The organism is Stenotrophomonas rhizophila, from assembly GCF_001704155.1.
Classification (GTDB): Bacteria; Pseudomonadota; Gammaproteobacteria; order Xanthomonadales; family Xanthomonadaceae; genus Stenotrophomonas; species Stenotrophomonas rhizophila_A.
This window is the reverse complement of the sequence record NZ_CP016294.1, coordinates 2,827,511-2,940,251: the sequence shown is the minus strand read 5'-3', so window position 1 is coordinate 2,940,251 and position 112,741 is coordinate 2,827,511. Positions and strand designations below refer to the sequence as shown.

At 66.5% G+C, this 112,741-nt stretch carries 105 protein-coding genes and 5 tRNA genes (2 of these 110 cut by a window edge); 73 read left to right on the top strand and 37 right to left on the bottom strand.

Annotated features, from left to right (window positions below; all coding sequences use genetic code 11):
• The 24 genes from nuoF to BAY15_RS13060 form a co-directional block, all read left to right on the top strand.
• Positions 1-1,330, top strand: the 3' portion of a protein-coding gene (gene nuoF / locus BAY15_RS13170) for an NADH-quinone oxidoreductase subunit NuoF (RefSeq protein WP_068853410.1). It extends 11 nt beyond the left edge of the window; only the last 1,330 of its 1,341 coding nucleotides appear in the window; its start codon lies off the left edge, out of view; the stop codon is at positions 1,328-1,330.
• Entirely contained in the window at positions 1,327-3,570 is a 2,244-nt protein-coding gene (gene nuoG, locus BAY15_RS13165) for an NADH-quinone oxidoreductase subunit NuoG (protein ID WP_068853408.1), read from the top strand. The genes nuoF and nuoG overlap by 4 nt, the downstream gene beginning before the upstream one ends.
• Positions 3,567-4,658, top strand: coding sequence for an NADH-quinone oxidoreductase subunit NuoH (gene nuoH, locus BAY15_RS13160; protein WP_068853406.1), 1,092 nt, complete (start codon positions 3,567-3,569; stop codon positions 4,656-4,658). Before nuoG ends, nuoH begins: the two co-directional genes overlap by 4 nt.
• A 3-nt stretch (positions 4,659-4,661) precedes the next feature.
• On the top strand, positions 4,662-5,150 hold the full coding sequence (gene nuoI, locus BAY15_RS13155) for an NADH-quinone oxidoreductase subunit NuoI (RefSeq protein ID WP_068853404.1): 489 nt from the start codon (positions 4,662-4,664) through the stop codon (positions 5,148-5,150).
• Positions 5,151-5,156: 6 nt separating this feature from the next.
• Positions 5,157-5,816, top strand: a complete 660-nt coding sequence (locus tag BAY15_RS13150) for an NADH-quinone oxidoreductase subunit J (protein WP_176472628.1) — start codon at positions 5,157-5,159, stop codon at positions 5,814-5,816.
• Positions 5,813-6,118 carry an NADH-quinone oxidoreductase subunit NuoK gene (nuoK, locus tag BAY15_RS13145; RefSeq protein WP_068853402.1) on the top strand — a complete coding sequence of 102 codons (306 nt, stop codon included), beginning with the start codon at positions 5,813-5,815 and terminating at the stop codon, positions 6,116-6,118. The genes BAY15_RS13150 and nuoK overlap by 4 nt, the downstream gene beginning before the upstream one ends.
• Before the next feature lie 7 nt (positions 6,119-6,125).
• Positions 6,126-8,342 (top strand): NADH-quinone oxidoreductase subunit L, encoded by a 2,217-nt coding sequence (gene nuoL, locus BAY15_RS13140; RefSeq protein WP_068853399.1) that lies wholly within the window; start codon positions 6,126-6,128, stop codon positions 8,340-8,342.
• Between the two features lie 23 nt (positions 8,343-8,365).
• Positions 8,366-9,874, top strand: a complete 1,509-nt coding sequence (locus BAY15_RS13135; protein ID WP_068853397.1) for an NADH-quinone oxidoreductase subunit M — start codon at positions 8,366-8,368, stop codon at positions 9,872-9,874.
• A 15-nt stretch (positions 9,875-9,889) separates the two neighbouring features.
• A complete protein-coding gene (nuoN, locus tag BAY15_RS13130) occupies positions 9,890-11,350 on the top strand; it encodes an NADH-quinone oxidoreductase subunit NuoN (protein ID WP_068854715.1) in 1,461 nt (486 codons plus the stop codon).
• A 108-nt stretch (positions 11,351-11,458) separates the two neighbouring features.
• A tRNA-Met gene (locus BAY15_RS13125) sits at positions 11,459-11,535 on the top strand.
• A 195-nt stretch (positions 11,536-11,730) separates the two neighbouring features.
• Positions 11,731-12,546: an RHS repeat-associated core domain-containing protein gene (locus BAY15_RS19450; protein ID WP_208856104.1), complete on the top strand. Its 816-nt coding sequence runs from the start codon at positions 11,731-11,733 to the stop codon at positions 12,544-12,546.
• Complete coding sequence (locus BAY15_RS13120) at positions 12,543-13,409, top strand: RHS repeat-associated core domain-containing protein (RefSeq protein WP_068853395.1); 867 nt, start codon at positions 12,543-12,545, stop codon at positions 13,407-13,409. Before BAY15_RS19450 ends, BAY15_RS13120 begins: the two co-directional genes overlap by 4 nt.
• 11 nt (positions 13,410-13,420) lie before the next feature.
• A complete protein-coding gene (locus BAY15_RS13115) occupies positions 13,421-14,296 on the top strand; it encodes an RHS repeat-associated core domain-containing protein (RefSeq protein WP_068853393.1) in 876 nt (291 codons plus the stop codon).
• 111 nt (positions 14,297-14,407) lie between these two features.
• Positions 14,408-15,292, top strand: coding sequence for an RHS repeat-associated core domain-containing protein (locus tag BAY15_RS13110; RefSeq protein ID WP_068853391.1), 885 nt, complete (start codon positions 14,408-14,410; stop codon positions 15,290-15,292).
• Positions 15,293-15,375: 83 nt separating this feature from the next.
• Positions 15,376-15,452, top strand: a tRNA-Met gene (locus BAY15_RS13105).
• A 431-nt stretch (positions 15,453-15,883) separates the two neighbouring features.
• Entirely contained in the window at positions 15,884-16,474 is a 591-nt protein-coding gene (gene rimP / locus BAY15_RS13100; RefSeq protein WP_068853389.1) for a ribosome maturation factor RimP, read from the top strand.
• A 7-nt stretch (positions 16,475-16,481) separates the two neighbouring features.
• Positions 16,482-17,993: a transcription termination factor NusA gene (nusA, locus tag BAY15_RS13095; RefSeq protein ID WP_068853387.1), complete on the top strand. Its 1,512-nt coding sequence runs from the start codon at positions 16,482-16,484 to the stop codon at positions 17,991-17,993.
• A gap of 95 nt (positions 17,994-18,088) precedes the next feature.
• Complete coding sequence (gene infB, locus BAY15_RS13090) at positions 18,089-20,725, top strand: translation initiation factor IF-2 (protein WP_068853385.1); 2,637 nt, start codon at positions 18,089-18,091, stop codon at positions 20,723-20,725.
• A 61-nt stretch (positions 20,726-20,786) separates the two neighbouring features.
• Positions 20,787-21,194, top strand: coding sequence for a 30S ribosome-binding factor RbfA (gene rbfA, locus BAY15_RS13085; RefSeq protein WP_068853383.1), 408 nt, complete (start codon positions 20,787-20,789; stop codon positions 21,192-21,194).
• Between the two features lie 75 nt (positions 21,195-21,269).
• Entirely contained in the window at positions 21,270-22,178 is a 909-nt protein-coding gene (truB, locus tag BAY15_RS13080; RefSeq protein WP_068853381.1) for a tRNA pseudouridine(55) synthase TruB, read from the top strand.
• 162 nt (positions 22,179-22,340) lie between these two features.
• Entirely contained in the window at positions 22,341-22,601 is a 261-nt protein-coding gene (gene rpsO / locus BAY15_RS13075; RefSeq protein WP_068853379.1) for a 30S ribosomal protein S15, read from the top strand.
• Positions 22,602-22,751: 150 nt separating this feature from the next.
• Positions 22,752-24,860 (top strand): polyribonucleotide nucleotidyltransferase, encoded by a 2,109-nt coding sequence (gene pnp / locus BAY15_RS13070; RefSeq protein WP_068853377.1) that lies wholly within the window; start codon positions 22,752-22,754, stop codon positions 24,858-24,860.
• Between the two features lie 209 nt (positions 24,861-25,069).
• On the top strand, positions 25,070-26,242 hold the full coding sequence (locus BAY15_RS13065) for a glycoside hydrolase family 18 protein (protein ID WP_068853368.1): 1,173 nt from the start codon (positions 25,070-25,072) through the stop codon (positions 26,240-26,242).
• Positions 26,243-26,503: 261 nt separating this feature from the next.
• Positions 26,504-28,141 carry a winged helix-turn-helix domain-containing protein gene (locus BAY15_RS13060; RefSeq protein ID WP_237334260.1) on the top strand — a complete coding sequence of 546 codons (1,638 nt, stop codon included), beginning with the start codon at positions 26,504-26,506 and terminating at the stop codon, positions 28,139-28,141.
• Here the strand turns inward: BAY15_RS13060 and BAY15_RS13055 are convergent.
• The 4 genes from BAY15_RS13055 to BAY15_RS13040 form a co-directional block, all read right to left on the bottom strand.
• Positions 28,110-29,186, bottom strand: a complete 1,077-nt coding sequence (locus BAY15_RS13055; RefSeq protein ID WP_083214184.1) for a serine hydrolase domain-containing protein — start codon at positions 29,184-29,186, stop codon at positions 28,110-28,112. The genes BAY15_RS13060 and BAY15_RS13055 overlap by 32 nt on opposite strands.
• A 133-nt stretch (positions 29,187-29,319) precedes the next feature.
• Positions 29,320-30,888, bottom strand: a complete 1,569-nt coding sequence (locus BAY15_RS13050; RefSeq protein ID WP_068853364.1) for a PepSY-associated TM helix domain-containing protein — start codon at positions 30,886-30,888, stop codon at positions 29,320-29,322.
• A 10-nt stretch (positions 30,889-30,898) separates the two neighbouring features.
• Positions 30,899-31,162: a hypothetical protein gene (locus tag BAY15_RS13045; protein WP_068853362.1), complete on the bottom strand. Its 264-nt coding sequence runs from the start codon at positions 31,160-31,162 to the stop codon at positions 30,899-30,901.
• Complete coding sequence (locus BAY15_RS13040; protein ID WP_068853359.1) at positions 31,162-31,461, bottom strand: hypothetical protein; 300 nt, start codon at positions 31,459-31,461, stop codon at positions 31,162-31,164. The genes BAY15_RS13045 and BAY15_RS13040 overlap by 1 nt, the downstream gene beginning before the upstream one ends.
• Before the next feature lie 421 nt (positions 31,462-31,882).
• Between BAY15_RS13040 and thrS the strand changes: the two genes are divergently transcribed.
• From thrS to BAY15_RS12990, 11 genes are all read left to right on the top strand, one after another.
• The gene (gene thrS / locus BAY15_RS13035) at positions 31,883-33,787 is read left to right on the top strand and encodes a threonine--tRNA ligase (RefSeq protein WP_068853357.1); all 1,905 of its coding nucleotides are present in this window, start codon (positions 31,883-31,885) and stop codon (positions 33,785-33,787) included.
• Between the two features lie 47 nt (positions 33,788-33,834).
• On the top strand, positions 33,835-34,374 hold the full coding sequence (infC, locus tag BAY15_RS13030; RefSeq protein ID WP_026070650.1) for a translation initiation factor IF-3: 540 nt from the start codon (positions 33,835-33,837) through the stop codon (positions 34,372-34,374).
• 552 nt (positions 34,375-34,926) lie between these two features.
• Positions 34,927-35,124: a 50S ribosomal protein L35 gene (rpmI, locus tag BAY15_RS18925; RefSeq protein ID WP_017355265.1), complete on the top strand. Its 198-nt coding sequence runs from the start codon at positions 34,927-34,929 to the stop codon at positions 35,122-35,124.
• Positions 35,125-35,134: 10 nt separating this feature from the next.
• Complete coding sequence (gene rplT / locus BAY15_RS13025; RefSeq protein WP_003484828.1) at positions 35,135-35,494, top strand: 50S ribosomal protein L20; 360 nt, start codon at positions 35,135-35,137, stop codon at positions 35,492-35,494.
• A gap of 192 nt (positions 35,495-35,686) precedes the next feature.
• On the top strand, positions 35,687-36,682 hold the full coding sequence (locus BAY15_RS13020; RefSeq protein ID WP_068853355.1) for a phenylalanine--tRNA ligase subunit alpha: 996 nt from the start codon (positions 35,687-35,689) through the stop codon (positions 36,680-36,682).
• Positions 36,683-36,740: 58 nt separating this feature from the next.
• Positions 36,741-39,119 (top strand): phenylalanine--tRNA ligase subunit beta, encoded by a 2,379-nt coding sequence (gene pheT, locus BAY15_RS13015; RefSeq protein WP_068854713.1) that lies wholly within the window; start codon positions 36,741-36,743, stop codon positions 39,117-39,119.
• A gap of 26 nt (positions 39,120-39,145) precedes the next feature.
• Positions 39,146-39,445, top strand: a complete 300-nt coding sequence (locus tag BAY15_RS13010) for an integration host factor subunit alpha (RefSeq protein WP_005410432.1) — start codon at positions 39,146-39,148, stop codon at positions 39,443-39,445.
• Positions 39,426-39,782: a MerR family transcriptional regulator gene (locus BAY15_RS13005; protein WP_068853353.1), complete on the top strand. Its 357-nt coding sequence runs from the start codon at positions 39,426-39,428 to the stop codon at positions 39,780-39,782. The genes BAY15_RS13010 and BAY15_RS13005 overlap by 20 nt, the downstream gene beginning before the upstream one ends.
• 67 nt (positions 39,783-39,849) lie before the next feature.
• Positions 39,850-39,926, top strand: a tRNA-Pro gene (locus BAY15_RS13000).
• Positions 39,927-40,288: 362 nt separating this feature from the next.
• On the top strand, positions 40,289-41,179 hold the full coding sequence (locus BAY15_RS12995) for a hypothetical protein (protein WP_068853351.1): 891 nt from the start codon (positions 40,289-40,291) through the stop codon (positions 41,177-41,179).
• Between the two features lie 178 nt (positions 41,180-41,357).
• Entirely contained in the window at positions 41,358-41,654 is a 297-nt protein-coding gene (locus BAY15_RS12990) for a hypothetical protein (protein WP_068853349.1), read from the top strand.
• A 303-nt stretch (positions 41,655-41,957) separates the two neighbouring features.
• On the opposite strand, the gene BAY15_RS12985 is transcribed toward BAY15_RS12990, so the two are convergent.
• On the bottom strand, positions 41,958-42,431 hold the full coding sequence (locus BAY15_RS12985) for a hypothetical protein (protein ID WP_068853348.1): 474 nt from the start codon (positions 42,429-42,431) through the stop codon (positions 41,958-41,960).
• A 236-nt stretch (positions 42,432-42,667) separates the two neighbouring features.
• Between BAY15_RS12985 and BAY15_RS12980 the strand changes: the two genes are divergently transcribed.
• From BAY15_RS12980 to BAY15_RS12970, 3 genes are all read left to right on the top strand, one after another.
• Complete coding sequence (locus BAY15_RS12980; RefSeq protein ID WP_237334259.1) at positions 42,668-43,213, top strand: GNAT family N-acetyltransferase; 546 nt, start codon at positions 42,668-42,670, stop codon at positions 43,211-43,213.
• 155 nt (positions 43,214-43,368) lie between these two features.
• A complete protein-coding gene (locus BAY15_RS12975) occupies positions 43,369-44,373 on the top strand; it encodes an HWE histidine kinase domain-containing protein (RefSeq protein ID WP_068854711.1) in 1,005 nt (334 codons plus the stop codon).
• Entirely contained in the window at positions 44,370-44,765 is a 396-nt protein-coding gene (locus BAY15_RS12970; RefSeq protein ID WP_068853346.1) for a response regulator, read from the top strand. The genes BAY15_RS12975 and BAY15_RS12970 overlap by 4 nt, the downstream gene beginning before the upstream one ends.
• Positions 44,766-44,781: 16 nt before the next feature.
• Here BAY15_RS12970 and BAY15_RS19635 read toward each other — a convergent pair whose 3' ends face one another.
• A complete protein-coding gene (locus tag BAY15_RS19635) occupies positions 44,782-44,913 on the bottom strand; it encodes a hypothetical protein (RefSeq protein ID WP_255220457.1) in 132 nt (43 codons plus the stop codon).
• Between the two features lie 283 nt (positions 44,914-45,196).
• Between BAY15_RS19635 and BAY15_RS12965 the strand changes: the two genes are divergently transcribed.
• A complete protein-coding gene (locus tag BAY15_RS12965) occupies positions 45,197-45,370 on the top strand; it encodes a DUF1328 domain-containing protein (RefSeq protein ID WP_068853344.1) in 174 nt (57 codons plus the stop codon).
• 65 nt (positions 45,371-45,435) lie between these two features.
• Here BAY15_RS12965 and BAY15_RS12960 read toward each other — a convergent pair whose 3' ends face one another.
• From BAY15_RS12960 to BAY15_RS12940, 5 genes are all read right to left on the bottom strand, one after another.
• Positions 45,436-46,206, bottom strand: coding sequence for a transporter (locus BAY15_RS12960; RefSeq protein WP_068853342.1), 771 nt, complete (start codon positions 46,204-46,206; stop codon positions 45,436-45,438).
• Between the two features lie 74 nt (positions 46,207-46,280).
• Positions 46,281-46,763 (bottom strand): hypothetical protein, encoded by a 483-nt coding sequence (locus BAY15_RS12955; protein ID WP_068853340.1) that lies wholly within the window; start codon positions 46,761-46,763, stop codon positions 46,281-46,283.
• A 97-nt stretch (positions 46,764-46,860) separates the two neighbouring features.
• On the bottom strand, positions 46,861-47,283 hold the full coding sequence (locus tag BAY15_RS12950; RefSeq protein ID WP_141236189.1) for a hypothetical protein: 423 nt from the start codon (positions 47,281-47,283) through the stop codon (positions 46,861-46,863).
• Entirely contained in the window at positions 47,280-47,507 is a 228-nt protein-coding gene (locus BAY15_RS12945; protein WP_068853336.1) for a hypothetical protein, read from the bottom strand. Before BAY15_RS12945 ends, BAY15_RS12950 begins: the two co-directional genes overlap by 4 nt.
• 2 nt (positions 47,508-47,509) lie before the next feature.
• On the bottom strand, positions 47,510-48,286 hold the full coding sequence (locus BAY15_RS12940; protein ID WP_068853334.1) for a MipA/OmpV family protein: 777 nt from the start codon (positions 48,284-48,286) through the stop codon (positions 47,510-47,512).
• 116 nt (positions 48,287-48,402) lie between these two features.
• Between BAY15_RS12940 and BAY15_RS12935 the strand changes: the two genes are divergently transcribed.
• The 4 genes from BAY15_RS12935 to BAY15_RS12920 all read left to right on the top strand — a co-directional run bounded on the left by BAY15_RS12935 (position 48,403) and on the right by BAY15_RS12920 (position 51,412).
• Entirely contained in the window at positions 48,403-49,077 is a 675-nt protein-coding gene (locus tag BAY15_RS12935) for a response regulator transcription factor (protein WP_068853332.1), read from the top strand.
• Positions 49,074-50,408, top strand: coding sequence for a sensor histidine kinase (locus BAY15_RS12930; RefSeq protein WP_068853330.1), 1,335 nt, complete (start codon positions 49,074-49,076; stop codon positions 50,406-50,408). The genes BAY15_RS12935 and BAY15_RS12930 overlap by 4 nt, the downstream gene beginning before the upstream one ends.
• Positions 50,409-50,518: 110 nt before the next feature.
• On the top strand, positions 50,519-50,722 hold the full coding sequence (locus tag BAY15_RS12925) for a hypothetical protein (protein WP_068853328.1): 204 nt from the start codon (positions 50,519-50,521) through the stop codon (positions 50,720-50,722).
• A gap of 168 nt (positions 50,723-50,890) precedes the next feature.
• Entirely contained in the window at positions 50,891-51,412 is a 522-nt protein-coding gene (locus BAY15_RS12920) for a DUF3011 domain-containing protein (RefSeq protein WP_335743676.1), read from the top strand.
• A 30-nt stretch (positions 51,413-51,442) separates the two neighbouring features.
• Here BAY15_RS12920 and dxs read toward each other — a convergent pair whose 3' ends face one another.
• The 8 genes from dxs to BAY15_RS12880 all read right to left on the bottom strand — a co-directional run bounded on the left by dxs (position 51,443) and on the right by BAY15_RS12880 (position 59,340).
• Positions 51,443-53,341, bottom strand: a complete 1,899-nt coding sequence (gene dxs / locus BAY15_RS12915; protein ID WP_068853324.1) for a 1-deoxy-D-xylulose-5-phosphate synthase — start codon at positions 53,339-53,341, stop codon at positions 51,443-51,445.
• Positions 53,342-53,456: 115 nt separating this feature from the next.
• Complete coding sequence (locus tag BAY15_RS12910; RefSeq protein WP_068853322.1) at positions 53,457-54,116, bottom strand: HNH endonuclease; 660 nt, start codon at positions 54,114-54,116, stop codon at positions 53,457-53,459.
• A 96-nt stretch (positions 54,117-54,212) separates the two neighbouring features.
• Positions 54,213-56,003 (bottom strand): acyl-CoA dehydrogenase C-terminal domain-containing protein, encoded by a 1,791-nt coding sequence (locus BAY15_RS12905; protein WP_068853320.1) that lies wholly within the window; start codon positions 56,001-56,003, stop codon positions 54,213-54,215.
• Between the two features lie 48 nt (positions 56,004-56,051).
• Positions 56,052-56,537 (bottom strand): LEA type 2 family protein, encoded by a 486-nt coding sequence (locus tag BAY15_RS12900; protein WP_068853318.1) that lies wholly within the window; start codon positions 56,535-56,537, stop codon positions 56,052-56,054.
• A 182-nt stretch (positions 56,538-56,719) separates the two neighbouring features.
• Positions 56,720-57,259, bottom strand: a complete 540-nt coding sequence (locus BAY15_RS12895) for a lipocalin family protein (protein ID WP_068853316.1) — start codon at positions 57,257-57,259, stop codon at positions 56,720-56,722.
• 77 nt (positions 57,260-57,336) lie between these two features.
• The gene (locus BAY15_RS12890) at positions 57,337-57,804 is read right to left on the bottom strand and encodes a hypothetical protein (RefSeq protein WP_068853314.1); all 468 of its coding nucleotides are present in this window, start codon (positions 57,802-57,804) and stop codon (positions 57,337-57,339) included.
• Positions 57,805-57,914: 110 nt separating this feature from the next.
• Positions 57,915-57,990: transfer RNA gene (locus BAY15_RS12885), tRNA-Phe, on the bottom strand.
• Between the two features lie 162 nt (positions 57,991-58,152).
• A complete protein-coding gene (locus BAY15_RS12880; protein ID WP_068853312.1) occupies positions 58,153-59,340 on the bottom strand; it encodes a YbfB/YjiJ family MFS transporter in 1,188 nt (395 codons plus the stop codon).
• A 74-nt stretch (positions 59,341-59,414) separates the two neighbouring features.
• Here BAY15_RS12880 and BAY15_RS12875 point away from each other — a divergent pair, with 74 nt between their 5' ends.
• Positions 59,415-60,233: an AraC family transcriptional regulator gene (locus tag BAY15_RS12875; protein WP_068853310.1), complete on the top strand. Its 819-nt coding sequence runs from the start codon at positions 59,415-59,417 to the stop codon at positions 60,231-60,233.
• A 78-nt stretch (positions 60,234-60,311) separates the two neighbouring features.
• On the opposite strand, the gene BAY15_RS12870 is transcribed toward BAY15_RS12875, so the two are convergent.
• From BAY15_RS12870 to BAY15_RS12860, 3 genes are read right to left on the bottom strand one after another with little or no spacing between them, the layout of a single operon-like run.
• Positions 60,312-60,830, bottom strand: coding sequence for a DsbA family protein (locus BAY15_RS12870; RefSeq protein ID WP_068853308.1), 519 nt, complete (start codon positions 60,828-60,830; stop codon positions 60,312-60,314).
• A complete protein-coding gene (locus tag BAY15_RS12865) occupies positions 60,827-61,324 on the bottom strand; it encodes a peroxiredoxin (protein ID WP_068853306.1) in 498 nt (165 codons plus the stop codon). Before BAY15_RS12865 ends, BAY15_RS12870 begins: the two co-directional genes overlap by 4 nt.
• A gap of 34 nt (positions 61,325-61,358) precedes the next feature.
• Positions 61,359-61,877 (bottom strand): Dps family protein, encoded by a 519-nt coding sequence (locus tag BAY15_RS12860; RefSeq protein WP_068853304.1) that lies wholly within the window; start codon positions 61,875-61,877, stop codon positions 61,359-61,361.
• Positions 61,878-62,119: 242 nt separating this feature from the next.
• Here BAY15_RS12860 and BAY15_RS12855 point away from each other — a divergent pair, with 242 nt between their 5' ends.
• The 5 genes from BAY15_RS12855 to BAY15_RS12840 all read left to right on the top strand — a co-directional run bounded on the left by BAY15_RS12855 (position 62,120) and on the right by BAY15_RS12840 (position 66,040).
• Positions 62,120-63,577, top strand: coding sequence for a sensor histidine kinase (locus tag BAY15_RS12855; protein ID WP_208856103.1), 1,458 nt, complete (start codon positions 62,120-62,122; stop codon positions 63,575-63,577).
• Positions 63,577-64,206 carry a response regulator transcription factor gene (locus tag BAY15_RS12850; RefSeq protein WP_068853300.1) on the top strand — a complete coding sequence of 210 codons (630 nt, stop codon included), beginning with the start codon at positions 63,577-63,579 and terminating at the stop codon, positions 64,204-64,206. Before BAY15_RS12855 ends, BAY15_RS12850 begins: the two co-directional genes overlap by 1 nt.
• Before the next feature lie 61 nt (positions 64,207-64,267).
• Positions 64,268-64,633 (top strand): response regulator transcription factor, encoded by a 366-nt coding sequence (locus BAY15_RS12845; protein ID WP_068853298.1) that lies wholly within the window; start codon positions 64,268-64,270, stop codon positions 64,631-64,633.
• A 69-nt stretch (positions 64,634-64,702) separates the two neighbouring features.
• Positions 64,703-64,864 carry a hypothetical protein gene (locus BAY15_RS19385; RefSeq protein ID WP_167693303.1) on the top strand — a complete coding sequence of 54 codons (162 nt, stop codon included), beginning with the start codon at positions 64,703-64,705 and terminating at the stop codon, positions 64,862-64,864.
• A gap of 39 nt (positions 64,865-64,903) precedes the next feature.
• Positions 64,904-66,040, top strand: a complete 1,137-nt coding sequence (locus BAY15_RS12840; protein WP_068853296.1) for an alpha/beta fold hydrolase — start codon at positions 64,904-64,906, stop codon at positions 66,038-66,040.
• A gap of 82 nt (positions 66,041-66,122) precedes the next feature.
• On the opposite strand, the gene BAY15_RS12835 is transcribed toward BAY15_RS12840, so the two are convergent.
• A tRNA-Ala gene (locus BAY15_RS12835) sits at positions 66,123-66,198 on the bottom strand.
• Between the two features lie 412 nt (positions 66,199-66,610).
• On the opposite strand from BAY15_RS12835, the gene BAY15_RS19380 reads away from it, so the two are divergent.
• Together BAY15_RS19380 and BAY15_RS12825 are read left to right on the top strand one after the other, a co-directional pair.
• The gene (locus BAY15_RS19380; protein WP_068853294.1) at positions 66,611-69,163 is read left to right on the top strand and encodes a Cache 3/Cache 2 fusion domain-containing protein; all 2,553 of its coding nucleotides are present in this window, start codon (positions 66,611-66,613) and stop codon (positions 69,161-69,163) included.
• Positions 69,164-69,544: 381 nt separating this feature from the next.
• Positions 69,545-71,779, top strand: a complete 2,235-nt coding sequence (locus tag BAY15_RS12825) for a TonB-dependent receptor (protein WP_428999306.1) — start codon at positions 69,545-69,547, stop codon at positions 71,777-71,779.
• A gap of 48 nt (positions 71,780-71,827) precedes the next feature.
• Here the strand turns inward: BAY15_RS12825 and rnd are convergent, their stop codons facing one another.
• A complete protein-coding gene (gene rnd, locus BAY15_RS12820) occupies positions 71,828-72,910 on the bottom strand; it encodes a ribonuclease D (protein WP_068853290.1) in 1,083 nt (360 codons plus the stop codon).
• A gap of 112 nt (positions 72,911-73,022) precedes the next feature.
• Here rnd and BAY15_RS12815 point away from each other — a divergent pair, with 112 nt between their 5' ends.
• A complete protein-coding gene (locus tag BAY15_RS12815; protein WP_428999305.1) occupies positions 73,023-74,861 on the top strand; it encodes an SUMF1/EgtB/PvdO family nonheme iron enzyme in 1,839 nt (612 codons plus the stop codon).
• A 70-nt stretch (positions 74,862-74,931) separates the two neighbouring features.
• Positions 74,932-75,843 carry a M48 family metallopeptidase gene (locus BAY15_RS12810; protein ID WP_068853288.1) on the top strand — a complete coding sequence of 304 codons (912 nt, stop codon included), beginning with the start codon at positions 74,932-74,934 and terminating at the stop codon, positions 75,841-75,843.
• A gap of 57 nt (positions 75,844-75,900) precedes the next feature.
• On the opposite strand, the gene xseA is transcribed toward BAY15_RS12810, so the two are convergent.
• Both xseA and queG read right to left on the bottom strand, forming a co-directional pair.
• A complete protein-coding gene (gene xseA, locus BAY15_RS12805) occupies positions 75,901-77,241 on the bottom strand; it encodes an exodeoxyribonuclease VII large subunit (RefSeq protein WP_068853286.1) in 1,341 nt (446 codons plus the stop codon).
• Between the two features lie 67 nt (positions 77,242-77,308).
• On the bottom strand, positions 77,309-78,397 hold the full coding sequence (queG, locus tag BAY15_RS12800; protein ID WP_068853282.1) for a tRNA epoxyqueuosine(34) reductase QueG: 1,089 nt from the start codon (positions 78,395-78,397) through the stop codon (positions 77,309-77,311).
• Positions 78,398-78,419: 22 nt separating this feature from the next.
• Here queG and BAY15_RS12795 point away from each other — a divergent pair, with 22 nt between their 5' ends.
• The 6 genes from BAY15_RS12795 (at position 78,420) to BAY15_RS12770 (ending at position 86,298) form a co-directional block, all read left to right on the top strand.
• On the top strand, positions 78,420-79,898 hold the full coding sequence (locus tag BAY15_RS12795) for a bifunctional ADP-dependent NAD(P)H-hydrate dehydratase/NAD(P)H-hydrate epimerase (RefSeq protein WP_068853280.1): 1,479 nt from the start codon (positions 78,420-78,422) through the stop codon (positions 79,896-79,898).
• Positions 79,899-79,903: 5 nt separating this feature from the next.
• Positions 79,904-80,386, top strand: coding sequence for a tRNA (adenosine(37)-N6)-threonylcarbamoyltransferase complex ATPase subunit type 1 TsaE (tsaE, locus tag BAY15_RS12790; RefSeq protein WP_068853278.1), 483 nt, complete (start codon positions 79,904-79,906; stop codon positions 80,384-80,386).
• A gap of 82 nt (positions 80,387-80,468) precedes the next feature.
• A complete protein-coding gene (locus tag BAY15_RS12785; RefSeq protein ID WP_068853277.1) occupies positions 80,469-82,091 on the top strand; it encodes an N-acetylmuramoyl-L-alanine amidase in 1,623 nt (540 codons plus the stop codon).
• 450 nt (positions 82,092-82,541) lie between these two features.
• The gene (mutL, locus tag BAY15_RS12780; protein ID WP_068853276.1) at positions 82,542-84,404 is read left to right on the top strand and encodes a DNA mismatch repair endonuclease MutL; all 1,863 of its coding nucleotides are present in this window, start codon (positions 82,542-82,544) and stop codon (positions 84,402-84,404) included.
• Between the two features lie 11 nt (positions 84,405-84,415).
• The gene (locus tag BAY15_RS12775; RefSeq protein WP_068853274.1) at positions 84,416-85,351 is read left to right on the top strand and encodes a DUF1684 domain-containing protein; all 936 of its coding nucleotides are present in this window, start codon (positions 84,416-84,418) and stop codon (positions 85,349-85,351) included.
• An 8-nt stretch (positions 85,352-85,359) separates the two neighbouring features.
• A complete protein-coding gene (locus tag BAY15_RS12770) occupies positions 85,360-86,298 on the top strand; it encodes a TraB/GumN family protein (protein ID WP_068854709.1) in 939 nt (312 codons plus the stop codon).
• Positions 86,299-86,380: 82 nt separating this feature from the next.
• Here BAY15_RS12770 and phaR read toward each other — a convergent pair whose 3' ends face one another.
• The 3 genes from phaR to gluQRS all read right to left on the bottom strand — a co-directional run bounded on the left by phaR (position 86,381) and on the right by gluQRS (position 88,947).
• The gene (gene phaR / locus BAY15_RS12765) at positions 86,381-86,905 is read right to left on the bottom strand and encodes a polyhydroxyalkanoate synthesis repressor PhaR (RefSeq protein WP_068853272.1); all 525 of its coding nucleotides are present in this window, start codon (positions 86,903-86,905) and stop codon (positions 86,381-86,383) included.
• A 348-nt stretch (positions 86,906-87,253) separates the two neighbouring features.
• Positions 87,254-87,994: a beta-ketoacyl-ACP reductase gene (locus BAY15_RS12760; protein WP_068853270.1), complete on the bottom strand. Its 741-nt coding sequence runs from the start codon at positions 87,992-87,994 to the stop codon at positions 87,254-87,256.
• Positions 87,995-88,062: 68 nt separating this feature from the next.
• Positions 88,063-88,947, bottom strand: a complete 885-nt coding sequence (gene gluQRS, locus BAY15_RS12755; protein ID WP_068853268.1) for a tRNA glutamyl-Q(34) synthetase GluQRS — start codon at positions 88,945-88,947, stop codon at positions 88,063-88,065.
• Between the two features lie 93 nt (positions 88,948-89,040).
• Here gluQRS and htpX point away from each other — a divergent pair, with 93 nt between their 5' ends.
• The gene (gene htpX, locus BAY15_RS12750; RefSeq protein WP_068853266.1) at positions 89,041-89,913 is read left to right on the top strand and encodes a protease HtpX; all 873 of its coding nucleotides are present in this window, start codon (positions 89,041-89,043) and stop codon (positions 89,911-89,913) included.
• A gap of 633 nt (positions 89,914-90,546) precedes the next feature.
• Here the strand turns inward: htpX and BAY15_RS12745 are convergent.
• A complete protein-coding gene (locus BAY15_RS12745; RefSeq protein ID WP_068853263.1) occupies positions 90,547-91,374 on the bottom strand; it encodes an inositol monophosphatase family protein in 828 nt (275 codons plus the stop codon).
• 121 nt (positions 91,375-91,495) lie between these two features.
• On the opposite strand from BAY15_RS12745, the gene BAY15_RS12740 reads away from it, so the two are divergent.
• The 3 genes from BAY15_RS12740 to BAY15_RS12730 are packed head-to-tail and all read left to right on the top strand — an operon-like array spanning position 91,496 to position 95,405.
• Positions 91,496-92,266, top strand: coding sequence for an RNA methyltransferase (locus tag BAY15_RS12740; protein ID WP_068854708.1), 771 nt, complete (start codon positions 91,496-91,498; stop codon positions 92,264-92,266).
• Positions 92,267-92,322: 56 nt separating this feature from the next.
• The gene (locus BAY15_RS12735) at positions 92,323-93,282 is read left to right on the top strand and encodes a phosphate/phosphite/phosphonate ABC transporter substrate-binding protein (protein ID WP_068853261.1); all 960 of its coding nucleotides are present in this window, start codon (positions 92,323-92,325) and stop codon (positions 93,280-93,282) included.
• The gene (locus BAY15_RS12730; protein WP_068853258.1) at positions 93,279-95,405 is read left to right on the top strand and encodes a putative bifunctional diguanylate cyclase/phosphodiesterase; all 2,127 of its coding nucleotides are present in this window, start codon (positions 93,279-93,281) and stop codon (positions 95,403-95,405) included. The genes BAY15_RS12735 and BAY15_RS12730 overlap by 4 nt, the downstream gene beginning before the upstream one ends.
• A gap of 273 nt (positions 95,406-95,678) precedes the next feature.
• Here BAY15_RS12730 and epmB read toward each other — a convergent pair whose 3' ends face one another.
• Positions 95,679-96,683: an EF-P beta-lysylation protein EpmB gene (epmB, locus tag BAY15_RS12725; protein ID WP_068853255.1), complete on the bottom strand. Its 1,005-nt coding sequence runs from the start codon at positions 96,681-96,683 to the stop codon at positions 95,679-95,681.
• A gap of 93 nt (positions 96,684-96,776) precedes the next feature.
• Here epmB and efp point away from each other — a divergent pair, with 93 nt between their 5' ends.
• From efp to BAY15_RS12700, 5 genes are all read left to right on the top strand, one after another.
• Entirely contained in the window at positions 96,777-97,346 is a 570-nt protein-coding gene (efp, locus tag BAY15_RS12720; protein ID WP_068853252.1) for an elongation factor P, read from the top strand.
• 174 nt (positions 97,347-97,520) lie between these two features.
• The gene (locus BAY15_RS12715) at positions 97,521-98,864 is read left to right on the top strand and encodes a TRZ/ATZ family hydrolase (protein ID WP_068853249.1); all 1,344 of its coding nucleotides are present in this window, start codon (positions 97,521-97,523) and stop codon (positions 98,862-98,864) included.
• Positions 98,865-98,897: 33 nt separating this feature from the next.
• Entirely contained in the window at positions 98,898-99,629 is a 732-nt protein-coding gene (gene ubiG, locus BAY15_RS12710; protein WP_068853241.1) for a bifunctional 2-polyprenyl-6-hydroxyphenol methylase/3-demethylubiquinol 3-O-methyltransferase UbiG, read from the top strand.
• Positions 99,613-100,302 carry a phosphoglycolate phosphatase gene (locus BAY15_RS12705; RefSeq protein ID WP_068853239.1) on the top strand — a complete coding sequence of 230 codons (690 nt, stop codon included), beginning with the start codon at positions 99,613-99,615 and terminating at the stop codon, positions 100,300-100,302. The genes ubiG and BAY15_RS12705 overlap by 17 nt, the downstream gene beginning before the upstream one ends.
• A gap of 122 nt (positions 100,303-100,424) precedes the next feature.
• The gene (locus tag BAY15_RS12700) at positions 100,425-101,132 is read left to right on the top strand and encodes a squalene/phytoene synthase family protein (protein ID WP_068853236.1); all 708 of its coding nucleotides are present in this window, start codon (positions 100,425-100,427) and stop codon (positions 101,130-101,132) included.
• Between the two features lie 202 nt (positions 101,133-101,334).
• On the opposite strand, the gene BAY15_RS12695 is transcribed toward BAY15_RS12700, so the two are convergent.
• The 3 genes from BAY15_RS12695 to yidD are packed head-to-tail and all read right to left on the bottom strand — an operon-like array spanning position 101,335 to position 103,782.
• Complete coding sequence (locus BAY15_RS12695; RefSeq protein WP_068853233.1) at positions 101,335-102,180, bottom strand: M23 family metallopeptidase; 846 nt, start codon at positions 102,178-102,180, stop codon at positions 101,335-101,337.
• Positions 102,180-103,526 (bottom strand): dihydroorotase, encoded by a 1,347-nt coding sequence (locus BAY15_RS12690; RefSeq protein ID WP_068853230.1) that lies wholly within the window; start codon positions 103,524-103,526, stop codon positions 102,180-102,182. Before BAY15_RS12690 ends, BAY15_RS12695 begins: the two co-directional genes overlap by 1 nt.
• A gap of 1 nt (position 103,527) precedes the next feature.
• Positions 103,528-103,782, bottom strand: a complete 255-nt coding sequence (gene yidD / locus BAY15_RS12685) for a membrane protein insertion efficiency factor YidD (protein ID WP_068853228.1) — start codon at positions 103,780-103,782, stop codon at positions 103,528-103,530.
• A gap of 271 nt (positions 103,783-104,053) precedes the next feature.
• Between yidD and dksA the strand changes: the two genes are divergently transcribed.
• Positions 104,054-105,289: an RNA polymerase-binding protein DksA gene (gene dksA, locus BAY15_RS18920; protein ID WP_083214181.1), complete on the top strand. Its 1,236-nt coding sequence runs from the start codon at positions 104,054-104,056 to the stop codon at positions 105,287-105,289.
• Between the two features lie 505 nt (positions 105,290-105,794).
• Here dksA and BAY15_RS12670 read toward each other — a convergent pair.
• From BAY15_RS12670 to cysS, 3 genes are all read right to left on the bottom strand, one after another.
• Positions 105,795-107,048 carry an MFS transporter gene (locus tag BAY15_RS12670; protein WP_068853223.1) on the bottom strand — a complete coding sequence of 418 codons (1,254 nt, stop codon included), beginning with the start codon at positions 107,046-107,048 and terminating at the stop codon, positions 105,795-105,797.
• The gene (locus BAY15_RS12665; RefSeq protein WP_068854707.1) at positions 107,045-107,488 is read right to left on the bottom strand and encodes a SufE family protein; all 444 of its coding nucleotides are present in this window, start codon (positions 107,486-107,488) and stop codon (positions 107,045-107,047) included. The genes BAY15_RS12670 and BAY15_RS12665 overlap by 4 nt, the downstream gene beginning before the upstream one ends.
• Before the next feature lie 73 nt (positions 107,489-107,561).
• Positions 107,562-108,932 carry a cysteine--tRNA ligase gene (gene cysS / locus BAY15_RS12660; RefSeq protein WP_068853221.1) on the bottom strand — a complete coding sequence of 457 codons (1,371 nt, stop codon included), beginning with the start codon at positions 108,930-108,932 and terminating at the stop codon, positions 107,562-107,564.
• 208 nt (positions 108,933-109,140) lie between these two features.
• On the opposite strand from cysS, the gene BAY15_RS12655 reads away from it, so the two are divergent.
• The 4 genes from BAY15_RS12655 to BAY15_RS12640 all read left to right on the top strand — a co-directional run.
• On the top strand, positions 109,141-109,701 hold the full coding sequence (locus BAY15_RS12655) for a hypothetical protein (protein WP_068853219.1): 561 nt from the start codon (positions 109,141-109,143) through the stop codon (positions 109,699-109,701).
• A gap of 278 nt (positions 109,702-109,979) precedes the next feature.
• The gene (locus BAY15_RS12650) at positions 109,980-110,990 is read left to right on the top strand and encodes an N-acetylornithine carbamoyltransferase (RefSeq protein ID WP_068853217.1); all 1,011 of its coding nucleotides are present in this window, start codon (positions 109,980-109,982) and stop codon (positions 110,988-110,990) included.
• A 53-nt stretch (positions 110,991-111,043) separates the two neighbouring features.
• On the top strand, positions 111,044-112,237 hold the full coding sequence (locus BAY15_RS12645; RefSeq protein ID WP_068853214.1) for an argininosuccinate synthase: 1,194 nt from the start codon (positions 111,044-111,046) through the stop codon (positions 112,235-112,237).
• Between the two features lie 9 nt (positions 112,238-112,246).
• Positions 112,247-112,741, top strand: partial view of an acetylornithine deacetylase gene (locus tag BAY15_RS12640; RefSeq protein ID WP_068853212.1) — the 5' portion only. Its footprint extends 594 nt past the window's final position; the window shows 495 of its 1,089 coding nt (coding positions 1-495); its start codon is at positions 112,247-112,249; the stop codon falls past the right edge of the window.

Here is a 112,741-nt window from a genome sequence, read left to right as displayed (position 1 = left end):
TCACGCACCCCAGGGTCCGGTCGGTCCCGCACCGCTGCCGCACCAGGTGGTCTACACCACCTTGCACTACGACACCCCGTGGTCGTACGAGAACTACCTGAAGACCGGTGGTTATGCCGCCCTGCGCAAGATCCTCGAAGAGAAGATCTCGCCGGAGCAGGTCATCGAGATGGTCAAGCAGTCGAACCTGCGCGGCCGCGGTGGCGCCGGCTTCCCGACCGGCCTGAAGTGGTCCTTCATGCCCAAGGGCACCATGCAGAAGTACATCCTGTGCAACTCGGACGAATCCGAGCCGGGTACCTGCAAGGACCGCGACATCCTGCGCTACAACCCGCATTCGGTGGTGGAAGGCATGGCGATCGCCTGCTACGCCACCGGCAGCACCGTGGGCTACAACTACCTGCGCGGTGAGTTCCACCACGAGCCGTTCGAGAACTTCGAGCAGGCCCTGGCCGACGCGTATGCGAACGGCTGGCTGGGCAAGGACATCCTCGGCAGCGGCGTGGACATCGACATCTATGGCGCGCTCGGCGCCGGCGCCTACATCTGCGGCGAAGAAACCGCGCTGATGGAGTCGCTGGAAGGCAAGAAGGGCCAGCCGCGCTACAAGCCGCCGTTCCCGGCCAACTTCGGCCTGTACGGCAAGCCGTCGACGATCAACAACACCGAGACCTATGCCTCGGTGCCGGCGATCATCCGCAACGGCCCGGAGTGGTTCCAGGGCCTGAGCCTGACCAAGAACGGTGGCCCGAAGATCTTCTCGGTCTCCGGTTGCGTGCAGCAGGGCGGCAACTTCGAAGTGCCGCTGGGCACCACCTTCGACGAGCTGCTGGAAATGGCCGGCGGCCTCAAGCCGGGCCGCACCCTCAAGGGCGCGGTGCCGGGCGGCGTGTCGATGCCGGTGCTGAAGGCCGAAGAGCTCAAGGGCCTGCAGATGGACTACGACACCCTGCGTGCCCTGGGCACCGGCCTGGGGTCGGGTGCCATCGTGGTGCTCGACGACAGCGTGTGCTGCGTCAAGTTTGCCTGCCGCATCAGCCAGTTCTTCCACAAGGAATCCTGTGGTCAGTGCACCCCGTGCCGTGAAGGCACCGGCTGGATGCACCGCGTGCTCGAGCGCATCGTCGCGGGCAAGGCCACCATGGAAGACCTGCACCAGTTGAAGGCAGTGGCCGGCCAGATCGAAGGCCACACCATCTGCGCGTTCGGTGAAGCGGCGGCATGGCCCATCCAGGGCTTCCTGCGCCAGTTCTGGGACGAATTCGAGTACTACATCGTCAACGGTCATTCGATGGTTGACGGCAAGAAGGTGGAGGCAGCCGCCGCATGAGCGCGCAACCCAACAATCCTGGTGGCACCCCGGCGATCGTGCCGGAAGGGCATGTGACCGTCGAGATCGACGGCCAGTCCCTGGTCGTGCCCAAGGGCTCGATGATCATCCAGGCCGCCGACAAGGCGGGCATTTCGATCCCGCGCTTCTGCTACCACGAGAAGCTGCCGATCGCGGCCAACTGCCGCATGTGCCTGGTCGACGTTGAAAAGTCGCCCAAGCCTGCGCCGGCCTGCGCCACCCCGGTGATGGATGGCATGAAGGTCGCCACCCGCAGCGAAAAGGCCCTGAAGTTCCAGCGTTCGGTGATGGAGTTCCTGCTCATCAACCACCCGCTGGACTGCCCGATCTGCGACCAGGGCGGCGAGTGCGAGCTGCAGGACGTCTCGCTCGGTTACGGCCGTTCGGTGAGCCGCTTCAACGAGCGCAAGCGCGTGGTGCCCGACGAGGACATCGGCCCGCTGGTCGCCACCGAAATGACCCGTTGCATCCAGTGCACCCGCTGCGTCCGCTTCACCGCCGACGTTGCCGGTACCTATGAACTGGGTGGCATGTACCGCGGTGAAAACCTGCAGATCGGCACCTACGACGGCAAGCCGCTGACCACCGAGCTGTCCGGCAACGTCGTCGACGTCTGCCCGGTCGGCGCGCTGACCAACAAGGTGTTCCAGTTCCGCGCCCGTCCGTGGGAGCTGACCGCGCGCGAATCGCTGGGTTACCACGACGCGATGGGCTCGAACCTGTTCCTGCACGTTCGCCGCGGCGAAGTGCTGCGTTCGGTGCCGCGCGACAACGAACTGGTTAACGAATGCTGGCTGTCCGACCGCGACCGTTATTCGCACCAGGGCCTGTACAGCGCCGACCGCGCCGTCAAGCCGCTGCGCAAGGTCAACGGCGAATGGCAGGAAGTGAGCTGGGCTGAAGGCCTGGCCGCTGCCCGCGAGATCCTGTCGGCCAACAAGGGCGACGACCTCGGCGTGCTGGTGCACCCGTCGGCCTCGAACGAGGAGGGCGCCCTGCTGGCCCGTCTCGCCAGCGGCCTGGGCACCGGCAACATCGACCACCGCATCAACAACCGCGACTTCTCCGACGCCGCCACTGCCGAGATCTTCGGCCTGTCGCTGGCCGAGATCGAAGGCGCCGACAGCATTGTCGTGCTCGGCAGCAACATCCGCCACGAGCTGCCGCTGCTGCACGCCCGCCTGCGCAAGGCGCAGACCACGCGCAACGCGAAGATCCACGCGATCAACCCGGTCGATTTCGATTTCGCCTTCAAGCTGGCCGGCAAGCAGATCGTGGCCCCGTCGAAGTTCGTCGAGGCCCTGGGCAACGCCGACCTGCGCCAGGCCGTGACCGGCACTGCCGTGCTGATCGTCGGTGGCATCGCCGAAAACCACCCGCAGGCCGCCGCGATCCGCGCTGCCGCGCGTGATTTCGCCGCCGCCACCGGTGCCAAGCTGTGCCGCATCCCGCAGGGCGCCAATGCCGTGGGTCTGACCCACGCCGGCGTGCTGCCGGCCGGCAAGGACGTCAACGCCATGCTGGCCCAGCCGCGCAAGGCCTATGCCCTGTACGGCATCGAGCCGGGCCTGGATTTCGCCGATACCGCCGCCGCCCGCAAGGCGCTGGCCGGTGCCCAGGTGGTGGCGTTCAGCCAGTTCGCCTGCGCCTCGACCCGCGATGTGGCCGATGTGATCCTGCCGATTGGCGCGCTGCCGGAAATCGACGCCACCCTGACCAACCTCGATGGTCGCGAGCAGTCGGCCCGTGCCGGCGGCAAGCTGCCGGGCGAGGCCCGTGAAGGCTGGCGCGTGCTGCGTGCACTGGGCGGCGAACTGGCCCTGGCCGGTTTCGAGTTCACCGACCTGGCCGGCCTGCGTGCCAGCCTGGCTCCGGTCAGCGTCACCGTGTCCACCTCGGCGGCAACGCCGGTGGCCGGCGATGGCCTGGAAGTGGCGTCCACTGCTGCGATCTACCGCACCGATGCGGTGGTCCGTCGCGCCCAGGCGCTGCAGTCGCACCCGCTCAACGCCGCGCCGCGCATCGTGCTCAATGCCGATGACGCCGCACGCCTGCAGCTGGTCGAAGGGCAGATGGCCAAGGTCGGCACCGATGCCGGTCGCGCCACGCTGCCGGTGGTGGTCGACGCCCGCGTCGCCGCGGGCTCGGTCTGGATTGAATCGGGCCACGGTGCAACCGCACCGCTGGGTGCCGCACGCGTAACGGTGGTGGCTGCATGAACGAATTGCTGTTGAACGCGGTCGACCCGCTCCACCAATGGCTCCTGGGCCTGGGTGAGATTGGCGCGCTGCTGTGGATCGTGCTGAAGATCCTGGTGATCGCCATGCCGGTGATCATCGCGGTGGCATTCTTCGTGGTCTGGGAACGCAAGCTGATCGGCTGGATGCACGTCCGCCACGGCCCGATGTACGTGGGCATGGGCATCTTCCAGGCCTTCGCCGACGTCTTCAAGCTGCTGTTCAAGGAGATCATCCAGCCGGCGAGCTCGCACAAGGCGATGTTCGTGCTGGCGCCGCTGATCACCCTGGCACCGGCCTTCGCGGCCTGGTCGGTGGTGCCCTTCGATGCACAGGTGGTGCTGTCCAACGCCAACGCCGGCCTGCTGTACCTGCTGGCGATGACCTCGCTGGGCGTGTACGGCATCATCCTGGCCGGTTGGGCGTCCAACTCCAAGTACGCCTTCCTGGGTGCCATGCGCGCCTCGGCGCAGATGATCAGTTACGAAATCGCCATGGGCTTTGCCCTGGTTGGCGTGATGATCGCTGCCGGCAGCCTGAACCTGAGCGGCATCGTGATGGCGCAGGCCGGCAACTCCGGCTTCTTCGACTGGTTCCTGATTCCGCTGTTCCCGCTGTTCATCGTGTACTGGGTGTCCGGCGTTGCCGAAACCAACCGCGCGCCGTTCGACGTGGTGGAAGGTGAATCGGAAATCGTCGCCGGCCACATGGTCGAGTACTCCGGTGGTGCGTTCGCGCTGTTCTTCCTGGCCGAATACGCCAACATGATCCTGATCAGCTTCCTGATCTCGATCTTCTTCCTCGGCGGTTGGCTGAGCCCGTTCCAGGGCTGGATCACGGCGGACATCTCGCCGTGGATCGACTGGATCTGGAAGGGCGGTGCCCCGTGGCTGCTGTTGAAGGTGTTCTTCTTCGCCAGCGCCTACATCTGGTTCCGTGCCAGCTTCCCGCGTTTCCGTTATGACCAGATCATGCGTCTGGGCTGGAAGGTCTTCATCCCGCTCACCATCGCGTGGATTGCGGTAACGGCTGTGATGGTGTTCTACGGCGTGATCCAGAAGGGCGTCTAAGTGATGAATCGAATTACCCATTACTTCAAAAGCCTGCTCCTGCTCGAGCTGCTCGGCGGTCTGTGGCTGACCCTGAAGTACACGTTCAAGCCCAAGTACACGCTGATGTACCCGATGGAGAAGTTCCCGCAGTCGCCGCGATTCCGTGGCCTGCATGCGCTGCGCCGCTACCCCAACGGGGAAGAGCGCTGCATCGCCTGCAAGCTGTGCGAAGCGGTGTGCCCGGCGCTGGCCATCACCATCGATTCGGCCAAGCGCGAAGACGGCACCCGCCGTACCACCCGCTACGACATCGATCTGTTCAAGTGCATCTTCTGCGGCTTCTGTGAAGAAAGCTGCCCGGTGGACTCGATCGTCGAGACCCATATTCTCGAGTACCACTTCGAGAACCGTGGCGAAAACATCGTTACCAAGCCGCAGCTGCTGGCCATCGGTGATCGGCTTGAAGCCGAAATCGCCGAGCGTCGTGCCGCCGATGCCGCTTTCCGCTGAGGTTGAATGATGGATTGGGTAAATATCTTCTTCTGGGTCTTCTCCATCGTGGCGGGCATTTCCGCTGCGGCGGTGATCAGCGTGCGCAATCCGGTCTACGCCGTGCTGTGCCTGATCCTGACCTTCTTCTCCGTGGCCTGCATCTGGATCCTGGTCGGGGCTGAATTCCTCGGCGTGGCGCTGGTGCTGGTCTACGTCGGCGCGGTGATGGTGCTGTTCCTGTTCGTGGTGATGATGCTCGACATCGACGCCTCCAACCTGCGCGAAGGCTGGGTCCGTTACCTGCCGCTCGGCCTGGTGGTCGCGGTCACCATGCTGGTGCAGATGCTGATCCTGATCGGCGTGAAGGGCAGGGCGGTCAACCCGCTGCCGGCCGACAACGCCGCCGCGCTGGCCGCCGACAGCTCCAACATCACCTGGCTGGCACGCAGCCTGTTCACCGAATACCTGCTGCCGTTCGAGTTCGCCGCCGTCATCCTGACCGTGGCCGTGGTCGCCGCCGTGATGCTGACCCTGCGTCGCCGCACGGGCCTGAAGACCCAGAACCCGACCGAGCAGACCATGGTCAAGGGCCGCGATCGCCTGCGCGTGGTCAAGATGGCGTCGGAAACCCCGGTGGTCCACACCAACACCAAGCCGTCCAGCAACGAGGAGGCTGCCCCGTGATCACCCTCGGTCATATCCTGGCACTCGGCGCGCTGCTGTTCTGCATCAGCCTTGCCGGCATCTTCCTCAACCGCAAGAACATCATCGTGCTGTTGATGTCCATCGAACTGATGCTGCTGTCGGTGAACATCAACTTCGTCGGGTTCTCGCGCGAAATGGGCGACACGGCCGGGCAGCTGTTCGTGTTCTTCATCCTCACCGTGGCCGCGGCCGAGGCCGCGATCGGCCTCGCGATCCTGGTAACCCTGTTCCGTACCCGCCGCACCATCAATGTCGGCGAAGTCGATTCGCTGAAGGGCTGATCCGTAGATGGAAATTACTCTCTCCAAGAGTCTGTTGATCGCCGTGGTGCTTGCACCGCTGGTCGGCAGCATCATCGCTGGCCTGTTCGGTCGTCAGGTAGGGCGCATCGGCGCGCAGACCGTCACCATCCTGGGTGTCGCGGTCAGCTGCGTGCTGTCCAGCTACGTGTTCTACCAGCTGCTGTGGGGCGGCGCGCAGCCGTTCAACCAGAACGTCTACACCTTCTTCGAGGTCGGCCAGTATTCGGCGCATGTCGGTTTCATGATCGACAAGCTGACCGCGATGATGATGGTCGTGGTCACCTTCGTGTCCTTCCTGGTCCACGTGTACACCATCGGGTACATGCAGGATGACCCGGGCTACCAGCGTTTCTTCAGCTACATCTCGCTGTTCACCTTCTCGATGCTCACCCTGGTGATGAGCAACAACTTCCTGCAGCTGTTCTTCGGCTGGGAAGCAGTGGGCCTGGTGTCGTACCTGCTGATCGGCTTCTGGTTCAAGCGCCCGACTGCGATCTTCGCCAACATGAAGGCGTTCCTGGTCAACCGCGTGGGTGACTTCGGCTTCATCCTGGGTATTGCCGGCGTGCTGTGGGTGTTCGGTTCGCTGGACTACGCCACCGTGTTCGCCAATGCCTCGGACATGCTGGTCAACAGCCAGTACTCGCACATCCAGGTGTGGTCCGGTGCGATCAGCCTGTTTGGCAGCTCCATCCAGATCACCGAGGCACCGGTCATCTGGGCGACCGCCACCATCATCTGCATCTGCCTGTTCATCGGCGCCATGGGCAAGTCGGCCCAGGTTCCGCTGCACGTGTGGCTGCCGGACTCGATGGAAGGCCCGACTCCGATCTCGGCGCTGATCCACGCCGCGACGATGGTCACCGCGGGCATCTTCATGGTCACCCGCATGTCGCCGCTGTTCGAGCTGTCGCAGACCGCGCTGAACTTCGTGCTGTTCATCGGTGCCACCACCGCGTTCTTCACCGGTCTGATCGGTATCGTGCAGAACGACATCAAGCGCGTCGTCGCGTACTCCACGCTGTCCCAGCTGGGTTACATGACCGTGGCGCTGGGCGTGTCGGCCTACTCGGCAGCCGTGTTCCACCTGATGACCCACGCCTTCTTCAAGGCGCTGCTGTTCCTCGGCGCGGGCTCGGTGATCATCGCCATGCACCACGAGCAGGACATGCGCAAGATGGGCGGCCTGCGCAAGTACATGCCGATCACCTTCATCACCATGTGGATCGGCACCCTGGCCCTGGTCGGTACGCCGTTCTTCTCCGGCTTCTACTCCAAGGACACCATCATCGAGGCCGCGCAGCACCACGCGCACGTGTCGTCGAGCTGGGTGGCGACCTATGGCTACTGGGCCGTGCTGGGTGGCGTGATCGTCACCAGCTTCTACAGCTTCCGCCTGCTGTTCCTGACCTTCCATGGCAAGGAGCGCTTCCGCGACGCGCATGATGACCACACGCATGGCCATGCCCATGACGATCACCATGCCGCTGATGCGCATGCAGATGCCCATCATGCCGACGCCCACCACGGCGACGCGCACCATGACGACCACGGCCATGGCCACGGTCCGCATGAGCCGCACGAAACCCCGTGGGTGGTGACGCTGCCGCTGATCCTGCTGGCGATCCCGTCCATCTTCATCGGTTTCTTCAGCATCGGTCCGATGCTGTACGGCACCGACTGGGCCGGCCACCATGCCGAGCACGGCATCCCGGGCCAGGTGCATTCGTTCTTCACCGGCGTGGTCGATTTCTACGACCCGGCACGCAACACCATTGGTGCCCTGGCTGAAGAGTTCCATGGTCCGGTGGCGTTCGCCCTGCACGGCATGATGGCTCCGGCCTTCTTCCTGACCGTGGCAGGCTTCCTGCTGGCGGCCCTGTTCTACCTGTGGAAGCCGGAACTGGCCACGAAGTCGCGCAAGACCTTTGCGCCGCTGGTGTCGGTGCTGGAGAACAAGTACGGGTTCGACAAGCTCTGGATCGGCGGTTTCGCCGGTGGCGGCATCAAGCTGGGCAAGGTTTCGCGCGCGATCGACACGAACATCGTCGATGGTGTGGTGGTCAACGGTTCGGCACGCCTGATCGATCTGGCGGCCAACCTGCTGCGTCGCACCCAATCCGGTTTCCTCTATCACTACGCCTTCGCGATGATCATCGGCCTGATTGCCCTCCTGGGCGTCCTGATGCATTACCTGCGTTGATGACCTGTACGGAATAAGAAGACGTGTCGAACTGGCCTCTACTCAGTGTTCTCATCTGGCTGCCGATCCTCGGCGGTGCCTTGATCCTTGCCATCCGTGATGCGCAGACCGCCCGTTGGGCGTCGCTGGGCGTGGCGGTACTGACCTTCGTGATCAGCCTGTCGCTGCTCAGCGGCTACGACGTGGCCAACGACGCACTGCAGTTCGTCGAGACCCGCGCCTGGATCCCGGCCTACGACATCGGCTACAACCTGGGCGTGGATGGCATCGCCATTGCGCTGATCCTGCTGACCACCCTGGTCTCGGTGCTGGCGCTGATCGGTGCCTGGAGCGCCATCGACAAGCGGGTCAACCAGTACGTGGCCGCCTTCCTGATCCTGGAAGGCGTCACCGTGGGCATCTTCGCTGCGACCGACGCGATGCTGTTCTACGTGTTCTTCGAAGCGATGCTGATCCCGATGTTCCTCATCATCGGTGTCTGGGGCGGCCCGCGCCGCATCTACGCCGCGCTGAAGTTCTTCCTGTACACCTTCCTCGGCTCGGTGCTGATGCTGGTGGCGCTGATCTACCTGTACCTGAAGGGCGGCAGCTTCCAGCTGGCGGACCTGTACCAGCTGCAGCTGTCGGCCCAGGAGCAGACCTGGATCTTCTTCGCCTTCCTGATCGCCTTCGCAGTCAAGGTGCCGATGTTCCCGGTCCACACCTGGCTGCCGGACGCCCACGTGGAAGCGCCGACCGCCGGTTCGGTGATCCTGGCCGCCATCGCCCTGAAGATCGGTGGCTACGGCTTCCTGCGCTTCAACCTGCCGATCGTGCCGGATGCTTCGCAGGAATGGGCATGGCTGGTCATCGCGCTGTCGCTGATCGCGGTGATCTACGTCGGCCTGGTCGCCCTGGTCCAGGACGACATGAAGAAGCTGATCGCCTATTCTTCGATCGCGCACATGGGCTTTGTCACCCTGGGCACCTTCATTGCCCTGTGGCTGGTGCGTGATGCCGGCAATGCCGATGCAGCCCGCCTGGGCCTGCAGGGCGCGATGGTGCAGATGGTCTCGCACGGCTTCGTGTCCGGCGCGATGTTCTCCTGCGTGGGCGTGCTGTACGACCGCATGCACAGCCGCCGCATCGCCGATTACGGCGGCGTGGTCAACGTGATGCCGTGGTTCGCCACCTTCGCCATGCTGTTCTTCATGGCCAATGCCGGCCTGCCGGGCACCAGCGGTTTCGTGGGCGAGTTCATGATCATCATGGCCAGCTTCCAGCGTAATCCGTGGCTGGCCCTGGCCGCCGCAACCACGCTGGTCATCACTGCTGCCTACACGCTGTGGCTGTACAAGCGCGTGTTCTTCGGCGAAGTGGCCAACGCGCATGTGGCCGAACTGAAGGACATCAACGGCCGTGAATGGCTGGTGTTGGGTGTGTTCGCCGTGGGTACGCTGGCGCTGGGTCTGTATCCCAAGCCGCTGACCGACCTGATGGAACCCTCGATCGCGAAGCTGGCGATGCAGATCGCATCCAGCAAGTTGCTGTAATTCCAGGATTTGATGATGACCACCTCGCCGCTGTTGCCACTGACCGCCGCTGACCTGCCGCCGCTCGCTCCGGAGCTGGTGCTGATCGGCAGCGCGTTCACCCTGTTGATCCTCGATCTGTTCATCAGCAAGCAGAACAAGATCTGGACCCACCTGTTCTCGGTCGCTGCACTGGCGGTCGTGCTGTTCATGCTCGCCACCGGCGTGGGCGGGCAGGGCGAGGTCTTCCACGGCATGTTCGTCCGCGATACCGCAGCCGACGTCATGAAGGCCGTGATCGTGCTCTGCAGCGGGCTGACCCTGGTCTATGGCTGGAGCTATCTGCGCGAACGCGATCTGTTCCAGGGCGAAATCCCGGTACTGATCCTGTTCGCCACCTCCGGCATGATGATCCTGGTCTCGGCCGGCAGCCTGCTGATGGTCTACCTGGGCCTGGAACTGCTGGCGCTGTGCTCCTATGCGCTGGTCGCCAGCAACCGTGACAACGGCCTGGCCACCGAAGCGGCGATGAAGTACATCGTGCTGGGTTCGCTGGCCTCGGGCCTGCTGCTGTACGGCATGTCGCTGGTCTACGGCGCCACCGGTTCGCTGCACCTGGATGCCATCAACGCGGCCATCCCGAACTCCGACGAGAAGATGCTGCTGCTGACCGGCGCGGTGTTCATGATCGCCGGCGTGGCCTTCAAGCTGGGTGCGGCGCCGTTCCACATGTGGCTGCCCGACGTGTACCAGGGTGCCCCGGCACCGGTTGCGCTGTTCATCAGCTCGGCCCCGAAGCTGGCCGCGTTCGGCATGGCCTACCGCCTGCTGGAAGTGGGCGTGGGCCCGCTGTCGGACGAATGGAAGTACCTGATTGGTGGCCTGGCCGCGCTGTCGCTGGTGGTCGGCAACCTGATGGCGATCGCGCAGAGCAACCTCAAGCGCATGCTGGCGTACTCGACCGTGTCGCACATCGGCTTCCTGCTGCTCGGCATTGCCGGTGGCGGCGAGCGTGGCTATGCGGCGGCGCTGTTCTACGCCCTGAGCTACGCGATCATGTCCACTGCCGGTTTCGGCGCGATCATCGCGCTGTCGCGCAACGGCTTCGAAGCAGAGAAGATCGACGACCTGAAGGGCCTGAACGCCCGCAACCCGTGGATGGCGGGCCTGGTCCTGTGCATCATGGCGTCGATGGCCGGCATCCCGCCGTTCCTGGGCTTCTGGACCAAGCTGGCGGTGCTGGGCGCGGCCATCAACGGCGGCATGCTGTGGCTGGCCATCCTGGGCGTGATCTGTGCGGTGATCGGTTGCTTCTACTACCTGCGCGTCATCAAGGTCATGTACTTCGATGAGCCGGTGGGCGAGCCGCTGCCGGCCAACAACGACCGCGTGCTGGGCGTGGTGCTGGGCGTGAATGCCCTGGCGCTGCTGGCGCTCGGCCTGGCCTGGAACCCGATCATGGTGTGGTGCCAGCAGGCTTTTGCGCATCTCGCCTGAAAAACGATACAAAGCTGCGCAATTAGTGTAATATTCGTTTCCTGAGTTGTTGATGCAGCGGTTTCGCCAGAACATCGTTGCGGTACGGATCAACTCAACCACTTCTGCTGCGGGGTGGAGCAGTCTGGCAGCTCGTCGGGCTCATAACCCGAAGGTCGCAGGTTCAAATCCTGCCCCCGCTACCAAATAGCCCCGGTGCATGCCGGCGGCAGTGGACGAAAAAGCGATCCCGGCAACGGGGTCGCTTTTTTGTTGGGTGGTGCAGGGCAGGGGCAGCGGGGCATGGCCCCGCTCTACACACCCTTTTAATTAGGGTGGGCGTATTTCGTGGCCTTGTCGGGGGACACACGCATAAGTCGGCCAGTCGGCCAGGGGTAATCGTGTCCTCATCTACGTCCGTGCTGGGCTATAACGGGGTGTTGCATGAGACCGCAGGGTCCTGGCAGATCCTCGGCAACGGGTACCGCGTCTACAACCCGGTGCTGATGCGCTTCCACAGTCCCGACGACATGAGCCCATTCGGAAAGGGTGGCCTCAACGCCTACGGCTATTGCCAGCTCGATCCGATCAACCAGGTGGACCCCAGTGGCCATTGGTCGCTCAACGTGTTCGCCGCCAATCTTTTGGGCTTCAGGTTGAGGACACCGCTGGTTGCCCTGGTAGTCGCCGCAACAGCGGGGGCGCTTTCCGCTGTCGGCCTTGCAGCGGCGTCAAAGAACGATACCCAGCGGGCACTGACGATTGCCGCAGCGGTCATGTTCGCCGGAATGAGCCTCAAGCTGGGTCATCACGCCTGGGTCAAGCGCAAGCCTGCTGCGGCGACCCCGGTCGGCGCGCCGGCGGCCACACCCGTGCCCACACCACTCACGGCGTCGGCGCCCCCCATCACACCGCCGACCCCGACGGCACCGGCCGTGCCCAGCCCGCACTCGACACCTCTGCGGTTGGGTTCGCCTACCCCGTCCCGCCGTTCGTCGTCGTCGCCGTATTCGCCGCCGAAGGGTGCGACCCATCGTGCTCAGCCGCAGGTTCGGGGGGCGAACCGTGCGGACCTGCCGGCACCCCGGCCCTCCTTCTCGCCGGCGGGTTTACGTCAACCGCGCACCCTGCCCGCCGCTTCCCCCAGGGTGCGCTCGGCGAGCATCAGGTCAGGGGCGGCGAGGTGGGAAGAAGCGACCACGCCACATTGGGTATGACCGCATCGCGTGCCCCTTCCTGTGCCGGCGGCGGCCAGCAGGGCCTCGCAGCCAAGCGGGAGGAGCGGACCGGTCCGGGCTACAACGGCCAGTTGCACGAGCCGGGCCGTTGCTGGCAGTTTCTGGGCAATGGTTACCGCGTCTACAACCCGCGGCTGGGGCGCTTCCATAGTCCCGACGACAGCAGCCCCTTTGGCCCCGGTGGCACGAACGCCTATGCCTATTGCGCTGGCGATCCGATCAACCATGCCGATCCCACTGGCCACTTCCTGATGCCGATCGCGACGTTACTCGGAGGGGGCGCGGTGGCGTTGTTCGGCGCGTCCGGTGCAGTCGCCATCACCGGAGACAGCAAAAGTGCAAAGTTCCTGGCCGTGCTGGGAGGCGCCTTTGCTGTCGCGGGGCTGGCGGCGATCGGGGCCCGCGCCCTGGTCCGCAGGCAATCGAGTTCGCGCCTGGGAGAGGTGCGCATCCACCGCGGAAAAAATAAGGACTGGCTCGACGTCCACGGAAGGTCCGACGGATCCCTGGTCGGCAACACGCCCATGGACGGCACCGAGATGACCGCGTTTCTCAGGTCGAAGGGGCTGGGCGACAAGCCGCTGATCTATCTGTCGTGCAACTCGGGTACCGGGCCGGCGCCACAGGCGCAGGTGGTGGCCGATGGCCTGGGGCAGCCGGTCATCGGCTTCGTGGGCCCGGTCGCAGGCAATGCGTTCACCCACAGGCCCATGGGCGTCTACCACGCCAAGGTGTTCCATCCCCAGACCGGACTTGCACGGGTCAACACGGCCATACGCAATACCGCGCTGAACCGGAGAACCCGGGCGAGCGTGATGCAGCGCCTGTCGGGCTTGCGGTGAGGCATGCGGACATGTCGCTGGGCTTTCACGGTGAACTGCATGGCGCCGGTACGCAGTGGCAGATCCTGGGTAACGGGTATCGCGTGTACAGTCCCGTTTTGAGGCGGTTCCATCGCCCGGACAGTCTGAGTCCGTTTGCAGAAGGGGGCCTCAATGCCTATGCCGCGTTCGGCGGCGATCCCATCAACCTGGCCGACCCCAGCGGTCATTTCGCACAGCTTGTTGTGGGCGCAGCCGTGTTGGCGGGCGCTGGGGCTCTGGTGGGCTCGGCCGCGGCCGGGACGAAGGGGGAGGGCACCACGGCGGGTATCCTGGCCGCCGTGGCGCTGGGCGTGGGCGTGGCGGCAGGAGGAATGCACATGCTGCGGGCGTCCTCGCGCGTGACCGCAGTCGGCGTGCCCCCAACCACGCCACCGGTGCCAACCGTGCAGCCCGGCCGGACCGTGCGCATCGGCGAGTTGCGCTTTGCTTCGGGAGCGCGCGGCGATGAGCTGGTCGCCCATGGGCTTCCCTTCGCCACCGGCTCTACGGGTGCGGTGAGCGGGCACGCGCTGGGCCGGCAGGTGAGCACGGCGGTGGGCCCGAGCTATCGCTTCAAACCGATCAACATGCTGTCCTGCTACTCCGCCGTCGGCGGACGCTATGCGTCGCAGGCGCAGCGGTTGGCCAACAAACTCAACGTTCCGGTCAGGGGATACAGGGGGCGCACCCATGGAATGCAGGCACGGAACTCCAATGCGGGTCCCGACGACCACATATCCACCGTGTTTCGTCCGCAGACCGGCGTCGCCAGGACCGTCACCTCGGTGCTCAACACCGCGCTGCACCCGGTCGGTCGGGGCATGCGTGTGGTTGCCCGTGCGGCGCAGGCAGTGCGGTCTCGCTGAGACTGCAATGGGCCGGGGAGAGGTCATCACCACGTTTTAATTCTGCCGGACCAATGATCGGCGCGTCGGGGGACACAATCCTGGTGCGTACCGCGCGCCGAAGGGGGTTCCATGCCGTCACTTCCCACAACCTGGCCGCGCGCCGGCCACCAAGGGGAGACCCGTGGCTGGCTGGGCTACAACGGCCAGCTGCATGAGCCGGGCGCAGCCTGGCAGTTCCTGGGCAATGGGTATCGCATCTACAACCCGGTGCTGATGCGCTTTCACAGCCCTGACGACCTGAGCCCTTTTGGAAAGGGCGGCATCAATCCTTACTCCTACGTGATCGGTGATCCGGTCAACAACGCGGATCCCAGTGGTCACATGTTGCTTCCCATTGCAGGGTTGCTGGCGGCGGGGACGATAGCGATGGTGGGAACGGCGATAGTCGCTGGCATGAAGGGGCAGAAGCCAAGTGCGCTGCTTCTAGGCGTGCTTGCCGGGGCGCTCGCGATCGGCACCGCAGGGACGCTGGCCATGCATGCAATGCGCAGTGCGCGCTTGGCGCGCGCCTCACGCGTGCAGGTCCCTTACAAGACGCTTGGCCCGGGTGAAGTGATGGTCTGGAGAGGCCCCAAGTTCGATACCGTGCGCATCCATGGTGATCCGGCTACGTCGGAGTGGGGAGGCAGAATCCTTAACGGCGTGGAGCTGGCGCACACGGTGAAAGCCGCAGGGACTGGACGTTTGCGACAGAAGGACATTCACTTGCAGTCCTGCTACGGCGCCGTTGGGGGGAAGGCCTCTCAAGGGCAGGTGCTGGCCGATACGCTGGGTGTGGAAGTGACTGCCTATCTGGGCAAGGTCAACAGCAAACCTGGAAGCAGGATGTTGACCACAACGAGCGACACAGTGCTGTTCAAGCCTCAGACGGGCGCCGCCAAGAGAGCATCAGCCATCCGGAACCGGCGAATGAACCAGGAAGTCGCGGATTGGTACCGGCAGTACAATCAGTGACATTGGCTGAACTGCGCCATCCCGTCGTGTTCGCCGCGACCAGTTGCATTGCGGATAACTATTCATTACAATTCCGCTTCTGCTGCGGGGTGGAGCAGTCTGGCAGCTCGTCGGGCTCATAACCCGAAGGTCGCAGGTTCAAATCCTGCCCCCGCTACCACAGAAAATCTGCAGTGCAGATGCAGTAGACGAAAAGGCGATCCTGGCAACGGGGTCGCTTTTTTCGTTGAGACGGGCAGGGGTATCAACGAAGCTGAATGCAGGGGCGGATCCGGCCATCTGGCGCCCGCGCCCGTTGCACCAGCGCGGTGCAACCGCTATCATCCACGGCTTAGCGGACTACCTGACTGGACCCATTCCCTGGAATGCGGACCGTCCCGCGACCGGCTTCCGGGCCGTGCGACTTCCCCTCAGGTAGTCGTGACCCCCCGGAAGGCTGGGCTCGCAGCTTCACGCACCGCGCGTGATCTGCAACCGGAATCCAGCATGACCGGAGTCGTACCGGACAAGGGGCCCAGCGGGCCCTTTGTTGTTTCCGGGCCCCAGGCCGTGCGCCGGGGCAGCACCTCTTTCAACGAACCAAGGCAGACTGTGAGCGACAAGGCAACCGAAATCGCGAATCTGCTCGCCCCCACCGTTCAGTCGCTGGGTCTCGAGCTGCTGGGTGTGGAGTACCTGACCGCCCCGGGCGGCGCAATGCTGCGCCTCTATATCGACGTGCCGCTGGCAGAACAGCCCGAGCGTGTCGTCAACATCGACGACTGCGAACGCGTGAGCCGCGAAGTGTCGGCCCAGCTGGACGTGGAAGACCCGATCACCGCCAACTACACGCTGGAAGTGTCCTCGCCCGGCGTGGATCGTCCGCTGTTCACCTTCGACCATTTCGAACGTGCGGTGGGCGAGTCGGCCAAGGTCACCCTGAAGCTGCCGCAGGACGGCCGTCGTCGCCTGCAGGGCGAAATCCTCGGCGTCGATGCCGAGCAGAATACGGTCACCTTCAAGGTCGACAATTCCCCGTTTACCGCCGACGTCGAGAATATCGAGAAGGCACGCATCATGCCGGACTGGGCCGCCCTCGGCCTGGCTCCGACCAAACCGACTGGCCCGGCACCCAAGCAGGGTGGCAAGGCGAACAAGAAACCATCCAACGAGCCGGCGGCCAAGAAGCCGCGCGCGGAGTGAGCCAACAATGAGCAAGGAACTTTTGCTGGTAGTGGATGCGGTCGCCAATGAAAAGGGCGTTCCGCGTGAAGTGATCTTCGATGCGATCGAAGCAGCACTGGCGTCGGCCGCGAAGAAGCGCTATCCCGATGAGGAAGTGCTGGCGCGCGTGTCGATCGACCACAAGGACGGCACCTACGAAACCTTCCGCCGCTGGGAAGTGGTGGCCGATGACGTGGTGATGGAATCGCCCGACCGCCAGGTTCGTCTGATGGATGCCATCGACGAAGCCGAAGGCGTGGAAGTGGGCGATTACATCGAAGAGCAGATCGAAAACCCGGACTTCGGCCGCATCGCGGCGCAGGCCGCCAAGCAGGTGATCGTCCAGCGCGTGCGCGAAGCCGAACGCCAGCAGGTGGTCGATGCGTGGAAGGACCGCGTGGGCGAGCTGGTCACCGGCGTGGTCAAGCGCGCCGAGCGCGGCAACATCTACGTGGACCTGGGCGGCAACGCCGAGGCCTTCATCCCGAAGGACAAGGGCATTCCGCGCGACGTGCTACGCGCTGGCGACCGCGTGCGCGGTTACCTGGCCGAAGTCCGTTCGGAACCGCGTGGCCCGCAGCTGTTCATCAGCCGCGCCGCCCCGGAATTCATGATCGAGCTGTTCAAGCTCGAAGTGCCGGAAGTGGGCCAGGGCCTGGTCGAGATCAAGGCCTGTGCCCGCGATCCGGGCGACCGCGCCAAGATCGCCGTGCTCGCCCACGATGCGCGTACCGATCCGATCGGCGCCTGCATCGGCATGCGCGGTTCGCGCGTGCAGGCGGTGTCCAACGAGCTCAATGGCGAGCGCGTGGATATCGTGCTGTGGAACGACAACCCGGCCAACTTCGTCATCAATGCGATGGCGCCGGCGGAAGTGCAGTCCATCATCGTCGATGAAGACAAGCACTCCATGGACCTGGCCGTCGCTGAAGAGCGCCTGGCCCAGGCGATCGGCAAGGGCGGCCAGAACGTGCGCCTGGCCAGCCGCCTGACCGGTTGGCAGCTCAATGTGATGACCCAGGACCAGGTGACCGCCAAGTCCGAGGCAGAGCAGGGCGTTGCCCGCCAGCTGTTCATGGACAAGCTGGAAGTGGATGAAGAAATCGCCGCCATCCTGGTGACCGAAGGCTTCAACACCGTGGAAGAAATCGCCTACGTCCCGGTCGGCGAACTGCTGGCCGTGGAAGGCTTCGACGAAGACATCGTCGAAGAGCTGCGTGCCCGTGCCCGCGATGCGCTGCTCAACGAAGCGCTTGCGGTGGAAGAGGGTCTGGAAGATGGTTCGCCGTCCGAAGACCTGCTCGCCCTGGAAGGCATGGACGAGGCAACCGCCTACGCCCTGGCCGGCCACGGTGTGCGTACGAGTGAGGACCTGTCGGACCTGGCCGCCGATGAGATCCTCGAGTTCGGTATCGAGGACATGGACCAGGAGCGCGCCGCCGCCCTGATCCTTGCCGCCCGAGCCGAGGAGATCGCCCGCCTGGAGCGCGGCGAATGAGCCAGCGATGAACAGTGCCCTGACCCGATCAGGGCTTAGACTCCGCGCTGCCTTCGCCCGTTTCGGAGGAGCGCCAACCAGATCATAGGATCCGAATGTCGCAGCAAACCACCATCCGCAAGCTTGCCGAACTGGTCAATACGCCGGTCGAAAAACTGCTTGAACAGCTTGCCGAGGCCGGCATGAAGTTCAGCGGTCCCGACCAGGTCGTGACCAGCACCGAGAAGGTGAAGCTCTTGGGCTTCCTTCGTCGTTCGCATGGCAAGACCGAGCAGCCCGTCGAAAGTGCCGACGAAGCTGCAAAGAAGATCACCCTCAACCGTCGCAAGTTGCAGGAAGTGACCGTCAGCGCCGGCCGCAGCAAGACCACCGTCAATGTTGAAGTGCGCCAGAAGCGCACCTACACCAAGGACGCCAGTGGCAAGGCGATGACGCCGGATGAGGAGCGCGCCGACATCCTGCGCAAGCTGGAGGAATCCCGCCAGCGCAATCTGGACGAGCAGCGTGCACTGGCCGAGAAGGACCGTGCGCGCGATGAAGAAATCGCACGCAAGCGCCAGGAAGAGATCGACGCCAAGGAACGCGCCGAAGCCGAGCGCAAGGCTGCCGAAGCCGCTGCGGAAGCGGCGAAGAACGCCCCGCCGGCACCGGTAGCCGCGCCGCGCCCGGCCGGCAGCGAAGCGCCGGCCCGTGCCGCGCGTCCGTCTGCGCCGGCACCGGCACGTCCGGCTGCACGTGCGGACGACCGCAACTCGAACAACAACAACCGCCCGGGCGCCAAGCGCGACGACGATGGTGGCAACCGCTTTGCCGGTCAGCTGCACCTGTCGGCCGCCGATCGCGCGCGCCGTGGCAACAACAGCAACTCGCGCGGTCGCCCGACCGGTCGCACCCAGCACGGCGGCCGCCGTGACAGCAACCAGTCGCGCAGTGGCGGTGGTGCCCATGGTTTCGAACGTCCGGTCGCACCGATCGTGCGTGACGTCACCATTGGCGACACCATCACCGTGGCCGACCTGGCCCAGAAGCTGGCGGTGAAGGGCGGCGATGTGGTCAAGGCGCTGTTCAAGATGGGCGTGATGGCCACCATCACCCAGACCATCGACCACGACACCGCCGCGCTGGTGACCGAAGAACTCGGCCACAACGTGATCCGTGCCAACACCAACGACGCCGAAGACGCGCTGTTGGCGTTGAACGAAGGCGAGCAGGGTGAAGCCGTTGCGCGTCCGCCGGTGGTCACCATCATGGGCCACGTCGACCACGGCAAGACCTCGCTGCTGGATTACATCCGCCGCACCAAGGTGGCCACCGGCGAAGCCGGCGGCATCACCCAGCACATCGGTGCGTACCACGTTGAAACGCCCAAGGGCGTCATCAGCTTCCTGGATACCCCGGGCCACGCCGCGTTTACCTCGATGCGTGCCCGCGGAGCCAAGCTGACCGACATCGTGGTTCTGGTGGTGGCCGCTGACGACGGCGTCATGCCGCAGACCAAGGAAGCGATCCAGCACGCCCGCTCGGCGGGTGTGCCGCTGATCGTGGCGATCAACAAGATGGACAAGTCCGGCGCGGACCCGATGCGGGTCAAGAACGAACTGCTCACCGAGCAGGTCGTGGCCGAAGACTTCGGTGGCGACACCCAGATGGTGGAGATCTCGGCCAAGGCTGGCATGGGCATCGACGAACTGCTGGACGCCATCTCGATCCAGGCCGAACTGCTGGAACTGAAGGCCGTGGCCGATGGCCGCGCCAGCGGCGTGGTCATTGAGTCCTCGCTGGACAAGGGCCGTGGCCCGATCGCCACCGTGCTGGTGCAGCAGGGTTCGCTGAAGAAGGGCGACTACCTGGTCTGCGGTATCCAGTACGGCCGCGTGCGCGCACTGTTCGACGAGACCGGCAAGCAGCCCGACCAGGCCGGCCCGTCCATCCCGGTGCAGGTGCTGGGTCTGTCCGGCGTGCCGGATGCGGGTGACGACTTCGTCGTGGTCGAAGACGAGCGCCTGGCCAAGGACGTCGCGCAGCAGCGCGAAACCAAGCGCCGTGAATCGCGCCTGGTGCAGTCGGCCGGCAGCCGCATGGAAGACATCATGGCAACCCTGGGCAAGGGCGATGGCCAGCAGGTGTTGAACCTGGTGATCAAGGCCGACGTGCAGGGTTCGGTGCAGGCGCTGAGCCAGGCACTGGTCGCGCTGTCCAACGACGACATCCGCATCAACGTGATCCACTCCGGCGTGGGCGGCATCACCGAATCCGACGCCAACTCGGCCGTGGCCTCCAAGGCCACTGTCATCGGCTTCAACGTGCGTGCGGATGCTTCGGCCCGTCGCATCATTGAATCCAACGGCGTGGACCTGCGTTACTTCTCGATCATCTATGACGTGATCGATCAGGTGAAGCAGGTGGCATCCGGCCTGCTCGGCGTGGAAATCCGCGAAGAGATCATCGGTATCGCCCAGGTCCGCGACGTGTTCCGCAGCTCCAAGTTCGGTGCCGTGGCCGGCTGTATGGTCATCGAAGGTACGGTCAAGCGCAGCAAGCCGATCCGCGTCCTGCGCGACAGCGTGGTGGTGTTCGAAGGCGAGCTGGAATCGCTGCGTCGTTTCAAGGAAAACGTCGACGAAGTCCGCAACGGTACCGAATGCGGTATCGGCGTGAAGGCTTACAACGATGTGAAGCCGGGCGACCAGATCGAGTGCTTCGAGCGTATCGAAGTGCCGCGCACCCTGTAATGTAAAAGAGGGCCCGACCAGACGGTCGGGCCCTACCAATTCGAATACTGAAGAGTTCCCTGTGCCGAAAACCTTCCATCGAACCGACCGTGTTTCCGCCCAGATCCGCCGTGAGCTGGGTACGCTCGTGCATAACCTCGTGCGTGTACACGGCTTGCCCTCGGTGAGCGTTTCCGACGTCGAAGTCACCCGTGACATGGCCCATGCCAAGATCTTCGTCACCGCTTTGATGCCGGAACGTTCGGCCGAAGCGATGAAGGGGCTCAAGGAGCTGGCCTGGGAGCTGCGCATGGACCTGGCCAAGGCCATGAAGCTGCGCCACGTGCCGGAGCTGCATTTCCACTACGACGATTCGGTCGACCGTGGCGAGCACATCGACAACCTCCTGCGCGACCTGCCCGACACGCTCGCGGCCGAAAAGAGCCGCAACGCCAAAGACGGCGACGACGGCGAAGACAAACCCGAATAAACCAACAGCCCGCAAGGGCTGTTGTCCTGTATGGCCCGCCCTGCGTGCCTGCACGACCAATCCCGGCGAAACACCATGACCCGAATCACCTTCCGTCGCCTGGACGGCATCCTCCTGCTCGACAAGCCCACCGGCATGAGCTCCAACGCCGCGCTGCAGGTGGCCCGCCGCCTGTTCCGCGCCGAGAAGGGCGGCCACACCGGCAGCCTGGACCCGCTGGCCACCGGGCTGTTGCCGCTGTGCTTCGGTGAAGCCACCAAGATCGCCGGCCTGCTGCTGGGCGCGGCCAAGGCCTATGACGCCGACATCGTGCTGGGCCAGACCACCGATACCGACGATGCCGACGGCAGCGTGCTGCTGGAGCGCGCGGTACCGTCGATCAACCGCGACCAGCTTGAAGTGGCTCTGGCCCCCCTGAAGGGCCGGATACGTCAGCGCGCCCCGATTTTCTCGGCGCTCAAGCAGGGGGGTGAACCGCTGTACCTGAAGGCCCGCCGGGGCGAGACCATCGACGCGCCCGAGCGCGATGTGGAGGTCCATGCCATCGAGGTCCTGGACCAGCAGCCGACCCGGCTGTCGCTGCGCGTGACCTGCGGTTCAGGCACCTACATCCGCAGCCTGGCCCGCGACCTGGGCGAAGCGCTGGGCTGTGGTGCGCACATTGCCGGCCTGCGCCGGCTCTGGGTGGACCCGTTCCGCGACGCCCCCATGGTCAGCCTGGACACCCTGCGCGCCTTGGCGGAGCAGGGCGACGAGGCTGCCATGGAGGCACTGCTGCTGCCGCTGGCAGCGGGCTTGGCCGACTATCCGCGCATCGTTCTGGATGCTGAACAGGCGCCGCGCTTCTGCGTGGGCCAGCGCCTGCGCGATCCGGCCTGGCCGCCCGGTACCGTGGCCGTGTATGGCCCGGAGGACCGGATCCAGGGGCTTGGCGAGGTCGACCCGACCGGCCGGCTGTCCCCCCAGCGCCGCTTCAACCTCTGACCCGGACCCACCCGGCGCTTGTCCCGGGAGGCCGCGACCGTTACAATTTCGCGGCCTTTTCAGGCTTTCCCGCGTCTGCGGGTTCATCCTTTCGTTAACGGCGAGTCGCGCGGTACGCCAATGGGGCGTTTCTGCGGGCCACGCATCCAAGAGAAAACAGATATGTCGATCGACACCCAGAAGGTCATTGAAGACAACAAGCGCAGCTCGGCCGATACCGGCTCCCCGGAAGTCCAGGTTGCCCTGCTCACCGCCCGCATCGAACTGCTGACCGGCCACTTCAAGACCCACAAGAAGGATCACCACAGCCGTCGCGGTCTGCTGCAGATGGTCAACCGCCGCCGCAGCCTGCTGGACTACCTGAAGAAGAAAGACGCCGTTCGTTACAAGGCCCTGATCGAAAAGCTCGGCCTGCGTCGCTAAGCAAGAATCCCGACCGCGGCGCAGGAATGCGCCGCGGTTTTGTTTTGGTAGTACCGCATCAAACGCCAGGACCGGACTTCCGGTCACCCGTCGGCGGCAAGGGTCGCCCGCGGTCCATTCGAAGACAGCATTTCCCCAAGGACATCCCCCGTGGCAAAAATCACCAAAACCTTCCAGTACGGCAAGCACACCGTCACGCTTGAAACCGGCGAAATCGCCCGTCAGGCCGGTGGCGCCGTCATCGTCAAGTTCGACGACACCGTGCTGCTGGTCTCCGCCGTGGCTGCCAAGAGCGCGCGTGAGGGCCAGGACTTCTTCCCGCTGACCTGTGATTACCAGGAGAAGTTCTACGCCGGTGGCCGTATCCCGGGTGGCTTCTTCAAGCGCGAAGGCCGTGCGACCGAAAAGGAAACGCTGATCTCGCGCCTGATCGATCGTCCGATCCGTCCGCTGTTCCCGGAAGACTACAAGAACGAAGTGCAGATCATCGCCACGGTCATGTCGCTGAACCCGGACATCGACGGCGACATCGCCGCACTGATCGGCGCCTCGGCTGCACTGTCGCTGGCCGGTACCCCGTTCAAGGGTCCGATCGCCGCTGCCAAGGTGGGTTACAAGAACGGTGAGTACATCCTCAACCCGACCGTGACCGAACTGAAGGATTCGGAGCTGGAACTGGTTGTGGCCGGTACCGCCAACGCCGTGCTGATGGTCGAATCCGAAGCCGCGCTGCTTTCCGAAGACGTGATGCTGGGCGCCGTGACCTTCGGTCACCGCGAAATGCAGAAGGTCATCAACGCCATCAACGAGCTGACCGTGGAAGCTGGCACCAAGCCGTCGACCTGGGTCGCCCCGGCCAAGAACGACGTGCTGATCAGCGCCCTGCAGGAAGCCATCGGCCCGCGCCTGGGCGAAGCCTTCCAGGTGCGCGACAAGCTGCAGCGCCGTGACGCCATCTCGGCGATCAAGAAGGACGTGGTCGAGTCGCTGGCAGGCCGCGTGGCCGCTGAAGGCTGGAACCCGGCCGAGCTGTCGAAGGAATTCGGCGAGCTGGAATACAGCACCATGCGCAACTCGGTGCTCGACACCAAGGTCCGCATCGACGGTCGCGCGCTGGACACCGTCCGCCCGATCGCCGTCAAGACCGGCATCCTGCCGCGCGTGCACGGCTCCTCGCTGTTCACCCGTGGTGAGACCCAGGCCATCGTGACCATCACGCTGGGTACCGCCCGCGACGGCCAGGTGATCGACGCCGTGTCCGGTGAGTACAAGGACAACTTCCTGTTCCATTACAACTTCCCTCCGTACTCGGTGGGTGAGACCGGCCGCATGATGGGCCCGAAGCGTCGCGAAATCGGCCACGGCCGCCTCGCCAAGCGCGGCGTGCTGGCAGTGATGCCGTCGCTGGAAGCCTTCCCGTACACCATCCGCGTCGTCTCGGAAATCACCGAGTCGAACGGTTCCTCGTCGATGGCCTCGGTCTGCGGTTCCTCGCTGGCCCTGATGGACGCCGGCGTGCCGGTCAAGTCGCCGGTTGCCGGTATCGCCATGGGCCTGGTCAAGGAAGGCGAGCGCTTCGTCGTCCTGTCCGACATCCTGGGTGACGAAGATCACCTGGGCGACATGGACTTCAAGGTCGCCGGTACCGCTGAGGGCATCTCCGCCCTGCAGATGGACATCAAGATCGAAGGCATCACCGAAGAAATCATGAAGCAGGCACTGCAGCAGGCCAAGGCCGGCCGTCTGCACATCCTGGGTGAAATGGCCCATGGCCTGACCGCTCCGCGCCAGGAGCTGTCGGACTACGCGCCGCGCCTGCTGACCATCAAGATCCACCCGGACAAGATCCGCGAAGTGATCGGCAAGGGTGGTTCCACCATCCAGGCCATCACCAAGGAAACCGGCACCCAGATCGACATCCAGGACGACGGCACCATCGTCATCGCTTCGGTCAATGCCATCGCTGCGCAGGCTGCCAAGGCCCGCATCGAGCAGATCACCTCGGACGTCGAGCCGGGCCGCATCTACGAAGGCAAGGTCGCCAAGATCATGGACTTCGGCGCGTTCGTCACCATCCTGCCGGGCAAGGACGGCCTGGTCCACGTCTCGCAGATCTCCAGCGAGCGCGTCGAGAAGGTCGGCGACAAGCTGAAGGAAGGCGACGTGGTCAAGGTCAAGGTGCTGGAAGTCGACAAGCAGGGCCGCATCCGCCTGTCGATGAAGGCCGTCGAGGAAGGCGAAGGCGCCTCGGCCGAGTAATCGACCGCAACACCAAGGTAGGTGAGGACCGTTGGTCGTCACTGCCTGAAAAAAAACGGGCCTTCGGGCCCGTTTTTTTTGCCTGTCGCAAGTCATTACGTCCCCCATTCGCGGCACAAGAAGGTGTCCGCCGGACAGATTCGCAGGACATCCGGCCGTGACGGCCTGCGCCTTGTTAACGTTGGCCCATTCCTTTCCACGGAGTCGCCATGTACCGCCTGTCTGCTTCCCTGTTGGCTACCGCCCTCGCGGTCGCGCTTCCGCTCGCCAGCCTTGCCGCCCCTGCGCCGAACGCGGTGATCGGGGCCTACTATCCGGGCGGTTCGGCCGAGCGCTATCCAGTGGCGTCCATTCCCGCCGATACGCTGACCCATCTGTTCTACGCGTTCGCGCGCATCGACGACGGCAGGTGCGTGGTGGACGACGGCGCTGCAGCGCACTTCAGGGCACTTGCTGCGCTCAAGCGCAAACACCCGCAGCTGCACACCATGATCTCCATCGGCGGGTGGAACGCCGGCGGCTTCTCCGATGCCGCGCTCACGGCACAGAGCCGCGAACGTTTCGTGCGTTCGTGCGTGGCGATGTTCTTCGAGCAGCATCGCGGCAGTTTCGACGGTGTGGATATCGACTGGGAATTCCCGGTCTCCGGTGGCCCGCTGGAGATCACCGATCGCCCTGAAGACCGCCATAACATGACCCTGCTGGTGCAGGAATTCCGCAGGCAGCTCGATGCGCTGGATGGCGGCAAGGGTCCACATCGGCTGCTGACCGCCGCGCTGCCGGCCGGCCGCGTGCAGACCGACGGTCCGTACGACCCGGCGCGCAGCTACGAGCTGAAGGAACTGGGCCAGGCGCTCGATTTCATCAGCCTGATGAGCTACGACATGGGCACCGGCTTTTCCAAGGTGTCCACCTTCAACGCGCCGCTGCACGAAGTGCCGCAGGACCCGCTCGCACCGGAGCAGCGCCGCTGGAACAGCGTGGAAGGCGCGGTGGAGTACTACCGCCAGCATGGCGTGCCCAACGACAAGCTGGTGCTGGGCGTGCCGTTCTACGGGCGCGGCTTCAAGGTGACCACCGAATCTGCCGATGGCCTGTACCAGCCCTACAGCGCCCCGTTCGATGCAGGTGACTGGCGCCGCATCAAGCAGGAATTCCTCGACAAGCCCGGCTGGCAGCAGCAGTGGCACCCGGTGGCGCAGACACCGTGGTTGTACAACGCCGCCGACAAGGTGTTCATCAGCTACGAAGACCCGACCTCGATTCGCCTGCGCGCGGACTACGCCAGGGACCAGAAGCTGCGCGGCGTTTTCACTTGGGAGCTGACGGGTGATGACGACCAGGCCAGCCTGCTGAAGGCCATGGCTGCACCGTTCAAGTGAAGCCGGCTACACGCTGAAAGCATGCCGATGGGGGATAGCAGGTAGGGTCGGTTCCCAAACGACTGCCGATAGCGGAGATTGCTCGATTGACGCATGACCTTCAAACGGAGTCGCGCGTTTCCGGATTTCTCCGTTCGTTGGTCATTCGTCGCCCTGCCGATCATCCCTATCGGCGGTCGTTCGGGAACCGACCCTACCGCTGGATTGCTCCCCGGTGATCGGGTGTAACGTCCGGGCCGGGCCTGCACTATGCTTGCCGGCATGACGAGCGCTCAGCTGCTGGACCTGCATATCGACCGCGCCGCGCAGCAGGTGCGGCGCGGTGATGTGGTGTTGCCGGTCAGCGGGCTGAGTTGGCGGTTGCTGGATTGCCTGCTGGAGCACGGCACCGATGTGGTCGACTTCGATACGCTGGCGCGGGAGGTCTGGGCGCCGGCCGTGGTGGGTGAAGATGCCATCAGCCAGCGGGTGAAGCTGCTGCGCCAGGCCTTGGGCGATGACAGCCGCCGGCCACGCTACGTGCGCTCGGTACGTGGCCGGGGCTACCAGTTATGCGCGCCGCCCCAGGCGTGCGCACCGATGGCGCCACCAGCGCCGGTAGAGCCATCCGCGGCAACTGCCGCAACTGCCGCAACTGCGGCGGCGCCGGAGGGGCCGCAACGGAGGCTGCACGCGCGATGGGCGTGGCTGGCGGCGGGCGTGGCTGCTGCCGTCGCCGCCGTCGCCATCATCGTCGCGTGGCCGGGAAGGGCGCCGCGCTCACCGGCCGATCCGGTGCTGCAACGCGCTGCGTATTACGCCGGCATCGGCCAGGCCAGCAACAACGAGCGCGCGATCACCCTGTACCGCCAGGCGCTGCAGATCGACCCGGATTCCAGCGCCGCACGGCGTGGCCTGGCGCGAGCATTGGCCGCCGATGCCTGCCTGTTCAACGGCAGGCCGGGGAACGCGCAGGAGGCACTGCAGCTGGCCGGGCAGGTGTTGCAGGCGGCCCCTGACGACGCAGCCGCACATGCGCTGCGCGGGTACGCGCATGATTGCCTTGGCGCGATGCCGCAGGCGATTGCCGATTACGAGCAGGCGCTGCTGCGCGATCCCGACGATGAGCGCACCCGCGCCTCGTTGGCCTACCTGCAGCAGGAGCAGGGCCACCTGGCGCAGGCGCTGAAGGCCAACCTCGCGCTGCGCGCGCCCGAGCGGATCCGCTTCCGCGACGTGCAGGTCGCCCGCGAACTGGAACTGCTTGGCTTCACCGACGCCGCCGCGCGCCGTCATGCGCGGAACTTCCAGCTGTACCCGGACAATGTCTTCAGCAACATTGCGTGGCCGCGTGCGCTGATGAACATGGGCGAGCAGGACAAGGCGCGGCAGGCGCTGGACCAGGCGCTCGCGCGCGGCACGCCGCATCCACAGCTGCTGCGCCTAAACGGCGAACTGCTGTTGATGGGCGGCGACCGGCAAGGCGCGGCAGAGGCCTTCGAGCAGGCACGCCTGCTGCGCCCGCTGCAGTCGCTGGGAAAGACCCTGGCCGGCCTGCAGCAGGGGAGTGGCACGTCGTCCCCGGACTGGATTGCCGCGCGCCTGCGCGAGGTGACCGCGCAGGCCGACGACGGTTGGTCGGACGCGGCCGTGGAACGGGCCCTGCTGCACCAGGCGCAGGGTGATGCAGGCGCGGCCATCGCCGACCTGCACCGCGCGGTGGACGCCGGCTTCCGCGACGCCGCGTGGCTGCGCGTCACCCCGCTGTTCGCCCCGCTTCGGCAGGCGCCCGGATGGGAGCGCCTGCTGGCCCGGATCGAGGCGGACGTGGCCGCGCAGCGGGCGCAGGTACTGGCAGCGTCCTGGCGCCCCGATGATCTGAAGGGCCTCAGCGCAACGCCGGCAGCAGGAACCCGGTAAGCACGCGGCGCGACTGGGGATGGGCGTAGCTGCGGTTGTAGGCCTTGCTGGTCACCACCGCGACCAGCTTCTTCTCCGGCATCACGAACACATAGTTGCCGCCGTTGCCCGACATCGCCCATACCGTGGTTTCCTTCCCGTCCACCGGCAGCTTCAGGCCCCACCACTGGTAGCCGTAGTCGCTGCCGTCGTCGGTCTGGGCCTGCGGACGGATCATTGCCGCGATGTAGTCGGCAGGCACCAGCTGTTTGCCCTGCCAGCGTCCCTCGGCCAGCACCAGCTCACCCAGCCGGGCCAGATCACGGGTGCGGTAGCGGGTGCCGCCGCCGCCCATGCCGATGCCTTCGGGGGAACGGTTCCAGTGACTGCGGGTAATGCCCAGCCGGCGTTCGAGCGCCTGCGCGGCGTAGTCGGCCAGCGGCATCTTCGTGGCCCGTTCCAGCACCGCGCCCAGTACGAACGAATCGGCGGTGCAGTAGGCGTGCGCGCGGCCGTGCGGGCTGTCCTCCGGCCGGCTCATCCAGGGCGCGAAGCCCTTGACCGGCAGCGCCAGCGCGAAGTCCAGCCAGCGCTCGGTCACGTACATGCGCTCTTCGTTGCCGGCGGAAAATTGATTCTGGTCATCGCATTCCCACAAGCTGCTCATGGTGAGCAGGTCTTCCAGTGTGGTGCCGCGCAGACGGGGGTCGACCGGATGCTGCGCGGTGAACTCGGGGAAGTAGTCGTAGACACGCGCCTGCACGCCCGGCAGGTGCCCGTCGCCGATGGCCGCCCCCACCAGCAGCGAGGTCACACTTTTGCTGGCCGAGCGTACGTCGTTGAGCGTTTCTGCATCGGCACCGTTGAAATAGTGTTCGTAGGCCACCGTGCCATCGACCAGCAACAGCACGCTGGTGACCTGTTTGATCTCGTCGCTGGCAACGGCCGCCTCCAGTGCGGCGAGCGGGGCAGGGTCGAGGCGCGGCGAGGCGGCCTGAGCCGCGATGGGCAGGCAAGCGGTGATGGACAGGACCAGTGCGGCGAAACGACGGGCGGGGTGGGGCATGGTGGCGCTCCTCGGAAGTGAGGTGCCACTACGCCAGCACCGCGTCTGAAGTGCTGGAAGAACGCCTGAAGAATTCTGAAAGCGGCACCCAGCCTGCATCTGGCGATGCAAAGCGGGCCACGCGCTTTGTCCGTTACGCCCGCGTGTGCGCCCATACGCTGTTGGGGTCGCCGTTTACGGCCCTGCGCTGCGTTGCGCGCGCCATGGCGGCAAAGCCCAGCGCCATCGCCAGCGCCACGCCGTCCACCCAGAACAGCGGCCAGTAGCCGCGCGCGGCGCTGGTCCACAGCCACAGCCCGCTCATCGCACCGTGCACCACCGGGATCAGCGCGGTCACCGCCGCCGCAGCCCACAGCAGCTCCACCGCCGCCTTGGACGGCGCGCGCAGCGCCGCCCACAGGGCGGAGCCGCCCCAGACCAGGAAGCAGGTCCAGCGCATGCCCGCATCCGCATGGGCCGGGGCCAGGTGCTCCAGCAGTTGCACGCTCACGAACGCCGCCGATATCGCCACGCACAGCCCGATGCACACGCCTGCCGTGGCCCGCGCCATGTTCACCTGCGCGCGTCCCTGGGTGGCCTGGCGGCGCTTGCGGCGCGACTCGATCCACAGCAGGTTGCCCGAATAGAACAGGAACGCCCCGCCCAGGCCGAGCACGAAGTACAGCCACGGCACCAGCCCGTTGCCGAATTCGCCGAAGTGCAGCGCATACGCCGCCGCCAGCGTGGCGTGGTTGGCATCGCGATGCCCCGGCAGCTGGGTGTGCAGCACATCGCCGGTATTGGCATCCATCGCCACCGCGCCCAGCGGGCCCAGCGCCACGCCGCCATCGCCGGTGATTTCGATCACGGCGTTGCGGTCACCGGCGTTGGCCAGCTTCAGGTAGGCCGGCTCAAACACTGCCTGGCCTTTGTCGTTCGCCACCGCGATCGCCCGCGCATGCAGCATGGCCAGGCTGCCGGCACGCACCGGCTCGTTGGCGGGCGCGCGGATCGGCGCGGTATCGGTTGCCCCCGGCAGCGCTGCCAGCAGCTTGCCGTCGTAGATCAGCGGGTTCAGCGCGGCCATCTGCAGGAACATCAGGCACAGCAGCGCACCGGTTACCGCGAACAGCAGGTGGAAGGGCAGGCTGAGCACGCCGATCACGTTGTGCGCGTCCTGCCACATCTGCTTGAAGTTGCGGCCCGGACGCAGCGCGAAGAGGTCGCCCACCAGCTTGGGCAGGTGGATCACCAGCCCGGACAGCAGCGCCAACCCGTACAGCAGGCTGACCACGCCCATCAGGTAGATGCCGGCCACCGGCAGGCCCAGCGTGTAGTGCAGTTCGTTGACAAGCTCGGCCAGGCCGGCCTGTGGCGGGGTGGGGCTGCCATCCACGTGGTCGGCCCAGGCAAACAGCCAGGTTCCCTTGGCATCCTGCCAGTACGCGATGGACTGTGGCGTTTCCGCACCGGGGAAGGTCATGCCCACGTGCTTTCGCGCATCGGGGTGTCTGGCCAGCACCCCATCGAGCAGCCGCTGTGCATCGTCCAGGGTCTGCGCTGGCTGGTCCATGCCCTGCGGCGACTGCCACAGCGGCAGGTCATGGTGGAACACGGTGATGGCGCCGGCATAGAACGCCACGAACAGCGCAAAGCCGGCCACCAGGCCAACCCAGGTGTGCACGGTGGTGAAGGTACGCAGGGTGAGCGAACTGAATTTCATCGAATAGGCCTCACTGCACCCAGTGGAAGTGGCGCAGCAGCCACAGCAGGCCGAAGCCGAACGCGGCGCTGGCACTCAGCCACCCCCACGCGCGCGGCCCGGTGCGGAATGCGAAGGCCCACAGCGCGGCCAGCATCCACAATGGAATGAAGGCGATCATGCCGGGCACGATCACCGACTGCCACGGACCTGGCGGCAGCCAGGTGATCAACCCGGTGACGGCCGCAGCCACGAAGAAGCCCGCCAGCAGGCCGGCCAGTGCACGTGCCCACATCAGCGCCGCGCCTCCGCATCCGGCCGCGTCCAGGCAGCAACATAGGGCAACACCATCGCCGTGAGCATCCAGCCGCCAAGGGTGACGCAGAAGCCGGTGGCAAAGCCCAGCTGGCCCATCCACAGCCACAGCGAGGTGGCCGCCGCCACCAGCCCGAGCTGGCGGCCCAGCCGCCCCGCGCGGCGCAGGCGGGGCCAGCGGCAGTGCGGGGAGGCAGCATAGAAGGCCAGCGCCGAAAAGGCCGAGGCGGCGCCGGCCAGCGCGCAATACAGCAGGGCCAGGGCATCGGCGCTCAGCATGGGCGCGCCGCGCGGGGCAGGGGCGTGCGGGCCGAAGGGGCGGCGCAGGGCATGGAAATCCTTGGAAACGAAGACGGGCCGGGCGGTGCGGCAACCTGCGCATGGTAATCATTGCTGTTTTCAATCGCCACAGCGGCCTGTTCAGTAGTGCCCGCCACCGGGCGAATGCCGTCGGGATTGGGCTTCCCCGGCCGTTTGGTTTAAGATCGAGGCATCCACCTCGAGGCAACAAGGTGACCCGCGCCCAGCGCCGGTCCAGCGTGCGACATGAGCACTACCACCGCCCAGCGCTGAACGTCATGACGGCCCCTTGCCCAGGCGCCTTCATGGCGCTTTTCTTTTATCCGGCCGCGCGCCCCGGACACCCTCGACCCTGTTTCCCTGGCCTGCGCCGCAGGCCCACCAGCACAAAGCCCCAGCCATGATTGCGATCACGCTTCCCGACGGCAGCCGCCGTGAGTTCGAAAACCCCGTCAGTGTCATGGACGTCGCCCAGTCGATCGGCGCCGGCCTGGCCAAGGCCACCATCGCCGGTTCGGTGGACGGCAGGCTGGTCGATGCCAGTGACGTCATCGACCACGACGCCAGCCTGCGCATCATCACCGCCAAGGACGAGGAAGGCGTGGAGATCATCCGCCACTCGGCCGCGCACCTGGTTGGTCATGCGGTCAAGCAGCTGTACCCGGACGCCAAGATGGTGATCGGCCCGGTGATCGCCGAAGGCTTCTATTACGACATCCACTCCGAGCGCCCGTTCACCCCGGACGACATGGCCGCCATCGAAAAGCGCATGGGCGAGCTGATCGCGCAGGACTACGACGTGGTCAAGAAGATGACCCCGCGCGCGGAGGTGATTGAAATCTTCAAAGCCCGTGGCGAGGACTACAAGCTGCGCCTGATCGAAGACATGTCGCCGGACATCCAGGCCATGGGCATGTACTACCACCAGGAATACGTGGACATGTGCCGCGGCCCCCACGTGCCCAATACGCGCTTCCTGAAGGCCTTCAAGCTGACCCGCATTTCCGGCGCCTACTGGCGCGGCGATGCGCAGAACGAGCAGCTGCAGCGCATCTACGGCACCGCCTGGGCCGACAAGAAGCAGCTTGAGGCCTACATCAAGCGCATCGAAGAAGCCGAAATGCGCGACCACCGCCGCATCGGCAAGCAGCAGGACCTGTTCCACCTGCAGGAAGAGGCCCCGGGCCTGGTGTTCTGGCACCCCAAGGGCTGGGCCCTGTGGCAGGTGGTGGAACAGTACATGCGCAAGGTCTACCAGAAGAGCGGCTACGGCGAAGTGCGCTGCCCGCAGATCCTGGACGTGAGCCTGTGGAAGAAGTCCGGCCATTGGGACAACTACCAGGACAACATGTTCTTCACCGAATCGGAGAAGCGCACCTACGCGGTCAAGCCGATGAACTGCCCGGGCCACGTGCAGGTGTTCAACCAGGGCCTGCACAGCTACCGCGACCTGCCGATCCGCTACGGTGAGTTCGGCTCGTGCCACCGCAACGAGCCCTCCGGCGCGCTGCACGGCATCCTGCGCGTGCGTGGTTTCACCCAGGACGACGGCCACGTGTTCTGCACCGAATCGCAGATCGAATCGGAAGTGACCGCGTTCCACCAGCAGGCGCTGGCGGTGTACCAGCACTTCGGCTTCGAGGAGATCCAGATCAAGATCGCCCTGCGCCCGGAATCGCGCCTGGGCGACGATGCCACCTGGGACAAGGCCGAGGCCGCGCTGCGTTCGGCGCTGTCCAGCTGTGGCGTGGAATGGCAGGAGCTGCCGGGCGAGGGCGCCTTCTACGGCCCGAAGATCGAATACCACCTCAAGGACGCCATCGGCCGCACCTGGCAGCTGGGCACCATGCAGGTCGACTTCATGATGCCCGGCCGCCTCGGCGCCGAGTACGTGGACGAAAACAGCCAGAAGAAGCACCCGGTCATGCTACACCGGGCCATCGTGGGCTCCATGGAGCGCTTCATCGGCATCCTGATCGAGCACCACGCCGGCCAGTTCCCGGCCTGGCTGGCCCCGACCCAGGCGGTGGTGGCCAATATCACCGACGCCCAGGCTGAATACGTGCAGGAAGTAACGAAAACCCTTGCAGATCAAGGCTTCCGGGTAACGTCGGATTTGCGCAATGAGAAGATCGGTTATAAGATTCGCGAGCATACGCTGCAGCGGGTCCCGTACCTGCTGGTGGTGGGCGACCGTGAGAAGGAAAATGGCGCCGTAGCCGTGCGTACGCGCTCGGGCGAGGATCTGGGCAGCATGTCCGTCCAGGCGTTCGTCGAGCGGTTGCAGGCAGAACAGTCTGTGTAAGAAAGTCCCGGCCCTGCGGATGATCCGCGAGGGCCGGTTTGATTCCTCTGGGAGATTGCAATATCAGTACCCCTGACAACAAACAGAACCGCAAGAATCAGGAAATCCGGGTGCCGCGCGTACGCGTGATCGGCAGTGACGGTGAAATGATTGGCGTGTTGACGCGTGACGAAGCGCTGTCGATGGCCGAAGACGAAGGTCTGGACCTGGTCGAGATTCAGCCGCAGGCTGATCCGCCGGTGTGCAAGATCATGGACTTCGGCAAGTTCAAGTTCGAAGCGCAGAAGAAGGCCAACGAGGCCAAGAAGAAGACCAAGCAGGTCGAGATCAAGGAAGTGAAGTTCCGCCCGGTCACCGATGAAGGCGACTACCAGATCAAGCTGCGCAAGATGCGCGGTTTCCTGGAAGAGGGTGACAAGATCAAGGTGAACATCCGCTTCCGTGGTCGTGAAATGAGCCATCAGGAACTGGGTCGCGAAATGGCCAACCGGATCGAAGCCGATCTGGGCGAGGACATCGTGATCGAGTCCCGCCCGCGCCTGGAAGGCCGCCAGATGGTCATGATGATCGCGCCGAAGAAGAAGTAACCGCGCTCTGGCGCGACGCGCGCCACGTCGAACGTGGCCGCGCGGAACCCCCGGTTCGTCGGCTCCTGGGCAGGCGACGGGGTGGCGACGGCGGTACGACGGGGTACGACGGGGTAGAGCCGGGGTACGACGGGGTAGAGCCGACTGTTAGTCGGCTGCTTTCCCGCCATGCCGCCAAGGGCAGCCGACTAACAGTCGGCTCTACCCAGCCGACGACACCGAGCCGGGCGACACCCAGTCGGGCGACACCCAGCCGGCGACACCCAGTCGCTGTGACGGCAATGCCGTCCGTTTCGTTCAGGTTCCGGGCCCAAGACCCGGCAAACCCCGCCTGATCAACAGCTTGCACCCGTTCCCCAACCCATGCATAATGGGCGACCCCGTTTTTTTCGCGGGGCTGCTGTTTTGAACGGTTTCAAGCTTTTCAACGGCAACAGGACCGGCCTGGTTCCCAACGGGGATCCCGGGCTTACAAGCAGGCAAGGGCACGGACGGAAAGTGTGGCAATGCCACCGCCCTGGTCAGTGACAAAACATCATCAAGGACATTGCAATGCCCAAGATCAAGACCAACCGGGCGGCGGCCAAGCGTTTCCGCAAGACCGCCTCCGGTAAGTTCAAGGCTGGCCACGCCAACCGTAGCCACATCCTCACGAAGAAGTCGACCAAGCGGAAGCGCAATCTGCGTCAGACGAACCATGTTCGTGCAGAAGACGCAGGCCGTTTGAACCGTATGCTTCCCTACCTCTGAGGACTGACCCATGGCACGAGTAAAGCGTGGCGTACAGGCGCGTCGCCGCCACAAGAAAATTCTGACCCTGGCCAAGGGCTACTACAACGCCCGCCGCAAGGTGTTCCGCGTTGCCAAGCAGGCCGTCATCAAGGCCCAGCAGTACGCCTACATCGGTCGTAAGCAGAAGAAGCGTAATTTCCGTTCGCTGTGGATCACCCGCATCAACGCGGCTGCCCGCATCAATGGTCTGAGCTACAGCCGTTTCATGAACGGCCTGCTCAAGGCGGGTATCACCCTGGATCGTAAGGTCCTGGCCGATATCGCCGTGCACGACGCAGCTGGTTTTGCAGCACTGGCCGAAAAGGCCAAGGGCGCGCTGGCGGCATAAGTCCTCTCCCCGCCGTTGCCGTGCAAACGCAACGGCTGCGGGTAAGGCAATGCATGGGGAAGGGCGCAAGTCCTTCCCCATTCTTTTTTGTGGCGGCGGCAGCCCAACCGGGTGCCGTCCCGACAGCGGTGGCGACGGGGGTCGGCCCGGCGCGCATCGCGAAGGCATACCGACGCGAGGTCCAGGCTATCCATGAGTGACATCCAATCCCTGACCACCCAGGCGCTGGCCGACGTGGCCGCCGCCCAGAGCCCCGATGCGCTGGAAGCCCTGCGCGTGGCGCTGCTCGGCAAGAGCGGCAGCATTACCGCACAGCTCAAGCAGCTGGGTGCACTGCCGGCCGACGAGCGCAAGGCCGCCGGCGAAGCCATCAACCAGGCCCGTGACGCGCTGACCCGCGCGCTGGGCGAACGCAAGGCCGTGCTGGAGAATGCCGCGCTCGACGCGCGCCTGGCCGCCGAAGCGATCGACATCACCCTGCCGGGGCGCCGCGCCGAACGCGGTGGCCTGCATCCGGTGACCCGCACCCTGGAGCGCATCACCGAAATCTTCGGCCGCCTCGGCTACGAGCTCTCCGAAGGCCCGGAAATCGAAGACGACTGGCACAACTTCGAAGCCCTCAACTTCCCGCCGCACCACCCGGCGCGTGCCATGCACGACACCTTCTACTTCGGCGATGGCCGCCTGCTGCGCACGCATACCTCCGGTGTGCAGGTGCGCTACATGGGCGACCACGCGCCGCCGCTGCGCATGATCGCGGCCGGCAAGGTGTACCGCAGCGACAGCGACCAGACCCATTCGCCGATGTTCCACCAGGTGGAAGGCCTGCTGGTGGACGAGCACTCGACCTTCGCCGACCTCAAGGGCACCCTGTCCGAGTTCGTGCGTGCGTTCTTCGAACGCGATTTCGAGATGCGTTTCCGCCCCAGCTACTTCCCGTTCGTCGAGCCCGGCGCGGAAGTGGATATCGCCTGGCAGCAGCCCGATGGCAGCACCCGCTGGCTGGAAGTGCTCGGCTGCGGCATGGTCCACCCCAACGTGCTGCGCAACGTGGGCATCGACCCGGAGCGCTACACCGGCTTCGCCTTCGGCCTGGGCGTGGAGCGCTTTGCCATGCTGCGTTACGGCGTGAACGACCTGCGCGCGTTCTTCGAGAACGACGTGCGGTTCCTCAAGCAATTCGCGTAACGCCGAACGACATTCATCACGGCCCAGGCGCATGCGCCGGGCCCACCAGGGTGACACCATGAAATTCTCTGAAAACTGGCTGCGCAGCCACGTTCCCACCACCGCCTCGCGCGACGAGCTGAGCGCGGTGCTGACCGCCATCGGCCTGGAAGTTGAAGAGGTCACCGACCTCGGCGCCAGCCTGGACCACGTGGTCGTGGCGCGCATCGTCACCGCCGAGCGCCACCCCGAAGCCGACCGCCTGCAGATCTGCCAGGTCGATGCCGGGCAGGGCGAGCAGCTGCAGATCGTGTGCGGCGCGCCCAACGCGCGCCCGGGCCTGGTCGCGCCGCTGGCGATGATCGGCGCGAAGATCGGCGACTTCAACATCAAGGCGGCCAAGCTGCGCGGCGTGGATTCCAACGGCATGCTGTGCTCGGCCAAGGAACTGGGCCTGGATGGCGACGCCTCGGGCCTGTTCGAGCTGCCCGATGACGCCCCGGTGGGCCAGTCGCTGGTGGAGTTCCTGGGCCTGCCCGACGCCAGCATCGAGATCAAGCTCACCCCCAACCGCGCCGACTGCTTCAGCGTGCGCGGCATCGCCTTCGACGTGGCCGCCGCGTGCGCCAGTGAAGTGGTGCCGTTCAATCCCGCGCCGATCGCCGCCGTGGGCACCCGCGAACTGACCATCGCCCTCGACGCCGGCGCCGAAGCGCCGCGTTACCTGGGCCGTGTGATCGAAGGCGTGAACCCGCGCGCCGCCACCCCGCTGTGGATGGCCGAGCGCCTGCGCCGCAGCGGCGTGCGCCCGGTGTCGCTGCTGGTCGACATCACCCAGTACGTGATGCTGGAACTGGGCCAGCCGATGCATGCCTACGACCTGGGCACCCTGCAGGGCAGCATCGCCGTGCGCCGTTCGCGCGCCGGCGAAACCCTCAAGCTGCTGGATGGCCGCGACGCCGCGCTGGATGACGGCTTCCTGGTCATCACCGACGCCGACCGTCCGGTGGGCCTGGCCGGCATCATGGGCGGCCATGACACCCGCGTCACCGACGACACCACCGCCGTGTTCCTGGAGGCCGCGCACTTCGCGCCGGCCGCCATCATGGGCCGTGGCCGCAAGCTGGGCCTGCACACCGACGCCGGCCACCGCTTCGAGCGTGGCGTGGACCCGGCGCTGCCGCGCACCGCCATTGAATACGCCACCCGCCTGGTGCTGGACCTGGCCGGCGGCACCCCGGCCCCGGTGACCGAAGCCGTGCGCGAAGCCGACCTGCCGGCCACCGCCACCATCGGCCTGCGCCGTGCGCGCATCGCCCGCGTGCTGGGCATCCAGATTGCCGATGCCGACGTGGAGCGCATCCTGCGCGCGCTGGGCATGGACGTGGCCGCCGCCGCCGATGGCTGGCAGGTCACCGCGCCCAGCCGCCGCTTCGACATCGCCATCGAAGAGGACCTCATTGAAGAGCTGGCCCGCATCCACGGCTACGAGCGCATTCCCACCACCCTGCCGGGCGGTGCCGCGCGGATCGCCATGCCCAGCGAAACCCGCCTGGACGACCTGAGCACGCGCCGCCAGCTGGTGGCCCGCGACCTGCAGGAAACCATCAACTACGCCTTCGTCGACGCCGGCCTGCTGGCCCAGTGGCAGCTGCAGGACAACGTGGTGGCCCTGGCCAACCCGCTGTCGGCCGAGCTGGCGGTGATGCGCCCAGCGCTGCTGCCGGGCCTGGTGGCCACCTTGGGCCGCAATGCCGCGCGCCAGCAGGGCACCGTGCGCCTGTTCGAGCTGGGCCGCGTGTTCCATCCGCAGGCCGGGCAGGGCGCCGCCCCGCTGGAAACCCAGCGCGTGGCCGTGGCCGTGTGTGGCGATGCCACCCCGCAGCAGTGGGGCCTGGCCACCCGCAAGGTCGATTTCCATGACCTCAAGGGCGACCTGGAATCGCTGGCCGCCGCCTCCGGCGCCGCACTCAGCTTCGTGCCCTCCACCCGCCCGTACGGCCACCCGGCGCGCTCGGCCGAGGTGCTGCGCGATGGCGCCAGCATCGGCTGGATCGGCCAGATCCACCCGCGCCTGGCCAAGGCGATGGACATCGACGTGGACGTGTTCGGCATGGAGCTGGACCTGGCCCCGCTGGCCGCCCGCAGCCTGCCGCGCGCCACCGAGCTGTCCCGTTTCCCCTCGGTACGCCGCGACCTGGCCTTCCTGGTGCCGGAAGCGGCCGCCTGGACGGACCTGGAAGCCACCCTGCGCCGGGCCGTGGGCCCGCTGCTGCGCCAGGTGACCCTGTTCGACCGCTACGTCGGCCAGGGGGTCGAGCCGGGCTTCAAGAGTCTCGCTATGGGCTTGATTTTGCAGGACAAGTCGCGCACTCTGACGGACCGCGACGTGGATGCGGTGGTCACCGAGGCGGTGGCCGCAATGGAGCGTGAACACCACGCCCGGATCCGCGGTTGAGCGGGCAGCATGGGGGGTAGCAGGCAATGGCATTGACCAAGGCTGAGATGGCCGAAAAGCTGTTCGACGAAGTGGGTCTGAACAAGCGCGAAGCCAAGGAATTTGTCGACGCGTTCTTCGATGTACTGCGTGAAGCGTTGGAACAGGGACGTCAGGTGAAGCTTTCCGGCTTCGGCAACTTCGACCTGCGGCGCAAGAACCAGCGCCCGGGCCGCAACCCGAAGACCGGCGAGGAAATTCCGATTTCCGCCCGTACGGTGGTCACCTTCCGTCCGGGCCAGAAGCTCAAGGAAAGGGTAGAGGCATATGCTGGATCCGGGCAGTAACCGCGAACTTCCGCCGATACCGGCCAAGCGCTACTTCACCATTGGTGAAGTCAGCGAGCTGTGCGATGTAAAGCCGCACGTGCTGCGCTACTGGGAAACCGAATTTCCCAGCCTGGAACCGGCCAAGCGCCGTGGCAACCGCCGCTACTACCAGCGCCACGACGTGCTGATGGTGCGCCAGATCCGCGGCCTGCTCTACGAACAGGGCTACACCATCGGCGGTGCCCGCCTGCGCCTGGAAGGTGCCGGCGCGCGCGACGAATCGGCGCTGAGCAACCAGATCATCAAGCAGACGCGGATGGAGCTGGAAGAAGTACTCCAGCTGCTGCGTCGCTGAACCATTTTTCGATCAAACCGGTTATACTCGTCGGCCCGCTGAGAGGCGGGGACAACACCAGCAACATCGGGGCGTAGCGCAGCCTGGTAGCGCATCTGCCTGGGGGGCAGAGGGTCGTCGGTTCAAATCCGGCCGTCCCGACCATTGTTGGTGACACGATCAAGGGTTCGCACTTCTGGTGCGGGCCCTTTTTTGTTTTGGCGGTGTCAACGACCAGAACTAGCAAGCGGTTGGGTCTTAGGAAAGGTTGGATTCCGACAAGTTGGTCGCTGGCGTGAGGTGGGCAGGGTAGGCCCTATCTACTAACTCGTCTGAAATATGCCGGCTGAGCTGCTGGAGATGTCAGTTTGGGCACGTTCTTCGCGCTTGGTTTTGATAACGCGATCAAGGTTTGAAGTTTCCGTGCACGGTGCACTAGTTCCAAGTAAAACACTGGGACAGGGCGCACCTTTCTGACTATTGCGCGGTGGTACGGTTGCGCCCCCCTGATTTCCAGACGCGCTTTCATGTCTAACAGCGCCACTCCCGACACCATATTCAACAACACATTAGGCGAGGCGTTTGAGGCACTCAAGTTGGGTGCCAATGACCTGGTTACGGTACGCAGAGTTCAAAGGCGCGCGGACGAGCTTGCGTCGATAGATGCAGCTGGGGCTTGGGAGCTGCGTGCGTACGCATCGGCCATCAAGAATGCCTTTGATGCTGCGGACGAAATGTTCGCCTGCGCACTTCGCCTTCAGCCGGGAAATCTAAATATCCGGGTTCGTTGGCTGGCGATGCTCTGTGTCACAGGACAGGTTGGGAAGGTAAAGGAGAAATTCATCGCGTTTCGGCCTGGCTTGGATGGCAACTTCGCTGCCATGGGCGCGGTGATCAGCCTGCTTGGATATGTCGGCCTGCTGCATGATGCCTTCCAACTTCGACAGCGCGTAGCCGCTTTAGGTGGAAATCCGGGCGGACATGCTTTCGACGGCGATTTCGGCATTGCCTCCGCTCCTGAGATGGTCCGCGAAAAAATGCTTGCCACGGAGGACTTGCCGGAGCCATTGCCTTCCAGCGTATATACGTTCTCGGCGGAGGATGCGGAGCAGGTGCTTGCAGACCAAGGCTTGAGTGTCGACGCGTGGTCGGAGCCGATTGGCTGTGCCATCCGGTTCCTCCGCCAGAAGAGGCTGAAGGTCGTCGCGGTGAAGTCGTCCTTCATTCCCCACGATGATCGCGCGACCGCAATGCACTTCCAGCTGCTGATCGTCGCCACACCCGATATCTGCTGGGAGGCAGAGTGGGAGTTCTGTGGGGTCCTCGTGGATCGTGATTTCCCAATCATCAACTCCGGCACTGCAACCATTGCCTTCATCCCCACGTTGAGGGAGGCGCCCCGTGCCAATCACTCCTGAGCACCTCCGTGATTTTGGGAAGCGGCATGCATGCGACCATTCCGACGAAGTTACGCTTCGCGCTGCATCGAGCAGATCGTACTACGCGGCCTTCCATGCTCTTCACCCTATTGTCGACAGGCTTCCAGCGTCCAGGCGCTGCGTCGCGGCAAGGGTTGGACGACTTTCCCACACAGAGATGGTCGAGCGTCTTAAGGAGTGGCGTACGGATCGTCTTGGTGTCGATCTTAGTAGCCTCGTTCCGCTGAAGAAGCGGATGGTGCAGTCGTTGGAAGTGGCGAGGGCCGCTCGAGTCCAGGCGGACTACAGACTCAATGAGCATGTGAGTCTTCCAGAACTTGAAGAGCAGATTCGTCGCGTCCGCTGCATCATCGATGCGGCGCTGAAAATCTCCAACGAAATATCCAGGCGGAGCGAGCCCACATTGCGACCCGATGAAATGCGCGATCAGTTGCCTCAGGAGCGCCATCCGTGACGGGGTAGAAGTCGAGGCGTGTTGAGTGGGGTGAAGCGTGTTCGCGCGGGCGTAGTAACTTCACATGGTTGTAGAAGGCAAAGAGCTGGCGGTGAATGCATGGTCGATGTTTCAGGCTACATCCGCTGAGGGCCTGGCTGCTAAACGACAAGTAGCTTTTGCAATGATTTCCCAGCATGGCTGGGGATGCTCCGAACCCCCTTCCGTGGTGACATGGAGGGCCTGCTAAGGAGATTGCTGCGTCATTGCACGGTGGTAACGAAAAGGCCCGTTTCGGGCCTTTTTCGTTGGTGTGCGTTGGCTTCAGTGCGTGGTTGAAGGCGGACGGCTGTCTTCTTCTAGTTGAGCAGGGGGTTCTTCGTCGATGTCCACGATGGCGATCAGCGCGAGGAGGTTCTTTATGGGCATGTCTTCCACCGTGCCAGGGCAGCGTTCCAGCACATCGATCAGCTCAAGCAGTTCGACGATCCTCAGATCATAGATACGAAACAGCTTGCGTATGACGCGAAACAGGTCGTGTCGAGAAGGGTCGTGCTGGCCGATCATGCGTTTGACGAAGTTGCCCGCATCCGGGGAGCTTCCGCAGCGGGTCTCAGAGAGGGCCTGCATGATCTCGCCGATGGTCAGCGAATCGAGCGGTCGCGTGGTGGCAGCCAGGCGCTTCTCGAGTTCGACCCATGCCGAACTGTTCCATTCCAGCGAGTCGGAGATATCGCCGAAGTAGTGAGCGAGGTGGACGGTGACGCGGGTCGGGGCTGCGAGGGAGTCATTGGACATTGCGGAATTCCTCAGGAGAAGTGAGATCCACCGCCCTGCGGAATGCCGATGGGCGCTGGTGCGCCTTTGGCTTCGGAACGCCAATTCCGGCCGCCGGATGTGCGGCGACGGACGGATGCTGCGTGTGATGAGACGGGCCGTCAATGGTTGGGGCGACGAACTGTGCGGTAGGGACCCTTTCCTTGATCAAACCGTGTCGCAGGACGCGCTTGGTTTGTGCGCCGGGTGCATTCTGTGTGGGCGCGCTGCACTGGCTGCGTCGCGCCAGCTACCATCCAGATGTCAGTTTCAAACCGATTTTCATGGAGGGTACCCCAATGGCAGTGCGGCGACTAAGAGCCACAGATCTGGAGCAGGCCAGCGCGGTGTGCATGGCGTCCTTCATGGAGGCGGTGGCGCCGTCGCTGTCGCCGCTGGGGATTGAGACCTTTACCGGCATTGTGTCGATCAACGGGTTTGCCGACCGCATGTCCGATGACAACGACATGTTCGTCTTCGAGACCGCCGGGCGGGTTGTCGGGGTGGCCGAGCTGATGGGCGGCCAGCACGTGGCGACGCTGTTCGTGGCGCCAGGGTGGCAGGGGCAGGGGGTTGGGCGGGCGCTGATGGCGGCGCTGCTGGAGTGCGCGCGGGGCGGGGTTGTTACGGTGCGGGCGTCGTTGAGCTCGGTGCCGGCTTATGAGCGGTTTGGGTTCCGGGTCGCGGGGGAGGTGGGGGAGTATCTGGGGCTTGTGTATCAGCCGATGGAATGTGTGCTTGCTGAGGGGCTAGCGGACTGTTAGTCCGCTCTACCGGGACTAACAGTCCGCTCTACCAGGGACTGACAGTCCGCTCTTCCGGGCGCGTCTGCCGCCTTCGCTCACAAAGCGCTAACGTGATCCCACTTTCACGCCGCCGCCCCTATGCTTCCCCTAAATGAACAGGGCTTTCTCCCGTGCTGCAGGAACAGCAAGACAACAGCGCCAAATGGCGGATCTACGAAGCCCTTCTGCAGGCAACCCCGGATCTGTCCTACGTCTTTGACCTGGAGCACCGCTTCATCTACGCCAACAAGGCGCTGCTGAACATGTGGGGCATGACCTGGGATGAGGCGATGGGCAAGACCTGCCTGGAGATCGGCTACGAGCCCTGGCATGCGGCGATGCACGATGCGGAAATCGATCGGGTGATCGCCACCAAGCAGCCCATCCGCGGTGATGTGCCGTTTCCGCACGCCACCGAGGGCGTGCGCATCTATGACTACATCTTTACCCCGGTGATTGGTCCCGATGGCGAAGTGGAGGCCATTGCCGGCAGTACCCGCGATGTGACCGAGCGCAAGCGCCACGAGCAGCACCTGCAACTGCTTATCAACGAGCTCAACCACCGGGTGAAGAACTCGCTGGCCATGGTGCAGTCAATCACCCGCCAGACCTTCCGCAACGCGCAGAACATCATCGACGCGGGCGAGAAGATCGAAGAGCGCTTGCTGGCCTTGGCCGGAGCGCACGATGTGCTGACCCGGGAAAACTGGCACAGCGCCGATATCCACGATCTGGTCCAGGCCACGGCCGACCTGCACGGCGAAGGTGGGCAGCGCTTCGATATCCAGGGCGCACCCGTTCGGCTCGATCCCCGCCGTGCCCTGGCGCTGGCCATGGCGCTGCATGAGCTGGGCACCAACGCGGTCAAGCACGGTGCGCTGTCCGGGCCCGATGGCCGTGTGCGGGTGGAGTGGGGGCAGCGTCAGGTCGATGGGGAGGACGTTATCGAACTGGAGTGGCAGGAGCGCGATGGCCCCCCGGTGCAGCCGCCGGCGCAGCGCGGGTTCGGCTCGCGGTTGCTCGAGCGCGGCCTCAAGCATGATCTGGGCGGCGATGCGGAGCTCACGTTCGAGCCCGAAGGCCTGCGTTATCGGGTATCGATACCGCACGGCGATGACGCGGTCCAGGTGCACCTGTGAGCCCGCGCGTCCTGGTAGTCGAAGACGAATCGCTCATCGCGATGCTTGTCGAGGACGGGCTGGAGACGCTGGGCTACGAAGTGGTGGGCCCGGTGGGCACCGTCGATGCGGCGCTGCGGATCGTGGAGCAGACGCCCTTTGACCTGGCGCTGCTGGACATCAATCTGGGCGGGAAGCAGTCGTTCCCGATCGCCGAGGCGCTGGAGTCGCGCGGCATTCCGTACGTGTTCCTGACCGGCTATGACAGATCCAGCCTTCCGCTGGCGTTCCAACATCGGTTCGGGTTGCAGAAGCCGTTCCGGATGTCAGCCTTGCAGCAGGCGCTGGAAAAACTGCAGGGAAGCAAGCGTGGCGGCAACGCGCCTGCCCATCGCCCCACACTGGGCCAGTGATGACGGCGCGGCGAAATCAGCCGACGGCGCGAATCACTTCTTCAATCAGCACGACGTAGCAGGCCACGAAGTAGACCTTGAGCAGGGCGGGATGCTGCTTGGTGACGAATGCGCGCATGGCATTGATGACGTAGTGGGACGTCAGCATTGTGACCAGCCGGTGAAATTGAGGCAACGGTCACACATTCAGTGCGGTGATGAGAGGCTGCGTGAGCGAGCTTACAAATCAACAACTTGCGCGCGGGCGATCCGAAAAGCCCTCTACCGTTCGTCGGAAAATCCCTACAAGTGCAGCTGAATACGTAGCGGACGTCTTCACCTGCGAGGTAGCGATTTCACGCCGTTCACGCGCCCCATTCACTGTTGCGGCACGCGCCAATCGCTAGCGTGGAGTCCTGTCAGTCAACCCGCATTCCGGGCAAAGGAACAACATGATCAAGTGGGCCATCATCTTCGCCATCATCGGCCTCATCGCCGGCGCACTCGGCTTCGCCGGCATTGGCGGTGCCGCCATTGGCGTGGCCAAGTTCCTGTTCTGGGCCGGCATCATCATCGCCGTCATCCTGTTCCTGCTGGGCATGACGGTCGCCAAGAAGGTGACCTGACCCCAGGGTCGTAACGTGTAACACCGCCGAAGAAGCCTGCGCAGCAATGCGCAGGCTTTTTTGGTTCACTCGAAATAGAACGAAACGCCCAGCCCCGCCTGTAGATCCGGGCTGTTGCTGTCCAAGCCGAGGTCGAACGACGCGTCCAGCTGCACCCGTCGGGCCGCCATCCACGTCACGCCTGCACCGGCCACCGAGGTCGAGGATTCGCCGTCGGTGCGGGTGAAACCGGCCTCGATGTAGGTGCTCACGGTGTCGCTTACGGCCAGGCTGAGGCTGGGCGACCAGGTGAACTCGTCTTCGCCCGCGCCGCGCGTGGCATTGGCATACAGCGCGCCGCTCCACTGGTCGTTGAAGGTGTATTCGTAGCTCGCGCCGAGGTTGTACTGGGTGCCGCCTTCGCTGAAGTCGCGTGAGCCGGTATCGAAGCTGGTGCTGGCCAGCAGTGCGACAGCATGGGTGTCTGAATCGAGGGGAAGGGCGAACTTCAGCGCCAGGCCGCTGTCGCCTGCGCCACGCGTCGTGGTGGAGGGCGCATTGCGCGGGGCTTCGCGCAGGCGGTTCCAGGGGCTCCCGAACGCCTGCAGTTCCAGGTTGGTGCCCAGGCCCGCGCGCAGCAGCAGGTCGGTGCCGTATTGCGTGGTGCGCGTGCCGTCGTCATCGCGGTCGCGTTCGTAGCTGGGCAGCCCCAGTTCCAGTGCGGCGCCGCCGCGCGGGAGCACCGAGGCGGAGAATCCCAACCCCGGGCGGTCGAACGCTGGTGTTTCCGCCTCGTCCTGCTGCGCCCACGCGGGCGCGGCCAGCGCCAGCAACATCACCGCCATCACACCACGCATCGCCACACCTGCGGTTGGGAAACAGCTGCAGCCTAGCGAGGCGCCGGCAACGCGCCGTGAGGATGTCGCGGCGGTCAGTCGGTAGCGCGGCCGTCATCCTGGCCTGCGTCTTTCTCACGGCGAGCATCGTCATCGCTGTCATCCAGGCCTTGCCGCATGTGGCGCTGGCCGGGCAGGTCCGCCGACAGGACGCGTGAGGGTTCGGCGACCAATGGGCTGCGGCTCTGTGCATGCACGCGCGGCAGGAGCGTGCGCGGATCGGGCAGCACCCAGAAACCATTGCTCAGTTCCGGCCGGCGTGCCACCTCGTGGTCCAACGGCGGGGTGGTCTCTTCCTCTTCCGGATCAAACCACTGCGGGTCCTGTCGCCTGCCGCCTTCTTCATGCTCATGGTCGTGCGCGCTGTCGTGGTCGTCGGCGGCCGAAGGCGTCATCGCATCCAACGCGTCGGCCGCTTCCTGCCAGCCCGGCGCATCGGCGCAGACCGCCTCGGCGAGCGGGGTGGGCGATTCAATGCGCGGTGGGAGGGGCGGTGGGATATCGGAAGGAACTCGCATGGGCAGTGCGTCCGCTGCGCTGGAAGGGAAACCGGACAGTGATCCCGCCCACGCCGGTTTTCAACGCAACAAGTCGCAAACTGCCCCACCGGGCGGACTACGCCGGGCGGGTCAGCGCCAGCAGGCCTTCCAGCAACCTGGCGGCACGCGGCTGCCCGTCATCGTCGATCGGGCAGGCCATGGACTGCAACCAGAAGCCGTGCGCGGCGCGCCGCGCGGCGGTGAGGCGGTGGTCGTCGCCTTCGCCGGGGTGGCGCAGCAACTGCTCCTGGATCCACCGCTTCAGGGCCTGGGCGATTTCCGGATCCGGCCGTCCGCGCGGTACACCGGCACCCGGTTCGGGCGGCAGCAGGCACGCACGGAAAATGGCGGTGACATAGGCGCGGGAAAAGCGTCCATGGCGATCCGGATCCTGTTCGATCAGCGCCTGTACGGCCTGGTCGAAGGAGACCAGCGCGGCAACCAGCGCCGGTGCATCTGCAGGGTCTTCAGTGCTCAGCATCGGGAAAGGTCGGCTCATGTGGGTGCCTGCGGTAGTTGCGGCGGCGTGGTGCCCGCCTGCGCGAGCACCCCATGCAGCAGTTCAATTACCCGTTCGCCCTGGCCGTTGCAGGCCAGTTCGAAGGTGGTGTGGCCGCCCAGGGCGGCCAGTGGGGCATGCAGGATCCATTGCAGTACCTGGGTGCGGTCCGGCTCGATCTGCAGTGCTACGTTGGCGACACGGCGTACGATCCCTTCGCGCATGGTCAGAATCCGTAAGTGAGCGCCAGCAGCGCGGTATCCATGTGGTCGCCCCGGGTCATCGGGCTGTCCTTCACCGCGCTGGAAAGCAGGGTGCGGCGCAAAGATGCGGTGGCGGTCCAGTGCGCGCCCAGCGGCATCAGCGCGGTGACATCCATGTACGGCGCCACGCCGCTGCCGGCCCTGTAACGGGCCAGGCCGCTGCGCTGCGCTTCCTCGGCACTGATGCCGAAGTAGTAATCGTTGAGCGCGCTGCTGGCATAGTTCACGCCCACGCCGGGAATCAGCACGACCTTGCCGGTTGGAATCGGGTAGGCGTACTTGGCATCGGCCGCCACGCCGCCGCCGTGGCCGCTCACTTCGGCCAGCACGTTGCCCTGCAGCACGCCCCACGGTGCGGTATGGCGCACGGCGGCACCTGCCATCGCCGAGAGGTTGCGGTTGTCGAGCTGGCGCAGCTGCAGGTCATCGGTGTCCTTGCGCTTGAAGCGCATCACGTGCGGCTGGGCCAGCAGCGAGACTTCGGTTTTCTCGTTGTCGAACAGGGTGTAGCCGATGCTGCCGCCACGGAAATGGAACTTCCTGCCTTCGTAATTGATGACCGGTACGGGCAGCACGTCGGTGTCATAGCCGGCGTAGGGAGATTTCTGCGCTACCACGGCCAATCCCAGGCTGCTGCGGGGTCTTTCGCCGGGGGCGGCCTGGGCCAGCACGCTGCCGCTGGCCAGCAGGCCCAGCAGGGTGATGCCTGCCGTTGCTGCCTTCCGTGAACCGATCTGCATGGGTACTGCTCCTGGGGGACGATCAAACGCCCATGATGTCCCCCGGACATTGTGGGAACGTTGCGCCGGCCAGCGCGGTACCATCGGCGCCCATCACCCCTGTTGCCCGTATTGCCATGCGCATCCTGCTGCTCGAAGACGACCCCGAACTGGCAGGCGCCATCCAGGCCAGCCTGGGCCGGCATGGCATGGTGGTGGACCTGGTGGTGTCGATGGCGCAGGCCGCCGAAGCGCTGAAATCCGGCGTACACCAGGTGCTGCTGCTGGACCGGCAGCTGCCCGATGGCGATGGCGCCAATTTCGTGCGGGTGGCACGCAGCCACATTCCCAACCTGCCGGTGATCATGCTCACCGCGCGCGATTCGGTGGCCGACCGCGTGGTCGGGCTGGATGTGGGCGCCGACGATTACCTGACCAAACCGTTCGCGGTGGAAGAGCTGCTGGCGCGGATCCGCGCGATTTCGCGGCGGCCGGCGCAGATCACCCTGCCGGTGCTGGCGCTGGGACGGCTGCAGTTTGATTTCGTGGCACGCCAGGCCAGCGTGGCCGGCGCGCTGCTGGCACTGCCGCGTCGCCAGCTGCTGGTGCTGGAAGCACTTGCGCTGCGCCAGGGCCGCACGGTGGCGCGCGCGGCGCTGCAGGAAGCGGTGTATGGCTTCGATGATGAGATCCAGTCCAACGCGCTCGATGCACACGTTTCCAAGCTGCGCCGCGCGCTGGCCGATGCCGATGCGCAGGTGGAAATCCACGTGATGCGCGGCATTGGCTACCTGCTCAAGGAAACGGCATGAAATTCCTCAAACCCGGCTCGCTGTCCTTCAGCCTGGCCTGGAAGATCTGCCTGATCCAGATGACCATGGTGGCGGTGGGCCTGACCGGCATGGTGTTGATGTACGGCGACCGTGGCGCGGCGTATATCGACTGGAAAACCAGCCAATCGGTGGCCGAGGCGATCCATGTGGAGGGCGATGCGCTGCGCGTGGATTGGGATGCGGTCAACGAAGCGGTACCTGACCGCCCGGCCACGTTCTGGTTCGCCGCCGCCGATGAGCAGGGCCGGACGCTGGAGCAGGGCACCGTACCGGCCGCGTTCCGCCCACTCGTGCAGCAGCTGCAGCACGTGGAGCCCACCGATGTGCGCACGCGCACGCACGGGGTGGAGCTGGCGATGCGGGTGTGGGTGACCGAGCCCGATGGCGGCCGCATCCACGTGATGCTGGGCGGCATTCCGCATCGCGGCCTGTGGCGGCAGATGCTGGTGGTGATCGGCTACCTGGGCGGCTGGATCACCCTGCCGCTGATCGTGATCACGCTGGTGGTGGCGCCGTGGGCAATTCATCGCTCGCTGCGCGGGGTGAACCGGGTCGCGGCGCAGGCCGCGGCGATCCAGATCACCGAACGCGGGCGCGGCCTGGATACCCACGCCGTACCGCGCGAGATCGTGCCGCTGGTGGATGCATTCAATGCAGCCGTGCGGCGCATTGGCGAGAGCTACGATGCGCAGGATCGCTTCCTGGTGGGCGCGGCGCATGAGCTGCGCATGCCCATTGCGATCCTGGCCACGCGCATTGCCGACCTGCCGCCGGGGCAGGTGCGTTCGCGCCTGCAGCGCGACCTGGGCCGGCTGAGCAACATCGCCGAACAGCTGCTGGACCTGCAGCGGCTGGATCACCACCGCAGCCAGCACCAGCGCATCGACCTGGCCGCGTTGACCGGCGAGGTCGCCGCCGATGTGGCGCCACTTCTGATCGACGCCGGCTACGAATTCGCGGTGGAGGCACCGGAGGCGCCGGTGTGGGTGCTGGGCGATCCCGATGCGCTGCACCGGGTGATCAGCGGGCTGCTGCAGAACGCCATCGCCCACGGCGGCGGGCGTGGCCTGGTGGTGGTCGAACTGCAGGCCGGCGGGGTGCTGTCGGTGAGTGACGAGGGCGATGGCGTGCCCGAGCAGGCCCGGCAATCGATCTTCGAACCGTTCCACCGGCTGCGCCCCAGTGGCAGCGGCAGCGGGCTGGGGCTGTACCTGGCGCGCGAGATCATGCTGCGCCACGGCGGCAGCATCGTGGCCGAAGAGGCGGCCAGCGGCGGTGCACGGTTTGTGATGACCTTGCCGGTGGTATAGGGAAAGTGCGGTGCCGGGTATAGGGCGGATACCAATATCAGACTAATCCGATAGTTCGGTGTCGGCGTCAGCCGTATGGTGCGGGTCAGGGATATCCCCCGGAGTGCACCATGAACATTACCGTGAAGCACGCTGACCACCGCTGGTGCGTTCTTGACCCCAGCCGCAATGAAGCCGCCGCCTTCGCCGAAGGCGCGGTGGCCTTCGATTTCGCCGACAACCTGGCCCGCGAGCAACACGCGGAAACCGGGCGCAGCGTTGGCGTGCGGGTGGAAGTGGAAGACGCGTTTGTCGATGTGGTCCGCTACGGCTGAGCCCGCCGGAACCGGTCAGCTGCGCGTTGGCTAGTTGAATCGACCCTGAAATGAGCGACCTTCGGCCTATAGGCGAAGGGCCTCGCTTGCCTGATCCTGTGCCTATTCACAAAACGGATCGAGGCAGGCATGAGGAACAACTCTATGGCGAATGGAACGCACAGGTGGGTGTGGGCGCTGCTGCCGGCGCTGCTGGCTGCAGGCGCTGCTGCCCAAGCGCAGCAGTACGACCGTTACCGTGACGATGGCTACAACGATGGCCCGGTACGCTGCGAATCGATCAAGGGCCGCACCCAGCAGTGCCCGATTGATGGCCGCGCGCGGCTGGTGCGCCAGCTGTCGGGAACCCAGTGCATCGAGGGCGACAACTGGGGCCAGGCACGCAACGGCGTGTGGGTCACCCGGGGTTGCCGCGCGGAGTTCGTGGCCGAAGGCCGGCGGCCCTCGCATGGCAATGGCAACGGCTGGGGCAACAACGGCGGTGGCTGGGGCAATGGCGGCCGCGGGCAGGTGATCAGCTGCGATTCCAACGACAACCGCATGCGCCGTTGCAACGTCAGCATCCGCCGCGAGGCCCGGCTGATCCGCCAGACCTCACGCAGTGCCTGCGTGGAAGGCCGCACCTGGGGCTGGAACCGCGATGGCGTCTGGGTCAACGGCGGTTGCCGCGCGGAATTCGAAATCCGGTAAGGGCGTAACGCCCCCGCGCGGCATTCGGGGTCAGGCGCTCAGCGCCTGGCTGCCAAGATTCGGCCAACGCTTCAACACGGCGGCACGGATACCCGCGGCATCAATCCCCGCTTCGGCCAGCAGGTCTTCGCGGCTGGCATGGTGCTGGAAGCTGTCCGGCAGGCCCAGGTGCAGGAACGGGCGCAGCACGTCTTCTGCATTGAGCAGCTCGGCCACGCCGGACCCAGCGCCACCGGCCACCACGTTGTCTTCGATGGTCACGAAGCCCTGATGGGTCTTGGCCAGCTCCAGCAGCAGCGCACGGTCCAGCGGCTTGATGAAGCGCATGTTGACCACGCTCAGGCCCAGCTCGCGGCCCACCGCTTCGGCGGCCGGCACGGTGCTGCCAAATGCCAGCAGCGCGATGCGGCTGCCCTGCACGCGCAGGTCGGCCTTGCCGATCTCCAGCGTGGACAGGTCGTTGCCGGCGTCCACGCCGGTGCCGCTGCCACGCGGGTAGCGCACGGCGGCCGGGCCGTCGTACTGCAGGCCGGTGCTGAGCATCTGCCGGCATTCGGCTTCGTCGGCCGGGGCCATCACCACCATGTGCGGCACGCAGCGCAGGAAGCTCAGGTCCAGGTTGCCCGCATGGGTGGCGCCGTCCGGGCCGACCACGCCGGCGCGGTCGATGGCGAACAGCACATCCAGCTTCTGTACGGCCACGTCATGCACCAGCTGGTCGTAGGCGCGCTGCAGGAAGGTGGAGTAGATCGCCACCACCGGCTTGGCGCCCTGCGTGGCCATGCCCGCGGCCAGCGTGACCGCGTGCTGCTCGGCAATGGCCACGTCGTGGTAGCGCTCCGGGTATTCCTTGCTGAAACGCACCAGGCCAGAGCCTTCGCGCATGGCCGGGGTGATGCCCAGCAGGCGCGGTTCGGCGGCGGCGGCATCGCACAGCCAGTCGCTGAACACATCGGTGTAGGTGGGCTTCTTGGCGCCGCCCTTGGCGATCAGGCCCTTGTCCGGGTCGAACGGGCCCACCGCGTGGTAACCGATCTGGTCACCCTCGGCGCGCTCGTAGCCCTTGCCCTTGGTGGTCATCACGTGCAGCAGCTTCAGGCCCTTCAGGCCCTTGAGCGTCTTCAGCGTGGCCACCAGCGCAGGCACGTCGTGGCCATCGATGGGGCCGGTGTAATGGAAGCCCATTTCCTCGAAGAAGGTGGACGGCACGAACATGCCCTTCCAGTGTTCTTCCCAGCGCTTGACGAAGCGTGCCGACGGGGATTTCTTCTTGTCGCCCAGGATCCGCTTGCCGCCTTCGCGCAGCGCATTGAGCGTGCGGCTGCCGGTGGCCCGGCCGAGCATCTTGGTCAGCCCGCCCACCGCTTCGGAGATCGACATGTTGTTGTCGTTGAGGATCACCAGCAGGTTCGGTTCCTGCTCCATGCCACCGGCATGGTTGAGTGCCTCATAGGCCATGCCGGCGGTCATCGCGCCATCGCCGATCACCGCCACCACCTTGCGGTCGTCGCCCTCGAGCTGGCGCGCGATGGCCATGCCCAGCGCGGCCGAGATGGAGGTGGAGGAATGGCCGACACCGAAGGTGTCGTATTCGCTTTCCTCGCGCTTGGGGAACGGCGCCACGCCATCCTTCTGCTTGACGGTGTGGATCTCGTCGCGGCGGCCGGTCAGGATCTTGTGCGGGTAGGTCTGGTGGCCCACGTCCCACACCAGCTGGTCGACCGGGGTCTGGTACAGGTAGTGCAGGGCCACGGTGAGTTCGATCACGCCCAGGCCGGCGCCGAAATGGCCGCCACTCTTGCCCACCGATTCGATCAGGTAGGCACGCAGTTCATCCGCGATGGCGGGCAGTTCGGATTCTTCGAACCTGCGCAGGTCATCCGGGTTCTGGATGCGCGACAGGCGGGGATAGCGTGCGGAATCGATCATTTTTATCGCGCTTCTTCTCAAGCGCCTATTTTCGCCCCCAAACCGGGGTGGGGCAAGCAAACCGCTCTACCAGTGAGCAAAGGGTGAGGGTGCCCTGCGACAACGTGTCGCAGGTTCAGGCGGCGAGCTTGGAACGTTTGGGCAGCTGCGCCTTCAGGAACGCCATCTGGTCGGCCAGGATGTTGCGGTTGGAGAGGATCATGTGTTCGATCCAGCTGGGCCGGTAAGGCACGGCCAGCAAGGGCATGCCGGCCTGCTGCGGGGTGCGGTCGCTCTTGCGCGAGTTGCAGTGGAAGCAGGCGCTGACCACGTTTTCCCATACGTCCAGTCCGCCCTTGGACAGGGGCATGACGTGGTCGCGGGTCAGCTGCGGGCGGTGGAACTGTTGGCCGCAGTACAGGCACAGGTGCGCATCGCGCGCGAACAGCGCCTGGTTGGACAGGTTCGGGGTGGGATCGATGGCACGGGAACGGGCGTGGCCGCGCGCGGCGATGATCGGGTGCAGGTCAACCCCGCTCTGCAGGCCGGTCAGGCGGTTGATGCCACCGTGGATGTGCAGGCAGGGATCGCCCAGGGTCCAGGCAACGGCATCGCGCGAGTAGAGGCAGGCGGCGTCCTGCCAGTTGATCCAGTCCAGTACGCGGCCATGGGCGTCCAGGGACAATAACCGGACGCTGCCGGGCCGATGCAGGGAAACGATCGGCGATACCTCGGCGACCGGGGCGGACGAGGCTCCGGTATCGATCAGACCTAAGCTCGTAGTGTCTGTCTCCATCGGGAAAACAGCTTATACCGGATTCGTTGCAATTTGGGTATGGGCGCGAGCGTCCCTACCCACGCCCCCTTGATCATCAAGGGGGCGTTCGGGCCTTCACTCCCCGAAACGGGCGTCTTCCATGGCCATGAGCGATTCCGCGCCGGCCTGGATTGCTGCGGCATGGCTGAGCGTGCGCGGCAGCATGCGGGCGAAGTAGAAGCGAGCGGTTTCGCGCTTGGCCTGCTTGAAGGCCTCGCTCTGCGCGGACGCATCAGCGGCGGCCACGCTGCGCGCCCACCAGTACGCCAGCACCACGTAGCCGGAATAGAACAGGTAATCGAAGCTGGCCGCGCCCAGTTCGTCCGGATTAGTGGCCGCGCGCTGCAGCGTCGCCATGGTCAACTGGCCCCATTCCTGGGCCTTGGCGCGCAGCGGGGCGATGAACTCGGCCAGCGCTTCGTTGCCTTCGTTGGCCTTGGCGAAGGCCTCGATCTCGGCCAGCATCAGCTTCAGCCCGGCGCCCTGGCTGGCGGCGGTCTTGCGGCCGATCAGGTCCAGCGCCTGGATGCCGGTGGTGCCTTCGTACAGCGTCGTGATGCGTGCATCGCGGGCCAGCTGCTCCATGCCGTGCTCGTGGATGTAGCCGTGGCCACCGAAGCACTGCAGGGCGTTGTAGGTGTTCTCGATGCCCCATTCGGTCTGGCAGGCCTTGGAGATCGGGGTGAGGAAGCTCACCAGGGTCTCGGCGCGCTCGCGTTCGCCGGCATCGTCGGCGTGGTGCGCCACGTCGATCAGGGTGGCCGCGTGCAGCGCAAGCAGGCGGCTGCCTTCCACCAGCGACTTGATCGAGAGCAGCATGCGGCGCACGTCCGGGTGGACCAGGATCGGGTCGGCCGGCTTGTCCGGGTTCTTCGGGCCGCTCAGCGAACGCGACTGCAGGCGTTCACGCGCGTACTTCAGTGCGTTCTGGTAGGCGCGCTCGGACAGGCCGATGCCCTGCAGGCCCACGCCCAGGCGCGCGGTGTTCATCATGGTAAACATGGCCTGCAGGCCCTTGTGCGGCTGGCCGACCAGGTAGCCTTCGGCGCCGTCGAAGTTCATCACGCAGGTAACCGAACCCTTGATGCCCATCTTGTGTTCGATCGAGCCGCAGCGCAGCGCGTTGCGCTCGCCGACGTTGCCGTCACGGTCGACCTTGAACTTCGGGGTGACGAACAGCGAAATGCCCTTTGCACCGGCCGGCGCGTCGGGCAGCTTGGCCAGCACCAGGTGCACGATGTTGTCGGTGAGGTCGTGTTCGCCGGCGGTGATGAATATCTTGGTGCCGGTGATGGAATAGCTGCCATCGGCATTGGGTTCGGCCTTGGTCTTGAGCAGGCCCAGGTCGGTGCCGCAATGCGGTTCGGTCAGGCACATGGTGCCGGTCCAGCGGCCCTCGATCAGCGGCTTGAGGAACGCATCCTGCTGCCAGGCTTCGCCGTGCTGCTTGAGCGCTTCAATGGCGCCATGCGAGAGCAGCGGGAAGTTGCCCCACGCCAGGTTGGCGGCGTTGATCATTTCATTGAGCGGCACGCCCAGCGTGTGCGGCAGGCCCTGGCCGCCCAGTTCGGGGGCAGCGGTGAGGCCGGTCCAGCCGCCATCGACGAACTGCGCGTAAGCCTGCTTGAAGCCGGGTGGGGTGGTTACTTCGCCGCTGGCCTGGTCGAGCACGCAGCCGATTTCATCGCCCACGCTGTTGAGCGGCGCCAGCACGCTGGTGCTGAAGCGGCCGGCTTCCTCCAGCACCGCATCGACCACGTCGGTGGTGGCATCGGCGAAACCCAGGCGGGCAAACAGCGGCTCCACCTTCAACACGTCATGCAGGGCGAAGCGGATATCGGAAAGCGGGGCGGTGTAGCTGCTCATCGTCAGGTCTCGATCAGATGCGGGGATCAGGTGGAAGCGGTATAGGGGTCAGCGCAGCACGCCGGGCAGGCCGGGGGCCTGGTTGAGGGTGCTGCGGCTGTCGATCTCGAAGCTGCGCTGCTTCTTTTCCTGCGGGGTGGCGGCCACGGTGCCCTTGAGCGAATAGCCCAGGGTGCGGTTGCCGGCCAGGGCGTCGGCCACCACGATGCGCGCGGCCGAGGAGGGCTGCAGTTCCACGTTGATGACATCGGCCGAGACGCCGCCGATGGAGATGGCCGGGCGTGCGCTCACCTTGCCGGCATCCTGGTCGCCCACCTGCATCTGCAGCTCCACGCTGTCGAAGGTCATGGGCATGGAGCTGAAGTTCTGCAGGCGCAGGGCCAGGGTCCAGTTGCCGTTGGCGCCCACGGTCAGCTGCTGCACGCTGGCAGCCGGCGGCGAGACGCGCTTGACGTTGGTGTTGCAGGCGGTCAGCGCAACGGCGGTGCCGGCCAGCAGGGCAACGGTAAGAACGGTACGGAGGCGGTGGAACATGGGCGCAAATCCTCGTGCAGGTGCCGCGTAGGTAAGAGCATACTACGGCGTATGGTAGTTGTGCGGGTGTAGGGGGTGCGGCTGCTACCGGCCGTGGGACACAGGCCGGTAGGTATCGACCGTTGGTCGATACGCATCCTAAGACAAGCGAAGGTGCATTCAGGTTTCAGGCGCGCCGGCGATCAATCCACCGGGGCCATCACCTTCAGGGGCGCAAGGTCATAGCCCATCGCCTCGGCCCGGGCCTTGAGGCTGGCAAACAGGGCCTTGTCCATCGTCGGCGAGCGCGACAGGATCCACAGGTACTTGCGGTCCGGGTCGCCCACCACCGCCCACTGGTAATCCGGGTCCAGCGCGATCACCCAGTAGTCGGCCCATACCAGCGGCACCCAGGCCAGCCAGTCCGGCACGAAGCGCACCTGCAGCTGGCCCGGTTCGCCTTCCACCGGCCGCGCCACGCCCTCGGCTGCGATGCGCTCGCCATCGCCGGTGCGGCAGGCGTTGTGCACGCTGATGCGGCCATCGGCGCGCAGCGCGTAGGTAGCGGTGATGTCGCCCACGCATTTCTTCTGGAACGACACCGGCAGGTGTGCGATTTCATGCCACTGGCCCGCGTAGCGGCCCATGTCCAACGCAGGCACTGAACGCACCGGTTCCACCGCGTGGGTGGTGACGGAGGTCAACAACAGTGCAGCAGCAAACAGGGCAGGGCGAAGGCGCATGGGTGTCTCCCGGCAGGAGGCCCGAGCTTAGGGGGGAGGACGTTGGCGGGTGTAAAGGTTTTGTCAGCCGGTGCTGATCAGGGTGCGAAACGAACGTGGCGCGGGTCGCTTACCTGGAGCTGGGTCTGGAAGTAGTACTTGCCGGAGGGCTTGCCATCGTGGGTGAACGCGATGGTGGTGCGGCGGGCCGTGCCCTGTACCAGCAGGCGACGATTGACCAGGTATTCCAGCGGCATGCCCAGCTGCTTCTGCAGTGCTTCGCGTTGCGCGGCATCCAGCGACACGTTCAGTGAGAGCTGATGGCGGTAGTCGCGTTCGCTGTTGAGGTAGATGCGGTCCTCGGTGATGTCGGTGTTCTTGACCGTGAGCACGAAGGTGCCACTGATGCCGCGCTGCGGATCTTCGTTGGCGGCGAACACGGCTTCGGCGGGGGTGATCCAGCCTGGCGTGACCGTCGGCATCGGCGCGTTGGGTGCGGTCATCGCACTCTGGTGCGCACAACCAACACTGAGCAGCAGCAACGGCAGAAGCAGGGCAACGCGCATGGGACATCCTTGTTCAATGACGGTGTCCGCATTGTGCATGTGCCTGCCTGCAATGCCACTACAGCAATGCAAAAAAAAAGACCTGCATTTCTGCAGGTCTTTTGGATTTGTGGTGGCCGAGGACGGAATCGAACCGCCGACACGGGGATTTTCAATCCCCTGCTCTACCAACTGAGCTACTCGGCCACTTCATCGCTGCGTTGCCGCTGGCGAGGACGCGAATAATACGGAGGTCTACGGGGTTCGGCAAGCGTTTCGACAAAAAAATTTCACATTCGTTGCTGCGGCCTTGGTGTGGCGCGTTAAGTGCTTGATCGCAGGCGTGGGCCGCGCATGAATTGCTGTTCATCAGCGCGCGTGGTCGTGAGCGTCACCGGGCATGGCGGCCAGCAGCACGATGCCCAAGGCCATGAAGATGGCCGCCAGCAGCAACGACGCCTGGTAGCTGCCGCTGCTGCGGGCCAAGGTGCCGGCAAGCGCCGGCGCCAGGATCTGCGCTACCCCATAGCTGAGGGTGAGGTTGGCCATGGCCTTGGCCGGGTTGTGTGGATAGTGGCGGCCGACCACGGTGAGGGTGAGGCTGACGATGCCGGCGAAGGTGAGCCCGAACAGCAGCGCGCTGCCGAATCCGGCGGCCAGGCCGCTGTCCAGCAGCGGCAGTACGAACGAGGCGGCCTGCAGGGCGAGGGCCAGCATCAGGGCGCGGATCAGGCCGATGCGCGCGGCGATGCGGTCCCAGGCGAACGTGGATGGCACCGCCGCCAGTCCCACCAGCACCCACACCGCGCTGCCGTGGCCACGGAAGGCGGGGGTCTGTTCGAGGATGGCCACGATGAAGGTGGCGCTGACCACGAAGCCGACGCCGGCGCAGAAATAGGCCGCCACCAGCAGTTGACGCCAGCGCCGGCTGGGCGGGGGCGGCGCTTGTGCGGCCTGTGCGGCGGAGGTCGGGGTGGGTGCCGGCATCCAGCACCAGGCGGGAAACAGGAAGAGCAGGCCAAGCAGGCCCAGCCAGCGCCATTGCGCACTGGAGTCGGCGTGCCCGGCGAGCAGGCCGGTGGCCAGCCCGGAGACCACGATGCCCAGGCCCAGCCCCGCGAAGTGCAGGCCCAGGCGCGGGCGTTGCCGGTTGGCCAGCAGCCAGTTCAGCACCAGCCCGGAGGCCAGCAGCAGGCCGGCGGTGCTGGACATACCCGCCACGAAGCGCAGCAGGCTCCACAGCCAGGGCTGCGTAGTGGTCCCCATCAGCGTTGTGGCGGCAACCGCCAGCACCAGCCCAATCCGGTAGAAGCGGAATTTCTGCTGCATGTCGCCCACGCGCGCCGCCAGCAGGGCGCCGAGCAGGTAGCCCAGGTAGTTGAAGGTGGCCAGCCAGCCGCCCTGCGCCGCGCTGAGGCCGGCATCCACCCGCATCAAGGGCAGCAGCGGGGTGTAGGCGAAGCGGGCCAGCCCGACGGTGAGCACCAGCGCGCAGATGCCGGCGGCGATGACCTGCCAGGGTTTCCGTGCAGTGGAGGAGGCGAGGGAAGTGGACATGCGTGGAACCGGAAAGGGACGCGTCCATGGTCGATCAGGTGCGCGGCGGCTGTCTTTCGATAGAATGTCGGATCATGTCGATCAGCCGCCACGAAGGCTCGTCCGCCGCCGGCCCCTGGAAGGAAGTCCCGGTCCCGCCGCTGCGCGCGCTGCCTTGGCCCGTGATGGCACGCAGCCAGGAGTTGGCCGCCGGCGAGCGTTTCCCGCCGCATGCGCATGACTGGAACCAGGTGGTATTCGCCACCCACGGCGTGCTGCAGGTGACCGCGCGCAATGCGCGGCACGTGATTACCCCGCAGCAGGCGCTGTGGGTGCCTACCGGCATGGTCCATCACACCGGTGCTTTGAGTGCGGCTGCGTTTCGCAACCTGTATGTGGCCGATGATCCGGCGCTGGGCATGCCCGACCGGTGCGCGGTGCTGGATGTGTCGCCGCTGCTGCGCGAGTTGATCGTGGAGCTGGGGCAGGTGCGGCCGGAAGACGATGCGGGTTACTACGCGCATCTGAGCGCGCTGGTCACCACGCAGCTGCGCCGCCAGCGCCAGCATGTGCGCCACCTGCCGTGGCCGCAGGATGCGCGGCTGCAGCGCTGGTGCCAGGCACTGCACGACCAGCCCGGTGATGCGCGCGGCGTGGACGAGTGGGCACGGCTGTTGGGCGCGTCGCCGCGCACGCTGGCGCGGCATTTCGAGCGCGAGACCGGCATGAGCCTGCGCACGTGGCGCACGCGGCTGCGCCTGCTGCGCGCGATCGAGTGGCTGGCGCAGGGGCGTTCGCCGACGGCGATCGCGCATGAGCTGGGCTATGCCTCGGCATCCGCGTTCAACTACATGTTCCGCGTCGAGACGGGCATGAGCCCGTTGCAATGGCGAAGGGCACGACAACCGGGCTGAGCGCAGCGGTCGGTCCCCGGCAGGTGCCGGCGCGCCCGGGGTGGGGGAGGGGAGACCCCGGCGCGCCGGCGGAACGGATCACGCGCGTTCGGTCAATACGTCAACCAGGCTGTCCACATCGCGGGCGCCGTCGTAGCGCACCCCATTGATGAAAAGGCACGGGGTGCCGTTGACGCCGCTGCGCACGCCGCCCATGAAGTCGCGTTCGATGCGGTCATCGAACGCGCCGTTGTCGGCGGCCTGCAGCAACGCGGGGTCCACTCCAAGCTGCTTGGCGTAGGCCTGCAGGTCGCGCGCGCTCAATGCATCCTGGCGCTGGTAGAGCAGGTCATGCGCTTCCCAGAACAACCCCGCGTCAGCGGCCGCTTCGGCAAAACGCGCAGCCGGCAGCGCGTTCGGGTGGATTTCGGAAATGGGGAAGTTGCGGAACACAAAGCGCATCCGGTCGCCCAATGCCTGCTGCACCGCTTTGAGCATGGGATACGCCTCGCCGCAGTACGGGCATTGGTAGTCGCCGTACTCGACCAGGGTGATGGGCGCATCGGCCGGACCCTGGCTGTGGTCCTGCGCGCTGACGGGAATCGACAGACCTTTCATGACGCTGCTCCTGCAGTGGAGGGAAGTTGCGCCAGCGCTTCCAGGATGCCGTCGGCGCCGGGATTGATGCCCAGGGGAGAGATGTAGCTCCAGCGCACGATGCCCTCGGCATCGATCACGAACAGCGCGCGCTCGCAGACGCCGTCCTGTTCGCGGTACACGCCGTAGCGGCGGGCTACCTCGCCTTTTGGCTCGAAATCGGCCAGCAAGGGAAAGTGCAGGTGGCGTTGTTCGGCGAACGCGGCGTGGCACCACACCCCATCCACGGAGATGCCCACCAGCTGCGCGCCGCTGCGGTGGAACTCGGGCAGCAGCTGGTTGTACAGCGCCAGCTGGTCGCCGCAGACCGGGCTCCAGTCGGCGGGGTAGAACGCCAGGATCACCGGGTGGCCGCGCAGCTCGTCCAGGCTGACGCGCTGGTCCGGGGTGGCGGGCAACTGAAACGCGGGCGCGGGCGCGCCAATGGGCAACGAAACGCGGGGTGCAGCGGACATGACAGCCTCCTGCTGGAACGAAACAGCGCGTGGATCAGCGGATGGGGCGGGTGCTTTCGAAAAGGAACCAGCTGCGGCGCTCGGCCTCGTCGATCCAGTTCTCGATCAGGCTGGTGGTGGCCACGTCGTTGTGGGTGGTGCACACCCCATGGGTGGCCCGCAGGAAGCGGGTGAGCTGGCGGTTGTCGTCGGCCAGCTCGGCCAGCATGTCCTCGGGGGTCACGTAGTCCGCGTCGTTGTCGAGCAGGCGCTGGATGCGGTGGATCTGCCCGATCGAGCGCAGCGTGGTGCCGCCGACCTTGCGCGCCCGTTCGGCAATGGCATCGGTGGTGGCGAAGATCTGCTCGCCCTGCTCATCCAGCATCAGGTGGTAGTCGCGGAAGTGCGGGCCGGACAGGTGCCAGTGGAAGTTCTTGGTCTTCAGGTACAGCGCGAACACATCGGCCAGCAGTACGGTCAGGGCACCGGCGATGTCCTTGCCGGCCTGCAGGCTGAGGTCGGACGGCGTGCGCAGCGGGGCGGTCTGGCGGGATGGGGCGACAACATCGTGCATGGCGGCTCTCCGGTAGCGGGGGAAGGCGGCCCGGGCCGCAGGTGCTGCGGGGGAGCCGATGGATCCAGACTAGGCAGCGGGGGCCGGCGGGAACATTGCGCCATCGTTTCCCCGGCTCATACCTTGGTTTGGGCCCCCTGCCGGCGCATCCCTCTTTGGGGGGATCTGCCGCCCCCGGGTGCGGGGGATACTGGGCTCACCCCGGCGCAGGTGACTGCGCCCCGCCAGGAGGCCAGACCGTGGTGCCCAGCTCGACTCCCACGCGCCCGCGCGCCGCCGCGGCGTCCACGTTGCGCGGCCGCACCGTGTTCCGCGCCGCTGCCGCGCTGCTCACGCTGGGGATCTTCCTGGTCGATGTGCTCACCACGCTGGAAGGTGCAGTAGCGGTGCTGTACGTGGTGGCGGTGCTGCTGGTGGCGCGCACCGGGCGCCGCGCCGACATCGTCATCACTGCCGTGGCCGGCATCGGGTTGACCCTCATCGCCTACCTGGATTCGCACGGGGTGAACCATGTGGGCGCGCAGACCTTCCGCGCACTGGTCAGCCTCGCGGCGATCGTCATCACCGCGCTGCTGGCGCTGCAGTACCAGGGCGCGATGCAGCGCCTGCGCGGGCAGGCAACGCTGCTGGATCTGTCGCACGACATGATCTTCGTGCGTGACCGCAGCGGGGTGATCACGTTCTGGAACCGCACGGCCGCGCAGGTGTACGGTTGGTCGGCCGAGGAATCCATCGGCCGCGTGGCCGATGTCCTGCTGTCCACCCGCTACCCGCAGGCACGCGAGGCAGTGGAAGCCACCCTGCTGCAACTGGGCAGCTGGGAAGGCACGCTGGAGCAGCGCACCCGCGACGGCGCCTGGCGCGTGCTGGAAAGCCGCTGGGTGATCCAGCGCGATGGCCTGGGGCGCGCAAGCGGCGTGATGGAAACCCACACCGACGTCACCGAGCGCCGCCAGGCCGAGGATGCCGCGCTGCGCGCGCAGGCCGAACTGGCGCACGCCACGCGCGTGGCCACGCTCGGTGAGCTGACGGCTTCACTGGCGCACGAGGTCAACCAGCCGCTGATGGCGGTGGTGACCAACGGCGAGGCCGGGCTGCGCTGGCTGCACCGCGACCCGCCGGACCTGCACGAAGTGGAGGCCGCCATCACCCGCACGGTGAGGGAAGCGCGCCGTGCCAGTGAGATCGTCAAACGCGTCCGCGCGTTCCTGGCCAAACGCAGCACGCCGCGCGAGCCGCTCGATGCCTCCCTGCTGATCGAAGACGCGGTGCGGCTGGTGCAGCACGAACTCAACCGTGAGGCAGTGCAGCTGCACGTGGCAGTGACCGCCGACCTTCCCGCCGTGCACGGTGATGCGGTGCAGCTTCAGCAGGTGCTGGTGAACCTGCTGATCAACGCCAGCCAGGCCATGGCCGGGCAGGCCAACGCGCGGCAGCTGGTGGTGGAGGCGCAGCCCGGCGCACCCGGTGAAGTGGCCATCAGCATTGCCGACAGCGGCCCGGGCATCGACAGCGCGCACCTGGACACCCTGTTCCAACCCTTCTTCACCACCAAGCCGGACGGCATGGGCATGGGCCTGGCGATCTGCCGGTCCACCGCCGAAGCCCATGGCGGGCGGCTGTCGGTGGAGAGCGTACCCGGCCATGGCGCCACCTTCCGGCTGGTGCTGGCCACCCATCCCCCAGGAGTACGCGCCTGATGAGCCTACCCTCACCGCCACTGGTCGTGGTGGTCGATGACGATGCCGCCGTGCGCGATGCGCTGGACAGCCTGCTGCGTTCGGTGGGGCTGCAGACCCGCGTGCTGGGCGCGCCTTCGGAGCTGCTGCACGCGGTGCTGCCGGACGTGCCTGGCTGCATCGTGCTGGACGTGCGCCTGCCGGGCATCAGCGGGTTGGATCTGCAGGGCCAGTTGGCCGCGCAGGGCATCCACCTGCCCATCGTGTTCATGACCGGGCACGGCGACATTCCCATGACCGTGCGCGCGATGAAGGCCGGGGCGGTGGATTTTCTGGCCAAGCCGTTCCGCGACCAGGACATGCTGGATGCGGTGAGCGCCGCGATCGAGCGCGACACCCGCCGCCGCCAGGACATGGCCGCGCGCGGTTCGCTGGAAACGCGCTACGCCACCCTGACCCCGCGCGAGCGCGAGGTAATGGCGCACGTAGTGGCCGGGTTGATGAACAAGCAGGTGGCCGGCGTGCTGCACCTGAGCGAGATCACCGTGAAAATCCATCGCGGCAACGTGATGCGCAAGATGGGCGTGCGCTCGCTGGCCGACCTGGTACGGCACGCAGAGGCACTGGGCGTGGGCACCGGCACCGCCTGATCCGGCCGGCACAAACCTGTGTATGGTTCCGGCGCGCGGCCGGATCGGGCATAAAGGCCCCATGAAGCCGAGTTACCGCATTGCGATCGTCGATGACGACGACGGGGTCCGCCAGTCGTTGTCCAGCCTGGTGCGCTCGCTGGGCCACGAAGCGCGCACCTATGCCTCGGCGGCGGCGTTCCTGGCCGACGAGGGCGACGCACCCGACTGCCTGCTCACCGACATGCAGATGCCGCAGATGAGTGGCGACCAGCTGCAGGCCGAACTGCTGGCGCGCGGGTGCGCGTTTCCAATGATCTTCATGACCGCGTTTCCCACCGATGCGCTGCGCGCGCGGGTGATGGAGCGGGGCGGTCGCGCGTTCCTGGTCAAGCCGGTGGACGGCGAGGCGATGCTGCGCTGTATCCAGGAGGCGATCACCTCATGACCACTGCATCACGCGACCGCCGCTAGGGTGCAGGCATGCCCAAGGGGGCAGGCCACCACGAGCACGCACATGAACACCGAAAAGCAGCCCGGCAAGCAGCAGGGCGTTGACGAAGCCAAGCAGGACCGGAAGCAGGAAGATGCGGCCAAGGCCCGCCCGGGCCAGACCGATGAGAGCGTCCGTCAGTCCGAAAGCCGGCGCCCGCCGATCAAGGACAATCCGGACGCATGACACAATCGGCGTTCCGCTCCTGCAAAGGTGTCTACGCCGATGAAATGTTGGGTTGCCGGCTTGTTCTGGCTTGCTGTAACAGGGTTCAGCGTCCCGGCGCAGGCGGCTGAGCCGCCGGGCCCCGCGCCCCACAACCGCGCCGAGGCAGTGAAGGTCATTGCCGACCTGCGCAAGGTCGTGGCCGACGACGGCATCGAGCGGCTGCAGAAGGTCCGCATCGGCGGCATCGACCAGTGGGTCTCCATCCGCGGCAACGACCGCCGCAACCCGGTGCTGCTGATGCTGCACGGCGGGCCCGGCTGGGTGGCCATGCCCACCAGCTGGTATTTCCAGCGCGGTTGGGAGGAGTACTTCACGGTCGTGCAGTGGGACCAGCGCGGTGCAGGCAAGACCTACGCGGCAAATGACCCTGCGGTGGTCGCGCCGACCATGACCCGTGAACGGATGATCGCCGACAGCGAGGAAATGGTGGCCTGGCTGCGCAGCGAGTTCGGCAAGGAGCGGATCTTCGTGCTGGGTCAATCGTGGGGAAGCTACCTGGGTCTGGAGCTGGCCCAGCGCCGGCCCGAGTGGCTGCATGCCTACATCGGCATCGGGCAGATCTCCAATGCGCCGGAAAGCGAGCGCCGTGGTTTTGCGTGGACCCTGCAGCAGGCGCGGACCGATGGCAACGCCGAAGCGGTGGCCGAGCTGGAAGCATTGGCGCCCTACGCACAGGGAAACCAACCCGTGCCGCTTGAGAAGCTGTTCAAGCAGCGGAAGTGGCTCAACCACTACGGCGGCATGGTGCACAACCGCAGGGGCGGCGATGCCGAGGCGGCCGCGATCAAGCTTTCGCCGGAGTACACCGACCATGACGTGGCCGAGGTGTGGAAGGGCAACGACTTCTCGATGCAGCACCTGCTCAGCGAGGTGCTGACCCTGGATATGACCACGGTTCGGGAACTGAAGGTTCCGGTGTTCCTGTTCGAAGGCCGGCACGACCACAACGTGTCGTCCGAGCTCGCGGCGGAGTGGCTCCAGGGCGTAAAGGCGCCGGCCAAGCAGCTGGTCTGGTTCGAGCAGTCCGCGCACGAAGTGATGATCGAAGAACCGGGCAAGACCCTGCTCACCCTGGTGCAACAGGTACGCCCGATCGCCGAGCGGGCAGGAGACGTCCCCGCTGAGACACCTTGACGGCAGAGCCACGCAAACGAAAAAGCCACCCGATGGGTGGCTTTTTCGTTTGGCAGCCATCAAGAGGACGGCGGCGGGAATGTGGTGGAGCCAAGGAGGATCGAACTCCTGACCTCGTCATTGCGAACGACGCGCTCTCCCAGCTGAGCTATGGCCCCGGTGTACTGCAACACGGCTTGGGAACCGCGATGCGATCAAGTGTAGCGCTGCGCACCCCGGGCTGCCAAGGCCCCGCGCTGCATCTACCCACCTGCGTTACTCAACTCAGTACCGCCAGCCGATCTGCTCAACCTTCGCCATGTTCAAGAGGCGAGGGTTTCCGGCCTAAGGCCCGGCAGGAGAGTGCCGTTGGCGGCAGCACCCCTCCGAACTTGAGGAAATTGACCCCTTATCTGAACGGCGATCCGGCTTTGTGAAGATGCGCCCGGGAGACATCGCTTGGAAATCAATCGCTTAGGGAAAACGAAAGGTCCAATGTTTTTGTCTTCTTTTACGTAAAGAGGACCACTTCGGTGCCGATAAGAACTGTGACGTATCTCTCAATCCAACCCCCACCTTCGAGTACCGACGATGACGACCCGTGCCGCCACCGTTTTCTCTACCTCCATCGGCGCGCGCCTGGCGCTGCTGATGGGCCTGATCACCACCGTCGCCTTCGTGGCGCTGGCGGTGCTGATCTACCGCCAGGCCGCAACCAGCTACCAGCAGCGTGTTGAAGCTGGCCTGCAGTCATCCACCGAGTTGATGCGCGACTCGGTGGAACTGTACGACCGCAGCCTGAGCGACAGCACCCAGCGCATGGCCGGGATCTTCCGCGGCATGCTGCCCGCCGGCGATGTCAGCGTTGACGCGGCCAAGACCGTGACCGTGGGCGAACGGCAGACCCCGACCCTGCAGTTCGGCACCGAGGTGCTCAACCTGCAGGAGGCCACGGTGGACCGCTTTGCCGAAGCCACTGGCGGCGGCGTCGCCACGGTGTTCGTGCGCGATGGCGACGATTTCGTGCGCGTGTCCACCTCGGTGCGCAACGCCGAAGGCGCACGCGCCATGGGCACGGTGCTCGACCACGCCAGCCCGGCCTATGCAAAGGTCATCGCAGGTGAGGGATACACCGGTCCGGTGCGGCTGTTCGGGGTGGATTACATGACCCACTACATGCCGATCAAGGATGCCGCCGGTGAGGTTGCCGCGATCGCCTTCGTAGGCCAGAACTACACCGAAGGCCTGGCGGCGCTGAAGGCGCGCCTGCGCGAATCCAGGCTGGGCAAGCAAGGTCACTTCCTGGCAGTCAACACCAAGGCCGGCGACCAGTTCGGTACGGTGATGGCGTCGTTCGCCGGCGAAGGCGAGCTCCTGTCCTCCCTGGTGGACCCGGCCGACCAGGCCACGCTGGAGGCACTGCTGGCCGGCAAGGCCAGCCAGGCAACGCTGCACCTGCGTACCGCCAAGGACGCCGCGCCGCAGACCTATTTCGTCAGCGCCCAGGCCTACGGCCCGTGGCAGTGGACGGTGCTCGGCCTGGAACCGACCTCGGTGCTGCAGGCCGTGCTGCACAAGTTGATGCTGCAGATCGGCGTGGTGTCCGGTCTGGGCCTGCTCGCGGTGATCGTGGCACTCATCATCGTGGTACGTCGTGTCATCAGCGCCCCCCTGGCGCAGGCCGGGCAGGTCGCGCGCGACGTCGCGGCGGGACGCCTGGACCAGCGCATCGTGGTGCACAGCCAAGATGAGGTGGGCCGCCTGATGGGCGCGCTGCAGCAGATGCAGGCCAAGCTGCGCGAGATCATCCAGGCGCAGAACGAAATGAGCCAGCGGCATGCCGAAGGGGCGATCAGCCACCGCATCGACGCCAGCCGCTTCGACGGCGAGTTCGGCACCATGGTGACCGGCACCAATGAACTGGTTGCCGCGCATATCGGGGTCAAGATGCGCATGGTGGACCTGGTGCGCCGCTACGCCGATGGCGACCTGTCCCAGCCGATGGAGCAGCTGCCGGGCGAAAAGGCGCGCATCACCGAGGCAGTGAACGGCGTGCGCGACCGCCTGCAGGCGATCAATGGCGAGATCAAGCACCTGGTCGCGGCGGCCGCCGCCGGCGACTTCAGCGTGCGTGGCAATGCCGAAGCCTATCAGTACGACTTCCGCGTGATGGTCGAAGGGCTCAATACCCTGATGGTCACCGCCGACCGCAACCTCAGCGCGCTGTCCGGGCTGCTGCGTGCGCTGGCCGAAGGCGACCTGCGCGGCCGTATCGAGGGTCAGTTCCAGGGCGTGTTCGCGACCATGCGCGACGATGCCAATGCCACCGTGGCACAGCTGACGCGTATCGTTGGTGGGATCCAGCAGGCGGCCGTGTCGGTCGCCACGGCGTCGGCGGAAATCGCCGCCGGCAACGACGACCTGTCCAAGCGCACCGAGCAGCAGGCCGCGAGCCTGGAAGAATCGGCCGCGTCGCTGGAAGAGCTGACCGCTGCCGTGAAGCAGAACGCCGACCATGCACGTCGCGCCGACCGCCTGGCGGCGGAGGCGGCCGAGGTGGCGGTGCAGGGCGGCAACGCGGTGGCGCAGGTGGTGGAGACCATGGGCGGCATCGAAGCGTCCTCGCGCCGCATCGCCGACATCACCACCGTCATCGATGGCATCGCGTTCCAGACCAACATCCTGGCGCTCAACGCCGCAGTGGAAGCGGCGCGCGCGGGTGAGGAAGGCCGTGGGTTTGCCGTGGTGGCCTCGGAAGTGCGCGCGCTGGCGCAGCGCTCGGCCAGTGCGGCCAAGGAGATCAAGGCGCTGATCGACGCGTCTGCGACCCAGGTGGCCGACGGCAGCGCATTGGCCAGCGAGGCGGGGCAGACCCTGCAGCGCGTGGTGGCATCGGTTGGGGAGCTGGGCGGGCTGATCGAAGAGATCGCCAACGCCAGCCAGGAACAGGCGGCAGGGATCGAGCAGGTCAACCAGAGCATTGTGCAGATGGATGGTGTGACCCAGCAGAACGCTGCCCTCGTCGAGGAGGCTTCGGCCGCTGCGCGTGCATTGAACGCGCAGTCGTCCGAGCTGCAGCAATCGGTCGGGCAGTTCCGCCTGGCCGACGCGCAGCCCGCGCGCAGGGAGCGCGTTGCGGCCTGATCGGGTGCGGTGGCGTCTGCGATGGGGAGTCGCAGACGCCACCGCCGGATCAAATGGAACAGGTATGGCCGGGTCTGCAACGGATCCGGCATAATCCGCCGCACGAACTCCGGCGGCTCAGCCAGCACACCAGGGTAGGGAACGGAAGGCCGTCCCCCGCAGCGCCCTGAAACTCCTTTGCAACACGAACGCAATACCTTGCCGCATCGCCGCGCAAACGGCGGTGCCGTGGGTGTTCATCCGCGCGCCGCGTGCGCCACTTTGATCCGTAACACCTGAGACCCCTGAATGTCCGCCCATCGCATCACCTCCGCTTCGGCCGCAACCGCTTCCTCCCGCACCGCCCGGCAGCCGCGCCCCCACGCGCTGGCGCTGGCCTGCATGTCGCTGCTCGGCCTGAGCGGCGCCGCCCTGGCGCAGGACGCCAGCCCGACCTCGCTGGATGCCATCACCGTCACCGCCGACCACCGCGAGCGCAACCTGCAGGAAGTGCCGGTCTCGGTCGGCGTGGTCCAGGGCGAGCGCCTGCGCGACTACACCGCCGGCGGCGATGACACCCTGCTGGCCCTGAGTGGCCGGGTGCCGAGCTTCTACGCCGAGACCACCACCGGCCGCATCTTCCCGCGTTTCTACATCCGCGGCCTGGGCAACATCGACTTCTACCTGGGGGCGTCGCAGCCGGTGTCGATCATCCAGGATGACGTGGTGCTTGAGCACGTGGTGCTGAAGTCCAACCCGGTGTATGACGTGGACCAGATCGAAGTGCTGCGTGGCCCGCAGGGCACGTTGTTCGGCCGCAACACCACCGCCGGCATCGTCAAGTTCGACAGCATCAAGCCCAGCCAGGATTACAGCGGCCGCGTGCAGGCCAGCTACGGCAGCTACGGCAGCGTGTCGGTGGACGGCGGCTTCGGTGGCCCGATCAACGACATCGCCTCGTTCCGCGTGTCGGCGCTGTACCAGCACCGCGACGACTACGTGGACAACACCTACACCGGCCCCAGCGCCGATGGCACGGTGTCCCCGAAGAAGAACGCCATGGGCGGCTTCGACGACCGCAACGTGCGTGCCCAGCTGCTGCTGCAGCCCAGCGATGCGTTCTCGCTGCTGGCCTCGGCGCACGCCCGCGATTACGAAGGCACCTCGACCCTGTTCCTGCGCAACGCGATCACCAAGGGCTCCAACACCACCGACGCGCCGCGCGACCAGGTGGCCTACGACGAAGCCGACAACAACCCGCAGGCGTACAAGACCTACGGCGGCTCGGTCAAAGCCGTGTACGACTTCGGCAACATTTCGCTGACCTCGATCACCGCCTACGAGACCACCTCCGGCTACAGCCGCGGTGACACCGACGGTGGCGCGGCGGCCAACTTCCCGGTCAACGGCGTGCCCAACGGGTATGGCCAGTCGATGGGGCAGATCCGCGACCTGGACCAGTGGACCCAGGAAGTGCGCCTGGCCAATGCCGATGACAACCGCCTGAAATGGCAGGTGGGCGCGTTCTACTTCGATGGCCGCGACACCACCGATTTCTACCAGCGCGCCTGGTTCCTGCAGGGCGCTGCGCGTAACCCGAACAACTGGGTGCGCCTGCGCAACACCAATACCTCGTGGGCCGGTTTCGGCCAGGTCAGCTATGACGTGACCGACAAGTTCACCCTGACCGCCGGCCTGCGCCAGACCCGCGACGAGAAGCGCACCCGGCTGCTGAAGACCGCTGATACGGCCGCCGGTGTGGTCACCTACCGTGGCCGTACCGACGTGGAAATGGCTGACACCACCCCGAGCTGGGACGTGAGCGCGATGTACGCGTTCAACCCGCAGGTGAGCGTGTACGCCAAGGTGGCGCGTGGCTTCCGCGGCCCGACCATCCAAGGCCGTTCGGCGGTGTTCAACGCGGACTTCACCACCGCCGATTCGGAAACCATCCTGTCCTGGGAAGCGGGCGTGAAGAGCAGCCTGTGGGACAACCGCCTGCGCATGAACGCCACCGCGTTCACCTACGTGGTCAACGATATCCAGCTCAACGGCAACGATTCCAACGGCAACGGCGTGCTGTTCAATGCCGACAAGGCCAAGGCCTACGGCCTGGAAGCGGACATGGAGCTGCGCCCGATCCCGAACCTGAGCCTGAGCGCCGGCGTGAGCCTGCTGCACAGCGAAATCCAGGATGACCGCGTGTATGCGCAGGTCTGCGCGCTGAACGGCGCGGTGGTGTGCACCGTGAATGACCCGACCATCAAGGTGGGCGCCAACACGTTCGCCCAGATCAACGGCAACCCGCTGCCGAACGCGCCGAAGTACAACCTGAACTTCGCTGCGCGCTACGACTTCCCGGTCAACGACAGCGACGTGTTCTTCGTGTCCACCGACTGGAACAAGCAGGGCTACACCAGCTTCGTGCTGTATGACTCGGCCGAGTTCAACGCCAAGGGCAGCTTCGAAGGTGGCCTGAAGCTGGGTTACTCGGGCAACTACGGTGCGTGGGAAGCGGCGCTGTTCGCGCGCAACATCACCAACGAGAAGAACCTCAAGGGCGTGATCGAGAACTACATGGCGGCGGTGTACAACGAACCGCGCGTTGTAGGCGTCTCGTTGAACCTCAACTGGTAAGCGGTTGAGAAAAAGGCCCCGCGCAAGCGGGGCCTTTTCGTTGCGGTATCAGCCTGCGGCGGGCAACAAGGGCGCCAGCACCGGCTCCAGCACCGCCTGCCGCCATCCCGCCAGGGCCTGCGGCCACGTGCGGCTTTCCAGATAACTTTCCAGGTGCTTGCGCGAAGCCAGCACGCCATCGGGCAGGCCCAGCTCGGCGGTACGTGCGCTCACCGCGTCCTGCAGCCGCTTCAACGCCTGCTTGTTGGCATCGTTGGCCGGCAGCGCCAGCGGCGCCTCGGCCTCATCGTGCAGCGGCGCTTCCAGCGCTTCCCAGACCTGCGCGGCCAGCTTGCGCGGGGCTTTGGGGAAGCCTTCCATCAGCTTGCCCAGTGCGCCGGCATCGGCCGGCGGCGTGCGTGCCAGCAGCGCGGCCAGTTCGTTGTCCAGGATCCAGCTGCGCGGCTTGTCGCTTGCCCGTGCCTGCACGTCACGCCAGCGCAGCAGGCGCAACAGACGGCGCTGTGCGGGCGCATCCATGAACTGCGCCGAGCGCATCGCCACGTGCGGCCAGCGCTCTTCGTCCTGCTCGACACTGGCCAGCAGGCGCTCGGCATCGTCCTGCAGCCACTGGCGGCGGTCCAGCTCGCCCAGCTTCGCATCCACCGCATCGTGGATCGCGAACAGGTACTCCACGTCGTCGGCGGCGTACTCCAGCTGCGAATCCGTCAGCGGGCGGCGCATCCAGTCCGAGCGGGTCTCGCCCTTGGCCAGGGTCACCCCGGTGATGGCGGTGACCAGCTTCTGGTAGCCCATCCCACCGCCGATACCGGCCAGCGACGCGCCGATCTGGGTGTCGAACAACGGCCGCGGCAGCACGCCGCAGGCCACCTTGAAGGTGACCAGGTCTTCGCTGGCGCTGTGCATCACCTTCAGGATCGACGTATCGGCCAGCCACGGCGCCAGCGCCTCGGTCATGCCCGGAATCAACGGGTCGATGATCAGGATTTCATCGCCGACCGCCATCTGCACCAGCGCCAGCTGCGGCCAGTAGGTGCGTTCACGGATGAATTCGGTGTCCAGCCCGATGCGGGTGGGGCGCTGGCGGTAGCGCTCGTCCAGTTCCGCCGGGGTTTTGATCCAATAGGCCACGTAGGGATTCCATCTACTGCAGGTTTGCTCAGGTGAGGGAGAATAGCCTAACGTCGAGGCCGTCCCGCCGAAGGAACCCGAATTGCGTACTCCAGGCCCTGTCCCGCTGTTGCTGGCCGTGCTGCTGCTGGCCACGACCGCCTGCTCGCCCGACGCGCCACCACCACGCTCGGCGGCGGCGCGCGCGCCCGAGCCGGCCAAACGGGTCGAGCCTCTGCCCGGGCAGGTGACCATCGGCGGTGAGGATGAAGCGGAGACCGAACAGCGCTGGCAGCCGCCGGCGGTGGTCATTGCCGACGACGGCGTGGCACAGGCGCGCCGCGACGCGGCCAAGGCCTTCGACGAGGGGCGGTTGTACGCCACCGCCGCCGATGCCATTCCGATCTGGCTGGCGTTGCGCCAGCGCGACGCCAACGACCGCCAGGCCCAGGCCGGACTCACCCGCGCCCGCAAGCAGCTGCTGAAGGACGCCGCGGAGCTGCTGCAGCGGCCGCTGCAGCAGCGCGAGGCACTGGCGCAGGCCGGCGAGATTGCCTTGGTGCTGCTGGCCCTGGCCCCGGATGACCCGAAGGTGCGCCAGCTGCAGTCGCGCGTGGAGCTGGCTCAGCGGGTGGTGGCGTACAACCGCGCCGGCGAGGAGGACCTGCGCGCCGACCGCATTGGTGAAGACGGCGACGGTGCCATTCCCAACTTCCGCGAGGCGCTGGCGCTGCAGCCGGACGAGCCGCGGGCCCGGCAGGGCCTGGCCGCCGCCGAAAGCGCGCTGATCCGCCGCGCCGAAGCCGCTGCCCGCAGCGCCGATTTCGCTGCCGCCGGCACCTGGCTGGCCGAAGCGGCCAAGGTGCGCGATTCGGCACCCACCATTGCCGATGCGTTCGAACGGATCGAGGCGATCCGCGCCGCCACGCTGGTGCGCCTGCGCGACGACGGCCTGCGCGACCTGGCCAGCCCGCAGGGGCTCAAGGCAGCGCGGCAGAAGCTGGAAGACGCGCTGCGCATCGCGATGCCCGGCGACCCGGTGGTGGGCCAGCTGCGCGAACGCATCGAACTGGCCACCCACTACGGCAGTTTCCGCCCGCGCCAGGTGTTCAGCGATGCGCTGCGCGATGGCGGGCGTGGCCCGCAGATGATCGTGGTGCCGCATGGCGGCTTCCAGATGGGCGCCGGCGATGCGGAACCGGGCGCCAGCGATGCGGAAAAGCCCTCGCACTACGTGCGCTTCGACCGCGGCTTCGCCATGGCGATCACCGAAGTGACCGTGGCCGATTACCGCCGCTACGTGCAGGCCAGCAACGCCCGGCCGCGCGCCACCCGGCGTGGCCATTCGATCATTTACGACGAGCGCAGTGGCAACTTCACCCGCAGCAGCGGGGTGGACTGGCGCTCGGGCTACGACGGCACCCCGGCCATCGCCAATTCGCCGGTGATGCACGTGAGCGTGCGTGATGCCGAGCACTACGCGATGTGGCTGTCCGAACAGACCGGGCGTTCCTACCGGCTGCCCAGCGAGGCCGAATTCGAGTACGCGCTGCGTGCCGGCACCAGTGGCCGCTACCCGTGGGGCAACGAGGGCACGCCGCCGCCGCTGTCGGGCAACTTCACCGGCGGCGAAGACGTATCGCCCTCCGGCCGGCGCTGGTTCAATGCCTTCGTCGGCTATGGCGATGGCTGGTGGGGCCCGGCCCCGGTGGCCACCTTCGAACCCAATGCCTGGGGCCTGCACGACATGGCCGGCAACCTCAGCGAATGGGTGGCCGACTGCTGGCACGCCAGCTACCGCCGGGCCCCGGCCGATGGCGTAGCCTGGTTCAACCCGGGCTGCCGGCAGCGGGTGATCCGCGGCGGCAACTGGGCCAATGCCCCCGAACAGACCCGCGCGGCCTGGCGGCAATCACAGGATTCGGACACGACCAGCGCCAGGATCGGGTTCCGCCTGGTTCGAGGTATCTGATACGTCGGCTTGGCGCTAGGATTGCCCCCAATGCCGGCACGGCGTGCCGGCCCCATCAGGAACCAGGACGATGAGCAGCAATCCCTATGGCGGTCAGCAGCAACGAGCACGCCGCCCCGGGCTGTTCGGCAACATCCGCTGGTGGGTGCTGCTGGCGTTCGCCGGCTATGCCGCCTTCTACTGGTTCTCCAACCGCAGCGTGGACCCGTACACCGGCGAAAACGTGCTGATCGACAGTTCGCTCGATGCCGACCAGGAAAAGGCGCTCGGCCTGCAGGCCTACCAGCAGATCCTGGCCGAGGAGCGCCCGCTGGATCCCAACGCGCAGATATCGCGCGACGTGCGCGCGATCGCCGAACGGCTGATCCGCAAGGTGGACGTGGTGGAAACCGCGCTGGCCGAAGAGCACGGCCTGAAGCCGGCGCACTTCTCGCGCGACTTCGAATGGGAAGTCAATGTGATCCAGTCCGACCAGGCCAATGCGTTCTGCCTGCCGGGCGGCAAGATGGCGGTCTACACCGGGCTGGTGCCGGTGGCACAGACCCAGGATGCGATGGCAGTGGTGATGGGCCATGAAATCGCCCACGCACTGCTCCGCCATGGCGCCCAGCGCATGGCCCAGCAGAAGCTCACCCAGATCGGCCAGATGGCCGGTGCCGCCAGCGGCATGGATCCGCAGCAGCAACAGATGGTGATGTCGGCGATGGGCTACGGCTACCTGCTGCCGTACGCGCGCAGCCACGAAACCCAGGCCGATGAAGTGGGCCTGATGCTGGCGGCGGCGGCGTGCTTCGACCCGCGCGAAGCGGTGCCGCTGTGGGAGCGCATGGGCCAGGCCAGCGGCGGCCAGGCGCCGCCGGAATTCTCGTCCACGCATCCCAACCCGGGCACCCGCATCCAGAACCTGCAGGCGCTGATGCCCAAGGCCATGGAATACCGCCAACGCTACTGCGAATCTGCAGGCGCCCCGGCAACGCAATAACGTGGGCGAAACGCGTGTGCGACCTGCTCGGACACGCATGGCGTGTGCCTACAAGGCTTACCCGCGGGTATCTTTGACCACCACATCGATTACCCCGTCCTGCACCTGGGCCTTCAATGTATCGCCGGGTGAAACATCCAACGGCGACCGCACCAGGCGCCCATCCTGCTCACGGGTCAGGATGGCGTAGCCGCGCGCGACCGTGGCCAATGGGCTCACCGCTTCAATCGAACGCGCCAACGCCCGCAGGCGCAACGTATCGCGCTGCAGCTGCCGCGCCATCGCCGCCTCCGCGCGTGGCTGCACCCGCAACAGGCGCTGTTTCAGTGCATCCAGCTGGCGTTGCGGGTGGCCATTGCGCAGCACCACCGCCGCATGCCGCAGCCGCGCCAGGCGGCGCTCATGCTGCTGCTGCCACGCGCCGGCCAGGCGCCGGGCCAGATCCTGCTGCCGACGCTGCAGCAGCTGCACCCGGTTCTGCGGGCTCTGTGCGTTCAGCCGCAGCAGGGCGCGGTCGGCACGCTGCATGGCCTGGCCCAACCCATGCCGCTGCAGCTGCACCAGCCGCGCGGCGAACCGGCGCAGGCGCAGTTGCAGGTCGCGCTGGTCCGGTACCAGCAGTTCGGCGGCCACCGATGGCGTGGGCGCGCGCAGGTCGGCGGCAAAATCGGCCAGGCTGAAGTCGGTTTCGTGGCCCACCGCCGACACCACCGGGGTATGGCTCGCCGCGATGGCACGCGCCAGTTGTTCGTCGTTGAAGGCCCACAGGTCTTCCATCGAGCCGCCGCCGCGGGTGAGCAGGATCACGTCGTAGCGGCCGCTGGCGTCGGCGCTGCGCAGCAGCGCGGTGATCTGCGCAGCGGCACTGTCACCCTGCACCAGGCTGGGCAGCAGGTCCACTTCCAGCAACGGGAAGCGGCGCTCCAGCACGCTGAGCACATCGCGCACGGCTGCGCCGGTGGGCGAGGTGATCACCGCCAGCCGGCGCACATGGGCGGGCAGGGCGCGCTTGCGTTCGGCGGCGAACAGGCCTTCCGCTTCCAGCCGCGCCTTGAGCTGTTCGTAGGCGCGGCGCAGTGCGCCTTCGCCGGCTTCTTCCATGTGGTCGAGCACCATCTGGTACTCACCGCGCGCCTCGTACAGGGTCAGCCTTCCGCGCGCGAGCACGCGCATGCCTTCGCGCGGCACGAACTTCAGCCACTGGCTCTTGGGCTTGAACAACGCCGCGCGGATCTGCGCACGTGCATCCTTCAACGTGAAGTACATGTGGCCCGAGGCCGGGCGGGTTACGCTGCCCAGCTCGGCTTCCACCCACACCATCGGGAACGTGCCTTCCAGCAGGTCGCGGGCCAGGATGTTGAGCTGGCTGGGCGTGAGGATCTGCGCGCTACGGTCCATGGACGGTCAAACGTTTCGAACGGGTGCCCATGGTCGCATGCCGGGGCGAGGTGCGTGTGTGCGGCGCTCAGCCGCCGTTGTCGAGCCGGGCGTGCTGCTGCAGTGCCCACTGCACGTGTTCGCGTACCAGCGCGGAGTCATGGCCGGCGCGCGCGTGCAGCGCGGCCAGCGTGTCCGGGTGGCCTGGCGCATTGCCCAGTGCCACCGCGATGTTGCGCAGCCAGCGCTCATGCCCGCTGCGGCGGATCGGGCTGCCTTCGGTACGGCGCAGGAATTCGTCTTCCTCCCACGCGAACAGTTCGGCCAGCGTCGCGGTATCGAGCGCGTTGCGGGCGCGGAAATCCGGTTCGTCGGTGCGCCGCGCGAACTTGTTCCAGGGGCACACCAGCTGGCAGTCGTCACAGCCGTAGATGCGGTTGCCCATCAGCGGGCGCATGTCTTCGGGAATGGCGCCATCGTGTTCGATGGTGAGGTAGGAAATGCAGCGCCGCGCATCCAGCCGCTGCGGGCCGATGATGGCCTGGGTGGGGCAGACATCGATGCAGCGGGTGCAGGTGCCGCAGTGCGCGCTGGCCGGCGCATCCACCGGCAACGGCAGGTCGATGTAGATCTCGCCCAGGAAGAACCACGAACCGCCCTGGCGGTCGATCAGGCAGGTGTGCTTGCCGATCCAGCCCAGCCCGGCGTTGCGTGCCAGCGCACGCTCCAGCACCGGCGCCGAATCGACGAACACCCGGTACCCGAACGTGCCGATCTCCGCGGCCAGCGCATCGGCGAATTTCTGCAGGCGGTTGCGCATCAGCTTGTGGTAGTCGCGGCCCAACGCATACCGGGCCACGTAGGCGCGGTTGCCGTCGTGCAGCGTGTTCCAGGCCTCGGTGTCGTCCTTGTGGCCGTAATCCATGCCCACTGAAATCACCCGCACGGTGCCGGGCAGCAGTTCGGCCGGGCGCGCGCGGAGCGTGCCGTGGCGTGCCATCCAGTCCATGGTGCCGTACAGGCCCTGGCCCAGCCAGTCGGCCAGGTGCGTTTCGTCGTCGGCCAGGTCGATGCCGGACACGCCGCAGCGCTGGAAGCCATGCTGCCGCGCAAGCGCGCGCACCCGTTCGGCGGCACGGGCCAGGTCGAGCGGGGCGGGCAGGGGAACAGCGGACATGCAGCAAGTATAGAATCCCGGCATGCACGAACTCGATGAACTGTTCGATGTCGCCGCCGCGCGCCGTCTCGATGCCCAGGCCAGCGCGCTGCTGGGCGATGGCGGCGCCGGGCTGATGGAGCAGGCCGGCACGGCCGCCTGGCAGTGCCTGCTGGAGCGCTGGCCGCAGGCGCAGCGGCTGTGCGTGGCGGCCGGTGCGGGCAACAACGGCGGCGATGGCTACGTGCTGGCGCGGCTGGCCCGGCAGGCCGGGCGCCAGGTGCAGGTGCTGCGGCTGGCCGATGCCGGCGCGCGGACGGAGCTGGCTGAACGGGCACGCGCGGCGTATCTGGCGGTGGGCGGGCAGGAAACCTTCTTCGCAGGGGAGTTGCCTGCCGCTGACCTGCTGGTCGATGCACTGTTCGGCATCGGCCTGAACCGCGCGCCGAACGGCGATGCGGCGCGCCTGATCGCGGCGATCAACGACAGCGGGCTGCCCGTGCTTTCGCTGGATGTGCCCAGTGGCGTGGACGCGCGTACCGGCGCGGTGCCCGGGGTTGCGGTGCGCGCCACGATCACCCTGCAGTTCATCGTCCGTCACCAGGGCCTGTACACCGCAGATGCGCTGGAATACATCGGTGGCCGCCGGCTGGCACCGCTATCGGTGCCCGACGGTTCGCAGCGAGGCATCGCGCCGGCAGCGTGCCTGTGGTTGCCTTCCCGCCTGTCCACGCTGCTGGCGCCGCGCCGTGCCAACACGCACAAAGGCGAATCCGGCCATGTGCTGTGCGTGGGCGGCAACGCCGGCAGTGGAGGCGCGGTGATGCTGGCCGCAGAATCGGCGCTACGCGCAGGTGCCGGGCTGGTCAGCGTGGCCACCCAGGCACAGCACATCGCGCCGCTGCTGGCGCGCCTGCCCGAAGCCATGGCCCACCCGGTGCAGGAGGCGCAGGACCTGCAGGCGCTGCTGCCGCGCGCGAAAGTGATCGCGATCGGCCCCGGGCTCGGTCAGGACGACTGGGCCCACGAGCTGTGGCGGCAGGTGCTGGCCAGCGGCAAGCCGCTGGTGATCGATGCCGACGCGTTGAACCTGCTGGCGGCCACGCCGCAGACGCTGCACGACGCGATTCTCACCCCGCACCCGGGCGAGGCGGCGCGGCTGTTGGGTACCGACACCGCTCAGGTACAGGCCGACCGTTTCGCCGCCGCTGCGGCACTGGCCGCGCGTTTCAATGCCGTGGTGGTGCTCAAGGGCGCCGGCACGATCGTGGCCGCACCGCATCAACGCCCCCGGGTGATCGCCGCCGGCAACCCGGGCATGGCGGTGGGTGGCATGGGCGACCTGCTCACCGGCATCATTGCCGCACTGCGCGCGCAGGGGCTGGACGCGTTCGACGCGGCCAGCAGCGGTGCGCTGCTGCACAGCCTGGCCGGCGATGACGCGGCCAGCGAAGGCCAGCGTGGCCTGCTCCCCACCGACCTGCTGGTGCCGCTGCGCCGGCGGGTGAACCCGGAACCGTGACGCCCATGATTGAGTTCTTCCTGGCACAACCGCAGGACACCGACCTGCTCGGCCAATGGCTGGCGGCCACCCGACCCCCGCATGCGGTGGTTGAGTTGAGAGGTGACCTGGGTGCCGGCAAGTCCACCCTGGCCCGGGCGCTGCTGCGCGCGTTGGGCGTGCAGGGCAACGTCCGCAGCCCCACCTACACGCTGGTAGAGCGCTATCCGCTGAGCGACGGTAAAGAAGCCTGGCACCTGGACCTGTATCGGATCGGTCAGGCGGAAGAACTGGATTTCCTCGGCCTGGACGAGGGCAGTGCCTCGCTGTGGCTGGTGGAATGGCCCGAGCGCGGGGCCGGCGCACTGCCGCCCACCGACCTGATCGTGGCGCTGGAGATCGAGGGGCAGGGCCGTCGCGCACGGCTGGGCGCGGCCAGTGCGGCAGGACATGAATGGCTGGAACGGCTCCCGCAAGGGGGCGACTTGCAGGCCCTTTCTGTCGGCTGACAGTAGGAAACACCCCCAGGTTACGGATTATTAAGGGAAAAGGTGTTGCTTTTCATTCAGCGCAGTGATTGAATCCGTACCCATGCCAATGGGGAAGCCACTCACTGCCATCTGCGCCGCCGTCGGACTCTGTCTGGCGAGCGCGATGTCGTGGGCGGGCGAAGTCCGCCAAGTAGCCCTGGAGACCGGTTCGACCGGCACCCGCGCCGAGATCGCCCTGTCCGGCAGCGGCGGCTACAAGACCCTGACCCTGGCCGGCCCGAACCGGTTGGTGGTCGATTTCCCCGATTCCAGCGCGGTGCGCAACCTCAAGCTGCCTGCGCCCAAGGGCGTGGTCACGGCGGTACGCACCGGGCAGCCGGTGCCCGGCACGTTCCGGGTGGTGTTCGACCTGGCCGAATCGGTGGCGCCGTTCAAGCCGCAGCTGGTCAAGCAGGGCGAGGATTCGCGGCTGGTGATCGAGTGGCCGGGCGATGCGCCGGCCAGCGTGGCCCGCGCGCCCGTGCCCGCTACCCCGGCACCGGTCACTGCAGCGAACAGCACGGTGCCAGGCAGCGTGCCTGCGCCTGCGCCGATGGCGGCGCAGACCAACACCGCGCCGGTGCCTGCAACCACCCAGACCCTGCCGCCGACGCCGGCCGAAGCGGCGCAGGCGCGCAATGACGCCGCCCGCGCCACGGCGCTGTTGACCGCGTCGGTGCGCCAACAGGCCAGCGCCAGCGCCGCCACGCCGGTGCCGACCCCGGCCGCGCCGACCGCGACCACCGTCAACGTGGCAGCGGCTGGCACCGCCAACGCGGCCAGCAATTCCGCGTCGCCCGCCGCCATCCTGGCCGGCCAGCCGACGGCGGCCAACGTGCCGGTGCCGGCCACCGTGGTGCCGGCGCAGCCGCCGCGCCCGGTGATGCCCAGCGATGCGTCGCGGGTCAAGATGCAGTCGGGCATGCGCCCGCTGGTGGTGGCGATCGATCCGGGCCACGGCGGCCAGGATCCGGGCGCGGTGGGGCCGACCGGCAAGCGCGAAAAAGACATCACGCTGGCGGTGGCGCGTGAGCTGGCACGCCAGGTCAATGCGACGCCGGGCCTGAAGGCGTTCCTGACCCGCGATACCGACGTATTCATTCCGCTGCCGATGCGCGCGCAGAAGGCGCGTTCGGCCAAGGCTGACATCTTCATCTCGATCCACGCCGATGCTGCGGAAAACCGCGCGGCGACGGGTTCGTCGGTATACGTGCTGTCGACCAAGGGTGCGTCGTCGCAGCGTGCGCGCTGGCTGGCGGACAAGGAAAACGCGGCCGATCTGGTCGGTGGTGTGCGCCTGCAGCAGACCGAGGGCACGCTGGCCAATGTGCTGCTGGACCTGGCCCAGAGCGGTTACATGAAGGCCTCGGAAGACGCGGCCGGGCACGTGCTGGGCGGGCTGAAGCGGATCGGCAAGAACCACAAGCCGGCGATTGAACGGGCCAACTTCGCGGTGCTGCGCACCTCGGACATGCCGGCGATGCTGGTGGAAACCGCCTTCATCTCCAACCCGGACGAAGAGCGCCGCCTGATGGACCCGGCCTACCAACGCCAGATCGCCGGTGCGGTTCTCGACGGCGTGCACACCTTCTTCAGCCGCCAGCCGCCGCCAGGCACGCTCTACGCGGCCCGCGCCCAGGCCGAAATAGACGCGGCCAGCACGGTCGCCGGCGGCAGCAAATAAAAACCCGCTTCGGCGGGTTTTTTTGTGGCGTCTGCCCGGCCCCAACGTACCCACTGGGGCCCATGGTCGATTGATCCGGGTATCCGGACGTTACGTAACGGTTCGTGGCCCCGGCCGTTGGCCGGACACCGCGCGCAGCGCGGCCCAAGCGTCCGGAGCTCGACCTGGTCTCGCTGGCGGCCATGCATCCGGGTGTAAATCCGAAACGGAACCGCCTATCAGGCGTCATGAACGCCTGACGGGCGTCTTCGGAACGCGTAAACGCCGGTGGGAAGGCCGCAACCGATGAATCGTCGGCTCCGGACGCTTGGGCCGCGCTGCGCGCGGTGTCCGGCCAACGGCCGGGGCTACGAATTTTTACGGGCCCATGGGGATCGGGCTCAATCGACCATGGGCCCATTGGCCAATCGATATCGGAATCCATCCCCACGATCCGGATATCATTCCCGCATGACCATCCGCCAGCTTCCCGAAATCCTCATCAACCAGATCGCCGCGGGCGAAGTCGTTGAACGCCCGGCGTCGGTGGTCAAGGAACTGGTGGAAAACGCGCTCGATGCCGGTGCCACCCGCGTGGATATCGATCTGGAAGAGGGTGGGGTGCGGTTGATCCGCATCCGTGACGACGGCGGTGGCATCGCACCGGAAGAACTGCCGCTGGCGGTGTCACGGCATGCCACCAGCAAGATCGCCAGTCTGGATGACCTGGAAGCGGTGGCCACGCTGGGCTTCCGTGGCGAGGCGCTGCCGTCGATCGCGTCGGTGAGCCGCTTTACCCTGGCCTCGCGCCGGCGCAGTGACGAGCATGGCTCGGCGCTGCAGATCGAAGGCGGCAAGCTGGGCGAAGTCACCCCGCGCGCACATGCACCGGGCACCACGGTGGAAGTGCGCGAGCTGTTCTACAACGTGCCGGCTCGCCGCAAATTCCTGCGCGCCGAGCGGACCGAACTGGGCCATATCGAAGAATGGCTGCGTTCTCTGGCGCTGGCGCGGCCGGACGTGGAGCTGCGCGTGTCGCACAACGGCAAGCCGTCGCGGCGCTACAAGCCGGGGGATCTGTATTCGGATGCGCGGCTGGGCGAAACGCTGGGCGAAGACTTCGCCACCCAGGCCATGCGCGTGGACCACAGCGGTGCCGGGCTGCGCCTGCATGGCTGGATCGCGCAGCCGCATTATTCGCGCGCCAGCACGGACCAGCAGTATCTGTACGTCAACGGTCGTTCGGTGCGCGACCGCAGCGTGGCCCATGCGGTGAAGATGGCCTACGGCGATGTGCTGTTCCATGGCCGCCAGCCCGCGTACGTGCTGTTCCTGGAGCTGGACCCGACCCGGGTGGACGTCAACGTGCACCCGGCCAAGCATGAAGTGCGTTTCCGCGATTCGAGGTTGATCCATGACTTCGTCTACCGCACGTTGAAGGAAGCGCTGGCCGAAACCCGTGCGGGCATGACCGCGACGGGGGCGGGCAGCGAGGGCGTCGCCGAGGCTGCCGCGCCTGCCTACGCCAGTGCGGCGGCCGGCACGGGCTACGCGTTGGCGGGCGTTGGCGGTGGCGGTGGTGGCATGGGCAACACGGCCTGGCGCCCGCAGCAGTCGCCTTTGGGCCTGCGCGTGGCCGATGCCCCGTCGGCCTATGCAGCGCTGTACGCGCGCCCGGCCGGCAGCGATGCCGCGCTGCCGCCGATGCCCAGCGAGCAGGGCCTGCCGGTCACCGCGGCCGACAGTGGCGTGCCGCCGCTGGGCTATGCGGTGGCGCAACTGCACGGCATCTACATCCTGGCCGAGAACGCCGAAGGCCTGATCGTGGTGGACATGCATGCCGCCCACGAGCGGATCGGCTATGAGCGGCTGAAGACCGCGCACGATGCCACCGGCCTGCATGCGCAGCCGCTGCTGGTGCCGATCACCCTGGCAGTAGGCGAGCGCGATGCCGATACCGCCGAGCGCGAAGCCGATACGCTGACCGCGCTGGGGTTCGAGATCACCCGGTCCGGTCCCGGTTCGCTGCATGTGCGCAGCATTCCCGCGCTGCTGGCCAACGCCGAGCCGGAAGGGCTGCTGCGCGATGTGCTCACCGACCTGCGCGAACACGGCCAGAGCCGGCGCATCGCCAGTGCGCGCGACGAACTGTTGTCGACCATGGCCTGCCACGGTGCGGTGCGCGCCAACCGGCGGCTGACCCTGCCGGAAATGAACGCGCTGCTGCGCGACATGGAAATTACCGAGCGGTCCGGCCAATGCAACCACGGCCGGCCCACCTGGGCCCGTTTTTCACTGGCGGAAATCGACCGCTGGTTCCTGCGCGGACGTTGAAGGGGAGCACGATGCGTACTTGGGGATGGGGACTCGGCGCGGCAGTGCTGGCGCTGGGCCTGGCAGGGTGTGGCGATAAAGAAGCCGCGCCGGCGCCGGCGGCGGTGGATCCGGCATTCGCCGCCGAACAGCAGCAATGGCGACAGCAGCGCTACACCGAGCTGCACGCGCCCGATGGCTGGACCAGCCTGGTCGGCCTGCACTGGCTGGAGCACAAGGCGCACTACATCGGCAGCGGCCCCGGCAGCGGCATCCGCCTGGCCGTGGGCCCGGCCAAGCTGGGCATGGTGGCGCACCGGGGCGACATACTCACCTTCACCCCCGAGCGCGGCACGGCACTGACCGTGGACGGCAAGCCGCTCACCGGGCCGATCCGTTTCCAGAGCGACCGCGATCCGGCGCCTACGCTTATCGGCTTCGATGATGGCAAGGGCCAGCTCAGCCTGATCCACCGTGGTGAGCGCTACGCGCTGCGGGTCAAGCATGCCGACGCCTATTCGCGCACCGGCTTCACTGGCCTGAACTACTGGCCGGGTGGTCCGGACTGGCGCATCAGCGCGCGGTTTGTTCCGCACCCGGCCGGCAAGACCCTGCCGATCGTGGACATCACCGGCCTCACCACCGAGATGCCGAATTCGGGTGCGCTGGAATTCGAGCGCGATGGAAAGACCTGGCGGCTGGAAGCGCTGGGTGAGCCGGGGCGCGAGCTGTTCGTGATCTTCGGCGACCGCACCAGCGGCCATGGCAGTTACCCGGCTGGCCGCTACCTGGACCTGCCCGCACCGGATGCGAGCGGCAAGGTGGTGATTGATTTCAACCACGCCTACAACCCGCCGTGTGCGTTCACGCCGTTCGCCACGTGCCCACTGACCCCGCCGGAAAACCGCCTGGACCTGAAGGTCGAAGCCGGTGAGCAGGCCTACCACACACCCCAGGGAGGGGTTTGAGCATGACGATGCTGAAGCGACTGGCGGCCCCGCTGCTGCTGGCTACCGGCCTGCTGCTGGGCAGCGCAACCACGATGGCCGCCGCGCCGGCGGCAAAATCCACCGCGCCGGTGCCGCTGCTGTGGAAGGTGACCGGCCCGGGCGACAGCCGGGTGTACCTGCTGGGCTCGTTCCATCTGCTGCGTGCCGACGATTATCCGCTGGCGGCCGACGTGGACCAGGCCTTCGCGGCGTCCAAGCGCGTGGTGTTCGAACTCTCGCCGCAGGACATGCAGTCGCCGGACCTGACCCGCAAGATGCTGCAGGCGGCGATGCGCACCGATGGCAGTGAACTCAGGCGTGACCTGGACGACGCCACCTGGACCAAACTGCAGGCCTACGCGCGCGACAACAACCTGCCGCTGGCACAGTTGCAGGGCATGAAGCCGTGGTTCGTCGGGCTGACCATCACGCTGTCGCAGTTCGCCAAGATGGGCCTGGACCCGGCGCTGGGGCTGGATCGGCATTTCATGACCCGCGCCGCGGATGCGGGCAAGCCGACCAGCGGCCTGGAAGACATCGATACGCAGGTGGCGGTGCTCTCGGGCATGTCCGCGCAGGAGCAGCAGCAGATGGTGGCCGAGGCGCTGGACCAGGCCGGCCAGGCCGATGCGATGGGTCGCAAGCTGCACGACGCCTGGCGTCGTGGCGACGACAAGCTGCTGTGGACCTCGATGGCCGCGGAAATGCGCGGCGAGTACCCGCAGCTGTACAAGCGCATCAATACCGACCGCAACAATGCCTGGGTGCCGAAGCTGGAGCAGCAGCTCAAGGCCGGGCAGGGGGGCACGCTGGTGGTGGTGGGCTCGCTGCACCTGCTGGGCGATGATGGCGTCGTCGAAAAGCTGCGCGCCAAGGGCTACCAGGTGGAGCGGATCTGCACCGGCTGCGCCAAACCCAAGCGCTGATTTCCAGGGGGCGCAAATGAAAAAGGCGCGGCCGTGAGGCTGCGCCTTTTTTCATGCGGCCCCGCGCTGCCGGGCGAAGCAGTCAACGCCGGGTCTTGCCGGCCGTGGGGGCTTCGGGCTTGCCGGTGCCCGTACCGGTGCCGGTCTGGGTACCCGGCGGACGCGGGCCGAAGCCGCCGCCCATGTTGCGCTGGAAGTCCTGCCAAAGCTCAAGGTTGCGTTCGGTGAGCTGGTTCATCATCGCCCACGGGGTCTGGCCGAGCAGGTTGCCCATCTGCTGACGGAACTGCTGCTGCTGGTCCAGGAAGACCTGCATGCTGCGCTCCAGGTAGTTGCCCATGAAGCCCTGCAGCGAATCGCCATAGAACCGGATCAGCTGGCTGAGCAGCTGGGTGGAGAGCATGGGCTCACCGTCCTGTTCCTGGTCGGCGATGATCTGCAGCAACACTGAACGGGTCAGGTCGTCGCCGCTCTTGGCGTCGCGGACTTCGAAGTCCTCGCCGTCCAGGATGAGCTGGCGCACGTCCTCGATGGTGATGTAACTGGAAATCTCGGTGTCGTAGAGACGGCGGTTGGGATACTTCTTGATGATGCGGTTCGCAGCCATGAAGCAATCACTCGTCAGCGTAAGGGCGAAGCATGGCGCAGCGCAGCAGGCGTTGCAACCTCCTTTGGTCATTTGCTGGCGTTCTTCATGCTGCGCAGCATGGGTGCAGCATTCCGGGGTATTCGCAACGCCTGCTGCGCTTGCCCACGTTTTGCTGCGCAAAACGTGGGCCCCTGCGGCATGCCGCCTTAACCCCGCGCCTTCGGCGCGCCCCCTTTAACAAAAGGGGGCTCCTCCTGCGGTGGGCGGGCGGGTGAAGTGCAGCATTTTTTTCGCGGCATGCTGCCATGCCGGTGGCGCCAGCCGTTGGGCGGCCGTGGAACCTGTGGAGGGGTAACGGTGTAAGCGTTACCAGCCCATGTGGTGGCCGCCGTTGATGTCGAGGTTGGAGCCGGTGATCCAGGCGGCTTCTTCGGCGACCAGGAAGGCGACGGCGTAGGCGATTTCCTCGGGCTTGCCGAGGCGGCCGGTGGGGATGTCGGCGATGATCTTGGCGCGTACTTCGTCGGGCACGGCCATCACCATGTCGGTGGCGACGTAGCCGGGCGAGATGGTGTTGACGGTGATGCCGAAGCCGGCATTCTCGCGCGCCAGCGAGATGGTGAAGCCGTGCATGCCGGCCTTGGCGGCGGCGTAGTTGGCCTGGCCGTACTGGCCCTTCAGGCCGTTGATCGAGCTGATCTGGATCACCCGGCCCCAGCCGCGGCGGCGCATGCCTTCAATGACCGGGCGGGTGACGTTGAACACCGAATTGAGGTTGGTGTTGATCACGTCGTGCCACTGGTCGGCGCGCATGCGGTGGAAGGTGGTGTCGCGGGTGATGCCGGCGTTGTTGACCAGGATCTCGACCGGGCCCAGTGCGGCTTCCACCGCGTGCACCATCTGTTCGGCGGTATCCGGATCGGAGACGTCGCCGGGGAAGATCGCCACGTCGCAGCCGCGCGCCAGCATCTTCTCGCGCCAGGCCAGGGCCTTGGCTTCGTCACGGTAGTTGGTGGCAACCCGATGGCCCTGGTCGGCCAGACGTTGGCAGATGGCGGAACCGATACCGCCGGTACCACCGGTGACCAGTGCGACGCGAGATGTCATGAGCAGCTACTCCGGGGCCAACAGGGGGGGACAGCGATTCTGCAACATCGCGGCGGAAAATGGGCGGCTCAGCAGGCGTCGGCGTCAAGGCGGATGTCACCCGGTGGCAATCGCGCCGGGTCGAAGCCGGCAACGGCCCGTTCGAGGAGCTCGGCAACGCTGCGGGTGCCCAGCAGGCATGCGGGATCCTGGCCAAGCTGCGCCCAGGCCTGCTGCAGGGCGGGCAGGGGACGATCGGCATCGACCGGGCGCGCGGCGGCGGATTTGGACAGTTTGAGCCCGTCCGGCTCCAGCAGCAGCGGCAGGTGCAGGTAGCGCGGGGTGGGCAGCCCCAGCGCCTGCTGCAGCAGGATCTGGCGCGGCGTGGAATCGAGCAGGTCAGCGCCGCGGACCACGTCGGTGATGGCCTGGTCGCCGTCGTCGACCACCACGGCCAGCTGGTAAGCCCAGTAGCCGTCCGCCCGGCGCAGCACGAAATCGCCGACCTCGGCATGCACGTCCTGGCGGACCCGGCCGCGCAGGCCGTCGTCGAACGCGACCACGCTGCCCGGCGGCACGCGCAGGCGGATGGCCGGTCGGGCGCGTTCAGTACGTGCCACGCAGTAATGATGAATACCCTGCTGGTCGGCCAGTTCGGTACGGCTGCAGTGGCAGGCAAAGGCCTTGTCCTCGGCCAGCAGGCGGTCCAGCGCGGCCTGGTAGAGGGCGTCGCGCTGGCTCTGGTGGACGATGGCGTCATCGCTGCCCAGGCCGAAGGCGGCCAGGGCCGCCAGTTGCTGGTCGATGGCGCCAGGCACGGTGCGGGGCGGGTCGACGTCTTCGACCCGGACCAGCCACTGGCCACGGGCGTGCCGGGCCAGCAGCCAGCTGCCGAAGGCGGCGAGCAGCGAGCCGGCGTGGAGGGGGCCGGTGGGCGAGGGGGCGAAGCGCCCGCGGTAGGCAGTCATGGACATGAACTATGAATCGTCGGTCAGGTTGCGACTTGAATTCAACATGAAGTCCCCGCAGATTTGCAGCAACACCCACCTAGAAAGCGTCCTTTCCCCATGTTCAGTCGTATTGCCCTGTTCCTCGCGACCAACTTCGCCGTGTTGATCCTGGCAGGCTTCGTAATGCGCCTGGCCGGTATCGATCCCGCAAGCATGAGCGGCCTGCTGGTGGTTGCGGCCATCTTCGGCTTCGGCGGGTCGCTGATCTCGCTGCTGCTGTCCAAGTGGATGGCCAAGCGTTCCACGGGCGCGGTAGTGATCACCGAGCCGCGCAACCAGACCGAGCGCTGGCTGCTGGCCACGGTGGAGCGCCAGGCGCGCGAAGCCGGTATCGGCATGCCGGAAGTGGCGGTGTATGACGGCCCGGAAATCAACGCGTTCGCGACCGGTGCCAACCGCAACAACGCGCTGGTGGCGGTCTCCACGGGCCTGCTGCAGAACATGAGCGAGGACGAGGCCGAGGCGGTACTGGGCCATGAAATCGCGCACGTGGCCAACGGTGACATGATCACCATGGCGCTGCTGCAGGGCGTGCTCAACACGTTCGTGATCGTGCTGGCGCGCGTGGTCGGCGGCATCATCGACAGTGCGCTGTCGGGCAACCGCGAAGGCGGCGGCCGCGGCTTTGCCTACTTCATCATCGTGTTCGTGCTGGAAATGGTGTTCGGCCTGTTCGCGACCATGATCGCCATGTGGTTCTCGCGCCATCGCGAGTTCCGCGCCGACGCCGGCGGCGCGCACCTGGCCGGCCGGCAGAAGATGATCGCCGCACTGGAGCGCCTGAAGCTCAATCACGGCCAGAGCACCCTGCCGACCCAGATCGCCGCGTTCGGCATCGCCGGCGCCACCGCCAAGAAGCTGTTCCTGAGCCACCCGCCGCTGGAAGAGCGCATTGCCGCGCTCAAGGCCGCGAGCAACACCGTGGCCTGATGCAGTAGTGGTTGGTTTGAATGAAGCGCCCGGCCTTTTGGTCGGGCGTTTTCTTTTTGCGGCATCGGTAGGTACCGACCGTTGGTCGGTGCGCAATGCAGAAAGCCTTCGCCTGCCGGGCTTCCCGCGCTGGGAAGCACTAGCGTTTTCATTCTCTGCGCGCGGGGGCGCGGGGTGGGAGGGGGTAGCGGGGCACGCGTGAACCCATCCATGGGGCTTATCGCAGCATCCATGCTGCTCAAAGCCCCGCTACCCCCTCCCACCCCGCGCCCCCAGACAGATCGCGCCGGCGGACCGAAAATCAAATGCAATTGGCATAGGGTCGAGCGAGGTGTTACGCCGTAGAGCCACGCCATGCGTGGCTGAGCCGCCGCGCGAATGTGCCGGGCAAGACGCTTTTGATCTTGTGTCCGGTCGTCGCAGAGAACTGAGGGGGCGAGGGCGGGGATGCCCTGGCCGGACTTTGAGCAGCATGGATGCTGCGATAAGCCCCATGGATGGGTTCACGCGTGTCCGGCCAGGGCATCCCCGTCCTCGCTCCGCGCGGGAACAACGGAACAGCCAGCGCTCTACGCGCGGAGGAAAAAAAACGGCGCCCGAAGGCGCCGTTGCTTGAATCTCACATCAACCAGATCAGAACTTCGCGTCGAACTCGGCCGCGTAGCCCGTGTTGACCAGCACCTTCTGCAGGATGTCGGTGTTCTTCACGTTGCCGGCCACGATCTGCTGGGTTTCCGGGCCACGGCTGTCCATGCGGCCCGGGGTTGCGCCCTTGAAGTCGCAGACGCGGCCGCCGGCCTCGCGGACCAGCAGTACGCCGGCGGCGATGTCCCAGGCTTTCACGCCTGCTTCGAAGTAGGCGTCGGCGCGGCCGCAGGCCACGTAGGCCAGGTCCAGCGCGGCCGAACCGGTGCGGCGCACGTCTTCGGCGTGGACCAGCAGCGCGTCCACCGCCTTCAGCTGGGCGCTGGTGCGATTGCGCTCGCGCGGGGCGAAGCCGGTGTGGATCATCGCGCCCGCCAGGTCCTTGCGGTCGGCCACGCGGATGCGGCGGTCGTTCAACACCGCACCGGCGCCACGGCTGGCGGTGAACAGTTCATTGCGGAGCGGATCGAAGATCACCGCGTCGATCGGCTCGCCGTTTTCGACCAGCGCAATGGAGACGCAGTAGTGCGGGAAGCCGCGGAGGTAGTTGCTGGTGCCGTCGAGCGGGTCGATGACCCACATGTAGCGGTTGACGGCCTGCACGCCGCCTTCCTCGCCCATGATCCCGTACTCGGGATAGGCGCGCTTGAGTTCCTTGACGATCACCTTCTCCGCATCCGCATCGACTTCACTGGCATAGTCCATGCGCCCCTTCTGCACGACGTTCAACGCCTCCAGCTTGTTGATGTTGCGCAACAGGACGTTGCCGGCGAGGCGGGCGGCCTTGACCATGACGGTGACGGCGGGTTTCTGCATGGCGAAAAGCTCCCGGAAAGGCAGAGTAGGGGGTACTGGCGGGGGAAAAGAGCGGTCCCGGCGCAGAGGCCGGTCACACAGTTTACCATTTGTGACTGTCCTGCTCGCGTTTGGCCTGTTCATGTCCACTGAATCCGCTCCCTCCCGCATCCGTTTCGTCCTCGTGGGCACCCAGCACCCCGGCAACATGGGCGCCGCCGCGCGTGCCATGAAGACCATGGGACTGGGCCGGCTGGTGCTGGTCGCCCCCGAAAAGCCGCTGGATGAAGAAGCCTTCCGCCGCTCGGCCGGCGCCGAGGACGTGCTGGGCGACGCCCCGGTCGTGGCCACCCTGGCCGAAGCCGTGGCCGACTGCCGGCTGGTGCTCGGCTGCACCGCCCGCGCCCGCCGCGTCCAGCTGGAAGAACTGCTGCCCGGCGTGGCCGCCCAGCGCGCCTTGGCCAAGGCGGCCGAGGTTGATGGCGAGGTCGCCTTCGTATTCGGTCGCGAGCGTACCGGCCTGACCAATGAAGAGCTGCAGCTGTGCCACCTGGCCGTGCACATTCCTTCCAACCCGGAGTTCAGCTCGCTGAACCTCGCCGCCGCCGTGCAGGTGCTGGCCTACGAGCTGCGCATGGCCAGCCTGGGTGGGGTGGAAGCGGCCGCCCCGGCCGATCCTGAACATCGTGAACAGCCGGCCAGCCACGCCCAGGTCGAGGGCCTGTTCGGCCAGCTCGGCCAGACCCTGGACGAGATCGACTTTCACAAGGGCCGTGCCCCGGATTCGGCCATGCGCAAACTGCGCCGGCTGTTCCTGCGCACCGAACTGAGCGAACAGGAAGTGCGGCTGCTGCGCGGCATCCTGGCCGACGCCCAGCGGATGGCACGTCTGGCGAACGCTAAACCGGAATGACCTGACGCACGTCTCACTTTTTCGGGTAGGCTGTCTCGATTCCTTGGGGGGAGCGGATGGGATTGCCGGTACTGCGATGGCTGTTGCAGGGAGGGTTGCTGTGTCTGGCCAGCGTCTTGACGGCTGGCACCGCAGCGGCCGCCCCTGATGACACCCGTCCGGGCCACGCCGAACCGGGCCATGTCCTGGTGCTGGGCCGGATCAGCGACAACCCCAAGTCACACTATGCGCAACTGCAACCCCTGCTCGACTATGTTGTTCCACGCATGCGCGATGTCGGCATCACCGAAGGCCGCATCCTGATGGCGCCCGATGCGCAGCAGATGGCCAGCTACCTGCGCCGTGGCCGGGTCGACTGGGTCACCGAAACCTCTGGTACCGCCGTGAACCTGGGCCTGCGCAGTGGCGCCCAGCCGCTGCTGCTGACCGAACGCAGCGGCGTGCGCGATTACCAGACCGTGTTTTTCGTGCGCCGCGACAGCCCCATCACCTCGCTGGCCGACCTCAAGGGCCACACCCTGGCCCTGCAGAACGTGGCCTCCACCAGCGCCTACCTGGTGCCGGTGATGACCCTGTTGCAGAACGGCCTGACCCCGGAGATCCTGTTGTCCGCGCGCGACGCGGCCGCGCCCGATACGGTGGGCTATGTGTTCGCGCGGTCGGAGGCCAACATCGCCACCTTCGTGCACAAGGGCATGGTCGATGCCGGCGCGGTCAGCAGCGTGGACTGGGCCGATCCGCACCGGATTCCGGCCGCGTTCCGCCGCGACTTCCGTGCCATCCATCGCACCGAGCCGTACCCGCGTGCGGTGGAAGTGGTGCGGGCGGGGCTGGACCCGAAAGTGCGTGACAGGTTGCAGCAGGTACTGCTGGATGCCGCCTCGGATCCGCAGGCGCAGGATGCGCTCGAGAAGTTTTTTGGTACGTCCGGGTTCCATCGGGTCGATGCGCAGATGCAGCACCGTTTGGATGAATTGAAACAGGGTCTTACACGCGTGCGGATGGAAGTGGAATGAGGCCGTTGGGTTCCGGAATGCAGTCCCGTTTCGTGTTGGCGATGGGCGGGGCGATGGTGGTGGTGGTGGCGATCGTGGCCGTGGTGCTGGGGCGCCAGGCGGCGATGCAGGAGGAGGTCAAGCACCTCAGCGGCAGCGTCATCCACGAACTGTTCGACCGCAGCGTGCGCAGCCGGGGCGAGGCCCTGGCGCGCGAGCTGTCCGACGCGCTGGCCAACCCGCTGTACTACAACGACCTGGCCCAGGTGGGTGCGCTGGTGCGCAATACCTCGCGGCAGCAGGTGGTGCGCTACGTGCTGGTGTTCGACGAGGACGGCAAGCTGATCCACGACGGCTCGACCGAAGTGATCGATTTCGGCCGGCCCATGGAAGATCCGCTGGCCGCCGGGGCAGTCGGCGCGCGCAAGCTGGTGGTGCAGCAATCGCCCAAGGTGCTCGACAACGCGATGCCGATCATGATCGGCAACCAGCGCATCGGCGGGGTCCGCGTCGGCATGGCGCTGGATGACGTGCAGGCCATGGAGCAGCGGGCCAACCTGACCCTGGGCGAGCGCCTGCAGCAGGTGGGCAAGCGCCACCTGGGCTGGCTGCTGCTGATGCTGGGCCTGCTGCTGGCCATCGGCGCGGGGGTCATCGTGTATGTGCAGCGCACCCTGGTCGGCCCGATCCGCGGGTTGGCCGCCGCCGCGCGCCAGATCGAGGCGGGTGACTACCGGCCGCAGCTGAGCAACAGCAACCGCCAGGACGAAGTGGGCGAGCTGGTGCGTGCGTTCGGCCGGATGAGCGAGGCCATTGCGCGGCACGATCGCGAAGTGCGCCACATGGCCTATACCGATGCCCTGACCGGGCTGACCAACCGGCTGGCGTTCCGCGAGGCGCTGGACCACCGGCTGATGGCCGCGCGCGCGTCCAACCACCGCTTGGGCCTGTTGTTCGCCGACATGGACGACTTCAAGCGCGTCAACGACACCCTCGGCCACGAGGCCGGCGATGAAGCGCTGCTGCAGTTCGCCCAGCGCATCAGTGCGGCGGTGGCCCAGGCCGGCGGCGACGAAGCGCTGCTGGCCCGCTTTGGCGGCGACGAGTTCGTGATCCTGATCGGCGATGGCGACGTGGCGGCGAGCGCGCGCCAGCTGGCTGAACTGCTGGTCCGCGAACTGAGCAAGCCGCTGGTGGTGCAGGGCCGCGAGCTGTTCCTCGGCACCTCCATCGGCGTGACCCTGTTCCCCGACGATGCCGCCGATGCGACCACCCTGCTCAAGAATGGCGACATCGCCATGTACCAGGCCAAGGTCGCCGGCAAGAACTGCTACCGCTATTACAGCCGAGCCATGGACCATGCGGTGGAACGCCGCGTGCACATGGAGCAGGAACTGCGCGGCGCCTGGGAGCGCGGCGAGCTGCGCCTGGTCTACCAGCCCATCTTCCGTACCCGCGACCGCCGCATGGTCGGGGTCGAAGTGCTGCTGCGCTGGCAGCACCCCACCCTGGGCACCATTCCGCCCTCGGTGTTCATCGAAGTGGCCGAACAGAGCGGCCTGATCGAAGTGATCGGCCCGAAGGTGCTGCGCGCGGCCTGCATGGAAGCGGTGCAGTGGCCGCATTCGTCCGATGGCGAAGGCATGTTCGTCTCGGTCAACGTATCCCCGCGCCAGCTGCGCGGCGGCGAGCTGCCCCAGCTGGTGGCCGACTGCCTGCGTGACACCGGCCTTCCGGCCTCGCGCCTGCACCTGGAGCTGACCGAAACGGCGGTGATCGGCGATGAGATGCTGGCCGCGGCGCTGCTGGACAAGCTGCACCGCACCGGCGTGAAGGTCTGGCTGGACGATTTCGGCACCGGCTTCTCGGGGCTGAGCCACCTGCGCCAGGTGCCGGTGGACGGGGTCAAGATCGACAAGAGCTTCGTCGCCGACATGCAGCGCGACCCGGACGACCTGGCCCTGACCACGGCGATCATCGCCATGGCCCATGCGCTGGGCATCACCGTGGTGGCCGAAGGCATCGAACAGGAAGTGCAGTTCGACCTGCTGAGCCAGCGCGGTTGCGATCTGGCGCAGGGCTATTGGCTGAGCGTGCCGATCACGGCCACCGATGTCGTGGAAATGATCGAATCGGGCAGATAAAAAGGCGCCGGAAATGTTCCGGGCCCCTGGTTGATTGATCCCGATCCCAATGGGCCCGTAACAATTCGTAGCCCCGGCCGTTGGCCGGCTGCTTTTCGTTCGGGCGTCATGAACGCCCGACGCGCGGCTTCGGAACGCCCAAACGCCGGGGTGTTGGCCGCAACCGTTGCGAGACCGCCTCCGGACGCTTGGGCCGCGCTGCGCGCGGTGTCCGGCCAACGGCCGGGGCTACGAATTGTTACGTAACGTGCAGAGGTCCGGATACGTCAGGCGTCACACCGGCCGTTTGCTCGAATCGCCGGAAATTTCCCGAACCAGCTTCGGTACCAGGTACCCGGACAACCGCGCCGTCAGCTGCGCGTGCAGCGATTTGGCCGTTGCATCGTCCACCTCGAAATGCGCCACGCCCTGTACCCGGTCCACCTGGTACAGGTAATACGGCAGCACGCCTGCAGCAAAACTGCGCTCGCTCAGGTCCTGCAGCGCCTGCAGCGAATCGTTCACCCCGCGTAGCAGCACTGCCTGGTTGAGCAGGGTGGCGCCGGCGCCGCGCAGGCGCGCCATGGCCGCATCCACCGATGCGTCGAATTCGTTGGCGTGGTTGGCGTGGATCACGAACGCCACCGGCCAGGGCAGGGCGGCGATCCACTGCACCAGCTCCTCGTCCACCCGCTCGGGCAGCACCACCGGCAGGCGGCTGTGGATGCGCAGGCGGCGCAGGTGCGGAATCTGCTTCAGCGCCTGGGTCAACTCCACCAGCTTGTGGGTGGCCAGCGACAACGGGTCGCCGCCGGACAGGATCACTTCGTCGATGCCCGGGTCCTGCGCAATGGCGTCCACCGCCTCGCGCCAGCCCTCGCGGGCCGCGTTCTCGGTGCCGTAGTCGAAATGCCGGCGGAAGCAGTAACGGCAATTGATCGCGCAGCTGCCGGTGGTCACCAGCAGGGCACGACCCTGGTACTTCTGGATCACCCCGGTGGCCTTGCGGGCCAGGCCATCGCCGACCGCATCCAGGGTGAAGCCCGGCGCGTGCTGCAGCTCGTCGGTCACCGGCAGTACCTGGCGCAGAAGCGGGTCGTGGCGGTCGCCCTGGCGCATGCGGGCGATGAAGCCCTGCGGCACCCGCAGCGCGAACTGCCCGGTCGCCTCGGCCGATACCGGCAGCGCGTCCGGGTCCAGCCCCAGCTGTTCCAGCAGGGTCCGCGGGTCGCGGACCGCCTCGCGCCACAGCTGCTGCCAGCGGACGGGGGTGGGCAGGGGCGTGGCGGAGAGCTGCATGGAATGGGGGCCTGCGGTTATCATAGGGAAAGCCTTTCCATTCTATCCGGCTCGCCGCGCCTGCGCGGCGTTTGCCCATTCAGGAGTTTCAGCATGGCCACTGTTGGCATGAACGACGTCAAGAACGGGATGAAGATCCTGGTCAACAATGAACCGGCGGTCATCACCGAGACCGAGTACGTCAAGCCGGGCAAGGGCCAGGCCTTCACCCGCATGAAGTACCGCTTCATCAAGTCCGGCCGCGTGGTCGAAATGACCATGAAGGCCACCGACGACGTGGAGAAGGCCGACGTCGTGGATACCAACATGAACTTCATGTACAGCGATGGCGAGTACTGGCACTTCATGGACCCGGAATCCTTCGAGCAGGTCCAGGCGACCAAGTCGGGCATGGGCGGCGCCGAGAAGTGGCTGAAGGGCGAAGAGTCCTGCATCGTGACCCTGTGGAACGGTGAGCCGATCTTCGTGCAGCCGCCGAACTTCGTCGAACTGAAGATCACCGAAACCGATCCGGGCGTCCGTGGCGACACCTCCGGCGGTGGCGGCAAGCCGGCCACCCTGGAAACCGGCGCCGTGGTCCGCGTGCCGCTGTTCGTCAACCAGGATGAAATCATCAAGGTCGACACCCGCTCGGGCGAGTACTCCGCACGCGCCGGCAAGTAATTCGACGAAGTCGAATTACGGTAGAGCCGACGTAGAGCCGACTGTTAGTCGGCTGCTTCAGGCGGGGTCTGAACGCGCGTCGCGAACGGCAGCCGACTGACAGTCGGCTCTACCCCACCCGCACATCGCGGTGATCCCGCAGCGTCGGATCACCGCCCCCCAAAGCGAGACCGCATGACCGACACCACCCGCATTCCCGAACCCTGTGACCTGTTGATCGAAGCCGGTTACGTGGTCCCGATCGAACCGCATGCGGTGGTGCTGGAAGACCATGCCGTGGCCGTGCGCGGCAGCGAAATCGTGGCGATCCTGCCGCGCGCCGAAGCGCGCGCGCGCTTCAGTGCCCGCCAGGTGGTCTCGCGCCCCGATGCAGCGCTGATGCCCGGCCTGGTCAACGCCCACACGCACAACCCGATGACGCTGCTGCGCGGCGTGGCCGACGACCTTCCGCTGATGGTGTGGCTGCAGCAGCACATCTGGCCGGTGGAAGCGGCGGTGATCGGCCCGGAATTCGTCGCCGATGGCACCACCCTGGCCATCGCTGAAATGCTGCGCGGTGGCACCACCTGCGCCAACGAAAACTACTTCTTCGCCGACGTCCAGGCGGCGGTCTACAAGCAGCACGGCTTCCGTGCGCTGGTCGGCGCGGTGATCATCGATTTTCCTACCGCCTGGGCCAAGACCGACGACGAGTACTTCGCCAAGGCCGGCGAGCTGCACGACCAGTGGCGCAACGACCCGCTGATCGGCACGTCGTTCGCCCCGCACGCGCCGTACACCGTCAACGACGCCAACTTCGAACGCGTGCGCATGCTGTCCGACCAGCTGGACATGCAGGTGCACCTGCACACGCATGAAACCGCCCAGGAAATCAGCGATTCGATCAAGCTGCACGGCCAGCGCCCGCTGGCGCGGCTGGACCGCCTGGGGCTGGTCAACGACCGCCTGATCGCGGTGCATATGACCCAGCTGACCGAAGCGGAAATCCACCTCTGCGCCGAACGCGGCGTGAGCGTGGTGCATTGCCCCGAATCCAACCTCAAGCTGGCCTCCGGGTTCTGCCCGGCCTGCGCCCTGCAGCGCGCCGGGGTCAACCTGGCGATCGGCACCGATGGCTGCGCCAGCAACAACGACCTGGACATGTTCAGCGAAAACCGCACCGCGGCGATCCTGGCCAAGGCCGTGGCCAACGATGCCACCGCGCTGGACGCGGCCACCACGCTGCGTGCGGCCACCCTGGGCGGCGCACGCGCGCTGGGCTTCGGCGACCGCATCGGCTCGATCGAAGTGGGCAAGCAGGCCGACCTGGTCTGCGTGGACCTGTCGGCGTTGGAAACCCAGCCGCTGCACCACGTGCTTTCGCAGCTGGTGTATGCCGCCGGCCGCCACCAGGTGAGCGATGTCTGGATTGCCGGGCAGCCCAAGCTGGTCCAGCGCGAGCTGGTCGGCATGGACACCGCTGCCATCGTCGCCAACGCCCGCCAGTGGCGCGAGCGCATTCGTCACGCTCGTCATTGATATGCACGCGCCTGAGGCGCGAAAAGGACAGCCATGAACGCCCCCCACGCTTCCACCAATTTCGACCAGGCCGAACTGGACAAGTTCGCCGCGCTCGCCAACCGCTGGTGGGACGCTGACGGTCCGCAGAAGCCGTTGCACGCGCTGAACCCGGTGCGCCTGAAGTACGTTGCGGACCGGGTCACGCTGCGCGGTGCGCGCGTGCTCGACATCGGCTGCGGCGGCGGCCTGCTCAGCGAAGCGCTGGCCCAGGCCGGCGCCGACGTGACCGCCATCGACCTGGCCCCGGAGCTGGTCAAGGTCGCCCGCCTGCACGGGCTGGAGTCGGGCGTCACGGTGGACTACCGCGTGCAGGCCGCCGAAGACCTCGCCGCCGAACAGCCGGGCAGCTTCGACGTGGTCACCTGCATGGAAATGCTGGAACACGTGCCAGACCCGGGCGCGATCATCGCCGCCTGCCACCGCCTGCTCAAGCCGGGCGGCCAGCTGTTCCTGTCGACCGTCAACCGCACCCCGGCTGCGTTCGCCGTGGCCATCGTAGGGGCCGAATACATCGCGCGCCTGCTGCCCAAGGGCACGCACCATTACCAGGATTTCATCAAGCCGGCCGAGCTGGGCAAGTGGCTGCGCGAAGCGGATTTCAATCTGCGCGATGTCAGCGGCATGGCCTACGAGCCGTGGCGCAACCGCGCGCGGTTGAGCTCGCGCACCGACATCAACTACCTGGCCCACGCGGTCAAGCCCGACGCTGACGGCCGTGGCTGAGTCCGGTTTTCCGCAGGCGGTGCTGTTCGACCTGGACGGCACGCTGCTCGACAGTGCGCCGGACATGCTGGCCACCGCCAACGCGATGCTGGCCGCACGCGGACGCGCCCCGATCACGCTGGAGGCGTTGCGCCCGGTGGTGTCCAAGGGATCGCGAGCGATGGTGGCCGTGGCGTTTCCGGAACTGGGGCAGGACGCACGTGATGCGCTGGTGCCGGAGTTCCTCGATCGCTACGAAGCGCTGATCGGCCAGCACGCGGTGCTGTTCGATGGTGTGGCCGGCATGCTCGACGCGCTGGAGGCCGCAGGCTGTGCCTGGGGCATCGTCACCAACAAGCCCGAATACCTGGCGCGGCTGATCCTGCCGCAGCTGGGCTGGGAAACCCGCTGCGCGGTGCTGATCGGCGGCGACACCCTGGCCCAGCGCAAGCCGCACCCGCTGCCGCTGCTGGCCGCCGCCGAGCGGATGGGCATCGACCCGGGCACCTGCATCTACGTCGGCGATGACGAGCGCGACATCGTCGCCGCCAACGCCGCCGGCATGGCCTCGGTCGCCGCCCTGTGGGGCTACCGCCTGGACGCCGACGACCCGATGTCCTGGGGCGCCGAAGTCATGATCGAGCAGCCGGAAGCGCTGCAGCACGCCGACGCCTGGCCAGACGCCCGCCGGTAGCGCCGGCCGTTGGCCGGCCCACGGGTCGCCGGGCATCACCCTGACGCCGGTCAAACCGCGCGTCATACAACACTGGTAGGTATCGACCGTTGGTCGATACGCGCTCCCCAAGGAATCCCCTGATGACCACCTCCACCGCCCTCGACAGCTTCCTCGACAAATGGCGGACCCGCTGGCCGGAATGGCAGGTGGCAGAACCGTTCATCGCCGAATCCCAGCGCACCTTGGTGGTGGCGTGGTTCGCGCTGCTGCAGGAATTCGACGACATCCTCAACATCGCCGGCGACCCAATGCCGGCGGACGCCAAGCTGGCGTGGTGGGGCGAGGAGCTGCGCAGCTGGGCCGCGCAGCGTTCGCGCCATCCGCTGGGCCGCGTGCTGGAGCCCGTGCGCGCACCGTGGGGTGAACTGGCGGCGGCCTTGCCGGACCTGATCGAAGCACGCGCCGTACCCGTGGACCCGGCGCACGCGCAGCGCGCCCTGCAGGCCTACGGCGCCGCCGTGGCCGCAGTGGAAGCGGTGATGTTCGCTACCCCGGCGCGCGGCGATGTGGCCACCCCGGTGGTGCTGCAGACCCTGGCCCAGCGCCTGCACGAAGCGGGTGTGGCTGCAGTGCCACGTTCGCTGCTGGCGCAGGCCGATGGCGATGCCACGCAGCGCTGGGCCCAGCAGCTGGTGCGGCAGTGGCCGGCCCGCGTGGCGGGCCCGCGCCCGCGCCGCCTGTATGCCTCACTCGCGCGTGCGCGCCAGCAGGCGTGGTCACAAGGGCGCGAGCTCAAGGCCACCCCGGTGCGCACGCTGCTGCGCACCTGGTGGGCCGCGCGCGGGTGACGTGCCGTCGGCGGGCGGCGCGGGGCGTGACGCGCCGTCGGTAGAGTCGGTTCCCAAACGACTGCCGACCATGATGATCGGCGCTGGGACGCATGACCTGTGCCGGAGAGGCGCCTTCGTTTCAGGTCATGCGTTACCGGATGTTGCTTCGTCTCGCATCATCAGGTCACCGGCCATCAGCCGGTCACTCCCGCGTTTCAGGTTACTTCCCGCGTTCCAGCACCAGCAGCGGGTCGATCCGCGTGTCGAACCAGTTCATGCCCCAATGCAGGTGCGGGCCGGTCGCACGGCCGGTCGCGCCGACCGCGGCAATCACCTGGCCCTGCTCGACGCGGTCGCCGACCTTTACGTCGATCCGCGACAGGTGCAGGAAGTTCGAGCTGATCCCGAACCCGTGATCCAGCAGCAACGTGCCGCCGGTGAGGTACAGATCCGGTCCGGCAAACGTCACCACGCCAGCGGCCGGCGCCTTCACCGGGGTGCCGGTCGGCACCGCGATATCCATTCCCGAATGCCCGGAACCGGGCTGCCCGTTGTACACCCGCGCATTGCCGAAGCGGCCGCTGATGCGACCCTGCACCGGCCAGATGAAGGCCTGCGCGAAATCGGCGCGGTTGTCATCGCGCGCCCGCGCTGCGGTCACCTGCGCCTGCTCGCGCTTGATCCGCTCGGCAATCGCCGGCGGCGGGTTCACGGTCTTGGGCGGCACGCCGTTGACGCGCTCCACCGGCCAGTCACGCGGGGTCACCGCGATGCTCACCGTTTCGCTGCCGCCATCGGGGCGCTGCACCTGGACCTGCAGCGGGCCTTTCTCATCGCGCCCGATCCCGAACACCACGCTGCCGTAACCGCTCACCCGCAGCGTGCGGCCGGCGTACTGCACCGCGCTGCCGGCCGGCACCTTGCCGATCACCATCGCACCCTGCGACGCGCTGGCCGGGAACACCACGCGCGCGTCGGCCTGGGCCTGGGCGGGCGAGGGCAGCAGGCCGATCACGGCCACCGGGGCCAGGGCCAGCAGGCCCAGGCCCAACACGGTTGCCCGCATCAGCGGTCGTAGCTCATGCGCTGGCCATTCGGCGCGCCCACCAGCTGGGTGCCATCCCAGGCCAGCTGGCCGTTGACCCAGGTCGAGGCCACGCGCGAACGGAAGGTCATGCCCTCAAACGGCGACCACGCGCACTTGGACAGCACGTCTTCGCGCTTCACGGTGAACGGCACGTCTTCCACCAGCACCAGGTCGGCCCAGTAGCCTTCGCGCAGGTAGCCGCGCTGGCTCACATCGAACAGCTGTGCCGGCGCGTGCGCGAACTTCTGCACCACCTGGGTGATCTCCAGCTTGCCTTCATGCACCAGCTCCAGCGCAGCCACCAGCGCGTACTGCACCAGCGGCAGGCCGGACGGCGCCTGCGCGTAAGGCTTCTGCTTTTCTTCCCAGGTGTGCGGGGCGTGGTCGGTGGCCAGCACGTCGATCACGTTGTCGGCCACGGCCTGCGTCAGCGCCTCGCGGTCGCTCACTTCCTTGATCGCCGGGTTGCACTTGATCAGGTTGCCCAAGCGTGCGTAATCAGTGCGGTCAAAGCGCAGGAAGTGGATGCAGGTTTCGGCGGTGATCTGCTTGCGGCTGCCATCGGCACGGATCAGCGGGCCCTTCTCGAACAGCTTCAGCTCATCGGCGGTGGAAATGTGCAGCACGTGCAGGCGGGTGCCGTGCTTCTTCGCCAGCGCCACCGCCAGCTCCGACGACTTCAGGCAGGCCTCGCGCGATCGGATGTCCGGGTGCTGCTCGGCGCTCAGCGCATCGCCGTACTTTTCGGCGTATTCCTTCGCCTTGGCGTCGATCATCGGGGTGTCTTCGCAGTGCGTGATGATCGGCGTCGGGGCGTACTTGAAGATCGCGTCCAGCGTTTCCGGGTTGTCTACCAGCATGTTGCCGGTGGAGGCGCCCATGAACACCTTGATGCCGGGCGAGGTTTTCGGATCCACCAGTTTGATGTCGGCCAGGTTGTCGTTGCTTGCGCCCATGTAGAAGCCGTAGTTGGCGCGCGCGCGACCGGCGGCACTGTCGTACTTGGCCTGCAGGGCCGCCGCGTTGAGCGTCGGCGGATTGGTGTTGGGCATGTCCATGAAGCTGGTCAGGCCGCCGGCCACCGCGGCCGCCGATTCGGTGGCGATGTCGCCCTTGTGGGTAAGGCCGGGTTCGCGGAAGTGCACCTGGTCGTCGATCATCCCGGGCAGCAGCCAGCGGCCGGCGGCATCGACCACCGTATCGCCGTCCTGCGGCGGCAGGCCGTTTCCGATCTGCGCGATGCGGCCGTTGTCGATGCGCAGGTCGCCGTCGAAGATGCGGCCTTCGTTGACCATGCGGGCGTTGACGATGAGCGTGGAGGGCATTTCAGTGTTTTCCTGTGCAGCGGCAATCGGCGTGGCCGGTGCGCGGCGGCACCTCGTCCACGCCACCGGGATGGAAGGGGTGGCAGCGCCCCAGCCGGCGCGCGGCCAGCCAGCTGCCACGCGCAGGGCCATGCATGGCGATGGCTTGCATGGCGTATTCAGAACAGCTCGGCATGAACCGGCAGCGCGGCCCAAGCAGGGGGCTGATGAAGCGCTTGTAGAAGCGCAACAGGGCAATGAGCAGGTGGGAGATCACCCCCCAATCTTAGAGCAGTTGGCATGAAGGCCGCATTTGTCGCAGGATGGGGTGTTGGACCCGTCCGCGCTGGTGCGCGGCGGGGCCGCCCCGGCGCCATCGCCGGGTCAGGTTCCGAACTGCGCAGGTCGTTCCGCCCCGGCGGGGGAACGGCCACACACCGCTGTGTTCTCCAACTGAACGGAGTAGGCGGAGTGGTTGCTGCTGCTGGTCGGGTAGGCTATAAAGGCCCGCTTTCCCGGGCCCCGGGGAAACCAAGGAAGAGCGTTTCGTGGCTGCTAAAAAAACTGCAAAGAAGGCCGTCCAGGCCGCCAAGAAAACCGCCAAGCCTGTTGCTAAGAAGTTGGCGGCCAAGACCGTTGCCAAGAAACCGGCCGCAAAGCCGGCGGGCAAGCCTGCATCCAAACAACCGGCGGCCAGGACGGCACCCGTGAAGAAAGCGGCGGCCAAGAAAGCCCCCGCCAAGAAGGTGGTCGCCAAGTCGCCGGTGAAAGCGCCGGTGAAGAAGGTGGCAACCAAGCCGGTGGCCAAGAAGGCCGTGGTCAAGAAGCCCGTCGCTAAAGCTGCACAGCAGCCGAAGGCTGCCCAGGCACCGGTGAAGAGAGCCGCGCCCGCCAGCAAGCCCGTGGCCAAGAAATCCGTAACGCCGGCGGCCAAGACCGCGCCGGCGAAAAAAGCGGTTGCCAAGCCTGCACCGGCCAAGCCGGCAAAGGCCGCCAAGCCGGCAACAAAGCCGGCAGCAACCAAGCCGGCTGCCAAGCCGGTTGCAGCACCCGTAGTGAAGTCCGCACCGAAGCCGGCACCGCCGGCACCGGCCAAGTCTGTCCCGGCCAAGGCCGCGGCCAAGCCTGCTCCAGCTCCGGCGCCCGCGCCGAAGCCGGTAGCGGCAGCCCCCGCGCCAAAAGCCCCGCAAAACAAGAATCCCGTGCCCGTTTCGAAATCGCCTGCAAAAACTCCCGTGAAATCCGAATCCGCCCCCAAGCCCGTGTCGCGTCCGGTTGGCAAGGTCGCCGTTGCCGTGGCAGCGCGTTCGTCCGCCCCGGCCCCGCGCACCAAGGTCAAGGTGGTCGAGTACAAGACTGACGAAGCCACCGGTCGTCCGATCCTGCCCGACGGCTACAAGCCGAGCGCGGAAGAGGAGTACATGAGCCCGCTGCAGCTGGAGTATTTCCGCCAGCGCCTGCAGCACTGGCGCAATGAACTGGTCGAGGAATCCAAGCAGACCATCGCCAACCTGCAGGAAGAAGTGCGTGACATCGGCGACGAAGCCGAGCGCGCCACCCGCGAGACCGAGAACTCGCTGGAACTGCGTACCCGCGACCGCTACCGCAAGCTGATCGGCAAGATCAACAGCACGCTCAAGCGTCTGGAAGACGGTGACTACGGTTTCTGCGTCGACACCGGCGAAGAAATCGGCCTGGACCGCCTCGAAGCGCGCCTGACCGCCGAACGCACCATCGATGCCCAGGAGCGTTGGGAGCACCTGCAGAAGCAGCAGGGCGACTGATCGCAAGTCGTGGATCCAATCAAAAAACCCGGCCAAGGCCGGGTTTTTTGTTGTTCGGGGTTGCCTGATGGGCCCATGGTTGATTGGTCCCGACCCCAATGGGCCCGTGGTTGATTGATCCCGATCCCAATGGGCCCGTGGTTGATTGATCCCGATCCCAATGGGCCCGTAACGGTTCGTAGCCCCGGCCGTTGGCCGGACACCGCGCGCAGCGCGGCCCAAGCGTCCGGAGCCTATCGGTTATCGCTCGCAGCCGCCCACCGGAATTTAAACGTTCCGAAGACGTCCGTCAGTGTTTCATGACGCCTGAGACGCGGTTTCATCGTGGTTGCACACCCGGGCGCATGATCGTAACCGATCACATTTCATACTCCGGAATTTCGGGCCGCGCTGCGCGCGGTGTCCGGCCAACGGCCGGGGCTACGAACCGTTACGTAACGTCCGGAGACCCGGATTAACCAATCATTGGAACCCAGACGTTACGTCACACACGCACGCCCACACCTCACTGCAGGTCCCGCAGATTCAACCGGCGCAGGGTGGGGTTCTTCCAGGCGGTGATCCCGGCAACGCTCAATACCGCGAACCCACCCAGCACCACTGCCGGGACCAGGCCCAGCAGCTTGGCCATCGTGCCCGCGTAGAACGCGCCCAGCTCGTTGGACGAGCTGATGAAAATGCCGTTGATCGATGACACCCGCCCGCGCATTTCTTCCGGCGTGGCCAGCTGCAGGATGGTCGAACGGATCACCACCGAAACGCCGTCGAAGGCCCCGTAGAACAGCAGGATCACTGCCGACAGCCAGAAACTGTGCGACAGCCCGAAGCCGATCACGCACAACCCGAACCCGGCCACCGCGAACAGCAGCACCCGCCCCGCATGGCGCTGCAGCGGCCGGCGCGCCAGCCACAGTCCCACGCACACCGAGCCCAGCGCCGGTGCCGCACGCAGGATGCCCAGGCCCTCCGGACCGTGGTGCAGGATCTCGTGCAGGAACGCCGGCAGCATCGCCACCACGCCGCCCAGCAGCACCGAAAACATGTCCAGCGCCATCGCGCCCACCATGATGCGGTTGCCCAGCACGAAGCGGCCGCCCTCGGCGATGCTCTTGAAGATCGGCGCCGCCGGCCCGGTGTGCACCGGCTCGGATACCCGCAGCATGGCCAGGCAGCCCAGCGCGCCCAGCGCCGCCGCCACCGCCACCCCGTAGGACAGGCTCTTGCCGCCCCAGGCCACCAGCCCACCGCCCAGCGCCGGGCCCACCACCATGCCCGCCTGGAACACCACCGACCCCAGCCCCGCGCCACGCGCGAACTGGTGGCGTTCCAGTACACGCGCGAACAGCGCGTTGTAGATCGGCGACAGGAACGCCCGGACCATGCCCGTCATCGCCACCGCCGCGTAGATCGGCCACACCCCGTGGAACGGCAGCCAGCCCTCGGCCACTGCCGTCAGCACCACCGCCGTCAGCACCAGCCCGCTGCACGCCACCATGCCCAGCCGGCGGCGTGGCAGGTGGTCCACCAGGTAACCGGCGAACGGCGCCACGCAGAAGAACGGCAGCACCTCGGCCAGCCCGACCAGTCCCAGCGAGAACGGGTTGCGGGTGACTTCGTAGATATGCCAGCCCACCGTGACCGCCACGATCTGGTAGGACAGCATCGCCAGGATGCGGTACGCCAGCAGCAGCGAAAAACCCGGCCGCGTGAGCAGGCCCAGCGCGCTCTCGGCGGCTTCGGGAGGGGCAGGCGAACTCACGGCGCGGACTGCGCCTGGGCGGTCTCACGGATGAAGGCCAGCATCGCCGCCACCCCGTTGCTGCGGGTCGGCGACAGGTGCCGCGACAGCCCGATGTCCTGGATGTAGGTCGGCTCGGTGGCCAGGATCTCGGCCGCCGAACGCCCCGAATACACCCGCAGCGCCAGGTAGATCAGGCCCGAGACGATCGCCGAATCACTGATCGCATGGAAGCGCAGCGTATCGGCGTTGCCCTCCGGCACGATCCACACCATCGACTGGCAACCCAGCAGGCGGTGTTCCTCGGTTTTCCATGCGTCCGGGAACACCGGCAGCTTGCGGCCCAGGTCGATCAGGTACTGGTAACGCTCGGACCAGTCGCCGAAGAACGCGAATTCCTCGGCAATGGCGGCCTGCGCTTCGGTAGCGGTGGGTTCAATCGGGAACGGGGAATCGATCACAGCCATCTCTACAGTTGTTACGGAACGTCGGGCCAACCCGACGGTAGCGCCCGACCGTTGGTCGGGCGGCCTTTCAACGCTTGCGTGACCAGCGCACGCCCTGCGCGGTGTCTTCCAGCACGATGCCCGCTGCGGCCAGCTGGTCACGGATCGCATCGGAACGGGCGAAATCGCGGGCCTGCTTGGCCGCCGCGCGCTCGTCGATCAGCGCCTGGATGCGCGCGTCATCATCGGCGTCGCCGCCGCTGGTGCCGAACCACGCAGCCGGGTCCTGCTGCAGCAGCCCCAGGGCCTGCCCGGCGCCCAGCAGGGCCGATTTCCAGCAGGCCTTGTCGGCCGGTTCGGCGCGGCGCGCTTCCGCGCCCAGCCGGGCCAGCTCGGCCAGCGCCTGCGGGGTGTTCAGGTCATCGTCCAGCGCCGCCTCGATCTCGGCCGGGATGGCCGGGGTCGCGGCCACGTCGGCCAGGTCGCGCAGGGTGCCGTACAGGCGGTCCAGGGTACGCACCGACTGCTCGATCAGCGCATCGGACCAGTCCAGCGGCTGCCGGTAATGGGCCGACAGCAGGGCCAGCCGCAGCGCCTCCGGGGCGTGCTGGCGGACCAGGTCGTGGACCCGCTCGATGTTGCCGATCGACTTGCTCATCTTGGCACCGCCGAAATTGAGCATGCCGTTGTGCAGCCAGAACCGGGCGAAGGTCTGCCCGCCGTGGGCGCACTCGCTCTGCGCGATCTCGTTTTCGTGGTGCGGGAACTGCAGGTCCACGCCACCGGCATGGATGTCGATGGTCGGGCCCAGGTGCGCGGCGGCCATCGCCGAGCACTCGATGTGCCAGCCCGGGCGGCCCCGGCCCCAGGGCGATTCCCAGCCCGGCAGGTCGTCGCTGGAGGGCTTCCACAGCACGAAGTCGCCCGGGTCGCGCTTGTACGGGGCCACGTCCACCCGCGCCCCGGCCAGCATCTCGTCCGGGTCGCGGCGCGAGAGCTTGCCGTAGTCGGCGTAGGAGGGCACCGAGAACAGCACGTGGCCCTCGGCCGCGTAGGCGTGGCCGGCCGCGATCAGCTGCTCGATCATGGTGATGATGTGCGGGATGTGCGCGGTGGCTTCCGGTTCGATGTCCGGCGGCACCACGCCCAGCGCGGCCATGTCTTCACGGTAGGCGGCGGCGAAGCGGTCGGTGATGGCCGAAATCGGCACGCCCTGCTCGCGCGCGGCCGTGTTGATCTTGTCGTCCACGTCGGTGATGTTGCGGGCGTAGCGCAGCCCGCCGAAGCGGCGCCGCAGCAGGTCGGCCAGCACCCCGAACACCACCGGGCCCCGGGCGTTGCCGATATGGACGTAGTTGTAGACCGTGGGGCCGCACACATACAGGGTCGGACAGGTCGGATCGAGCGGGGTGAACGGTTCGAGCTGGCGTGTCAGGTTGTTGTGCAGGCGCAGGGTCATGGGGGCGTAGGGCCGGGCGGAGTAGGGGCAAGCCTTCGATTTTAGATCACAACGGCCCCCAGCGCCGGCCCCGGGACGCCGCCCGTTGCCCCCTGATTTCGCAAACGACACGGTTCGGTATGGGCAGAAGCGTCGCGGAAGGGTAATGTTCAGCCCCTTGTGCCACGCACTGCCTACACTATCCGCCTTGTCCTCTTTCCTGTTGCCAATGAAATCCGCTTCGTTGCTGACGCTGACCTGCCTGCTGGGGAGCGCCGCTTTCATGGCGTGCGCCCAGGACGCCGAGGTCCGTAACCGGGTGGTGATCGTGGAGAACGTGAAGTTCGACTACGCGCAGGTGCTCAACGTGGAGCCGGTGTTCCAGACCCTGCGCGCCACCCGCACCGAGGAACATTGCGAGCCGGTATCCACCCGGACCCTGGCCCCGGTCAACGTCACCGGCGAAGAGCCGCAGGAAGAGAAGGGCCGGTTCGGCCGTTTCATGGATTCGGTCCGCTCCATCTTCAAGCGTGAAGACGGCAGCACCGAGGAAATGGCCCCCGTCGTGGAAGCCCCGGCCGCCAACAACGGCCCGCTGCTGACCCGCGATTGCCGCATCATCCCGGTCGGCCGGGAGTTCCGCCGGCCCATCGCCTATGACGTGGATTACGTCTACAAGGGCACCAAGTACCGCTCGCGCCTGCCCGAAGACCCCGGCAACCGGCTCAAGATCCGCGTCTCCATCACCCCGTGGGTGGGAGCGGAGCAGGGCAGCGCGGCAAATCCCTGAACCGTCGGTTCAGGCCTTGCGCCGTGCCCGATCACATGCAACGATGGGCGGCCATGAAACTCACCGACTTCCAGCACGACACCAGCGCCGCCCGTATGGCTACGGGCATGACGTCGCGTGCCCGCCGACCGGAACCCCACATTTTCGCTGGGTAACCGGAGCTTCGTGCTGTCTGTTCGGAAAACCCAGCCCCCGCGCTGGGTTTTTTCGTTTCTACGATCTGAAAAGTTGCATTTGTACCCTTTCTTCCATTGAAACCCGCCTCAAAGGATCGATCGATGTCCCTGAAGCACTTCCTGAACACCCAGGATTGGAGCCGTACCGAGCTGGATGCCCTGCTGACCCAGGCCGCGTTGTTCAAGCGCAACAAGCTGGGCGACGAGCTCAAGGGCAAATCGATTGCCCTTGTGTTCTTCAACCCGTCCATGCGCACCCGCACCAGCTTCGAACTGGGCGCCTTCCAGCTGGGTGGGCACGCGATCGTGCTGCAGCCGGGCAAGGATGCATGGCCGATCGAGTTCAACCTTGGCACGGTGATGGACGGCGACACCGAAGAGCACATCGCCGAAGTGGCCAAGGTGCTGGGCCGCTATGTCGACCTGATCGGCGTGCGCGCGTTCCCGAAGTTCATCGACTGGGCGCAGGACCGTGAGGACATCGTGCTCAAGGCGTTCGCGAAATACTCGCCGGTGCCGGTGATCAACATGGAAACCATCACCCACCCGTGCCAGGAACTGGCCCACGTGATGGCGCTGCAGGAACACTTCGGCACCCAGGACCTGCGCGGCAAGAAGTACGTGCTGACCTGGACCTACCACCCCAAGCCGCTCAACACCGCCGTGGCCAACTCGGCACTGACCATCGCCACCCGCATGGGCATGGACGTGACCCTGCTGTGCCCGACCGCGGATTACATCCTCGATGACCGCTACATGGGCTGGGCCGAGCAGAACGTGGCCGAGAACGGCGGTTCGCTGAAGATCAGCCACGACATCGCCAGCGCCTACAGTGGCGCCGACGTGGTGTACGCCAAGAGCTGGGGCGCGCTGCCGTTCTTCGGCAACTGGGAACCGGAAAAGCCCATCCGCGACCAGTACAAGCACTTCATCGTCGACGAGGCCAAGATGGCCCTGACCAACAACGGCGTGTTCAGCCACTGCCTGCCGCTGCGCCGCAACGTCAAGGCCACCGACGGCGTGATGGATTCGGCGCAGTGCATCGCCATCAACGAAGCGGAAAACCGCCTGCACGTGCAGAAGGCCATCATGTCGGCGCTGGCCGGCCGGTAATCGCGCGTTTCAACCCATTTTTCCTATAAACCCCCACTTCGGACCCGACCCCCATGAGCAAGAAAGACATCGTCCTGGCCTTCTCCGGCGGACTCGACACCAGCTTCTGCGTGCCCTACCTGCAGGAGCGCGGCTACAACGTGCACACCGTGTTCGCCGACACCGGCGGCGTGGATGACGAAGAGCGCGATTTCATCGAAAAGCGTGCCGCCGAACTGGGCGTGACCAGCCACGTCACCGTCGACGGTGGCCCGGCCATCTGGAAGGGGTTCGTCAAGCCGTTCGTGTGGGCCGGCGAAGGCTACCAGGGCCAGTACCCGCTGCTGGTGTCGGACCGCTACCTGATCGTCGATGCCGCGCTCAAGCGCGCCGCCGAACTGGGTACCAACATCATCGCCCACGGCTGCACCGGCATGGGCAACGACCAGGTCCGCTTCGACCTGGCCGTGAAGGCACTGGGCGATTACCAGATCGTCGCGCCGATCCGTGAAATCCAGAAGGAACACACCCAGACCCGCGCCTACGAGCAGAAGTACCTGGAAGAACGCGGCTTCGGCGTGCGCGCCAAGCAGCAGGCCTACACCATCAACGAAAACCTGCTGGGCCTGACCATGTCCGGCGGCGAGATCGACCGTTGGGAAGCCCCGGGCGAAGGTGCCCGCGGCTGGTGCGCACCGCGCAGCGAATGGCCGGCAGACGCGCTGACCGTGACCCTGAAGTTCGTCGAAGGCGAAGCCGTTGAACTCAACGGCAAGGCGCTGCCGGGCGAGCAGATCCTGGCCCAGCTCAACAAGCTGTTCGCGCCGTACGGCGTGGGCCGTGGCGTGTACACCGGCGACACCGTGATCGGCCTGAAGGGCCGCATCGTGTTCGAAGCCCCGGGCCTGGTCTCGCTGCTGGCCGCGCACCGCGCGCTGGAAGATGCGGTGCTGACCAAGCAGCAGAACCGCTTCAAGCCGGACGTGGCGCGCAAGTGGGTGGAGCTGGTGTACGAAGGCTTCTACCACGACCCGCTCAAGACCGACATCGAAGCGTTCCTGAAGTCCTCGCAGGCCAAGGTCAACGGCGAAGTGGTGCTGGAAACCCGTGGCGGCCGCGTCGATGCGGTAGCGGTGAAGTCGCCGCACCTGCTCAACACCAAGGGCGCCACCTACGCGCAGTCGGCTGATTGGGGCGTGGAGGAAGCCGAAGGCTTCATCAAGCTGTTCGGCATGAGCAGCACCCTGTACGCGCAAGTAAACCGCTGAGGCCCGGGCATGTTGGAACAGACGCTCCATCACCTGCAGGCGCTGGTGTCCTTTGACACCCGCAACCCGCCGCGTGCGATCACCACCGGTGGCATCTTCGATTACCTGCGCGCGAACCTGCCCGGGTTCAACGTGGAGGTGATCGACCATGGCGACGGCGCGGTCAGCCTGTATGCGGTGCGCGGTACGCCGCGCTATCTGTTCAACGTGCACCTGGACACCGTGCCCGATTCCCCGCATTGGAGCGCCGACCCGCACGTGATGCGGCGCGCCGAGGACCGGGTGATCGGGCTCGGCGTGTGCGACATCAAGGGCGCGGCCGCCGCACTGGTGGCCGCGGCCAATGCCAGCGATGGCGATGCCGCGTTCCTGTTCTCCAGCGATGAAGAAGCCAACGATCCGCGCTGCATCGCCGCGTTCCTGGCCCGTGGCATTCCGTATGAAGCGGTGCTGGTGGCCGAACCGACCATGAGCGAAGCGGTGCTGGCGCACCGCGGCATCAGC

Coding starts and splice junctions, on each gene's coding strand:
- nuoG (WP_068853408.1), top strand. CDS start 1,327: ATGAGCGCGCAACCCAACAATCCTGGTGGCACCCCGGCGATCGTGCCG.
- nuoH (WP_068853406.1), top strand. CDS start 3,567: ATGAACGAATTGCTGTTGAACGCGGTCGACCCGCTCCACCAATGGCTC.
- nuoI (WP_068853404.1), top strand. CDS start 4,662: ATGAATCGAATTACCCATTACTTCAAAAGCCTGCTCCTGCTCGAGCTG.
- BAY15_RS13150 (WP_176472628.1), top strand. CDS start 5,157: ATGATGGATTGGGTAAATATCTTCTTCTGGGTCTTCTCCATCGTGGCG.
- nuoL (WP_068853399.1), top strand. CDS start 6,126: ATGGAAATTACTCTCTCCAAGAGTCTGTTGATCGCCGTGGTGCTTGCA.
- nuoN (WP_068854715.1), top strand. CDS start 9,890: ATGACCACCTCGCCGCTGTTGCCACTGACCGCCGCTGACCTGCCGCCG.
- BAY15_RS13120 (WP_068853395.1), top strand. CDS start 12,543: ATGACCGCATCGCGTGCCCCTTCCTGTGCCGGCGGCGGCCAGCAGGGC.
- BAY15_RS13115 (WP_068853393.1), top strand. CDS start 13,421: ATGTCGCTGGGCTTTCACGGTGAACTGCATGGCGCCGGTACGCAGTGG.
- BAY15_RS13110 (WP_068853391.1), top strand. CDS start 14,408: ATGCCGTCACTTCCCACAACCTGGCCGCGCGCCGGCCACCAAGGGGAG.
- nusA (WP_068853387.1), top strand. CDS start 16,482: ATGAGCAAGGAACTTTTGCTGGTAGTGGATGCGGTCGCCAATGAAAAG.
- infB (WP_068853385.1), top strand. CDS start 18,089: ATGTCGCAGCAAACCACCATCCGCAAGCTTGCCGAACTGGTCAATACG.
- truB (WP_068853381.1), top strand. CDS start 21,270: ATGACCCGAATCACCTTCCGTCGCCTGGACGGCATCCTCCTGCTCGAC.
- rpsO (WP_068853379.1), top strand. CDS start 22,341: ATGTCGATCGACACCCAGAAGGTCATTGAAGACAACAAGCGCAGCTCG.
- BAY15_RS13065 (WP_068853368.1), top strand. CDS start 25,070: ATGTACCGCCTGTCTGCTTCCCTGTTGGCTACCGCCCTCGCGGTCGCG.
- BAY15_RS13060 (WP_237334260.1), top strand. CDS start 26,504: ATGACGAGCGCTCAGCTGCTGGACCTGCATATCGACCGCGCCGCGCAG.
- BAY15_RS13055 (WP_083214184.1), bottom strand. CDS start 29,186: ATGCCCCACCCCGCCCGTCGTTTCGCCGCACTGGTCCTGTCCATCACC.
- BAY15_RS13050 (WP_068853364.1), bottom strand. CDS start 30,888: ATGAAATTCAGTTCGCTCACCCTGCGTACCTTCACCACCGTGCACACC.
- BAY15_RS13045 (WP_068853362.1), bottom strand. CDS start 31,162: ATGTGGGCACGTGCACTGGCCGGCCTGCTGGCGGGCTTCTTCGTGGCT.
- BAY15_RS13040 (WP_068853359.1), bottom strand. CDS start 31,461: ATGCTGAGCGCCGATGCCCTGGCCCTGCTGTATTGCGCGCTGGCCGGC.
- thrS (WP_068853357.1), top strand. CDS start 31,883: ATGATTGCGATCACGCTTCCCGACGGCAGCCGCCGTGAGTTCGAAAAC.
- rpmI (WP_017355265.1), top strand. CDS start 34,927: ATGCCCAAGATCAAGACCAACCGGGCGGCGGCCAAGCGTTTCCGCAAG.
- rplT (WP_003484828.1), top strand. CDS start 35,135: ATGGCACGAGTAAAGCGTGGCGTACAGGCGCGTCGCCGCCACAAGAAA.
- BAY15_RS13020 (WP_068853355.1), top strand. CDS start 35,687: ATGAGTGACATCCAATCCCTGACCACCCAGGCGCTGGCCGACGTGGCC.
- pheT (WP_068854713.1), top strand. CDS start 36,741: ATGAAATTCTCTGAAAACTGGCTGCGCAGCCACGTTCCCACCACCGCC.
- BAY15_RS13010 (WP_005410432.1), top strand. CDS start 39,146: ATGGCATTGACCAAGGCTGAGATGGCCGAAAAGCTGTTCGACGAAGTG.
- BAY15_RS13005 (WP_068853353.1), top strand. CDS start 39,426: ATGCTGGATCCGGGCAGTAACCGCGAACTTCCGCCGATACCGGCCAAG.
- BAY15_RS12995 (WP_068853351.1), top strand. CDS start 40,289: ATGTCTAACAGCGCCACTCCCGACACCATATTCAACAACACATTAGGC.
- BAY15_RS12990 (WP_068853349.1), top strand. CDS start 41,358: ATGGTCGAGCGTCTTAAGGAGTGGCGTACGGATCGTCTTGGTGTCGAT.
- BAY15_RS12985 (WP_068853348.1), bottom strand. CDS start 42,431: ATGTCCAATGACTCCCTCGCAGCCCCGACCCGCGTCACCGTCCACCTC.
- BAY15_RS19635 (WP_255220457.1), bottom strand. CDS start 44,913: ATGCTGACGTCCCACTACGTCATCAATGCCATGCGCGCATTCGTCACC.
- BAY15_RS12965 (WP_068853344.1), top strand. CDS start 45,197: ATGATCAAGTGGGCCATCATCTTCGCCATCATCGGCCTCATCGCCGGC.
- BAY15_RS12960 (WP_068853342.1), bottom strand. CDS start 46,206: ATGCGTGGTGTGATGGCGGTGATGTTGCTGGCGCTGGCCGCGCCCGCG.
- BAY15_RS12955 (WP_068853340.1), bottom strand. CDS start 46,763: ATGCGAGTTCCTTCCGATATCCCACCGCCCCTCCCACCGCGCATTGAA.
- BAY15_RS12950 (WP_141236189.1), bottom strand. CDS start 47,283: ATGAGCCGACCTTTCCCGATGCTGAGCACTGAAGACCCTGCAGATGCA.
- BAY15_RS12945 (WP_068853336.1), bottom strand. CDS start 47,507: ATGCGCGAAGGGATCGTACGCCGTGTCGCCAACGTAGCACTGCAGATC.
- BAY15_RS12940 (WP_068853334.1), bottom strand. CDS start 48,286: ATGCAGATCGGTTCACGGAAGGCAGCAACGGCAGGCATCACCCTGCTG.
- BAY15_RS12935 (WP_068853332.1), top strand. CDS start 48,403: ATGCGCATCCTGCTGCTCGAAGACGACCCCGAACTGGCAGGCGCCATC.
- BAY15_RS12930 (WP_068853330.1), top strand. CDS start 49,074: ATGAAATTCCTCAAACCCGGCTCGCTGTCCTTCAGCCTGGCCTGGAAG.
- BAY15_RS12925 (WP_068853328.1), top strand. CDS start 50,519: ATGAACATTACCGTGAAGCACGCTGACCACCGCTGGTGCGTTCTTGAC.
- dxs (WP_068853324.1), bottom strand. CDS start 53,341: ATGATCGATTCCGCACGCTATCCCCGCCTGTCGCGCATCCAGAACCCG.
- BAY15_RS12910 (WP_068853322.1), bottom strand. CDS start 54,116: ATGGAGACAGACACTACGAGCTTAGGTCTGATCGATACCGGAGCCTCG.
- BAY15_RS12905 (WP_068853320.1), bottom strand. CDS start 56,003: ATGAGCAGCTACACCGCCCCGCTTTCCGATATCCGCTTCGCCCTGCAT.
- BAY15_RS12900 (WP_068853318.1), bottom strand. CDS start 56,537: ATGTTCCACCGCCTCCGTACCGTTCTTACCGTTGCCCTGCTGGCCGGC.
- BAY15_RS12895 (WP_068853316.1), bottom strand. CDS start 57,259: ATGCGCCTTCGCCCTGCCCTGTTTGCTGCTGCACTGTTGTTGACCTCC.
- BAY15_RS12890 (WP_068853314.1), bottom strand. CDS start 57,804: ATGCGCGTTGCCCTGCTTCTGCCGTTGCTGCTGCTCAGTGTTGGTTGT.
- BAY15_RS12880 (WP_068853312.1), bottom strand. CDS start 59,340: ATGTCCACTTCCCTCGCCTCCTCCACTGCACGGAAACCCTGGCAGGTC.
- BAY15_RS12875 (WP_068853310.1), top strand. CDS start 59,415: ATGTCGATCAGCCGCCACGAAGGCTCGTCCGCCGCCGGCCCCTGGAAG.
- BAY15_RS12870 (WP_068853308.1), bottom strand. CDS start 60,830: ATGAAAGGTCTGTCGATTCCCGTCAGCGCGCAGGACCACAGCCAGGGT.
- BAY15_RS12865 (WP_068853306.1), bottom strand. CDS start 61,324: ATGTCCGCTGCACCCCGCGTTTCGTTGCCCATTGGCGCGCCCGCGCCC.
- BAY15_RS12860 (WP_068853304.1), bottom strand. CDS start 61,877: ATGCACGATGTTGTCGCCCCATCCCGCCAGACCGCCCCGCTGCGCACG.
- BAY15_RS12850 (WP_068853300.1), top strand. CDS start 63,577: ATGAGCCTACCCTCACCGCCACTGGTCGTGGTGGTCGATGACGATGCC.
- BAY15_RS12845 (WP_068853298.1), top strand. CDS start 64,268: ATGAAGCCGAGTTACCGCATTGCGATCGTCGATGACGACGACGGGGTC.
- BAY15_RS19385 (WP_167693303.1), top strand. CDS start 64,703: ATGAACACCGAAAAGCAGCCCGGCAAGCAGCAGGGCGTTGACGAAGCC.
- BAY15_RS12840 (WP_068853296.1), top strand. CDS start 64,904: ATGAAATGTTGGGTTGCCGGCTTGTTCTGGCTTGCTGTAACAGGGTTC.
- BAY15_RS19380 (WP_068853294.1), top strand. CDS start 66,611: ATGACGACCCGTGCCGCCACCGTTTTCTCTACCTCCATCGGCGCGCGC.
- BAY15_RS12825 (WP_428999306.1), top strand. CDS start 69,545: ATGTCGCTGCTCGGCCTGAGCGGCGCCGCCCTGGCGCAGGACGCCAGC.
- BAY15_RS12810 (WP_068853288.1), top strand. CDS start 74,932: ATGAGCAGCAATCCCTATGGCGGTCAGCAGCAACGAGCACGCCGCCCC.
- xseA (WP_068853286.1), bottom strand. CDS start 77,241: ATGGACCGTAGCGCGCAGATCCTCACGCCCAGCCAGCTCAACATCCTG.
- queG (WP_068853282.1), bottom strand. CDS start 78,397: ATGTCCGCTGTTCCCCTGCCCGCCCCGCTCGACCTGGCCCGTGCCGCC.
- BAY15_RS12795 (WP_068853280.1), top strand. CDS start 78,420: ATGCACGAACTCGATGAACTGTTCGATGTCGCCGCCGCGCGCCGTCTC.
- tsaE (WP_068853278.1), top strand. CDS start 79,904: ATGATTGAGTTCTTCCTGGCACAACCGCAGGACACCGACCTGCTCGGC.
- BAY15_RS12785 (WP_068853277.1), top strand. CDS start 80,469: ATGCCAATGGGGAAGCCACTCACTGCCATCTGCGCCGCCGTCGGACTC.
- mutL (WP_068853276.1), top strand. CDS start 82,542: ATGACCATCCGCCAGCTTCCCGAAATCCTCATCAACCAGATCGCCGCG.
- BAY15_RS12775 (WP_068853274.1), top strand. CDS start 84,416: ATGCGTACTTGGGGATGGGGACTCGGCGCGGCAGTGCTGGCGCTGGGC.
- BAY15_RS12770 (WP_068854709.1), top strand. CDS start 85,360: ATGCTGAAGCGACTGGCGGCCCCGCTGCTGCTGGCTACCGGCCTGCTG.
- phaR (WP_068853272.1), bottom strand. CDS start 86,905: ATGGCTGCGAACCGCATCATCAAGAAGTATCCCAACCGCCGTCTCTAC.
- BAY15_RS12760 (WP_068853270.1), bottom strand. CDS start 87,994: ATGACATCTCGCGTCGCACTGGTCACCGGTGGTACCGGCGGTATCGGT.
- gluQRS (WP_068853268.1), bottom strand. CDS start 88,947: ATGTCCATGACTGCCTACCGCGGGCGCTTCGCCCCCTCGCCCACCGGC.
- htpX (WP_068853266.1), top strand. CDS start 89,041: ATGTTCAGTCGTATTGCCCTGTTCCTCGCGACCAACTTCGCCGTGTTG.
- BAY15_RS12745 (WP_068853263.1), bottom strand. CDS start 91,374: ATGCAGAAACCCGCCGTCACCGTCATGGTCAAGGCCGCCCGCCTCGCC.
- BAY15_RS12740 (WP_068854708.1), top strand. CDS start 91,496: ATGTCCACTGAATCCGCTCCCTCCCGCATCCGTTTCGTCCTCGTGGGC.
- BAY15_RS12735 (WP_068853261.1), top strand. CDS start 92,323: ATGGGATTGCCGGTACTGCGATGGCTGTTGCAGGGAGGGTTGCTGTGT.
- BAY15_RS12730 (WP_068853258.1), top strand. CDS start 93,279: ATGAGGCCGTTGGGTTCCGGAATGCAGTCCCGTTTCGTGTTGGCGATG.
- epmB (WP_068853255.1), bottom strand. CDS start 96,683: ATGCAGCTCTCCGCCACGCCCCTGCCCACCCCCGTCCGCTGGCAGCAG.
- efp (WP_068853252.1), top strand. CDS start 96,777: ATGGCCACTGTTGGCATGAACGACGTCAAGAACGGGATGAAGATCCTG.
- BAY15_RS12715 (WP_068853249.1), top strand. CDS start 97,521: ATGACCGACACCACCCGCATTCCCGAACCCTGTGACCTGTTGATCGAA.
- ubiG (WP_068853241.1), top strand. CDS start 98,898: ATGAACGCCCCCCACGCTTCCACCAATTTCGACCAGGCCGAACTGGAC.
- BAY15_RS12700 (WP_068853236.1), top strand. CDS start 100,425: ATGACCACCTCCACCGCCCTCGACAGCTTCCTCGACAAATGGCGGACC.
- BAY15_RS12695 (WP_068853233.1), bottom strand. CDS start 102,180: ATGCGGGCAACCGTGTTGGGCCTGGGCCTGCTGGCCCTGGCCCCGGTG.
- BAY15_RS12690 (WP_068853230.1), bottom strand. CDS start 103,526: ATGCCCTCCACGCTCATCGTCAACGCCCGCATGGTCAACGAAGGCCGC.
- cysS (WP_068853221.1), bottom strand. CDS start 108,932: ATGACCCTGCGCCTGCACAACAACCTGACACGCCAGCTCGAACCGTTC.
- BAY15_RS12655 (WP_068853219.1), top strand. CDS start 109,141: ATGAAATCCGCTTCGTTGCTGACGCTGACCTGCCTGCTGGGGAGCGCC.
- BAY15_RS12650 (WP_068853217.1), top strand. CDS start 109,980: ATGTCCCTGAAGCACTTCCTGAACACCCAGGATTGGAGCCGTACCGAG.
- BAY15_RS12645 (WP_068853214.1), top strand. CDS start 111,044: ATGAGCAAGAAAGACATCGTCCTGGCCTTCTCCGGCGGACTCGACACC.